Source organism: Devosia sp. P3_B2 (assembly GCF_056402875.1).
Window position 1 is genome coordinate 438106 of the sequence record NZ_JBFUGO010000002.1, and the last position, 114349, is coordinate 552454.

Genomic DNA, 114349 nt, shown 5'->3' on the forward strand with positions numbered 1-114349 from the left:
AGGTTGGCGGCATGAGGCCCGTTTGGTCGCAGCTCTTGGCGCCGTAGCAGGCGGAGCCTTCCATGATCTTCCAGCCTAGATTGGCGCCGGCGTCATCGACGCTGATGACGGTCACCTCCTCGTAGGCGTTCTGCCCGACATCGGCGATGTAGAAATTGTCGCCATCGAAGGCCGGGCGCCAGGGGTTGCGGAGGCCCAGCGCGAAGATCTCCGGCCGCCCGCCACCCTTGGCGAAGGGGTTGCCAGCGGGGATCCCGTATGGCGCGGCGCCATTGACGTCGATGCGCAGGATCTTGCCGAGCAGTTCGTCGGGGTTCTGCGCCCGGTTCTGCGGATCGCCGCGAGAGCCGCCGTCGCCCATGCCGAGGTAGAGATAGCCATCCGGGCCGAAACCGAGCCAGCCGCCATTGTGGTTGGCATAGGGCTGGTCGATGCGGAGCAGTTCGGTGGCCGAAGCTGAGTCGGCCACGGCAGGATCGGCGGAGACCTGGTAGGCCACGATTCGGGTGTCGCCGCTGGTGTCGGTGTAGTTCAAGAAGAAGCGGCCGTTCCTGTTGTAGTCGGGGTGGAAGGCGAGGCCGAGCAAGCCCTGCTCACCGCCGCTGCTGACGCTGCCGCTGAGATCGAGGAACGGCGCTTCTGCCAATTGCCCGTCGATGAGGATGCGAATGCGGCCGGTCTGCTCGACCACGAAGAGCCGCGGATCGCCCGGCGGCGCGATGGCATAGAGCGGCTGATCCAGCGCATCGGTGACGAGCCGGGTGGTCAGCGTCACCGGTTGAGCGAAGGCCGGGGCGACGGCGAGGGAGAGCAGGGCGGCAAGCAGCAGGCGCATGTGGTTCCTCCGTGGCAACAGGCCGCTATCACCCACGCTTGTTGGATGATCTCCAGTCGATCGGCGGTCAAAGGCGCGCGCGCCGGCTCAGGCGCTGGTGGTGCTGGTGCTGTCCTTGAGAGCGGCGAGTTCGGTTTCGGCGCGCAGCGCGCGGTCGCGCCAGTCCTCGATGGTGAGGCCTTCGAGGCGGGCTGGCTCGGCCGCGGTGGCGGTTTCGATCTCGGGCAGGGGGGCGCCGGTCAGCTTGGCGTGCAGGGCCTCGATATAGGCCGCGTCGTCGGCATGGAGAGTGCCCGCGGCGAACTCCGCCTGCCAGCGGTTCAGGTCGGCGGTGGTTTCCTCGTTCATGCTGCCGGTTGCCAGCAATTCCTTGATCAGCGCATCGACCGCCACGGGCATCTCCTGTTCAGTTCGGGCGCAACCTATCCAAAGCCACCGCAAAGGGAAACCCGCCGCGACAACCGGTCACCTCGAGGCTTTCAGCTGCGGAACGCCTTGCTGAGGAAGGCCGAGCCGGCGATGCCGAACCGCCAGGGGAGGTCGGCGGCCTTGGTGATGCCGATGCGCGGGCCGATCACCACCGGGCGGAGCGAATCGGCGGGACGGAAGCGGAACGGCGGGGCATCGACCCTGAGGCCGTCGTGGGCCTTGGTGATGCCCAGCGCCTCGGCGAGCTTGCCGGGGCCGGAGCAGAGGTCGCGGGCGTTAGCGAGGCCGCGGCGTTCAGCCATTTTCTCAATGCCGGCAATTGGTTCGATGGCGCGGACGAGGATCGCGGAGGCGTCGGCGCAGACGAAGTTGAGGCACCAGTGGATGCCGTAGGAGCGGTAGACGTAGACGTGGCCGGGGCCGAGGAACATCGAGGAATTGCGCTCGGTCTGGCCGCGATGGGCGTGCGAGGCGGGCTCGGTCGGGTGATAGGCCTCGGTTTCGGCGATGATGCCGCCGACGCCATCGACGTAGAACTCGGCGCCGAGCAGGTCACGGGCGACGAGGGTGACTTCGCGGCTGAAGAACCGGGTGGGATCGAAGGCGGCGGACATCGGTCGAGACTGGGGAAAATCCCCAGCGAATGCAAGCCGCTAGACTTTCTTGGTGGTGCCGTTTTGCAGGCGGGAGGCGGCGATGCGGAGGGTGAGGTTGATCGATTCGCCGACACTGGAGGTGCCGCCGGAGATCAGCGCCGAGTTGTTGTTGGCGGTGCTGGCGAGATCGGACTGCGCCTGGGCCCGGCGCTTCAGACGTGCCGCCTCGGCCTCGGCAAACAGCGAGGCGCGCGGGAGCCAGTTCAAGGAGCGCTTCTGGATCTGCATTGCTGACCAACCTGCACCGCGTTGCTGAACGAAACATTAACGACATCTGAACGCTTGCCCAAGCCGATAAGGCCGCTACAAAGCTTGCACATCGGGAGTGCGGCATGGCGGATACACTGAAATTCGGGACCAGCGGCCTGCGCGGGCTGGCGACGGAACTCACTGGCGGCGCGGCGCGGCGCTACACGGCGGCGTTCATCGCCCATCTTGGCACGGTTCCGGGTGGACGGGTGTATCTGGGGCGCGATCTTCGTGCCTCGAGCCCGGCGATCGCTGCCGATTGTGCCGCAGCGATCCGCGCGGCGGGCCTAGTGCCGGTGGATTGCGGCGTGCTGCCGACGCCGGCACTGGCGCTGCATGCGATGGCGCTGGGCGGGCCGGCGATCATGGTAACGGGTAGCCACATCCCGGCCGACCGGAACGGGCTGAAATTCTACGCGGCATCGGGCGAAATCACCAAAGCGGACGAGCAGGGCATCGCCGCGGCGTTGAGCGATGCAGTGCCGACGGGCACGGGAACGGCCGAGGATGGGAGCGTGGCGGCAGCCGATCGCTACCGCCAGCGCTATCGCGGACTGCTCGACGCGGGCGCACTGCGGAACTGGCGCATCGGCGTGTTTGAGCATTCGTCGGTGGCGCGCGACATGCTGGTGTCGTTCCTGACGCGGGCAGGGGCCGATGTGGTGCGACTGGGGCGTTCGGACAGCTTCGTCGCGGTCGACACCGAGGCGTTCTCCGATCCGCTGTTCGAGCCCCGGTTCGACTGGATCGAGCAGCACAAGCTCCATGCGATCGTTTCGACCGATGGGGATGGCGACAGGCCGCTGGTGGTCGATGGCGAGGGCAATTTCGTGCGCGGCGACGTGCTGGGCATGCTGGCGGCGCGGTTCCTGGGTGCCGACCGGGTGGTGACACCGGTGACCTCGAACTCGGCGATCGAAGGCGTCGGTTGGTTCGGCAAGGTGGAGCGCACCAAGGTCGGCTCGCCCTACGTGATTTCGGGCATGGAGAGCGCGGCGGCCGGCTCGCCTGGCGCCGTGGTCGGGTTCGAGGCCAATGGCGGGCTGCTGCTGGGCAGTGAGGTGAGCATCAATGGCCGAACGCTGAGCCGGTTGCCGACGCGCGACGCGGTGTTGCCGATGCTGGCGGTATTGGGGACGGCGGCGAAGCTGGGCGAGAGCCTCGCCGGGCTAGTCCGCACGCTACCAGTTCGGGCCGCACTCAGCGACCGGCTGGCGCATGTCGCCAACGAGCGGAGCGCCGCGCTGCTGAAGGGCCTCACCGAGCAGGCCGGCTACGCCAAGGAGTTCTTCGCCCCTGTCGGCGAGGTGGAAAGCGTCTCGACCATCGATGGCCCACGCTTCGCGCTGAGCTCCGGCGACACAGTGCACTACCGCGCCTCGGGCAACGCGCCGGAGCTCAGGTGCTATGTCGAGGGCGTTACACCGGAGCGCGCCAAGGAATTACTGGCCTGGGGACTGGCGGCCGCGAGCGCGGTGGTGCGGTAATACTCAGTCTATTAATCAACTTTGGAGATCTGCTGACAAAGTAGTCCCCACAGTGTGACCGCACACCATATTGACCTCAAGGGCTCGCTAGTGCCGAAGCGAGCCCCGATTTGACGATTCTGTTGTTGATGGGGGTGAGTATGGCGAACGGTAAGCAGGCGCGACTTGCGGTCCTGATCGATGCTGACAATGCGTCGGCCAAGATCATTGACGGGTTGTTCGAGGAAATCGCGAAGCTAGGGTCCGCGACTGTGCGTCGTGTCTACGGTGATTTCACAAGTCAGAGTCTCGGCGGCTGGGTCGACGTGCTGACGCGGCACGCCATCGCGCCGCAGCAGCAGTTCGCCAACACAAAGGGCAAGAATGCGTCGGACATCACGCTGGTGATTGACGCGATGGACCTCTTGCACTCGGGCCGCTTGGACGGCTTCTGCCTCGTATCATCGGACAGCGACTTCACTCGCCTCGCGGGCCGGCTACGCGAGGAGGGCGTTGAGGTCTATGGCTTCGGTGAACAGAAGACCCCGCCCAGTTTTCGGCAGGCCTGTACGCGCTTCATCTACACGGAGAACCTCGGCACCGCACAGAAGGGGGAAACGGAGGCGGCGCCAGCACAACTCGTCGGGTTGGCCGAGGCCAGGAGCCTCATCGTTCGAGCAGTTCGCGAGGTAGAGGGTGAGGGCGGTTGGGTCAATCTGGGCGCCCTCGGTAGCCATCTGGTCAAACTGGAAAGCGACTTCGATCCTCGCAACTACGGGGAGAAGAAATTAAGCGATCTGGTGCGGAAGTTCTTTGGATTTGAGGTCCGAGACCGTGATGGGCAACTCGCCGTTCGCCTCACAACGCCCCCACCGACGTCCAAGGCAAGTGCGCCAAAACCTCAGGCCAAGAAGGCGCAGAAACCCACGAAGTCGAAGGGCTGAGCCTTACTCCCGCACCACCACGAACGCTGCCGCGCTTGCCATGATCACGCCCGCCGTGCGGTTCAGGAACCGGAGCGCCTTGGCGCTCCTGAAGAAATCCCGTGCCGCTGCGGCGAGGCCGGCGTAGGCGCAACCGATCAGCAGCAGCACCACGATGACGATGCCGGTGAGTTCGGCGAAGCCGAGAGGGGTGATCGGCTTGTCGAGCGGGATGACGGTCGGGAGCAGGGCCAGGTAGAAGACGATGGTCTTGGGGTTGCCCATGGTGAGGGCGAAGCCGGAGAGGAAGGTCTTCCAGCGGCTTTTTTCGTGCTTGGCGCCGATCTGCTCGGAGCCGGGTTTGGCGCTCCAGAACTGCCAGGCGACATAGAGCAGGTAGAGCGCGCCGGCCCATTTCACCACGGCGAACACCGGGCCGAACCAGGTGGCGATGGCGGCGAGGCCGAACAGCGCGAAGACCAGGTAAACCAGATCGCCGGCGAGGATGCCGAGCACCATCGGGAAGGCCGACCGGAAGCCGCCGCCGAGGGCCCGCGCCACCACGGCCGCCACGCCGGGACCCGGAACGATCACCGCGATGGCGTAGGCGATGGTGAAGGCGACGAGGGTGACGATGTCCATGGCGCGAACTCCGGAGTGGCGGATGGGTGTAGCGCCGTCGCAGTTTGGCGGCAAGCCGACCGGTTGGCCCAGTTCGAGCGGCGACAATTGTCGGAAAACTTGCCGCGGATTGCGATGGCGGTTTTAGCGGACGCCACATCCTGGCGGCGCTAGCGTCGCTCAACAGCCGCCGATCCCTTGCGGATTCGCGGCACGAAACGGCACCTCACAGCGGGCTTCGGCCCGTTTGCCGCGCAACGATCGATGCCTGGACCAGGCATCGATGGGCTCGACATGAGGAGGCCGACCATGCCGCAAGGCAGCCCTTTCCTTCCATTGCGCAGCCCGCGCGATCCGCGGCAGCCGGCGACGTCGTTGCGGCGGCCGAGCCCTTACTCGACGCGCTTGCCACCCGGATCAGGGCCGGTCGGTCCATCTCCACGCGCGGGGTTCGACGGCGTGTGGAAGCCCGATCGTCTCGAACACACAAGATGAGGCCATACGGGCGCCGCGCTGACCTGGCGCCCCGGCCAAGAGCTCCTCCCTCGCACACGCCACGTCTCTAAGAGGGAACTTGCCCCGGCTTCCGTAACGGAGCCGGGGATCTTTTATGCTCGGGGCGAATGGCGGCGGCGGTGGCAGAGGGCGAGGAGAATGAGCAGAGTGATGCCCGGCGCGAGGGCCGCGACGAGAGGTTGCCACTGGTCGGGCACCGTTGCGGCGGCGAGGGTCCAGGGCAGGCCAAGGACGACGAGAAAGACGCCGGGCAGTGGCGCGGCGACGCCGAGCCAGCTGATCAGGCTGAGCGCCTTCCAGATGAGCGCGATGGCGTAAAGGAGGCCGAAGGCGGCAACGACGAGGCGGCAGGCCCAGCCCATCTCGATGACGAAATGGCGGATCCCATCGTCAACGGGCGCGGCATCGGGTGCCACGGCCGGACGCTCCGGGGCGTGGCTGCGCTTGCGTCTCAGAACGGGGTACTTTGCCTGTCGCGCGCTACTGCCCATCGCTTGCCACCGCCACAACGGCGACAAGGATGCCCCCGGCGTCATAACGGCAGGTTTACGGCAGGCGGCTCAGGCGCTCCGTCAACAGCTCGTAGAAGCCGGCGGCGTCGCCCGAGCGCAGGTAGGTGACGTTCTTCACCCGGCCGGTGACGCCCCAGTAGTCGGCGACGGTCATGCCCACCGTGAGCTCGCTCGAGGTCTCGATCACCACGTTGATGTGGCGGCCTTCGAACAGATCGGGCTTCAGCATATAGGCGATGACGCAGGGGTCATGCAGCGGCGCGCCGTTCGAGCCGTATTTGGTGAGATCGAAGCGCTCCGAGAAGCTGAGCATCTGGTAGACCGCCTCGCCGGCCTTGTTGCCCAGCGCGCGGATCTTGGCGAGCCGGTCGGGCGTCGACAGGATCATATGGGTCACGTCGAGCGGCAGCATGGCGATCGGCACACCCGAGCGCAGTACGATATCGGCGGCGTCCGGATCCACATAGATGTTGAACTCGGCGACGGGGGTGATGTTGCCGCCCTCGAAATAGCCGCCGCCCATCATGACGATTTCCTGGATGCGGCCGATGATGCGCGGCTCCTTGACCATCGCCATGGCGACATTGGTCAGCGGCCCGAGGGTGGCGAGCGTCACCGTGCCCGGCTCGTGCGCCAGCAGCGTCTCGATGATGAAGTCGACGCCGTGCTGGTCCTCGATCTGGAGCTTCGGAAGCGGCAGGTCCGGGCCATCGAGGCCCGTCTCGCCGTGTACGTGCTCGGCGGTCACCAGCGTGCGGCGCATCGGACGCTCGCAGCCGGCATAGACGGCGATGTCCTTGCGCCCCGAGAGCTCGACGACCTTCAGCGCGTTGCGGGCGTTCTGCGCCAGGCTGACGTTACCGGCGACGGCAACGATGCCGAGGATGTCGAAATCGGCGGGCGAGGCGAGCGCCATGAGGATCGCCACGGCGTCGTCCTGACCCGGGTCGGTGTCGATAATGATCTTGCGTGCCATTGGCTTAGCGCGAGCCCCTGAGAAAATGATTCCGCCGGCATGATAGTGGGCGTTCATCATTGCGTCGATGTGAGGAACTGGCCGGGACCTTGCGAGTTAAGTGCGACGGAGGAACATATGCCTAACAAAGTGCGCCGCGGTCCGTCGCCCCGCCTGCTCAGGGAAATCTCGAACACCCATTTCGAACGCATCCTGTCCAACAGCTCGCAACTGGCCCTCGTATTCATGGGCCTCTTGGCGATGCTCATCGCCCTGAAGCTGGGCGAAGTAGTGCTCGCGCCGGTGTTTCTCGCCGTCACCGTGGGGCTGATGTTCGGTCCCATCGCCGACATGATGGACAAGCGCGGCATCGCGGACAGTGTTTCGGCGGGCGTGGTGGTGCTGTTGTTCCTCGCGCTTATCGGGCTCAGTGCACTGCTGTTTGCCGCGCCGCTGAGCGATCTCATCGAGCGCATCCCGGTGATCTGGGAGGCGTTCCGCCAGGAACTGGCCAACTGGAAGGAACCGCTCGGGGCGGTGGGCACGCTGCAGGAGCAGGTGAAGGAAGTGTTCGGCTCCGACCCCTCGACCGTCACCGTCACCGTCGAGGATGACAGCGCGGTGCAGAACGTGGCGTTCACGGCGCCGGCCCTCCTGGCGCAGATCCTGATCTTCCTCGCGAGCCTCTATTTCTTCATGGCAACGCGCGACCAGATACGCATTTTCGTCCTGTCACTGTGCGCGACGCGCCGCATGCGGTGGCGCACAGCACATGTGTTCCGCGATGTCGAGGAGCAGGTGTCGCGGTTCCTCCTCACCGTGAGTGCCATCAATATCGGCATGGGCGTCGGGGTGGCGATCCTGATGGCGCTGATCGGCATGCCGACCCCGATCCTCTGGGGGGCGCTGGCGGCGGTGCTGAACTTCATTCCGTTCGTCGGACAGGCCGTGATGGTCGCCATCCTGTTCGCGGTGGGGCTGGGCACGCTGAACGGGCTGGAAGGCGCGCTGCTGCCGGTCGGGCTTTATCTGTTGCTCAACTTCGTCGAAGGCAATTTCGTCACGCCGCATCTGCTGGGCCGGACGATGCTGATCAACCCGTTCCTGATCCTCATCGCCATCACCTATTGGCTGTGGTCGTGGGGACCGGTCGGCGGCTTCATCGCCGTCCCGTCGCTGCTGGTGATCTCCTCGATGGCGAGGCATATCCTGCCGATGCGGATGCCCGCGCCACTGGCGATGCGACGGAAGGCGGAGCAGAAGGCCGCGCAGGATGCGGCGGAGTCCCAAGCCGCGACAGCAGCTGCGGTGCCGGCAACGGTCACGACGGTTCCAGCAGCCCCGGTCAAACCCAAGCCGGCGCCACGCAAGACCAAGGCCGCGGGGGCAGCCTAGGCGGTGCATCGCACCTGCCCGCATAGGTAGCCTTGACGCTCCAGCCCCAAGGCCTCACGGTTCGTTCTTTCCGATTTGCGAGAGGTGAGCGATGGCCGGCGAAGCAGTGGCGCATGCAGCGGAGGCAGCCGCACTTGGCGGCGTCGATCTGGTGCAGGTCGTGGCACTGCTCGGCGCTGGGGTCATCGCCGTACCGCTATTCCGGCGGCTGGGGCTCGGCTCGGTGCTAGGATATCTCGCGGCCGGGCTGGCGATCGGGCCGTTCGGCCTCGGGCTGATCAACGATCCCCAGGCCGTGCTGCACGCGGCCGAGCTGGGCGTGGTGCTGTTCCTGTTCATCGTCGGGTTGGAGATGGAACCGGCCAAGCTCTGGTCGCTGCGCAAGCAGATCTTCGGGCTCGGCGTGCTGCAGGTGGCGCTGTGCGGCGCAGTGCTGACCATTGCCGGGGTGATCCTCCTGGGCCTAACGCCACCGGTGGCGTTCGTTGCCGGCATGGGGTTCGTGCTGACTTCGACGGCGATCGTGATGCAGATTCTCTCGGAGCGCGGCGAGTTGCAGAGCCCGGCGGGGCAGAAGATCGTCTCGGTGCTGCTGCTCGAGGATCTCGCCATCGTGCCGCTTTTGGCGGTAGTGGCGTTCATCTCGCCGGGCGTCGATACGGATGCCAGCGCGCTGCAGCGGTGGATCAGCGTCGGCGTCGCCGCGGCATCGGTGGTGACGGTGATCTTTGCCGGCCGCTGGGTGCTGAACCCGGTGTTCCGGCTCCTGGCCGAGTCGAGGGCGCGCGAGGTGATGACCGCTGCGGCGCTGCTGGTGGTGCTCGGCGCGGCGCTGATCATGCAGTTGGGCGGGCTGTCGATGGCGATGGGAGCGTTCCTCGCCGGCGTGCTGCTCTCGACGTCGACCTTCCGGCATCAGCTCGAAGCCGATGTCGAGCCGTTCCGCGGGTTGCTCCTGGGGTTGTTCTTCCTCGCGGTCGGCATGTCGCTCGACCTGACGGTCGTGGGCGCCAACTGGCAGTTCATCGCGCTCTCAGTGCTTTGCTACATGCTGCTCAAGGGCGGGGCGATCTATGGGCTGTGCCGGGCGCTGGGCGGCGGGCATGCGCTGGGGCTGGAGCGGGCCGTGCTGATGGCGCAGGGCGGCGAATTCGCCTTCGTGCTCTACACCACCGCGACCGGCGGCGGGCTGCTGAGCGCCGAGCTCAACGCCATGTTCACGGCGACGGTGATCATTTCGATGGTACTGACGCCGTTCTCGATGATGCTGCTGAAGTTCCTGCCCAAGCCCGAGCAGTCGTTCGAGGGGGTGGAAAAGGTCGATGGGCTGTTGACCGGCGACATCCTCGTCATCGGCTTCGGCCGGTTCGGGCAGATTGCCAGCCAGCCGCTGATCGCCAAGGGCCACAAGATCTCGATCATCGACAACGACACCGACATGATCCGGGCCGCCGGGCAGTTCGGCATGAAGGTCTACTACGGGGACGGCACGCGGCTCGATATCCTGCGGGCCGCCGGTGCCGGCAATTCCGACGCCATCCTTGTGTGCGTCGACAACAAGGATTCGGCGCTGCGCATCGTCGAGCTGGTGAAGGCGGAGTATCCGCTGGCCAAGGTCTTCGCCCGCGCCTTCGATCGCGGCCATGCGCTCAAGCTCGTGGAACTGGGCGTGGACTACCAGATACGCGAGCTGTTCGAATCGGCACTGGAGTTCGGCGCCGAGACGCTGCGCGAGCTTGGTACCGACATGGTCGAGGTCGAGGAGATCATCGAAGGGGTTCGCGAGCGCGACCGCCAGCGCTTCGCGGCGCAACTGGTCGGCGGCATCCAGGCGGGCAGGGACCTGCTGCTCTCCAACGCCGAGGACCAGGCGCGCGAGAGTGGCACGGTGGCGGGGCCGTCCGAGCCGATCATCGTGCCGGACGAGGATGCGGCGAAGGTTTAGCGACGGAGCAGCAGCGCGCCCGCAGCGATCAAGCTTTAGGCACGCTGCCTTAGAACCGTTCTCGACAGGCCTTCCCAGCGTACCGATTCAATGCAACAGTACCCGTCTAGAGGGGAATACATCGTCATGCTGCTTGGATGCGACAATGCCGCAAAGCCCTCTCGTATTGGATGCCCCGGTCCCGGAACGGCGCGCGCTTAGCGTCGAGGCGATACAGGCGGAAATCCTCGAAAAACTCACCTATTCCATCGGCAAGGACCCCATTGTCGCGCGGCCGCATGATTGGCTGAAGGCGACGATCCTCGCCGTGCGCGACCGGATCATCGACCAGTGGATGGAGTCGAGCCGCGAGACCTGGCGGACCTCCAACAAGCGCGTCTACTACCTGAGCCTCGAGTTCCTCATCGGCCGCCTGATGCGCGATGCGATGAGCAATATCGGGGTGATGGAGCCGGTGCGCGCCGCGCTCAAGAACTTCAATGTCGACCTCGGCGACCTGATCAACCTCGAGCCCGATGCGGCGCTGGGCAATGGCGGTCTCGGCCGCCTCGCCGCGTGCTTCATGGAGTCGATGGCGACGGTCAACATCCCGGCCTACGGCTACGGCATTCGCTACGTCCACGGCCTGTTCCGTCAGGAAATGAGCGAAGGCTGGCAGGTCGAACTGCCGGAGGACTGGCTCGCCCATGGCAACCCGTGGGAGTTCGAGCGGCGCGAGAGTTCGTACGAAATCGGCTTTGGCGGCCACGTCGAGCCGGTGCAGGAGCCCGATGGGTCGACCCGCCTCGAATGGCGGCCGGCCGAGCACCTCCTGGCGGTGGCCTTCGATACCCCGATCGTCGGCTGGCGCGGCAAACGAGTGAACACGCTGCGGCTCTGGTCGGCGCAGCCGATCGATCCGATCCTGCTCGACAAGTTCAACGCCGGCGACCATATCGGCGCGCTGGAAGAAAGCTCGAAGGCAGCGGCGGTTACGCGGGTTCTCTACCCTGCCGATTCAACCCCGTCCGGGCAGGAACTGCGGCTGCGCCAGGAGTTCTTCTTTTCCTCGGCTTCGCTGCAGGACATCGTGCGTCGGCACATGCAGGCCTACGGCGACCTCGGCTCGCTCTCGGACAAGGTGGCGATCCAGCTCAACGACACGCACCCGGCGATTTCGATCGCCGAGCTGATGCGCATCCTGATCGATATCCACGGCATGGGCTGGGCCCAGGCCTGGAAGCTGACCAAGGCGACGTTCGGCTACACCAACCATACGCTCCTGCCCGAAGCGCTGGAGACCTGGCCGGTTGGGCTGCTCGAGCGGATGCTGCCGCGGCAGATGCAGATCATCTACGCGATCAACGCCGAGGTGCTGACCGAGGCCCGCAAGATGGGTGGCTTCACCGATGGGCAGATCGCCAATCTGTCGCTGATCGACGAGCATGGCAGCCGCCGCGTTCGCATGGGGCAACTGGCCTTCGTCGGCTCGCACTCGATCAACGGCGTCTCGGCGCTCCATTCGGAACTGCTCAAGAAGACGCTGTTCTCCGATCTCGACCGGCTCTATCCGGACCGGATCAACAACAAGACCAACGGCGTGACGCCGCGGCGCTGGCTGCTGCAGTGCAACCCGGGCCTCACCAAGCTGATCGGGGAGCGGATCGGGTCGGAGTTCCAGGACGATTTCTCGCTGCTCGCCGAGCTCGACAAGCATGCGGACGATCCGACCTTCCAGGATCAGTTCAAGGCGGTGAAGCGGGCCAACAAGGTGGCGCTGGCGCAGGTCATCAAGGACCGGCTGGGGATCACGGTATCGCCCGACGCCATGTTCGACGTGCAGGTGAAGCGCATCCACGAATACAAGCGCCAGCTGCTCAACGTCATCGAGGCAGTGGCGCAGTATTCGATGATCCGTTCCCATCCCGAAAAGGACTGGGTCCCGCGGGTCAAGGTGTTCGCCGGCAAGGCGGCGCCGGGCTATTGGAATGCCAAGCTGATCATCAAGCTGATCAACGACGTGGCCAAGGTCATCAACAACGACCCTGCCGTGCGTGGTCTGCTCAAGGTGGTGTTCCTCCCCAATTACAATGTGAGCCTCGCCGAAACGATCATCCCGGCGGCCGACCTGTCGGAGCAGATTTCGACGGCCGGCATGGAGGCCTCAGGCACCGGCAACATGAAGTTCATGGCCAATGGCGCGCTCACCATCGGCACGCTCGACGGCGCCAATGTCGAGATGCTCGAGCAGGTGGGGCCGGAGAACATGGTGATCTTCGGGCTCACCGCCGACAAGGTGGCCGAGATCCGGCAGCGCAGCGACGTGCCGCGTGCCGCCATCGACAAATCACCAGCATTGCGCGAGGCGCTGGAGGCGATTTCGTCGGGGGTGTTCTCGCCCGATGACCCGAACCGGTATCGCGACCTGATCGGCGGGCTCTACGACCACGACTGGTTCATGGTAGCGCGCGATTTCGACGCGTATGCCGCGGCGCAGCGGGGCGTCGATGACCTCTGGAACAAGCCTCGCAAATGGTATTCGATGGCTATCCGGAACACTGCTCACGTCAGCTGGTTTTCCTCGGATCGTACTATTTCCCAGTACGCCAAGGAAATCTGGGGTGTCCCGGTTGTCGGGGGGTAGTGCGTGACCAAGTCCAAGTGGCAAGCGGACGACAAAGACGTCCGCGCGATCGTTGCGGGTGGTCACTCCGACCCATTCGGCATTCTCGGATTGCACGAGATCGATGGCGTCTGGGTGGCGCGCACCTTCATTCCGCATGCGGAATCGGTGTCGGCCCGCACGATGGACAACCGCATTCTCGGTGAGCTGGAGCCTCGCGGCGACGGGTTCTTCGAGGGGGTGGTGAAGCTTACCAAGCTGCAGCCGGTGAACTATCACGCCCGCAATGACGGCGGCGAATGGAACGTCCTCGATCCATACAGCTTCGGGCCGGTCCTCGGTCCGATGGACGACTACTATATCGGCGAAGGCTCGCACCTGAGGCTGTTCGACAAGCTCGGCGCCCACGCGATGGAGTTCGAAGGCGTCAACGGAACCCACTTTGCCGTCTGGGCGCCGAACGCCAAGCGCGTCAGCGTGGTGGGGCCATTCAACGACTGGGATGGCCGGCGGCACCCGATGCGGGTGCGGATCAATACCGGAGTGTGGGAAGTGTTCGTGCCCAATGTAGGGCCGGGCGAGGTCTACAAGTTCGAGATCGTCGGGCCGGACGGACAACTGCGGCCGCTCAAGGCCGACCCATTCGCGCGGCAGTCGGAGTTGCGGCCGAAGACGGCCTCGATGGTTGCCGATCCCAAGCCGTTCAGCTGGACCGACGACAAGTACATGAAGGATCGCGCCAAGGCCGACTGGCGGCGGAAGCCCGTGTCGATCTACGAGGTGCACCTGGGCTCCTGGCGCCGCCGGGCCGATGGCTCGTTCATGAGCTACGAGCAACTGGCGGAGCAGCTGATCCCCTATGCCGCCGACAGCGGCTTCACCCATATCGAGCTGATGCCGATCACCGAGCATCCGTTCGATCCGAGCTGGGGCTACCAGCCCACCGGGCTCTATTCCCCCACGGCCCGCCATGGCGACCCGGCGGGTTTTGCGCACTTCGTCGACAAAGCGCATGAGGCCGGGCTCGGCGTCATCCTCGACTGGGTGCCGGCGCATTTCCCCACCGATGAGCACGGTCTGGCGCTTTTCGACGGCACGGCGCTCTACGAGCATGCGGACCCGCGGCAGGGCTACCACCCCGACTGGAACACCGCGATCTACAATTTCGGGCGGAAGGAAGTGGTGAGCTTCCTCGTCAACAACGCCCTCTACTGGCTCGAGGCGTTCCACCTCGATGGGCTGCGGGTCGATGCCGTGGCCTCGATGCTCTACCTCGATTACTCGCGGCAGGCGGGGCAGTGGATTCCGAACCAGTTCGGCGGCAATCACAACCTCGAGGCGGTCGAGTTCCTGAAGCGCGTCAACCAGGAGGCCTACCGGCTGCACCCGGGCGTAATGATGATCGCCGAGGAATCGACCTCGTGGAGCGGGGTGAGTGCGCCGGTGGATGCCGGCGGGCTGGGCTTCGGCTTCAAGTGGAACATGGGCTTCATGAACGACACGTTGCGTTACATGAGCCGCAACCCGATCCATCGCCGCTACCACCACAACGACATGACCTTTGCGGCGCTCTATGGTTACGCGGAGAACTTCATCCTTCCTCTGAGCCACGATGAGGTGGTGCACGGGAAGGGCTCGCTGTTGGCCAAGATGGGCGGCGACGACTGGGGGCAGTTTGCGGGCCTGCGCGCCTATTACGGCTTCATGTGGGGCTGGCCGGGCAAGAAACTGTTGTTCATGGGCCAGGAATACGCGCAGCGCGAGGAATGGAACGAGGCCAAGGGGCTCGACTGGTGGCTGTTGGAAGCGCCGGCGCATGAGGGCATGCGGCGGCTCGTTACCGACCTCAATGCGCTCTACCGCGAGTTGCCGGCGCTCCATGCCCGCGACAATGAGCCGGAAGGTTTCGAGTGGCTGATCGGAAATGATCAGAGCAATTCTGTGTTTGCCTGGGCCCGCAAGGCGCCGGGCGAGCAGCCGGTCGTGGTGATCTCGAACATGACGCCGGCGCCGCGGGAAAACTATCGCGTGCCCATGCCGCTGGTCGGCAACTGGGTCGAGCGGCTCAATACCGATGCCGGCTGGTACGGCGGCACGAACAAGGGAAACCAGGGCCGGGTGGTGGCCAAGGCGAGCACGGTGAAGGGTCTCGGCCCCTATGCCGATCTCTACTTGCCGCCGATGTCGACGCTGTTCTTGAAGTATGACCCGTCCTAGGCGGGGTTGGTGAAATACGACCCCGCCCAAGCGGGGCGTCCAGTTGGGTGTGTAGGGAGGGAAGCATGGCTGACTATCGGACACCGTCGCCGCTGGCGCGTGAGGCGATGGCGTATGTATTGGCGGGCGGTCGGGGGACCCGGCTGTTCGAACTGACGGATCGGCGTGCCAAGCCGGCTGTGTATTTCGGCGGCAAGTCGCGCATCATCGATTTCGCGTTGTCGAACGCGCTGAACTCCGGCATCCGCCGTATCTCGGTGGCGACGCAATATCAGGCGCACTCATTGATCCGGCACCTGCAGCGCGGCTGGAACTTCCTCCGCACTGAGCGAAACGAGAGTTTCGACGTGCTGCCGGCAAGCCAGCGCGTCTCGGAGACGCAGTGGTACGAGGGCACTGCGGACGCCGTGTACCAGAACATGGACATCATCGAGGATTACGGCCCGCGCTACATCGTGCTGCTCGCCGGCGACCACATCTACAAGATGGACTACGAAATCATGCTCCGGCAGCATGTGGACACGGGAGCCGATGTGACCATCGGCTGCCTCGAAGTGCCGCGCATGGAAGCCTCGGGCTTCGGCGTGATGCATGTGGACGGGCGCGACCGGATCGTCGATTTCGTCGAGAAACCGAAGGACCCGCCAGGTATCCCCGACAAGCCGGAAATGGCGCTCGCTTCGATGGGCATCTACGTGTTCGAGACGCGCTTCCTGATGGAGCAGTTGCGCCGCGACGCCGCCACCGAAGGCTCGTCGCGCGACTTCGGCAAGGACATCATTCCCTACATCGTCAAGAACGGCTCGGCCTGGGCGCATCGCTTCCCGCGCTCCTGCGTCCGTTCGGCCAACGAGGATGTCGCCTACTGGCGCGATGTCGGTACCGTGGACGCGTACTGGAAGGCCAATATCGACCTCTGCGACGTCACCCCGCAGCTCGACCTCTACGACCGCGACTGGCCGATCTGGACCTTCGCGGAGATCACGCCGCCGGCCAAGTTCGTGCACGATTTCGATGGTCGGCGCGGCTCCGCGGTGAACTCGCTGGTTTCCGGTGACTGCATCATCTCGGGCGGTGCGCTGGACCGGACGCTGCTCTCCACCGGTAGCCGGGTGCACTCATACTCCGAACTGCACGAGGCGGTGGTGCTGCCGTACTGCACCATCGGACGCGGCGCGCGGCTGAAGAAGGTGGTGGTGGATCGCGGCGTGCACGTGCCCGAGGGACTCGTCGTCGGCGAGGACCCGGAGTTCGATGCGCAGTGGTTCCGTCGCACGGCCGAGGGCGTGACCTTGGTCACCCAGCCGATGATCGACAAGTACCTGGCGAGCAAGTAACTGGCGGCGCCCATGATCGAAGTCCTGTCCGTCGCATCGGAGGCTTACCCGCTGATCAAGACGGGTGGCCTGGCAGATGTCGTCGGTGCACTGCCGGCGGCGCTGGCGCCACATGGCGTGTCGATGCGCGTGCTGCTGCCGGGCTATCCGAAGGTGATGGCGGGGCTCGAGGGCGGCCGGCAGGTGCTGTGGTTCGAGGACTTGTTCGGCGGTACCGCACGGCTGGTGGCCGGCCGGGCCAACGGGCTCGACGTCATCGCCATCGACGCAGCGCACCTCTACGACCGGCCGGGCAATCCCTATCTCGGGCCAGACGGCAAGGACTGGGCGGACAACTGGCAGCGCTTTGCGGCGCTGAGCTTTGCCGCCTACGAGATCTCGCGCGGCATGATCGAGGGCTACCAGCCGGACATTCTTCACTGCCATGACTGGCAGGCGGGACTGGTGCCGGCCTATGTGCGGTTCAACCCCGGCAGCACGGCAAAGACGGTGATGACCGTTCACAACATCGCTTTCCAGGGGGTGTTCGGCTGGGACGTGTTCAACGCGCTGAAGCTCGACTACGAGGCGGCGCGGACCGGCTCGATCGAGTATTTCGGCAATATCGGCTACCTCAAGGCGGGCCTCCTGCTGGCTGATCAGGTGACGACCGTCAGCCCCACCTACGCGCATGAGATCAAGACTGCCGCCTACGGCATGGGTCTCGAAGGATTGCTGCAGTCGCGCTCCGATACCGTCACGGGCATTCTCAACGGCGTCGATGCTGGCGAGTGGAACCCGGCGACCGACTCGGTGCTGCCGCAGCCATATGGGGCGAGCACGGTGTTCCAGCGGGCCGCCAACAAGGCGGTGCTCGAGGAGCGCTTCGGGCTGGAGCCGGGACCGGGGCCGATCTTTTCGGTGGTCAGCCGGCTCACCGGGCAGAAGGGCCTCGATATGCTGCCGGGGCTGATCGACGGGCTCGTCGGGCATGGCGGCCGGCTGGTGGTGCTCGGTTCGGGCGAGAAGTGGATCGAGGACAGCTTTGCCCGCGCGGCCTTGCGCCATCCGGGCAAGGTCGGCGCCATCATCGGTTATGACGAGGGCCTCAGCCATCTGGTGCAGGCCGGCGCTGACGCGATCCTGATCCCGTCACGGTTCGAGCCTTGCGGCCTCACCCAGCTCTACGGCCTGCGCTACGGCTGCATTCCGGTGGTGAGCCGGGTGGGCGGGCTAGCCGATACGATCATCGATGCCAACGAAGCCGCGGTGGAGGCGGGCGTCGCCACGGGTGTGGTATTCTCACCTGCCACCGAGGAAGCGCTGGGCGAGGCGATCCGCCGGACGATCGCCCTCTACGCGCGGCCAAAGGTGTGGCACAAGATGCAGCGCCGGGGGATGAAGTCGGACGTCTCCTGGGAACTCAGCGCCGAAAAGTATGCCGACCTCTACGCGTCACTCCTGGGGCACAAACTCGATGACGATTCTGACGATTGAGACGACACCGTTCGCGGACCAGAAGCCCGGCACCTCCGGGCTCCGCAAGCGTGTGACCGTCTTCAGCCAGCCCAACTATGTCGAGAACTTCGTGCAGTCGATCTTCGACAGCCTCGAGGGGATCAAGGGCAAGACGCTCGTGATCGGCGGCGACGGCCGCTACTACAACGACGTCGCCATCCAGACGATCATCAAGATCGCTTCGGCGAACGGCTTCGGCGCCGTGCTGGTCGGGCAGGGCGGGATCCTGTCGACACCGGCCGCCAGCCACGTCATCCGCCACCACAAGGCATTCGGCGGCCTGGTGCTGTCGGCTAGCCACAATCCGGGCGGTCCGGATGGCGATTTCGGCATCAAGTACAATGTGTCGAATGGCGGCCCGGCGCCCGAGAAGATCACCGACGCAGTGTTTGCGCGCTCCAAGGAGATCGACCGCTACCTGATCGTCGACGCCCCCGACGTGGACCTTTCCCGCATCGGCACGCAGCATTCGGCCGGCATGGTGGTGGAGGTGATCGACCCCGTCGCCGACTACGCCGAGCTGATGGAGACGCTGTTCGATTTCGACAAGATCCGCGCGATGTTCGCCGCGGGCTTCACCATGCGGTTCGACGCCATGCATGCGGTGACCGGGCCCTACGCGCACAAGATATTCGAGGACATCCTCGGCGCGCCCGCTGGCACTGTCGTCAATGGCACGCCGTCGCCGGATTTCGGCGGCGGGCACCCCGACCCGAACCTCGTCTACGCCAAGGATCTCTACGACCTGATGATGAGCGAGCAGGCGCTGGATTTCGGCGCCGCGTCGGACGGCGACGGCGATCGCAACCTGATCATCGGTCGCAACCGCTTCGTCACCCCGTCGGACTCGCTCGCCATCCTCGCGGCCAATGCCCCGCGCGCACCGGGCTACGCGGCCGGAATCGCGGGCATCGCCCGCTCGATGCCGACCAGCGCCGCTGCTGATCGGGTGGCGGAGAAACTCGGCATCGAAATGCACGAGACGCCGACCGGCTGGAAGTTCTTCGGCAACCTGCTGGACGCCGGCCGCGTCACCATCTGCGGCGAAGAATCGGCCGGCACCGGCTCCAATCACGTGCGGGAGAAGGATGGCCTCTGGGCCGTGCTGCTGTGGCTCAACGTGCTCGCGGCGCGCCAGCAGAGCGTCGACATGATCGTGCAGGATCACTGGGCCACCTACGGCCGCAATTACTACACCCGGCACGACTACGAGGAGGTCGACGCGGCGCCCGCCAACGCGCTGATGGACGACCTTCGCGCCAGGCTGCCGAGCCTTGCCGGCCAGTCGATCGAGGGACGTCCGGTGGCCTATGCCGACGACTTCACCTATCACGACCCGGTTGATGGCTCGACCAGCGGGAAACAAGGGGTACGGATCGGCTTCACCGATGGCAGCCGCATCGTCGTGAGGCTCAGTGGAACCGGGACGGTTGGCGCCACGTTGCGCTTGTACCTTGAAAGGTATGAGCCCCCGCATGGACAGCACGATCTCGACACCCAGTCCGCACTTTCTCCCCTCATTTCCATCGCCGAAAGCCTTGCCGGCATCAAAGCTCGCACCGGCCGTGACGCGCCCAGCGTTATCACTTGAAGGCCCGGTTGCAGTGAAACCCGTATTGATCCCGGGCGCAGGCAGCCCGGAGAAACTCGGCGCCACGATCACCGCCGAGGGTGTGAACTTCGCCGTCTATTCGGAGACGGCGACGGCGATCTGGGTATCGATCTACGACGAACTCGACAAGGAAACGGCGCGTATCGCGCTCGACGGGCACGAGGACCACATCTGGTTCGGGCTGATTGGCAATATCGGGGCAGGGGCTAGGTACGGCCTCCGTGCCGACGGCCGCTACGATCCGGATCAGGGCTATTTCTTCGATCCGGCGAAGCTGCTGGTCGACCCCTATGCTCGCCGGCTCGACCGCCCCTTCGTGCGCTCGCCGCGGCTGCGCCTCAATCGCGACGAGGCGGTGGACACGGCGCCGCTGATCCCCAAGGCGATCGTGCTGGCGGCCGACAACAAGAATGCCACGCCACGCCGCAAGGCGCCCGGGCTGTTCTACGAACTCAACGTGCGCGGCTACACCATGCGCCACCCCTCGGTGCAGGGGCCGCTACGCGGCACGCTCGCGGGTCTGACCACCAAGCGGGTGGTCGATCACCTGCGCTATCTCGGGGTCGATACGGTCGAGCTGATGCCAATCGCGGCCTTCATCGACGACGGCCACCTGCCGTCGATGGGCCTCACCAACGCCTGGGGCTACAACCCGGTGACCTATTTCGCGGTCGATCCTCGACTGGCGCCACGGGGCCCGCAGGAACTGCGCAACATGACCGACGTGTACCGCAAGGCGGGCATCTCGGTGATCCTCGACGTGGTCTACAACCACACTGGCGAGGGCGATGCGAACGGCCCGATGCTGAGCCTGATGGGGCTCGACGCCAGGACCTACTACCGGTTCGTCGAAGTCGACGGCAAACAGCACCTCGTCAACGACGCGGGCACCGGCAATACGCTCCGCTGCGACCATCCGGCGACGCAGCGGCTGGTGATCGAATCCCTACGCTACTGGGTCGAGGAAATGGGGGTCTCCGGCTTCCGCTTCGACCTCGCGCCGATCCTCGGGCGCGAGCCGGGCTTCAACCCGAACGCCAGGATGTTGCAGCTGATCAAGTCCGATCCGGTGCTCAGCAAATCCATCCTCGTGGCCGAGCCGTGGGATCCGGGTCCGGGCGGCTACCAGCTCGGGCAGTTCGGCAAGGAATTCCGCGAGTGGAACGATACCTATCGCGATGACGTGCGCTCGTTCTGGCGCGGCGACCAGGGGAAGATCGGGGCGCTGGCCGGCAAGGTGGCCGGCTCGGCCGAGATCTTCGATTTCGCGGGGCGGAAGCCGAGCGCGGGGGTGAACCTCCTCGCCGTGCACGACGGCTTCACGCTGGCCGACCTCGTCTCCTATCTCGACAAGCACAACGAGGCGAACGGCGAGAACAATCGCGACGGGCACAACAACAATGCCTCGTGGAACTGCGGCGTCGAAGGCCCGACCGACGATCCGGCGATCAATGCCGCGCGCCGCCGCGACGTACGGGCGCTGCTGGCGACGCTGTTCCTCAGCCGCGGCCTGCCGCTGATCCAGCAGGGCGACGAGTTCGGCCGCACCCAGCACGGCAACAACAACGCCTACGCGCAGGACAACGAGATCACCTGGGTCGACTGGGAGAACGCCGACGGCGCGCTGGTGGATTTCGTCTCGGCGTTGGCCGAGTTCCGCCGCATGCACCCGGCGCTGACGCACGACCATTTCCTCACGGGCCAGACCCGCCATGGCGTACGCGACGTGGCTTGGCTGCACCCCGATGGCCGCGAGATGAACGAGGGCGACTGGAACGATGCCGGCGCTTCGGTGTTGGGCATGCGGCTGCAGACAGCAGAGGAGGACCTCATCGTGTGGTTCAACCGCCGTATCGACCCGGTATTGGCGCGGTTGCCCGAAGGCTTCTGGACCGTGGGCCTGGTTTCCGACGATCAGGCGGTGCTGCCGCTGGCAGATCGCGCCGCAACGCTGCCGCCGCGGTCGGTCGTAGCGCTGGTGAAGGGCCAGATCCCGCCATCCAAGCCGGAAGTGCCTCCGCCGCCCCAGGAAGTGCCCCCAGTGCCCGAAACCCCGCAGCCGGCGCCACAGCCGGACACGGTCCCGGGCGTTCCGCCGCAAGAGGTGCCGCCCGAGGTGCCGCCGGAACAGACGCCGAAGGAGTAGGGGGCCGTCACTATCGGTCAGGCCTTCGCAAATCCGATCCGCTCATACAGCCGTCGTGCGCGGGCGTTGCCGTCGCCCACCTTCAGCCGCACCTCCGTTGCGCCACGGGCGTGGAGGGCGCACATTGCGTCCGTCAGCAGCGCCGCGCCGAGCCCGTGTCCCTGCCATTCCGGCGCCACGACCAGGTCCTTGACGAAGCTCGAGGTCCAGCAGAGGCAGAAACCCGCCACCTCGTCGTCGGCCTTGGCGACGAAGCAGAGGCCGCGGTCGAACTCGCTGTCCGCCCGCAGCGTCTCCCACCAGTCGAGCCAGTCCGGCACGACCCCACCGAAACCGCTGCTATAGGCCCGCTGCATCAGCACGTGGATGGCCTTTACGTCCGCCACGTCGAAGGCAACGCGCGTCACGCCCGCTGGCCACTGGGCGGGCGGGATGGAGGCCGTGAGATGGCGGCGCAGCAAGATGTAGTCGGCTATTTCGCTCATACTCTACTTCTCGTGATAAAGCTTACGAAGATTAACGATCGTTAATGATTAGACTATTTCAAGGCGAACAAGAATTCGTCGTTGTTCCGGCTAAATAACTCCGCGATGCCCCCCAACATCCGCCGCGGTCGGGGAGCGATATCCCTGCCGTCGACGCGCTAATCACGCCGATGACCGCTCGCTCAGCATGAGCTAGCCCTGCGGCCCAAAACAGACCCGTATGGAGACTAAAATGCACATCAACCTCAAGACCTCGATTGCCCTCGTCCTCGCCGCGCTGGTTTCGACCGCGCCGGCGATGGCCCTCGCCAGTGACAGTGCCACCGTGGTCAGCGCGGCGAAAGCCGATGCGCTGCCGGTGAGCAACCTCGTCAGCATGATCGGCGAGTGGACGGCGGGCGATCTCGCCTTCCTCGACAAGGCGACGAGCGTCAAGGTGTTCGACACCAAGCAGTTGTACCAGCCGGCCGACCTGACCAAGATCGCCAGCGCCGAGACCAGCAAGAACGCCGATCTCACCAAGTTCCGCGCTGCGATCCAGGGTGATGCCGGGCTGACTGGCTGGTTCAAGACCCACAACATCGACATCAACCGCGTGGTGGCGGTGGCCGATCCCAAGGGGAACCCGGAGATATTCCTCTACTGATCCAGCACGCCGGGCGGGCAACCGCCCGGCGCTCGCTTGCCTTGGCGGGAAGCGCGGGCCAAGTTCGCACCGCAACATCAGCGGGTCCCGCACATGCTCATCGCCCAGCTGAGCGATATTCATCTCGACGGAACCTCCTCGCTCGAGCGGTTCGACCGGGTGCTGCGGTGGGTTGCCGAACTCAGGCCTGATGCCGTGGCGGTCAGCGGCGACCTCGCCACCAACTCTTACCCCGCCAACTACGCCTTGGTGAAAGCACGCCTCATTGCGCTCGGCGCGCCGGTGCTGGTGGTGCCGGGCAATGTCGACAGCCGCGAGGCAATGCGCGAGGTTTTCGGCGGGCCGGCCGATGGACCGCTCAACCGCGTCGTCGAGGTCGGCGACAGAGTCAGGCTGATCGGGCTCGATGTGATCGTGCCGGGCGCGGCACACGGCGATGCGACACCGGTGCTCGGATGGCTCGAGGCACGGCTCAACTCGGGCGGCGCGCCGGCGCTGATCTTTCTCCACCAGCACCCGTTCGATTGCGGCATGGATCAGTACGAGACGATCGACTGCCGCAACAAGGAGGGGCTCGCTGCGGTGATCGAGGACGCCCGCGACACCGTGCTCGGGATCGGCTGCGGACACCTCCACCGGCCGATGTTCACCCGCTTTGCCAGGTTGCCGGCGGCCCTGGCGCCCTCGATCGCGCCGATGGGCGGGCTCGCGGCGCGTGGACGCAAGATGCCGGCAACCGATCCGCCGGGGTTGCTCGTCCATCACATCAAGGACGGCAACCTCGTCACCCACGTGATCTCGGTGGGCGCGTAACCGTTATTCCGCCGCCTGCGCCGGGGCCAGGCCGCCCTGCTGCTCGATGAAGCTGATGATCTCGTCGAGGTTTTCGCGGCGCAGCAGGTCGGCGAACACGTAAGGGCGGCCTTCGCGCACCTTCCTGGTGTCGGCTTCCATCACGTCGAGGCTGGCGTTCACGTATTGCGCGATGTCGGTGTGGGTGACGACCAGCAGGTCCGAGCGGGTGATGGCCGGGCCGCCTTTGCGCGGGATCTTTTCGCCCTGCGCCACCGAGATCACGTAGAGCGTGATGTCGGCGAGGTCGGGCGAGAAGGTCGCGGCGAGATTGTCGCCGCCGGACTCGATCAGGATGATGTCGAGGTCGGGGAACTTGCGATTAAGGTCGGCGATCGCCGCGAGGTTAAGCGAGGCGTCTTCGCGGATCGCGGTGTGCGGGCAGCCGCCGGTTTCGACCCCGACGATGCGATCTTCCGATATCGCCTGCACCCGGTTGAGGATCAGCGCGTCTTCCTTGGTGTAGATGTCGTTGGTGACCACCGCCATCGAGTAGCGGTCGCGCATCGCCTTCAGCAGCATTTCGCAGAGCGTCGTCTTGCCGGAGCCGACGGGGCCGCCGATGCCGACGCGGAGGGGACCGTTGAGCGATTTCATATGAGCCTCATGATGACGAGGAGGAGGTAGCCGGCGCCCAGCGCGAGGCAGAGCGGGGAATAGTTCTTGCGGTCGAGCGTGGCGAACGGCTCGACAGGGAAGGCGGTGCGCCAGCGCTCGGTATAGCCGATGGCGCCGCGGCCGAGGAACACGGCGGCGAGCACGACGCCGATCAGCGTCAGGCCGATGCCGCCGGCCGCATGGTCGGCGAGAGACAGGGCGAGGACGCCCGCTACGAGCACCAGGATGGCGACGACCAGCGAGGCGAAACGCGGCACACGGGTGACGCCGGGCTTGCCGATCACAGTGCGGGCCAGCAGCTCCGGATCGCGGATCGGCCAGGGGCTGCCGACCGACCAGAGCAGATGCGCGAGCCCCACCGCCAGCAGCACGACAAAGATCAGGGCGGCAATCACCATGCTCATGAACGAAAAATCCTCGGTTCCAGCGTCTCGTGGCGCATCTGCGCGATATCGGCGGCGTAGGCGATCGCGCCGAGATCGGCAAGGGTCGCCGTAGCCGCGGATGTCGCAAGCGTGGCGACACGGGGTTCGAGGGCAGAGAGGAGACGGAGGCCATCGGACTGGCCGAGCGGCACGAGGCGGACGGCCACCGAGATCTGGCCGTGGACGGTGGCAGTGAGCCAGGCGAGAAGCGTGTCGGCGAGGTCGATCCCGTGGCCGGCGGCAAGGGCGCCGACGGCGACCGGGTAGGGGCAGGGCTGCGGCAGCAACTCCAGCACGTGCGACGGCCAGAATTTCATGGCCCGGGCATAGGAATCGCCGGTGATGGTGGTTTCGAGCCAGCGCTCTTTCGAGCCGTTGAGCGCCAACGACAGGTCGGCCAACTCGCTCAGCAGCGCCGCATCGTTCGCGGAGCGATGCGCATGCGCCAAGAGGATCGCATCCGTCCGGATGCCCCCATGCGCCAGCGCGCCCTCGATCCAGTTCTGCAAGCGTTCGGAATCGGTTACGCGACGATCCGCAATCGCCGTCTCAAGTCCGGCCGACCAGGCAAACGAGCCAACCGGGAAGGCCGGCGACAGCCAGGTCACCAGTTTCTGCAGCGCAGCGGGATCAGTCATCGATTGAGCAGCGCATGGGCCGGTTCATGGCTATGCGAATAGGCCCCTTCCTCGGGGCTGAACGGCTCGGTCACGTCGGTCACCGTGGCGCCGAGGCCGCGCAGCATGTCGCGGATGACGTGATCGCGGAGGATCAGCACCCGGCCGTCCTCGATCTGCGTCTTCAAATGCCGGTTGCCCAGGTGCCAGCAGAGCCGCATCAGGTGTTCCTTGTCCCGCCCGCGGACGTCGTAAAGCTGCTCCTCGCCGGCGATGATCTCGACCAGCCGGCCGTCCTCGAGCTTCAGCGACGAGCGATCGGCCAGGGTCACCGGCTCGGGGAAATCGACCAGCACGGTGTCGCCATGCACCAGCGTCAGCATGCGACGGCGCACGCGGCGCTCATCGTGCATCAGGATGGCGAGGTCGAAGGGCGTACCGGCTTCACCGGGCGGCAAATAGCCAACCGCGCGGAACGTCTGCGGCATAGGGGACTCACAATGACTAACGAGGCTTCCCAACCTTCGCCGCGAGCTTATCTACCAACGGCCGTCATCGCAAATGCGGTGTCACGCGCGCCTTCAGCAGAGCCACCAGCTCCGGTTGCATGTAGGTGTAGTCATCGGGGATATCGATGCAGATGATCCGCGCCGACCTGATATGCCTGCCAAATTCACGCGATAGCTTTGCCCGGTGGGCGCGCTCCATCACGAAGATGATGTCGACTTCCTCCAGATGCTCTGGCGTCAGGCGCTCTTCGGCGTCTGGAGCGAGGCCGGCGGACGCAGCCTTGATGCCTGGATAGTCGGCAAAGACGCGCTCTGCCGTTGGCGAGCGCAAGCGGTTTCGACTGCAGACAAAGAGAATGCGCTGCACCCTAGACGCGCGCGTCAAAGAGAAACGCGCCCCACCAGAATTGATAGGCGAGGTGGGACAGGACCAGCGCCAAGTGGTAGCGGCGGTTGGTGGTCCAGACCGCGATGGCACAGAGCGCGACGCCGAACGGCACCTGGATCAGGTAACCGATACCGAGGGAGTCGAGATAGGGCTCGCCCTTGATGATGGTGTCGATGATATCGAGGACAAACGTGGCGCCGAACAGCGCGAAGAACCACTTGCGGCGCTTGAGGAAGAAGTCCTCGTATCCATCGTAGTCGGCCAGGCTATCGGGAAAGAGCAGGGCGGCGAGGCCGAACAGCGTAATCGAATAGCCGATCAGGAAGGCGAAGGTGCCGAAAGACCAGACCTTGAGTTCGGCGAGCTCGTACTCCCACCACCAGAACAGGATGAGTTCGATCGAGATCGAGAGCACCCAGAGCAGGTGCACGAGCGACAGCTTGGCGCGTTGCGGGTGCTGGATGATACCCGCGGTGCCCATCAGCAGGCGGGTGAGGCCGAGGCCTACGACCGTCCCCATGACGATGCGCACGTGGATGAACACATCGTGGGCGACGCTGGTGTCCATGGCTCAACTCAGGGGGTGTTGTTGGCTTCCGAGCAGTTCACCGGCGTCTGCGGCTCGGCCATCAGGTCGGTGAGTGTCGCGTCGGTGCCCTTGGTCCAGAACTCATACTGGCCGGACACGTACTTTGCGCCTGAACCGGACATCACGTTGACGAACACCAGGCGCTCGGGCCCGATCGGCACGATGGCCAGGAAGTTCGGCTTGGCGTTGACGAAGTCCACCGAGAAGGGTTCGAGCCCCTCGCACTGATACTCGACGATGTTCCGCTCGAAGCTGCCCTGCAGCGAAAGAACGACCTGCGCGGAAACGTCGACGTTCTGCATCATCGCAGCTGTAGCCAGTTCTTCCATCGGCGATCCCTCCTCGCGAGTCAGAGGAGCGAAGGGTAGCAGAACCGGCCCGTCTGGCTAGGCCGTCTCCAGCGTGTTCGGCCGCGGCTGATACCCGTCGATGTCCGAATAGCCGTACTCGAGGGCAAGATCGGCGCTGGTGAAGACCTTGCCGGATTTGGCCATTAGCTCCGGATCGGCGGCGAGATGCGCCACGGCGCGGCCCTGGAACTCAGGGCTCTCCGAGTTCGACATGTCGAAATACTGGGCGTGCTTCAGTACCTCCTCGGTGCGGACGAGGCCGGGGTAGAGTGCCACGGCCGCCACATCGAACTCGCGCATCTGGTGAGCGACGTCGGCTGCCATCTTGTCCATGGCGGCCTTGGAGACGCCGTAGATGACGTTCTGCATGAACTTCTGCGCCGCCCAGAACGAGATGTTGACGATGAGCCCGGAGCGCTGCCGCGCCATTGCCTCCGTCGCGACCCGGATAGCGCACCAGGAGGAGCGCACACCAACGCCGATCATCGCGTCCCACCGCCACATTGGCTGCTGCCAGATCGGATCGACCCAGGTGAAGCGGTTGTCCTCCTCCATGCGCTCGTAGCCGGGCCAGGCCGAGTTCACGAGGATGTCGAGCCGCCCCTCATCGGCGAGCACGCGCCGCACGACGCCCTCGGTCTCCACGTCATGGGCATGGTCGACCCGATGCGCAACGCAGCAGCCGGGATAGCGGGCAGATTCGTTCAGCACCGCGGCAAGCGAGCCGGCACGATCGAGGCCCTCGGGGTGCTCTCCATCCCGCACGGTCCGGCCCGTTATGTGCACAATGGCACCCGCCTCGAGCAGCCCCAGCGCCACCCCGCGCCCAACACCGCGGCTCGCCCCGGTAACGAGGCACACCTTACCCGTGAGATCGACTGCCATGCTGTCCTCCCCGACTCAACGATGAGAACGTAGCATGAACAAAGATGCGAGGATAAGTAGCCGCTAGAACAAGAAATACCGCTGCGCCACCGGCAGGACCGCGGCCGGTTCGCAGGTCAGCAACTCCCTATTTGCGTGCGCTGTGCCGGCCGCATCTCCGGTTTGCCACTCGAGGGAAGACATTCGCATTGTTCCTAAGCTGATTGCCGCCTGGGGATGCGTACTATTGCGCTATCGCGGAGGAATAAGAAGCGTGGTTTGGCCAGGTGGACGTGCAGTTGCTACCGTCGAGCAGTATTCCGAGGGCGTCGTCCGAAATGCCCTCCGGGCGAACGGGTTCGAGGTCGACGGAGACCAATGTTCGGACTTTCATGAGTTGCTGACGGGCGTGGTTCGTCACGTCGGTTCGCACTATACCCAGATCATCGTTCAGATACTGAACGATCCTGGCGATGATCATTCTGCTCCTGATCTGGTTTCCTGGTGCGTAGAGGAAATAGCCAGAATATTCTCTTACGCACTACAGAAGATGCAGGCGCGGTTAGTCGATGCGTTCTCCATCTCCATCAGTTGGACGCGACCAATTCGGTGCGCCGAGGCCATGAGCGGCGCCGCATGGCTCGAGGAGGTCTGCGTCGAGGCGGTTACACAGCGGCGCGCGATGCAGGCGCTGCCGGTCAGGTCCTCAAAGATCGAGCGGAACAAGAGGCGCCGGAAGTGGTCGCCGGCAGAGGTGGATGTCGTCGCCGTGCTCAGGACCTACTTCCGATGAACGACGGTGATAAGGAGTCGATCAAGGAACTATTGGCGATCTTCAGGACGCTGATGGCGACCGCGGTTTCAATCCTCTTGGTTGCCACCAATCTACGGTTTAGCGGCTTGCTGGTGCCTGCAAGGCCTGAGCTCTTCATGGCCTCCGTCATCACTCTGCTGGTGGCCTGCGTCAGCTGCCTTGCGATGTTTTTTATCGTTGTCCCAATGATTTACCACCAACAGGCAGACATAATCTACAGGGGCAGCGTGGTCACCGTGGGCGTCGTGGCGATCACGACGTTCGTGGCCTCGGTTGTGCTCCTGATCCTGTCGCAAGGTTGGCAGGCGGGCTAGATCGGCGCGCGCTCACGGCGGCGCAGCGCCCCGCCGCTAGAACAGGAAATACCGCTGTGCCATCGGCAACACCGTGGCCGGCTCGCAGGTCAGCAACTCGCCATCCGCCCGCACCTCGTAGGTCTCGGGGTCCACGTCGATATGTGGCGTGGCGGAGTTGTGGATCATCGACGCCTTGCTGATGCCGCCGCGGGTGTTCTCGACCGGCAGCATGCCTTTGGCGACGCCGAGGGTCGCCTGCAGGTTGGTGTCGTAGGCGGCCTGGCTGATGAAGGTGACCGAGGAGTTGGTGCGGAGCTTGCCGTAGGCGCCGAACATCGGGCGGTAGTGCATGGGCTGCGGGGTGGGGATCGAGGCGTTGGGGTCGCCCATCGGGGCGGCGGCGATCGAGCCGCCCATGATCACCATCTCGGGCTTCACGCCGAAGAAGGCGGGCGACCACATCACGAGGTCGGCGCGCTTGCCCACTTCGACCGAGCCGATGTGCCGGCTCAAGCCCTGCGCGATGGCCGGGTTGATGGTGTACTTGGCGATGAAGCGCTTCACCCGGAAATTGTCGTTGTCGCCGGTTTCCTCGGGCAGGCGGCCGCGCTGGCGCTTCATCTTGTCGGCGGTTTGCCAGGTGCGGATGATCACCTCGCCGACGCGGCCCATGGCCTGGCTGTCGGACGAGATCATCGAGAACGCGCCGATATCGTGGAGGATATCCTCCGCCGCGATGGTTTCCTTGCGGATGCGGCTCTCGGCGAAGGCCACGTCCTCGGCGATCGACGGCGACAGATGATGGCAGACCATCAGCATGTCGAGGTGCTCGGCCAGCGTGTTCACCGTGTAGGGCCGGGTCGGGTTGGTTGAGGAGGGGAGCACGTTGGGGAGGCTCGCCACCTTGATGATATCGGGGGCGTGGCCGCCGCCGGCACCTTCGGTGTGGAAGGCGTGGATGGTGCGGCCCTTGAAGGCGCGCACCGTGTCCTCGACGAAGCCGCTCTCGTTCAGCGTGTCGGTGTGGATCATCACCTGCACGTCATAGGCGTCGGCGACAGCGAGGCAATTGTCGATGGTGGCGGGGGTGGTGCCCCAGTCCTCGTGCAGCTTCAGCGACGATGCGCCCGCGAGGATCATCTCCTCGAGCGGGGCGGGGAGCGAGGCGTTGCCCTTGCCGGCGAGGCCGAGGTTCATCGGGAAGGCGTCAAAGCTCTCGATCATCCGGTGGATGTGCCAGGCGCCGGTGCAGGTGGTGGCGAGCGTGCCGTGCGCCGGGCCGGTGCCGCCGCCGATCATGGTGGTGATGCCCGACATCAGAGCTTCTTCGATCTGCTGCGGCGCAATGAAATGGATATGCGTATCCATGCCGCCGGCGGTGATGATGCGGCCTTCCGAGGCGATCACTTCGGTCGAGGGCCCGATGATGATGTCGACGTTCGGCTGGGTGTCGGGGTTGCCGGCCTTGCCGATGGCGTGGATCTTGCCGTCGCGCAGCCCGATATCGGCCTTGTAGATGCCGGTATGGTCGATGATCAGCGCGTTGGTGATCACCGTGTCGACGGCGCCGGCCGCCCGGGTGATCTGGCTCTGGCCCATGCCGTCGCGAATCACCTTGCCGCCGCCGAACTTCACCTCCTCGCCGTAGGTGGTGAGGTCCTTCTCCACCTCGATGAAGAGCTCCGTGTCGGCCAGCCGCACCCGGTCGCCAGTGGTCGGCCCGTACATCTGGGCATAGGTAGAGCGAGAGATGCGAGCGGGCATGATGGTCCTTCCGGGCGACGCGTACGGCGCCATTTCAACCGCCTAAGATTGAGGCTGTCCAGCGATTTGGCGCGAAATTACGCAGATAGGCGCGGGGTGGCGGGGAAGTGCTACTCGAGCACCACGATCCGTTCGGCCTCGACCCGTCTGGCACGCAGCAGGCTGCGCTCGACCTCGCCGGTGACCTGGACCGATGTGTGCGGCTCGATCAATCGGTTGCGCCACAGCCGGCGGTCGACTTCGACCAGGATTTCACCGGTTTCATCGCGGAAGCGATAGACGTCGTCGCGATAGCGCTGGACGAAATTGCCGGTGAGGATCACCCGGGTGCCGGGCCGGATTTCGGCCACCTGCGCGACGGTAACCTTGCCCCCGATATGGGGCGAGCCGGGGCCAACGAACTGCGCCGATGCGGGGATCGGCGCCGACAACGCCAGGATCAGGACGAGCACGAATTTCCACATGCAGCCGCCTCCGATGAAGCCTCCAAACCTGTCAGCGAATGCCTCAAGAAAGCGGAAGCCCGATAGGACGCTATTGCATTGAAGTCGAGTACGTTTGGCTCAATTCAACTTCGGATCGGCAGCCTTGGCCTTGCGATAGGCGGCGATGAGGAAGCCGAGGATTTCGTCGAGCAGGCTGTCGCCGGCGCGGACATCAACATCGTTCTGGGTGCGGGCGATCAGCGAGATGGCGAGCACCTGGATGGCGTAGGCGTGCTTGGCCTTACCCTCCTTGTGGAAGTCGTTGCCCTGCTGCTGGAAATCGCTCAGCAGCTTGGCATAGACCGGCGGCGTCATGTTGGCCTTGTAGGCGGCCCAGCTGGGCTGCCTGGCGCGGTCGACGAGGCGTGCGGCGAGGCTGCCGATCAGGAACATCGCCTCGGGGTCCTTGCCTCCATTGCCGCGCAGATCCTGCAGCACGGCCACGAACCGGTCTTTGAAGTCTTCTTCCTTGGTGGCCATCGTCGTCCTGCCCATTGAAACCGGCGCATCCCTAACCGAAATCTTCTGCGATTGCCAAAGCTGTGTGCGGTTCGGCCGGGATTTCGCCACAGCCCGATATTCTAATCCGCGCCAGTCATTTGGAGGCTCACATGAAATCGAGATTCGCCGCCGCGCTCGCCGCAACTTTGCTGATGGCGGCGCCGCAGTTCGCCCATGCGCAGTTCATGGACATCAACGCGATCATTGCCGGCATTGGCAGCTCGGAGTTCCTGCGCGATGCGGAACATGCCAGCGATGCGGCGGGCCTTCGCGTCGTTCGGCTCTCGACCCTCGCTGGCTCCGAACAGGCGGCGTCGCGGCTCTACGCGGCGATCGATCTCAAGGAGCGCGACGTGCACTACTTGCAGGGCAACCTCATAATCAACCCCATGGCAATGAGCGCGATCCGAAATTCCGGCGTCACGCTCGACCAGATCGTCTCACTAGATGTGTCGGGCGACGGCGGCGGCGTGCTTTACGCGAACGACCTTTAGCGAGACAATTACGCGCAGGTCGCGCAAAATACTGTGAACGGGCAGGAGGAAACCTCTGCCCGTCTGGGGCGTATCCCCATTGTGTTTAACGACAATGGAGATGGACGATGTTTGATCTCAAGGTAATTGCCCTCGCAACGGCGCTCGCTCTCTCGACCGCGAATTTGGCGATTGGTGCTGAAAGTGCCGTTGACGCGCTGACTTCAGCTAGCCACGTGAGCTTCCAGACTGTCTCCAGCCCTTCGGAGATCGTAACGAGCGCCGATAGTGACGGCGCAGTGGATCTCGAGGCGCTGAAGGCGCTCATCCAGCAGAAGCCGGAGTTGCTGGCGCAGCTCGAGAGCTATGGCGCGACGATCGATGACGTGGTCGGCCTCACCGCTACGGACGAGACCGACGTGACGATCTACGTGCTGGGCTAACGGCCGTCGATTATCGACTGGAGCGGAAAGGGCGAGGCTCGAAGGCCCGCCCTTATGCTATCCGCGGGCTAGAGCTTGCCCATGATCTTCTGCTGGAAGCCGTACACGGTCCGGCTTCCCGACAGCGGCACCAACCGAACTTCGCGCGCCTGGCCCGGTTCGAACCGCACGGCGGTGCCGGCGGCGATATCGAGCCGCATGCCGCGAGCCTGCTCGCGATCGAAGCGCAGGCCGGCATTGGTTTCATAGAAGTGGTAGTGCGAGCCGACCTGGATCGGGCGGTCGCCGGTATTGGCGACCTCGATCGTCACCTGCGGGGCGCCGACGTTCAGCTCGATGTCGCCGGGGACGGTGTAGATTTCGCCTGGAATGAGGGCCATCGGCTCACCTGATCGGTTCGTGGACGGTGACGAGCTTGGTGCCGTCGGGGAAAGTGGCTTCGACCTGCACGTCGTGGATCATCTCGGCGATGCCCTCCATCACCTGGGCGCGGCTCACCACGTGTGCGCCGGCTTCCATCAGGTCGGCGACCGAACGTCCGTCGCGGGCGCCTTCGACGACGTAATCGGTGATCAGCGCGATGGCCTCGGGATGGTTCAGCTTCACGCCGCGCTCGAGGCGGCGGCGCGCCACCATGGCGGCCATGGAGATGAGGAGCTTGTCTTTCTCGCGGGGCGTCAGGTTCATCAGTTGTCCTAGAGATGCCAGAGGCGCGGCAAAGCGCCGGCGCCGGAGAGTTGGGCGATAATTGGCGTGATGATCTTGCGAAGCGCAAGCCCGGATGCAGCGATGGCGCGCACGACCAGCCGTTCGCCGAGGACGCTGGCGCCGGATTGCCCGCTAAGCAGCGCTCTCGTCGGTTCGAGCTTTCGCTCCGCATCAGCGCCGACGTAGAGCAGGGTGGCGAAGGCGCCGGCTCCGGCGAGCAGCGACAGGCCGTCCCGCTCCAGCGGATCGGCGCTCAGCCGCGTCGCTTCGGCATGGATGAGCCGGCCGCCGCGGCGGATGCGCCAGTTATCGCGGAGCTGTGCGCCGCGGGCGGCTTCGCCCATGGCCTCGCGGCCGAGGATGATGGCCTCGATGGCGAAGAAGCTGGCGTCCGGGGCGAGATCGACCTCGAGGCTGCGGTTCAGCCGGCCGCCCTCGTAGAGGATGGTCTCCTGCGGCAGCCAGTCGAGACGCGCGCCGGCCCCGACCTCCAGCCGCGTCCGCACATGTGCATCGTCGCCGAGCGAGCGATAGACGCGTTCGCAGGCCTGTGTTGTGAGCACTAGCTTCGCCCCGGGCGCCGCCTTCGCCTCCCATGCAACGTCGTCGCCACCGGTCAGCCCGCCTGCGGTGTTGATCAGCACCGCCTGGAGGCTCGAGTCATGCGTATGCGGCAGCCGGATCTTGGCGCAGCCTTCCTGGAACAGCGTGGTCAGCCGGGTACGGCCATCCAGCACCTGCGTCGCGACACGGCCGACGCCGCGAGCGCGCTGGTGGCGCGGCAGGGCTTCAACTGCCGACACGCCTACACCATCAAATGGCGGCGTACCTCGGGAAGGTCGAGGTCGGCGGCCGGGCCGGAATGCATGATTTCACCGCGATCCATGATGTAGATGTCGTCGGCGATTTCCCGGCAGAAGTCCAGATACTGCTCCACCAGCAGGATGGTCATGCCCTTCTGGTCGCGCAGGAACTGCAGCGCGCGGCCGATATCCTTGATGATCGAGGGCTGGATACCCTCCGTTGGTTCGTCCAGCACGAGAACCTTTGGCCGCGTCACAAGCGCCCGGCCGATCGCCAGCTGTTGCTGCTGGCCGCCGCTGAGGTCGCCGCCGCGCCGGCCGAGCATCGATTTGAGGATTGGGAACAGCTCGAAGATGTAATCCGGGATATTGCGGTCCGCCGCTTTCAGCGGCGCGTAGCCGGTCTCGAGATTTTCCTTCACCGTCAGCAGCGCGAAGATCTCGCGGCCCTGCGGAACATAGCCAATGCCGAGCCGAGCCCGCTTGTAGGGCGGCGCCTTCTTCAACACCTCTTCGTTGAAGACGATCTCGCCCGACGACACATTGTTGATGCCGGTAACCGCCCGCAACGTCGACGATTTGCCCACTCCATTCCGCCCCAGCACGGCGGTGATCTTGCCGGGTTTGGCATCGATGGTGATGCCACGCAGCGCCTGCGCCGCGCCGTAGTGGAGGTCGATGGCTTTGATCGAGAGAGCGGTGCTCATCGGCCCAAATACCTTTCGATGACGATCGGGTTGGCGCTGACCTGGTCCAGCGTGCCTTCGGCCAGTACCGAGCCTTCGGCGAGGCAGGTGACGCGGGTGCCGAGTTCGCGGACGAAGCTCATGTCGTGTTCGACGACAACCACCGAGCGGGTCTTGGCGATATCCTTGAGCAGCTTGGCCGTCTCGACCGTTTCGGCGTCGGTCATGCCGGCGACGGGTTCGTCGACCAGCAGGAGTTTCGGGTCCTGGGCCAGCAGCATGCCGATCTCCAGCCACTGCTTCTGGCCGTGGCTGAGGTCGGCGGCGAGTTCGTCCTTCCGGGCGGTGAGACGTACGGTTTCGAGGATTTCCTCGATGCGAGCCTTGTCGGCGGCGCTCTCGGAATAGAGCAGGGCCGAGAGCACGCCGCGCGGCTTTTTCAGTGCCAGCACCAGGTTGTCCCAGATGGTGTGGCTCTCGAACACCGTGGGCTTCTGGAACTTGCGGCCGATGCCGAGATTGGCGATCTGCGCCTCGTCGAGCTTGGTGAGGTCGGTACGGCCGTCGAAATAGACCTCGCCGTCGTCGGGGCGGGTCTTGCCGGTGATGATGTCCATCATGGTGGTCTTGCCGGCGCCGTTCGGGCCGATGATCGCCAGCATCTCGCCGGGGTGGACGATAATGGAGAGATGGTTCAGCGCCTTGAAGCCGTCGAACGAGACGGAGACGCCGTTGAGATAGAGCATGGTGCCGGAGCTGTCGTGGGTCATTCGGCGGGTTCCGGCGCGGTCTTGGTCTGGGGCAGGGTGGATGGGTCCTCGCCGGCTTCGGCGGCGGAGCTCGCTTCCTTGCCCTTGCGGGTGCGCAACTTCTGGAACAGCCCGACGATGCCCTTGGGCATGAACAGGGTGACGAAGATGAACAGGCCGCCGAGGCAATAGAGCCACCAGTCGGGGAAGGCGCCGGTGAAGATCGACTTGCCGGCATTGACCAGCACGGCGCCGATGATCGGCCCGATGATCGTCCCGCGCCCGCCGACCGCGACCCAGATGACCGCTTCGATCGAGTTGGCAGGGTCGAACTCGCCCGGGTTGATGATGCCGACCTGCGGCGTGTAGAGCGCGCCGGCAATCCCGGCGAGAACGGCCGATACCACAAAGGCGAACAGCTTCACGTTCTCCGGCCGCCAGCCGAGGAAGCGGGTGCGGCTTTCGGCATCGCGCACCGCCACCATGACCTTGCCGAGCTTCGAGTTGACGATGGCCGAGCAGATGATCACCGCCAGGGCGAGCGCAAAGGCGGACGCGGCGAACAGCGCGGCTCGAGTGGTCGCCGCCTGCACGTTGAAGCCGAGAATGTCCTTGAAGTCGGTGAGCCCGTTATTGCCGCCGAGCCCGAGGTCGTTGCGGAAGAACGCCAGCAGCAGGGCGTAGGTCATCGCCTGGGTGATGATCGACAGGTAGACGCCCGTCACGCGGCTGCGGAAGGCGAACCAGCCGAAGGCGAAGGCGAGCAGCCCCGGCACGAACAGCACCATCAGGAAGGCGAACCACCACAGGTCGAACCCGTGCCAGAACCACGGCAGGTCGTGATAGTTCAGGAACACCATGAAGTCGGGCAGGATCGGGTTGGCATAGACACCGCGCGCGCCGATCTGGCGCATCAGGTACATGCCCATGGCATAGGCGCCGAGCGCGAAGAACGCCGCGTGGCCGAGCGAGAGAATGCCGCAATAGCCCCAGACCAGGTCGAGCGCCAAGGCCAGCATGGCGTAGTTCAGGTACTTGCCGAACAGCGGCACGGCGTAGTTCGGCAGGTGGAGCGGGTTGCCCTCGGGAATGACGAGGTTGGCGACCGGAATCGCGATGGCGATGAAGACAAGCGCTGCGACGAGCCAGATGGCCTTCCTGTCGAGGGCCCGGAACAGCATTTGCGTGATCATGATTCAATCGCCCGGCCCTTGAGGGCGAACAGGCCGCGCGGGCGGCGCTGGATGAACAGGATAATGAGGATGAGGATGGCGATCTTCGCCAGCACCGCTCCCGCATAAGGCTCAAGGAACTTGTTGGCGACGCCCAGCGACACCGCGCCGATCAGCGTGCCCCACAGGTTCCCCACGCCGCCGAACACCACCACCATGAAGCTGTCGATGATGTAGCCCTGGCCGAGGTTCGGCGAGACGTTGTCGATCTGGCTCAGCGCGACGCCGGCCATGCCGGCAATGCCCGAGCCGAGCCCGAAGGTCATGGCGTCGACGAACGGGGTGCGGATGCCCATGGCCGAGGCCATGCGCCGGTTCTGCGTCACGGCCCGCATCTGGAGGCCCAGCGGCGTGCGGTTGAGGATGATCTGCAGGGCGATGAACACCGCGATGGCGAAGGCGATGATCCAGAGCCGATTCCAGGTAAAGCTCAGGTTCCACAGATCGAACGTGCCGCTCATCCAGTTGGGCGGCTGCACCAGCTTGTTGGTCGGCCCGAAGATCGAGCGCACCAGCTGCTGCAGCACCAGCGACAGCCCCCAGGTGGCGAGCAGCGTCTCGAGCGGGCGGCCGTAAAGCCAGCGGATGATGCCGCGCTCGATGCCGACGCCGACCAGCGCGGTGAACAGGAACGCTGCGGGCACCGCGAAGGCGAGGGAGTACTCCATCAGCCCCGGCGCCACCTGCTGGATCACCAGCTGCGTGACGTAGGTGACGTAGGCGCCCAGCATCACCATCTCGCCATGCGCCATGTTGATGACGCCCATCACGCCGAAGGTGATGGCAAGGCCGATTGCGGCGAGCAGCAGCACCGAGCTCAGCGAGATGCCATAGAGGAGGTTCTGACCCACATCCCACACGGCGAGCGTCCGGCCGATCGAGTCAATGCCGGCCTGGATGGTCGGCTTCAGCTCGTCCGGAGCCGCGGCCAGCGAGTTGACCAACACGTTCTGCGCGGCGCGATCGTTGTGCGAAATCACCGTCTCGACGGCGGCGCGCTTGTCTTCCAGCGCCCCCTCGGTCTTCAGCACGATGACGGCGCGCGCCAGCTCCATCGTGCTCTTGATGCCGGGGTCGGTTTCCGCCGCGAGCGCCTGGTCGAGCAGTTCCAGCATCGCCGGGTCGGCGTTCTTCAGGATGCTCTGCGCCGCCGACAGCCGGGTCGGCTGATCCGGACTCAGCAGCGTCATCTTGCCGATGGCGGTGCGGATCTTGCCGCGGAGGCCATTGTTGGTCTTGATCTTATCGAGGTCCCCACTCGGCACCGTGCCGAGGTCCGTGCCGTCGACCGGGTCAACCAGCGCGAAGTCGCCGCCGGCCTTCGTGGCGATCACCACCTTCTGGTCGGACTCGCGGATGTAGAGATTGCCGTCGCTCAGCGCCTGCAGCACCGGCGGCACGCGTTCGTCGCCGGTCGCGACAAGAACGTCCATGGCCTTGGTGCGATCGGCGAAGCTCCCGGGGCCGAGCGCATTGATCTGCGCGGCAAAGTCGTCCTGCGCCAGGGCGGGCAGGGGGGCGAAAGCTACAGCGATCAGGAAGGCTATCAGAGTGAGAATTCGGGTGGCCATCGTGGTCGCTCTATCGCCAGAGTAGAGGGGCGTAACGAGTTGGGTGGSGRCSGCGGGGAGCCGCCGTCGCCGGGAGGTGCGGATTACATCGCTGCCGGAGCAGCGCCGCAGGTCTTGGTAGCGGTGTCGAAGTGGCCGCAACCGGTCAGAGGATCGGTCCAGTCGGCTTCGATGCCCTTGTCTTCCGGCAGCACGTCCGACCAGGCGTCGCCCGGGACGTCGCCTTCGGTCTGCCACACGGTTTCGAACTGGCCGTCAGCCTGGATTTCGCCGATCAGCACCGGCTTGGTCAGGTGGTGGTTCGGCAGGACCTTGGCAGTGCCGCCGGTGAGGTTCGGCACTTCGAGCCCGACGATGGCCTTGAGGACCGCGTCGGTGTCGGTGGTACCGGCCTTTTCGACCGCCTGGACCCAGAGGTTGAAGCCGAGATAGGCCGCTTCCATCGGATCGTTCGTGGTGCGCTTGTCGTTGCCGATATAGGCGTGCCAGTTCTTGATGAACTCGGCATTGGCGTCGTTCTCCACCGACTGGAAGTAGTTCCAGGCGGCGAGGTGGCCGACGAGAGCCGAAGTGTCCATGCCGGCGAGCTCTTCTTCACCGACCGAGAAGGCGACGACCGGGATGTCCTCGGCCGAGATGCCCTGGTTGCCCAGTTCCTTGTAGAACGGTACGTTGGCGTCGCCGTTGATGGTCGAAACCACGGCGGTCTTCTTGCCGGCCGAGCCAAATTCCTTGATCGAGGCGACTTCGGTCTGCCAGTCGGAGAACCCGAACGGGGTGTAGTTGATCTTGATGTCTTCCGCGGCCACGCCCTTGTCCTTGAGGTACTGCTCGAGGATCTTGTTGGTGGTGCGCGGGTAGACGTAGTCGGTGGCTTCGAGGACCCAGCGCTTCACCGAACCGCCTTCTTCGCTCATCAGGTAGTCGACGGCGGGAATGGCCTGCTGGTTCGGGGCGGCGCCCGTGTAGATCACGTTCTTCTCGGACTCTTCGCCCTCGTACTGCACGGGGTAGAAGAGGATCGAGTTCAGTTCCTTGAACACCGGCAGGACCGACTTGCGCGACGACGAGGTCCAGCAGCCGAACACGGCGGCGACCTTATCGACGGCGATCAGCTCGCGGGCCTTTTCGGCAAAGAGCGGCCAGTCGGAGGCCGGATCGACCACGACCGGCTCGAGCTTCTTGCCGAGGAGGCCGCCCTTCTTGTTTTGCTCGTCGATGAGGAAGAGCATCGTGTCCTTCAGGGTGGTCTCCGAGATGGCCATCGTGCCCGACAGCGAGTGGAGAACGCCCACCTTGATGGTGTCCTCAGCATAAGCAGCTAAGGGCGCGAGCGCCCCGGCAGTCATCGCGACCCCCAGGCCGATCCCGGCCATCATGCGATTGATACCTGTCATACTTACCTCCGACAGTTTGGTTGTTTGCACCGGGGAGGAAGTTGCAATCGCCGTGCCAGCAGTGAAAATCGCAGGTAAGCCGCTGACTCTGCTGGGATCTTGCGAGCGCCGCCGCGTCTGCCCGAGCCGGTCGTTGCATAATGGCTGCGTCTGGCTGCCGGTTCTCTGAGCAGCCAAATTAGTGTCTGCTTAAGATTTGAGCAGCCCGGAGGGCGGCGTCAGAACTGACCGGTGCATCTTGTAGCCACCTCGATGCATCCTGGGATGACCGCGCTTTGCAGTCTTGCTAAAAAACCTCCACCGGAAGTTTCGCTTCCGGCAGAGGTTGTTTGCACCACACCCTCGGCCCCGCGTCGGCAACGGCGCGGGGTTTTGCGCTCCGGCGAGTGCTTCTTCGCCAATCGCCACTTTAGCCCGCAACCATTCCGCCCGCCTGCCGTTACCCGAACGAGCCGCCGGTACTTGCCGGTGGGTAGAGATATCGGCCGATGCGGTGAGGGCTGACGCTCCCTTGTCGTTGACGCCGGTGGGGCGCGAAGCTTCGGCTTCGCGCCTTCTTTCTGCCTCCATCCGTGGGCGAACTCGCAAATCTACGCATTTGTTGGAGGGTGGTGCGGTGGTGACCCGTAGTCGCTCATCAACGGCGCGTTGGGCATGGACGCAGTTGCTCGCGGAGCAGGGCTTCGCGGCAATTTACCTGAGCCTGGTCGAGTAAATGTCGGGGCGACTCGGCCGCGTTCATAAGTGCTGAAAACCTGTCAGCGGTCTGTCATCTTCCGATAGTACCCGCTTTACTGGAGTTGCTCGCCGCCAGAAGTAAATAGTGCCACCGGCGGGCTGTGGCCGGCGCCATGGGATTCCGGCCTTCCCGTCGCCTGGGCCCAGAGCAGGTCGTCTCAAACATGTATCTGGAGGTAAGTGATGACCAGTATCCACGCCCGCGATGCCCGGCGACAATTCGCATTGAACTCAAGGTTCAACCTAATTGTCGATATCCTACGCGTTAGTACGCAAAGCGGTACGCAAAATGTATTGGTAAGTGCGAGTGCGTATTTTGAGCAATTGCTTGAATATCGGAATGAATCACACAACCAAGGTCAAGTTGACGGCCTTTCGAGCGGAACTTAGCCATGTCCACATACGTGTCTATTCGTCGGCAGAATGGCGGCGGATGTCAGGGAGTATGTCATGAGAAGCAATGTTGTTGCGGCCTTGGCGACGTTCACAGTCGTCGTCGGGATGAGCGCTGCGCCCGTTAGCGCGGCCGGACTGCTCGGTGGGGTTGTCGACACCGTCACCGACACTGTTACCGATACGGTAGACACTGTTACCGACACGGTCGACGAAGTAACCGGTGGCGGCGGCGGTGGCGGCGGCACCAATGTTGGCGGGCTGGTGTCGCTGAACGACCAAGGCAACAATGCCTTGGTCAACCTCGATGTGGGGGGCGGCAACAATGTCCTCAACGCGGCGGTCGGCAACGGCAACAAGCCGCTCGTCAATGCCAATGTCTCGACCAACGGGCTGCTGAAGAACACGACGGTTTCGCTCGACCTTGCCGGTCTCGAGCTCGAACTCGGCGTCAACCTGGAGCTGCTTGAGGTCATCGGCGGTGGCGGTGGCGGTGGCGGCAACGGTAATGGCAATGGCGGCGGCAACGGTGCGGGCGGCAATGGTAACCGCATCCTGGTCGGCAGCCTCGGTGGCGAGAACTTCGTGATCAACTGCGCCGTCAACAATACGCGGCAGCTGCTGCAGATCGCGGCGGCCGGCAAGCTCAGCGGTGCCGAGATCAAGGCATGGATGCGCGCCGCCAATGTTCAGGTGGTCCCGATCAAGCTTTGCCCGGCGGCCAAGAAGCAGGTCGCGCAGATCCTCGCCAAGAGCAAGAAGATCAACCTGCTGCGTCGGGCCGTGATGTCCGATGCGCTGATCACCGCATCGCTCGGTCGCACACGCTACGACGCCGGGGACGTGATCGCCGTACAGCGCAAGGGCGGTCAGCTGGTGGTCTACGTGTACTGATCTCCTCTCGGTCGTGGCCTAGAGAATGGCGCGGAGCTCTCTCCGCGCCATTTTTCATTCGCGTAAGTAAATGGATACGTCGATATAAGTGAAAACGTGTAGTTGTTCAAAATGAGTCGTTCTCATTAGAAATGCGATAACTAAATTGACGGCGACAAACCTTGCGAAAGCTTAACTGACAGCGTCCTGTCAGCTTGACGTATCTAAGTTCAGCTCAGTTGCGAACTGGGAGATACAGTCATGAAAAGCAGCGCGATTGCACTATTGGCAGCAGTTGTACTAGTTGCGGGCACCAACGTGGCCCCGGTACAGGCCGCTGGCCTTCTCGGTGGGATACTTAGTGGCGACAGCGACTCCGACGTCAGCGTCGGCGGCCTCGTCGACGTCAACACCGGGGGCGCCAGCGATGACTCGCTGGTCAATGTTGGCCTTGGCGCCGACAGCGACACCAACCTTGAAATCAACCTTGGCGGCGACGACGACGATGACGACGATGGCCTGCTTGGCGGCGTCGGCGGCTTGGTGGACATCGGCGGCGATGACGATGGCAGCGTGCTCGATGTCGATCTGGGCGGCGAGGACGACGACGACAATAACAGCCTGCTGAACCTCGACCTGGGCGGCAACGACGGCGATGGACTGCTCGGCAACCTTGGTCTCGGTGGCGACGGCGATGGCCTGCTCGGGGACCTCGATCTCGATTTGGGCGGCGATGACGGCGTGCTCGGCAACCTGGATATCGGCGACGTCGATCTCGACGACCTCGACCTTGATCTGGGTGGTGACGACGGCCTGCTCGGTGATCTGAATCTCGACGGCGTGGACCTCGATGGCCTCGATCTGGACGATATCGACGTCGGCCTGGGCGACGATCTGCTCGGTGGCATCGACCTGGACAATCTTGATGTTGGTCTCGGCGACGTAGATCTGGGCGGCGAAGACGGCGTGCTTGGCGGTGGCCTTGGCCTCGGCAACCTGGCCGATCTGGGTGGGGTGGGTGATCTCGGTGGTCTGGACGACCTCGGCGTCGGCGACCTGGGCCTCGGCGATGTCGGTGTAGGCGACCTCGGCCTGGGCGACGTCGGTCTGGGCGGCGTCGGGCTTGGCGATGACCTGCTCGACCTGGGTGATCTGGGTCTCGGCGACCTGGGTCTCGGCGGCTTGGGCGACCTCGGGCTGGGTGGTCTAGATCTCAGCAACCTGGTCGGCGATCTCGGCCTGGGCGATCTGCTCAACCTGAGCGACATCCTTGGCGACCTCAACATCGACCTCGGCACCATTGGCGGTGGCGGCAACGGCAACGGCAATGGCAATGGCGGCAACGGTAACGGCGGGAATGGCGGGAACGGTGGAAACGGTGGCAACGGCGGCGGTGGAACGATCGTCCGCGTAGCCAGCAACGGCGGCGCCGGCGGCTTCATCAACAGCCAGGCTTGCTCGATCCAGGAAGGCCGTCAGGCCGTATCTCTGGCATCCAACATGCAGCTCAACCGCGCCCTGTTCGAGCGGGTGGGCACCGTCAAGGTCGTGCCGGTCCAGCTGTGCGGGCCGACACGCGCCAAGATCGCAGAGCTGTTCGGCAAGAGCAGCAAGGTCCAGCTGCTGCAGCGCGCGGTGAGCGGCAACGCCAGCCTCTCAGCTCGCATCAGCGGTTCGGGCTATAGCGCCGGCGACGTCTTCGCAGTGTCGCGCAGCGGCGGTCAGTTGACGGTGTACGTGTTCTGATCTGACCCCACGATCAGAACTCGAAAGAAGGGCGCGGGTCCGCAACCCCGCGCCCTTCGCCTATTGGCAGGGTTATTCCGCCGGGGCAGGGGGCGCCCCGCCCTCCGCCGCATCGGCAGCCGCCAGTTCGCTCTGCAATCGGGCCTCCTCGAGCGCCTTGGGCTTCGAGAACCGCGCCAGCAACAGGTAGGCCACCGGTGTCAGGTACAGCGTCGAAACCGCGGCAAAGCTCAGCCCACCCACCATGATCCAGCCGAGTGCCGCCCGCGCTTCCGATCCGGCGCCACCCGCAATGATCAGCGGCACGCCGCCGAGCACCGTGGCGATCATGGTCATCACCACCGGTCGCAGCCGGATGTTGGCCGAGTTCTCCACCGCCTCGCGGACGTTCTGGCCGCGGTCGCGCAACTGGTTGGCGAACTCGACGATCAGGATGCCGTTCTTGGCCATGATGCCCACCACCAGCACCAGCCCGATCTGGCTATAGACGTTGAGTGTCACCCCGGTCAGCAGCATCGCGAACACCGCACAGGCGAGCCCGAACGGCACCGTCGCCATGACGATGATGGCGCTCCATACGCTCTCGAACTGCGCCGCCAGCACCAGCAGGATGACGATCAGCGCGAAGCCGAAGGTTATGATCAGGCCGTTATTGCTCTCGCCGAGCGTCTTGGCCTCGGCCATCGGGATGATCGCCGCGCCCTCCGGCAGCAGCGGCTGGGCGATCGTCACGGCCTCGTTGTAGGCGTCCCCGAGCGCAAAGCCGTCGGTCAACGCCGCAGTCACCGTCACCGCCCGGCGTTGCTGCTCGCGGCCGAGCGAGGGCGCGATCGGCGCCTCGGTCAGCGAGGCGATGGTCGACATCGGCACGTAGCGGCCATCGGTGGTCTTCAGGAAGATCGACTCGAGGTCGCCGGGGTCGTTCACCGGGCTCGAGGTCGAGGTCATGCGCACGGAGAAGCTGGCGTCGTTGATGAACACGGTGCCCACGTCCGAGCCGTCGATCATCGCCTGCATGGTGGTGCCGAGCCCGTTGATGTCGATCCCCAACTGCGCCGCCTTCTCGCGGTCGATGGTCAGCGTCATCTGCGGCTGCGTCGTCTCGTAGTTGACCGAGACACGGCCCCATTTCTCGTCCTTCTCCAGCTCCGCCTTCACCTTGTTGGCGGCGTCGGAGAGGGTGGCGTAGTTGTCGCCAACCAGCGCGAACTGCAGGCCCGCACCGCCGCCCCGCACGCCGAGGCTGTTGCCCTGGCGGATAGTGGCGCGAACGCCCGGCACCTGGGTCAGCAACTGGGTGATCTCGGCAGCGATCTGCTGCTGGCTGCGCTCGCGGTGCTCCCAATCGGCCAGCGTCAGGATGATGAAGCCGGAATTGGTGTTCGAGCCGAAACCCGAAATCGAAAAGATGCTCGTCGCCTCGCCGGTCGCCTTATAGGGCGCCACGAGGTCCTCGATCTTCTGCATCTGGGTGCGGGTGAAATCGAGGCTGACGGTCGCCGGCGCGCTGACGTTGATGGCGATCGAAGCCCGGTCCTCGGGCGGCGTCAGCTCCTGCTTCAGCGTGCCGAACGCCACATACGCGGCGCCAGCGAACAGCACCGCGATGACGATCACCACCAGTGGATTGTCGAGCGCCAAATGCAGGGTGCGCCGGTAAATCCCGGCCAGCACGCCGCCGAAGCGCTGCACCGCATTGGGCGGCCGCTCGACATGCGGCTTCAGCAGCCGCGACGCCATCATCGGCGCCAGCGACAGCGCTACCACCGCCGACAGCCCCACCGAGATGGCGAGGGTAAAGCCGAACTCGCGGAACAGCAGCCCGGTCTGACCCGGCAGGAACGAGATCGGGATGAACACGGCGGCAAGGGTCAGGGTGGTCGCCACCACCGCGAAGAACACCTCCTGCGTCCCCAGCACCGCCGCGGCGCGCGGGCCAAGACCCATGCCGCGCCGCCGCGTGATGTTCTCGAGCACCACGATGGCGTCGTCCACGACGAGGCCTGTGGCGATCACAAGGGCCAGCAATGTCAGGATGTTGAGCGAGAAACCGAAGGCATAGATTCCGGCCACCGTACCGATCAGCGCCACCGGCATGGTGATGGCTGGGACGATGGTCGCCCGCCAATCGAGGAGAAACAGGAAGATGATGACGATGACGCCGAACACGGCGATCAGCAGCGAGCGCTCGACCTCGTGGATGGCGCCCGAAATGAACACCGACTCGTCGGACGAGATGTTGATGTTCACTCCCGGCGGGAGCGCGCTCTTGAGGTCCGCGACCGCCTTCTTCACCCCCTCGGAAATCTGCACCGTGTTCGATTGAGCCTGCCGGACGATGCCGAGCCCGATGCCGGACTTGCCGTCCGCTCGCAGCCCCGAGTTCGAGGCGCCGGGTGAGAACACCACGCTCGCCACATCGCCGAGCCGTGTCGTCCCCTTGATGACGATGTTCTCGAACTGCTCGGGCGTGTTCACCTCGGCAATGGCGCGGATGGCGATGTTCTGGTTGGTGCCGTTGAGCGAGCCGGCCGGGCTGTCGAAAGCAATGGTCGAGAGCGCGTTGCGGATATCGCCGACGGTCAGCCCGAGACTCGCGAGTTTCACCTGATCGACGTCGATCTCAAAACTCTTGTCCTGGCTGCCGTTGATCTGCACGTCGGCAACGCCCGGCACGGCGGCCAGCCGCTCGGAGATGGTGTTCTCGACCAGCGCCGTCAGCTCATCCTTGGGCATGGTGTCGGAGGTGACGGCCAGCTGGATGATCGCCTGCGCATTCGAATCGGCCTTGACGATGGTCGGCGTCTCGGCACCATCGGGCAGCCGGTTGGTGATGCGGCCGAGCGCGTCGCGGATATCGGAGGTGGCGTTGTCGAGGTTGGTGCCGTCGTTGAACGTCATCGACACACGGCTGCGGCCATAGGACGAATCCGACGAGATCGACGCCACGCCCTGGATCCGCGCCACCACGCCCTCGATGGCCGAGGTGATTTCGCGGTCGACCGTCTCGGCGGCGGCGCCGGGGAAGTTGGTGGAAATCGAGAGAGTAGAGCGCTCGACACTCGGCAGCTCACGGATCTCGACGCCGAAGAACGCCGCCAACCCCGCCACAATGATCAGGCAGCTGACGACGATCGCCAGCACCGGTCGCCGCACGAACAGCCCGGCAATGGCCCCACCGCGCTCGTTCTGGGATTGGATGCTCACGACGGGTTCGCCTCGGCCGGCTTCTGCCGCTTGCGCCCCTCGCCACCACCATCCGCCGGCGCGTCCAGCAGCCGCACGCTGGCCCCAGCCGTCAGCTGCTGCACGCCCTGCGTCACCACCTGCTCGCCCGCGGCGAGTTCCGCCTTCACCAGCACGCCGTCGGAGTTGCGCTGGATGATCTCCACCGGCACGCGTTCGACCTTGCCGTCGACGAACTTCCACAGATAGCTCCCCTGGCTCGACCACTGGATGGCCAGCGGATCGACCGAAGGGAACTGCTCGCCCGGAAAGCTCATACTCACCGAGAACGACATACCGGGCTTGAGCCGGCCCTCGTCGTTGGGGATCGCGGCTTCCACCTTCAGCGTCCGGCTTGCCGGATCGATGCGGTTGTCGACGGCGCTGACCTCGCCCGCGATGGTCTGGCCGGGCAGCGCCACGGCCGCAGCGGTCAGCGGCATCCCGGTGGCGATGGCCGAGGCGTAGCGCTCCGGTACCCAGAAGCTGACGAGGATATGCGAGGTGTCCTCGATGGTGGTCACCACGGTCTGCGCCGTGACGGTATTGCCGGGGCTGACCTGGAACAGTCCGACGGTTCCGCCGATCGGGGTGGAGATCGTGCGCTTCTGCAGCGCCAGGTCGGCATTCTGCAGCTCGAGCCGGGCATTGTTGAACGCCAGCTGTGCCGCCGCGACCTGCACGGTGGTGGTGGTGCTGGCCTTGGCCAGCTCATTGGTGCGATCGAGCGCTGTCTGGGCGTCGTCGAAAGCGAGCTTGGCCCGCTCCTGGGCGATCTGTTCGGCATCGGCATCGAGGTGCCCGATCACCGCCTTGGCCGCCACCACGTCGCCCGGGTTGACCAGCAGCTCGGTGAGCGTGCCGCTCGCCGGCGACACCACGGTCACCGAGTGCGCTGCCGCGCCCTCGCCGATCGAGGTCAGCTTGTCGTTGATGGTCGCGAGCAGCACCGGGGCGGTCACCACCACCATGGTGCGGTTGCCACCGCGTCCGCCGCCGCCACCTCCGGCGCGCTGGCCGCCGGCCTGCTGCTGGGCCGGTGCTCCGGCGGGGCTGGTCGCGGCTTCAGCCGGCTCGCCGAAGGGCAGGGTGATGCCGAAGCGGGCCAGCGTCTGGGGCGCACCGGGCACAAGGAAGATGTATGCGGCCGCGGCCGCTCCCAAAATGACGAGCGAAAGCAGCAATTGCCTGAACAAGCGACCGATTCCCAAAGAGATATGCCCCGGCCGGATCAGGGGCAGAACCGCCCGGACGATAGCATCGCCATCCCCCGGTGCACATTAACTCGCCGTAACGTTGGGGTGAGTGGCAGGCCGGCAAAAACTAGCCCCGGCGTTCGGCGCTAGCTCTAACGCGCCAACCGCTCCGCTAACCACGAATGCCCGCCATTATTCGCATGGGCGATGGCATCCTCGCCCTTCGCGTTGGCCTGCCTCGGGTCCGCCCCGAACAGCAGCAGCAGCCCGACGATCGCCGCGTCGCCGTGCATCGCCGCGACATGCAGCGGGGTGAAGCCGTCGGCCTGCGGCTGGCTCGGGTCGGCCCCGGCGCGGAGCAGCTTTTCCACCATCTTGGTGTTGCGCTTGGCGGTGGCCGCATGGAGCGCGGCGACCTTCTGCGGGTTCTGTGCTGCCTCGTTGACGTCGCGGGTCAGCGGCAGCAGCAGCTCGAAGGCCTCGGCATTATCGAAGAACGCCGCCAGCCCAAGCGGCGTGAAGCCGTCGCGCGACAGTTCATTGGGGTCCCAGCCACCGGCTAGCGCTGCTTCCAGCCGTGCGCCATCCTTGAGAATGATGGCCTCGTGCGGATCGAGCTCGGTGATCAGCGCCCGCACCGCGGCGATGGCGCCGACATTGCCCATGTATGCGCACCAGGCCACCAGCGAGGCGCCGCTCTGATGGCGGGCGCGCGCAAGCTCGGGATCATGCGACAGCTCTGCTCGCAGGCGGTCGAGATCGTTGCTGGTCACCAATACGAATGGATCGTTCGCGGTGGCGCTCATCATCGCACCATAGCACCGTCAGAAAAGCCCGTCATTCGCCCCTCCCATTTGCATAGCATTGCTATACAAAAACCAGTGCACGCTGTCCACTAGTCGCGATGGTTGACCGCATCGACCAGCGGGGTGAGCAACGGACGGAGCGCGGCGATGGTTGCGTCGTCCAGCCGGCCGAGCATGGCCTCGATGACTTCGAGCCGCCGCGCCCGGGCTGCCTCGAAAATTCGCCTGCCCTCCGGGCTGATGGCGACCATCTGCACGCGCCGGTCGGTCTGGGACGGGGCGCGGGTGACGGCGCTCGCCGCCTCCAGTGAGGCGACGATCCGCGTCATGGTCGGCTGCGCCACCTGCTCGGCCTCGGCCAGCGCCGTGAGGGGCAACTCGGGGGTGAAGTAGAGGACCGACAGGGCGGACAACTGCGCCGGCCCAACCCCAGCCTCGCGGTCCACCACACGAGCCCGGCGCAGCAGCCGGATGGCGATGCTGTGAAGGCGCTCGGCGGTTTCGGCGCGAAGCGCTGAGGGAGTGGCCATGCCGCAGTTCTAGCAGCGCTGCCGGATGGCCGCTACAGAGGCGGTTAGCCGCCTTGCGGCTCAAGATCCGGGTACGATCTCGAAAGTAACCGAGGCTTCTCGGGTAAAGGTCATCTCGCCGGTGCTGATGAGCGGCGCGGCGAGCATGAGATCGGCCGCTTCACCCTCGCCGTAGCTTCCCTCGAGGCCATCGGCAAGCGTGGCGGGTGACTGGTGGTCCCACTGCGCCGGTGCAATGTTTGCGCCAACGTCGACGAGCCTTCCCAGCCGGAACCCGAGCGTCTTCGCCGTGAGTTCCGCCTTGGCCTTTGCAGCCAGCAGGGCCTTGGCAAAGGCCTCGTCATAGTAGCGTTGCTCGTCGGCGACCGCGAAGCTGATGCGGCTGATGTCCTTGAGGCCGGCCTCGATCGCGCCGGTCAGGATGGCAGCGTAGTTGTCGAGGTTCCGGATGCGCACCGTGATGCTGTTATTGAGGCGATACCCTTCGAGTTCGCAGGGAACCAGCGGCTGGTCGGTGCGATACGACTGCCCGCAGCCCTCCGGCCCCAGGATTTCCTCGATAGCGTAGCCGTTGGTCTCGAGGTCGGTGTCCTGCAGACCCTGTTCGCGCAGTACCGCAACCACCTTTCGAGCCTGCACGGCGTCCTCGTGAACCGCCTCTTCCGGTGTCTTGCCCTCGGACTTGAAGCCGATCTGGAAGAACATGGTGTCGGGCTTGGCGACGGCGCTCCCGGTCGCGCCGGAGACGAACGTTCCCACTTCGGCCGCGCCCGCGGCGGTAACAGCAAGCGTCGCAACGGCGATCAACACCGCCGGCAATAGATTTTTCACGGATGTTTCCCTCAGTACCCCAAGTACCCATGTACTCAAGTACCGATACTAGTTCATAGTTCATGATAGCAATATTGTGGCGCAGGGCGGCGGCGCAGGACTGCGCAGTAGAGAATTTCTCGGGCCATTCAGCCGCAGAGCAGACGCTTATGCAGGTTCTCGCGTTCTCGCAGCGCTCGGCGGGGTCGGGTTAATCCTGCCCCAGGCGCGGCGGAGCTGGCGGGAAGAGGCGAAGCCGGAGCGTTCGGCGATGCGCTCCATGTCGAGGCGAGTTTCGCTCAGCAGTTGCTGGGCGAGGGCCACGCGCAGCCGGTTCACGTAGTCTGGGATGCTCATGCCCGCGTGGTCGTTGAAGAGGCGCGAGACATGGCGCGGGCTGGCGATGGCGATTTGCGCCAGCGTCTCCAGCGACCAGTCGCGGGCCGGATCGGCGGTGATCGCGTCCTGGACGCGGTGGATGGCCGGATGGATGTGGTTGCGGCCCTCGAGCCACGGCGACAGCTGTGGGTCGGTGCCGGCGCGGCGCAGGTAGACGACGAGGTAGCGCGCCACGGCCGCGGCCGTTGCCGGGCTCGTCAACTGGCCGATGATGTGCAGCATCAGGTCGATGCCGGCGGTGATGCCGGCGCTGGTGTAGCGCTCGCCATCCTCGACATAGAGCCGGTTCTCCAGCACCCGGGCGGTGGGCGCGGCTTCGGCGAGCAGCGTGCAATCGGTGAAGTGTGTCGTGCAGGCGCGACCATCGAGCAGCCCGGCGCGAGCCGCAAGCAGGGCACCCGAGCAGATCGACACCAGCCGGATGCCCGGCCGGATATTGGCGCGCAGCCACGCGACCACATCGTCCGAACCTTCGAGCGGCGCCTCCATCGTCCCCAGCCGGTCGGCACCGAGGATGAGTTCGGTGTCGCCGGAAAGGACGACCATCGCATCGTCCTCGATACTGGCGGGCAGTGGCTCGATGCCGGTGACGGTCAGCCCGATCGAACTGGTGATCGTCGGTAGCGCCCCGATATAGCGGACATCGAACGCCACCTCCGACTGCATCTGGTTTGCCTTGCGCAGAGCCTCCATCGGCCCCGCGACATCGAGCAGAAGCGTCCGCGCCGGCAGCACGACATAGACCGGGATCCGGCGCGGGGCAGGGCTCATGCGGCGGCGGCCTTGGGCGCCCCGGCGAGGGCCTCGGCGATGGTGCAGACGCGGGCGAAGCGGCCATCGAGCACCGCGGCGGTGCGGGCCTTCAGTTCCTCGACGCTCCAGGTGCGGCCGGTCTTGTCGGTCAGCGCCATGGTGTGCGTCGCTTCGGTCACATAGTCGACCTGCCAGCCGAGATCGGAAGCATGCCGGGTCGTCGTCTCGCAGCATTGCTCGGTGCGGATGCCGGACACGATCAGCCGCCGGATGCCGTTCTCGGTCAGCCAGACATCGAGGCCCGAGCCGACAAGGGCCGAATGGCGGGTCTTGAAGAACTCCGCGTCCGGGGTCAGCTGCAGTTCGGCCAGCGGGCGCACGAAGCCGGACGCCAGCGAGAAGATCCCCTCGGGCTCGACATGCAGCACGCGGATGACGGCGTAGCCCCTGGCCCGCGCCCCATCGATCAGCGCCTGCTGGTTCCTAAGGTACGTCGCGTAGTCGGTCTCGAACCAGTTCTGGCGCTGCCGGAACGATTCCTGGGCATCGATGACGAGCAGTGCGGTGTCGGACATTTCTAGCCTCACATGGTGTGGTGATGGGCTGAAGGTACGGAGCCGCAGATTGCGGCGAAAGGCACGTACAGGTCAAGGAGCGGACAGAAAAGGACATGGTTCCATTCGGCGGCTGTGACCCCCCACCGCTGTCCCCTCCCCACAAAGGGAGGGAGACGCCCGCACAAAGGCCGGTGTTTTGGTCTCCCTCCCCCTTGCGGGGAGGGGACAGGGGTGGGGGTCGGCAAGCACCGGCGCTTTTGGCGTTCCCGCGGCCATGCTAACCTCGCCACAACGAGGAGTTCCCATGACTATCGACGACAGGCCGCGGATCGTTGGCGGCGGCCCCAAGAAGCTGCTCTACACCGTCGAAACCATCCGCAAGATCGGGCTCGGCAAGGCGGCGAAGGCCCTGACGGCCAAGAACACCTGCAAGGCCTGCGCCTATGGCATGGGCGGGCAAAAGGGCGGGATGACCAATGAACTCGGCGAGTTTCCGTCGGTCTGCAACAAGTCTGTCCAGGCGCAATCGACCGATATCCAGCCGGCCATCCCGAACGAGGCGTTCCTCCATCCGCTAAGCGACCTGCAGCAGCTCAGCGGCCGCGAGATGGAGCGGCTCGGCCGGCTCAACACGCCACTGTTCAAAGCGGTCGGCGCTGACAGGTTCGAGCCGGTGAACTGGGACTTCGCCATCGCCCACGCGGCGGCGCAGCTGAAAGCCACCAACCCCAACCGCAGCTTTTTCTACTCTTCCGGCCGCTCGTCGAACGAGGCCGGCTTCGTGTTCCAGCTGCTGGCCCGGGTGTTCGGCACCAACAACGTCAACAACTGCTCCTACTATTGCCACCAGGCGACCAGCGAGGGGATGGCCACCACCATCGGCAAGGGTACCGCGACAGTCGAGCTCGAGGACCTGACCGGCGCCGACCTGATCTTCGTCATCGGCGCCAACCCGTCGTCCAACCACCCGCGCTTCATTCATATGCTGAAGCACTGCCGCGATCGCGGCGGGGACGTCATCGTCATCAATCCGGCGAAGGAGCCGGGGCTGGTGAAGTTCGCGGTGCCGAAGTCGCCGACCTCGATGCTGTCTGGCGGCACCGAGATTGCGTCCGACTACCTGCAGCCACGTATCGGCTCCGACCTCTGGCTGTTCAAGGGGCTGATGAAGGCGATCCTCGCAATGGGAGCCGAGGACAAAACCTTCATCGAAAACCACACGGCAGAAGTTCATGATCTAAAGGCAGATCTTGACCAACTTTCGTGGGAACAGATCGCGGCTAATACATCGATTTCCAGGGCGGATATCGAGCGCGTCGCCACCCGCTATGCCAACCGGCAGAACGTCGTGTTCGCCTGGGGCATGGGCATGACCCACCACCTCCACGGGGTCGAAAACGTCGAGGCTATCGCCAACCTCGCGCTGCTTAGAGGCATGATCGGCAAGCGCTTTTCCGGACTGCTCCCGCTGCGTGGCCACTCCAACGTCCAGGGCATCGGCACCATTGGCGTCAAGCCCATCGTCTCCGAGCAGGTATTCGCCGCCATGGAGCAGGCGTTCGGCATAAAACTCAGCCGCACCAAGGGCTTCGACACCATGGCCGGCCTCGAAGCGGCCGCCCGCGGCGAGATCGACAGCGCTGTCATCATGGGCGGCAACCTCTGGGGCGCCACCCCCGACACCGATTTCGCCAGCCGCGCCATGGGCGCCATCGGCTTCAAGCTGTTCCTCACCACCACGCTAAACCGCGGGCACGTCAACGGGTTAGGGGAGGGCGAGGTGCTGATCCTCCCCGTCACCGCCCGCGACGAGGAGTGGTCCCCGACGACCCAGGAATCGATGTTCAACTTCGTCCGCCTCTCCGACGGCGGCATCGAGCGGCTCGACAATGTGCGGCCGGAGACGGTGATCCTCTGCGATCTGGCCAAGCTCATGGTCCCCGATTGTCCCATTGATTTCGGTGGCTTCAAGCAGCACTCGAAAGTGCGCGAGGCGATCGCCCGGATCGTCCCCGGCCTCGAGCAACTGGCCGATATCGACGTGGCGAAGCGCGAGTTCCACATCAAGCACCGCGTGCTGCACACGCCCGAGTTCGCCACCAAGGACGGCAAGGCCCACTTCGTCGTCACCCCGCTGCCCAAGGCGCCGGCACCGCTCACCCTCGCCACGGTGCGCTCGGAGGGCCAGTTCAACACCATCATCTACGAAGAGCGGGACAGCTACCGCTTCAAGGCCGGGCGCGACGCCATCTTCCTCAACCGTGAGGACATGGCAGTGTTCGGCGTCAGCGACGGCCAGCGCGTCACCATCGCGTCCGATACCGGCCGGATGACCGGCACTGCCACCGCCTTCGACCTGCCGCGCGGCTCCGCGCTGGCCTATTACCCCGAAGCCAATGTGCTCTGCGGCACCGCCGTCGACCCGCGCTCGAAGACGCCGGCGTTCAAGTCAGTACCGATCTGGATCGAGGCCTGAGCAGGCGGGATTGCCGGCTATCTGAACTCGGATAATGTTCCCTGGGGCGCGGGGGCGATGCGATGACGGACGACAAGCAGGGACAGGCAGCGCCGCCGGATGTGGATCGCCCCGGCGAGCGGGCGCGGGCGTTCAACGCCGCCGTGGCGACGCTGGGCATCGCGGCCGTCGTCTTCATCATCGGCGTCGTTGTCGGCTTCCCGCTCTCTACCTTCGGGGTGGAGTTCATCACGGCGAATTCCGGCCTGGTCTTCGGCCTGCTGTTCGGCTTCCTCGTCCTGGTGCTGGTCGTCACCGCGGTGTTGATGATCTTCCGCCGCCAGATCTGGGAGAGCCTGTTCAAACGCGGCGAAGTCGAGATGGAGCGCTTCGCCCGGCCGCTCTCCGAGGTCGCGCGCTTCGCGGCGCTACAGAAGGTCGCCGAGGCGACGGAGTCCGCCCGCGATCTCGCCGAGCTGGTGCTGGCGCGCTACGCCTGGGTCTCGACCCGTCGCTGGCTGATGGCGACGATCACGGCGTTCATCGCGGCCATCGCAGCGCTAGCGGGTTCGGCGCTGCTGTTCCAGCAGAACCAGTTGCTGCGCACCCAGATCGGCCTGATGCAGGACCAGAACGGGCGCATCGCCGAGCAGAACCGCTTCATCCAGAGCCAGATCGAGCTAGGCGAGGCGCAGCGTTCCACCTCGATAGTGCCGGAGATCCTAGAGATCGGCGCCCAGGTGGCGCAGGAAGTGGCGGGGTTCAACACCTTCGCCGGTGACAAGCCCTCCATTGCCGGCCTCAGCCCGGGTTTGCGCGCCCGCATCATCGCGGCTACCACCGCGGCGCGGCCCTACCGGTACCTGCGCAACCCGCTGACCGATCTCGATGAGAACCTGCTGATGTCGTCGGGCTTGTTGCGCAGGACGGACCTGGCGGCGTCCGCGACGATCCGGCAGCAGCTAGATGCGGCGAATGGCAATGTCCAGTTCGCCGGCGAGCAGAGCGGCGTGATGTCGGATCGGCCGCTCTCACCGGAGCGCGGCCAAATAATCGGGCTGCTGATCTCCAACGGCCTCACCGACTTCTCGGAGCTCAACGGGGCTGATTTCAGCTTCGCTGAGCTGCGGGCCGCGAGCACCGGCAGCAACCTCCGCTTTCACTTCGCGTCGCTGCGCTTTGCGAATTTCGACCGGCAGCTCCTCGTCGGCGCGGAGTTCGACGGGGCGTATCTCGAGCACGCGCGGTTCCGGAATGCCAACCTAAACTACGTTCAGTTCACCGGCGGCGAGCTGCCGTCGATCACCGGCGGCGAGGGGCTGAAGCAGGGAGCACAGCTCTCAGGCACCGACTTCTCCGGGGCTATCCTCAAGCACGTCTCGTTCGACGGCAGCCGCGGTTTCGGCATCAATTTCGACGGCAGCATCGTGCACAACACCACGTTCGCCGGCACCTCGATGGCCGGCAGCACGTTCCGGGGCAGCATCTTCGGCATGGCGGACTTCAGTGGCGCCGACCTCAAGAGCGTCGACTTCGACGGCGCCATCGTCTTCGATCCGGCGTTCCTCGATACGGTCGCCGCACAGGCTGCGCCCGGCAGTTTCGTCGGCGACCGCTTTGCGATAGCACCCATCGCAGCCGAGGAGTTCGCTCGGCATCCGCGCTGGTCCGATGCCTGGCTGGATGGCCTCGAGGCCAAGCAGGCGTATCGGATCACACGTGTAGGAGCCTTCGAATGAGCGGTTTCCCCAAGCAGACCTTCGAGTTCCTCGCGGGCATTGCCGCGCACAACGAGAAGGCCTGGTTCGACGCCAACCGGCCGCTCTACGAGGCCGGATATGTCGAGCCGGGCAAGGCGTTCGTCGCCGAGATCGGGCCGCGGCTCAAGGCGATCTCGCCCGAGGTGCAGTTCGATCCCAAGGTCAACGGCTCGATCTCCCGCATCAACCGCGACATCCGCTTCTCGAAGGACAAGCGGCCTTACAAGCAGCACCTCGCCCTATGGTTCTGGCACGGCGACAGGCGCAGCTGGGATCGGCCCGGCTTCTACGTCCACGTCGAGGCCGAACGGGTGTTCCTCGGGACCGGCATGTACGGCTTCGACAAGGACACGCTGGAGAGCTTCCGCCAGTCGGTGATCCACCCGCGCTCCGGCAAGGCGCTGGTCGCGGCGGTGGCCGAAGTGAAGGCGAAGGGCGCCTACAGCATCGGCGAGAAGACCCGCAAGCTGATGCCGCGGGGGTTCGAAACCGACGCGGACCGTGCCGAATACCTGCTCTACGAGGGCCTGACGGCCGGCATCGAACTGCCGGCCAGCGCCGCCGCGCAGCCGGATTTCGCCGACGTCTGCATCGAGCACTTCGCCAACACCGCCCCGATCACCCGCTGGCTGATTGCCGAGGTCGCGGGCTGATCAGCCGTTGCGGAAGGCGTAGCCGTAGCCGTTGAGCGCCGGGGCGCCGCCGAGGTGGGCGTACAGCACCTTGGAGCCCTTCGGGAAGAAGCCCTTGTGAGTGAGGTCGATCATCCCCTGCATGGATTTGCCCTCGTAGACGGGGTCGGTGATCATGCCTTCGAGCCGGGCAACGAGGCGGATGGCAGCCTTGGTCTCCTCGGACGGTACGCCGTAGACCGGGTACGAGTATTCCTCCCGCAGCACGACGTCCTCTTTGGTGATCGGCCGACCGAGTTCGACGAGTTCCGCCGTCGACTGGGCGATGCTCAGCACCTGCGCCCGGGTCTGTTCCGGAGTATGCGACGCGTCGATGCCGATGACGCGCTGGGCGCGCCCGTCGGCCGCGAAGCCAACCAGCATGCCGGCGTGCGTCGAGCCGGTGACCGTGCAGACGATGATGTAGTCGAACTTGAAACCGAGTTCGGCCTCCTGCGCCCGCACTTCTTCGGCAAAGCCGACATAGCCGAGGCCCCCGAACTTGTGCACCGAGGCGCCCGCCGGGATCGGGTAGGGCTTGCCGCCGGCCGCCTCGACGTCGGCGATCGCCTGCTTCCAGCTGTCACGGATGCCGATATCGAAGCCGTCGTCGACCAGCCGCACGTCGGCCCCCATTATCCGGCTGAGCATGATGTTGCCGACCCGGTCGTAAACCGCGTCCTCGTGCGGCACCCAGCTTTCCTGCACCAGCCGGCACTTGAAGCCGATCTTGGCCGCGACAGCCGCTACCATGCGGGTGTGGTTGGACTGCACGCCGCCGATGGACACCAGTGTATCGGCGCCGGAGGCGATCGCGTCGGGGATGATGTACTCGAGCTTGCGTAGCTTGTTGCCACCAAAAGCGAGGCCGGAGTTGCAGTCCTCGCGCTTGGCGTACAGCTCGACGGCGCCACCAAGATGGGCGCTGAGACGCTCGAGCTTCTCGATTGGTGTGGGTCCGAAGGTCAGTTTGTATCGGGAGAACTTGGCGAGCATCGGGGTGCCCTCCTTGAGTTGAAACACAACTAAAAGGGTAGCAAATCGGCTACGAAAGGTGCTTCCTAACTCTATGGTAACGATGCGTTGGAACAGCGGAAATTTAGTGGAAAGTGCAGACAATGATCGAGCAGGACCTCACCTGATGAAAGAATCTTCCGACGCCGATCTCGACCGCATCGACATGAAGATGCTGCGTGCGCTCCAGCGCGACGGACGGATCAGCAACGCCGATCTTGCCGAGGAGGTCGGTGTCAGCGCCGCGACCTGCCATCGCCGGACTCAGCGGCTGCTCGAGGCGGGCTATCTCTCAGCCGTGCGCGGCGTGATCGATCCACACAAGCTCGAGCTCGGCGCACTGGTGCTGGTCGGCGTCGTGCTCGATCGGTCGACGCCCGAGAGCTTTGCCGCATTCGAGGCAGCGGTGACCAAGCTGAAGTTCGTGCTCGACTGCCACCTGGTGGCCGGCGACTTCGACTACTTCCTCAAGATCCGGGTGCGCGACATGGCGCATTTCAATCACCTGCACGGCACGCAGCTGATCGCGCTGCCCGGCGTGCGCCAGACGCGGACGTTCTTCGTGATGAAGGAAGTGGCCGACAACCGGCCACTTGATTTCTAGCCGATCGGATACGCCACGTAGGCGAACCGCTTGTTGTCGGGGGCCCAGGAGTTGACGTTGATCGTCCCCTGGCCGCCGTTGAAGCCGATGATGTCGCGAGTGCCGGTGCCATCCGGGCGCATGAAGCGCAGGATCACGTCCTTGTCGGCGGGATGGCCTTTGGTGCCAGGTGGATAGCTCAGATAGGCGATCGATTTCCCATCTGGCGAGAAGTGCGGGAACCAGTTCACCCGCTGGTCGAAGGTGATCTGCGTCAGCTCCGAGCCGTCGGTGCGCATCTTGAAGATCTGGGCGTGACCGGGCGAGGCCTGCTCGGAATTGAACCAGATCCACTGCCCATCGGGCGAGTACTCGGCGCCGTCATTGGGCACCAGCACGTCGGTTAGCTGCGTGTCCGGGCCGCCGGCCGCAGGAATGGTCCAGATGTTCACCTTGGCCCACTGGTTATCGCCCACGGCGTTGACGCCGACATAGGACAGCGTCTTGCCGTCCGGCGAGATGCCGTGGAGGTAATAGTGGTGACGGTGCGGGTAGGTGTTCGACACCCGCCGCGGCATGCCGCCGGTGATCGGCAGCGCGTAGAGGTGGCCATCGTCCGAGCTCACATAGACCGTGCGCCCGTCGGGCGAGAGAACGTGGTCGTTGTTGAGGTCGTCGAGGTCGCCGGTGTCGATCTTCTCGATCTCGCCGGTCCCGTCGGCGGCCATCTTCCACAGCTCGCCGCCGGCGTTGAACACCAGCGTCTTGCCGTCTGGCGTCCAGTTCGGTGCCTCGATGATCTCGTCGGCGGTGAACAGCACCTGCCGGCCGCTGCCATCGGTGTTGATGACAGTTAGCTCCGACACCTGGCCCGGCAGCAGGCTGCGGCCGCGGCGGGCGAAATTGGGTCTCGACGGCACGGATATCCTCCCGGGAGTGCTCTTCTGGCGCTGAATCGTATTAACGATAATGCAGCGAGCTGGCTAGCCGGAATCGCGACGGCCAATGCGGTGCCTCGGGGCAGGAGCCGAAGGTGGTGTTGCCCCAGCGGACCGCTTCCCCTACATACGGCGCTCGATTTCAAGCTTTAGCGGCGGGAGCAGTGCCCTCATGGCGCGCCAGTTCATCTATCACATGCACGGAATGTCCAAGGCCTATGCCGGCGGCAAGAAGGTGCTCGATAACATCCACCTGAGCTTCTACCCCGATGCCAAGATCGGCGTGCTGGGCCCGAACGGCTCGGGTAAGTCGACGCTGCTGCGCATCATGGCCGGCATCGACACCGAGTTCACCGGCGAGGCCTGGGCCGCCGATGGCGCCAAGATCGGCTATCTGCCGCAGGAGCCGCAGCTCGATCCGGCGCTCGACGTGCTCGGCAACGTCATGACCGGCGTCAAAGAGAAGAAGGACATCCTCGACCGTTACAACGAGTTGATGATGAACTACTCCGACGAGACCGCCGACGAGGCGACCAAGCTTCAGGACGTGATCGACTCCCAAAACCTCTGGGATCTCGAATCCCAGGTGGAAGTGGCCATGGAGGCGCTGGGCTGCCCGCCGGGCGACGCCCAGGTGGACAAGCTCTCGGGCGGCGAGAAGCGCCGCGTCGCGCTCTGCGCGCTGCTGCTCAGCAACCCCGACCTGATCCTCCTCGACGAACCGACCAACCATCTCGACGCCGAGACCACGGCGTGGCTGGAAAAGCACCTGCGCAACTTCGCCGGCGCCGTGCTGATCATCACCCATGACCGCTACTTCCTCGACAACGTTACTGGCTGGATCCTCGAGCTCGACCGCGGCAAGGGCGTGCCCTACGAGGGCAACTACTCGGCCTATCTCGAAGCCAAGACCAAGCGCTTCGCCCAGGAAGAGCGCGAGGACGCCGCTCGCATGAAGGTGCTCGAGAAGGAAAAGGAATGGATGGGGCAGTCGCCGCAGGCGCGGCAGGCCAAGTCCAAGGCGCGCATCAAGGCCTATGACGAGCTGGTCAAGATCAACGAGGCGCGCACCCAGTCGCAGACCGCGCAGATCATCATTCCGCCCGGCGAACGGCTCGGGCAGAACGTCATCGATATCGAGGGCATCTCCAAGTCCTACGGGGATCGCCTGCTGATCGACAACCTCACCTTCAAGCTGCCCCCCGGCGGCATCGTCGGCATCATCGGCCCGAACGGCGTCGGCAAGACCACGCTGTTCCGCATGCTGACCGGGCAGGAAAAGCCTGACTCGGGCACCATCACCGTCGCCGACAACGTCAACCTCGGCTATGTCGACCAGAGCCGCGACACGCTCGGCGCCAACAAGACCGTTTGGGAGGAAATCTCGGGCGGCAACGAGATCCTGATGCTGGGCAAGCGCGAGATGAACTCGCGCGCCTACACCTCGGCCTTCAACTTCAAGGGCGCCGACCAGCAGCAGAAGGTCGGCAATCTCTCAGGCGGACAGCGCAACCGCGTGCACCTGGCCAAGATGCTGAAGTCGGGCGCCAATGTGCTGCTCCTCGACGAGCCGACCAACGACCTCGACACCGAAACCCTCGCTGCCCTCGAAGAGGCGCTCGAGGAATTCGCCGGCTGCGCCGTGATCATCAGCCACGACCGCATGTTCCTCGATCGGCTGGCGACCCACATGCTGGCCTATGAGGGCGAGAGCCACTTCGAGTGGTTCGAAGGCAACTTCGCGGACTACGAGCAGGACAAGATCCGGCGGCTGGGGCCGGACAGCGTGAACCCGCATCGGGTGACGTACAAGAAGCTGACGCGCTGAGCGCAACAGGCCGGGCCCAGTGCCCGGCCTTTTCATTTGGAGTTTGAGAATGGCTGACTGGTCCCCCTCCACCTACCTGAAGTTCGAGGACGAGCGGACCCGTCCGGCGCGCGACCTCCTGGCGCAGGTGCCGCTGACGGCGCCGAAGCGGGTGGTCGACATGGGGTGCGGGCCGGGCAATTCCACCGAGCTGCTGGTCGAACGGTTTCCCGCGGCGCTAGTGATTGGGCTCGACAACTCGCCCAACATGCTCGCCGAAGCCCGGCAGCGCGTGCCTCAGGCGACGTTCGATGTGGCCGACGCCAACACGTGGGTGCCGGAGCCGGAAACCGATCTCGTCTTTGCCAACGCCATCTACCAATGGGTGCCCAAGCATCTCGTCGCTCTGACCCGCGTTGCCGCCGCGCAAGCCGAGGGCGGGGTGCTGGCCGTACAGATGCCCGACAATATCGGTGAGCCGTCGCATCAACTGATGCGTCAGGTGGCTGCCGACGGTCCATGGGCCGAGCGCCTGAAACAGGCCGCCCGCGCCCCGCTGCTGCCGGTGCGCGTCTACTACGACGCGCTGCGCCCGACGGCCCGCCGCCTCGATATCTGGCACAGCAACTACAACCACGTGCTCGATGGTCCGGAAGCCATCGTCGAATGGGTCCAGGCCACCGGCCTCCGTCCGTTCATCGATCCGCTCGAGCCGGCAGAGCGCGAGGAGTTCCTCGCCCGCTACCTCGAGCTGATCGCCGGCGCCTATCCGCGCACGGTGGACGGCAAGGTACTGCTGCGCTTCCCACGAATGTTCATCGTGGCGGTGAAGTAGGCTCAGATCGGCGCGGCGTTCACTTCGACAACGTTGCGGTCCGGATCGAGCACATAGAGCTGCGCGAACCCGGCTGCTCCGGTGCGCTTCATCATGATGCGCTTGGGGGCGCCCTCCGGCGCGTGCTCGGAGACACCGCTGCCAGATCGTCCCTCTGGCCAGCGGCGGCGACGGGTGCTAGGCGAAAACTTTGCGAAACGGAGCCCAACGTGACCTCTCCCTTCGAAATCGACTTTGACGGCGCGCTGATCCGCGGCGAGGCCGCCGGCTTCGGCATTCCCGTGGTATTTCTCCATGCCGGGGTGGCCGACCGCCGCATGTGGTCCGAGCAGATGCGCCAGCTGGCGGCCGAGGGCTACCACGTCATCAGCTACGATCGGCGCGGCTTCGGCGAGACCGAAACGGCCGACGTGCCGTTCAATCACCTGGTCGATCTCGAGGCGGTGCTCGATCGGCTGAGCGTCCATGCGGCAATCTTCGTCGGCTCCTCAATGGGCGGTGGCCTCGCGATCGATTTCGCGCTGGAGCATCCGGGCCGGACCGTTGCGCTGGTGCTGATGGGCACGGCGGTGACAGGGGCCGAAGGCTACGAGGTCGACGAGGAAGTCGAACAGCTCGAGGAGGCGTTCGAATACGCCAAGGAGCGCGGCAACATCGCGACCGCCAACCGCATCCAGGCGCATGAATGGCTTGATGGGCCCTATGGGGAATCCGGGCGGGTTACGGGTCCGGTGCGCGAGTTGTTCCTCGCCATGAACGAGATCCACCTCAACCACGCGCCGCTCACCAAGGAGGAGCGTCCGGAGGCGGCGTTCCACAACCTCTCGGCAATCACCGCGCCGACGCTGCTGGTGGTCGGTGAGCTCGATTGCTCCGACATCATTTCGATCCACGAGGACCTGTCCGAGGAACTGGAGAACGCCTTCGCGGTGGTGCTCGAGGACACGGCGCATTTCCCAAGCCTCGAACGGCCCGACCTGTTCGATCCGATCCTGTTCGAGTTCCTCGAAGCTGTGACTGGACAAGGCGAGGGTGACGGCGACGAGGCCGACGACTAGCCGCTACGCGGCGGCGATCCGCCCAAAGCTGCGCCTGAACGCGCTGGGGCTCACGCCAGTCTTGGCCCGAAAGTGATGTCTCAACGTCTCCTGGCTGCGGAAGCCGCTGGCCTCGGCGATGGCGTCGAGGCCGAAGTCGGTGGTCTCCAGCAGTTCCTTGGTGCGCTCGACGCGCTCGGTGATGAGCCAAGTCAACGGGCTGAGGCCGGTGGCTTCGTTGAAGTGTCGAATCAACGTGCGCTCGGAGAGCATTGCCAGCGCTGCCATCCGGGCGATGCTCCAGTCCTCGTCCAGCCGTCCGCGCAACGTATCGAGCAGCGGGCCGATGCGGCCCCTCCGTTCCTTGGCCACGGGGCGGGCGACGAACTGCGCCTGGCCGCCGTCGCGATGGGCGGGGAGGACGAGGCGCCGGGCCACGGTGTTGGCGATCTCGGCGCCAAAGTCCTGGCGAACGATGTGGAGGCAGAGGTCGATGCCGGCTGCCGAGCCGGCGGCGGTGAGGAGGTTTCCGTCCTCCGAGTAGAGGATGTCGGGCTCGACTTCGATCCCCGGAAACTCGGCGCGGAGCGTTTCGGCATAGCGCCAGTGCGTGGTGGCGCGGCGGCCGTCGAGCAGTCCGGCGCGGGCTGGGACGAATACGCCCGAGCAGAGGGTCGCGATGCGGGCGCCGCGAGCGTGGGCCGTCCGTAGCGCCGCGACCAGCGGTTCGGGCACCGGCATTTTCGCGCCCCGCCAACCCGGCACGACAATCAGCCCGGCATGCTGAAGCCGGCCCAAGTCGTGGCTGGCCGCGACGCTGATGCCGCCGCTGGCGCGATAGGGGCCCGGCTCGATGCCGACGATCTCGTGTGTGTACCAGTCGAGATGCGCGAACTCCGGCCGGGCAAGGCCAAACACTTCGACGGCGATGCCGAACTCGAACATGCAGAGTTGGTCGTAGGCGAGGATGGCGACGTGGCGGTTGGGTCTATCCATGATGGCGGTATCTTACCGCATATTGGCATTCCCGCCACTCACCAGTCCCGCCGTTTTCCGGCAAGTTCACGCCATTCCAACCCCCAGGAGGCCCAAATGCCAAGCAACATCGCCCTTGTCCCCGCCGCCGCGTCGCCAGAGGCGCTGCTGCACTTCTCCCGCCGGCTCGGCTTCGAGACCGATTGCTGGGACGTGCACGATGCGCTGAGCCGCGATACGCAGGATTTCGTGCTGCTCGATGTGCGCAGCCCGGTTCTCTATGCGCAGGGGCACGTGCCCGGGGCGCTCAACCTGCCGCATGGCAAGATCACCGCGCGCCGGATGGCCGAATGGCCGGAGGGGACGCTGTTCGTCACCTATTGCGCCGGCCCGCACTGCAACGGCGCCAACAAGGGGGCACTGCGGCTGGCCGAACTGGGCCGCCCGGTCAAGGAGATGATCGGCGGAGTGACCGGCTGGCTGGACGAAGGCTTCGTGCTCGCGAGCGGCGAAGCGGTCGGCAGCATCGCGATTGCCAGGCAGGCGGCGGAATAACGTCTCCCGTCGCGCAAATCCGCTTGCCAGCAAGGCGACTCCAGCCACAAGCTCCGCCCGAATTATTCTTGGGAAGGGCTCGCACATGAACAAAATTATCCTCGGCGCCATCGCCTCGGCGCTGGTGCTCACGACGCCGGTGATGGCCTGCGAAACGGTCACCAGCACGAAGGTGAAGGTCAGCGCCTGCATCGACACCACCGGCTGGGCGGTGCAGACGCCGGCCGGCGATCAGGAGTTCCTCTACTACTCCAGCGACGAGACCATTGGTTTCGCGGTCATCAACGAGACTGGCGCCTGGCCCGTCTCGCAGTTCCGCGAGGCCATCCTCACCAACGCGGCAGCGGCAGCGCTCGACGGCAAGCCGGAGAACGTCACCGTCGTCAGCGAGCGGCTGGAGAACATCGGCGGCAAAGCCTGGAACGTCATCGAATACCAGGTCAAGACAACCGATGCGGCGCTGCTGTTCCAGAATTTCTACTATGTGCAGCCGGGCTTCGGCTCGAGCCAGTTCGTCTACTGGAGCGTGCCCGAAGGTGGCACCTCGGCGGCATTCCGTGCCGGGCAGATGCTGGCCACGGTCCAGTTTACCGAATAGCTGGAAGGGGGGGGGGCGGCGACATGGCGAGCAGGCTATCGAAATGCTGGCCAAGCTGCGCCGTTGGGATGTTCGTCAGGTCCTTGGGCAGCTCGGCGACAACAGTGTCGCGGAGGCCTTTGCTGAGTGCGGGCCGCAGATCGCCAAGCGCGGTCGGCGCGGCGGCGATGATCAGCTGATCGAAGGAGTGCCGCTGGTATTTGCGCTCCAGTTCCTCGGCGACGTTTTCGACGAAGCGCCGCTCGCGCACGGCCACTGGATCGGATGAGTATTCCATGGCGCTGCGACCGCCGGCGCCCATCGATGAAATGCTCCGTCCAGGGCGGTCTGCCATGATCTCCCCGGCCTTCAGCGGTTCCTGTTCGAACATCAGATCGTCGATGGCTTTCAATCCCTTGCCAGGTCCGCAATGCTCGAAGACCTTGGCCGTGGCCCCGTCGGCGATGAGGATCCAGGTGACCTTGGCTTTCATGGCGCTCTCCTTGTGATGGTACGAAGGACTAACGCAGGACGTGGCGATTGGTTTGATCACCATCAAGCCGTGTTGTGCAGCCAATCACAAACTCTGATTTGTCCGCCCTCGGGGCCGCTGCTAGAAGGCGGCTCTCACAGGGCCGCCTGAGGCCCGGAAGGACACGCGTTGGCGTCCGTCACCAGCTCCGAAAGCCACCGTCCGGACAGCGGCCTCGCCGCTGGCGTCGCGACCTATGTGCTGTGGGGATTCCTGCCGCTGCTGTTCAACCTGCTGCATCACGTGGGGGCGGCGACCGTGGTTGCCGACCGGACGCTGTGGTCGCTGCTGGTGTTGGGCGTCATCATGATGCTGGGCGGGCGCATGGTCGAGGTGCAGGCGGCGCTGCGCGACCCGCGCACGGTGCGCTCGATGGTGATGGCGGCGCTGATCCTGGGCGGCAACTGGCTGATCTATGTGTTCGCGGTCGAGAGCGGGCAGGTGCTCGAGGCGAGCTTCGGGTACTTCATCTTGCCGCTGGTGAATGTGGCGACCGGTGTGTTGTTGCTCGGCGAGCGACTCAACCGCTGGCAGATGGTTTCCATCGCCATTGCTGCGGTCGCCATCGCTATTCAGGCCGTCGCAATCGGCGGCATTCCCTATGTGGCGCTCAGCCTGGCGCTGACCTTCGCGGCCTATGGCTACCTGCGCAAGACCGCCAAGGTGAGTTCCGCGCCGGGGCTGTTCGTCGAAACCCTGGTGCTGGCGCCGATCGCCATCGCCTATCTCGGCTACACATTCGTCCGTGATGGCGGCGTCGGCTGGCACGGCGATCCGTATTCGCTGATCCTCCTGGCGCTGACCGGACCGGCAACGGCCTTGCCGCTGCTGCTCTTTGCCTTCGCGGTGCAGCGGCTGAAGATGACGACCGTCGGTATGCTGCAGTACATCGCGCCGTCGATCACATTCCTCCTCGCCATCACGTTGTTCGGCGAGCACCTCAACGCGGTGCGACTCGTCAGCTTCGGGCTGATCTGGGTGTCGCTGGTGGTCTATACGCTCGACTCGGTGGTGCGCCGGCGACGGCGCGTGGCGGCATGAGCGAGCCGCTTCCGGCGCTGACCCTCACCGGCCTGGTCGACGGTACGTTCGTCGTCGAGAGCGAGGCGGTCGAGTCGACGGCGCATCCTGAACTGACCCTCACTTATGACGGTGTCGCCGGAGACCGGCACCAGGGGGCGGTGCGACTGAGCGGTGCCCGCGAGCCGTGGTATCCCCGCCGCACGCCGATGCGCAACGAGCGGCAGATCTCTATCGTCAGCTCCGAGGAACTGGCGGAGGTCGCCACGTCTCTCGGCCTGCCGCACATCCTCGGCGAATGGGTCGGCGCCAACCTGATCCTCTCCGGCATCCCGCATCTGACGCAGCTGCCGCCGCGCAGCCTGATGATGTTCCCGTCCGGCGCCACTATCCGTATCGATGGCGACAACGACCCCTGCCGCAAGACCGGCAAGACGATCGCGGCGCATATCGAGGGCAGGGCCGACATCGAGTTCGGTTTCGTCAAGGCGGCGATGGGCAAACGCGGCCTCGTCGGCTGGGTCGAGCGCGAAGGCGTGATCCGGCAGGGCGATGCAGTGAAGGTCCGCACCTGGCGGCAGTCCCCTTACCCGATCGAGGGCTGAACGACCGCCGGACGCGCCTGCCGGATCGTCTCGGCAACCTGCTCGAACACCGCGCCGAATGGCGTCGCCTCGCGCCACACCAGCGACAACAGCCGCCGCGCGCCCGGCGATTCCAGCCGGTGGATGCGGATGCGGTCGCCCGTGGCTTCCTTTTTCAGCGCGATCTCCGGCAACAGCGTGATGCCCTGGCCGTTGGCGACAAACTCGACGATGGTCGAGAGCGAGGTGGCGGCAAAGGTGCGCCGCGCCGCATCCGGGTCGAGCGAGCAGGCGGCGATGGCTTGTTCACGGAAGCAATGACCCTCGTCGAGCAGCAGCACCCGATCGCCGTCGATGTCGGCCAGCGGAACTGGGTCGACGGTATTGTCGCCGGCACCAGTGGCCAGCACGAACTCATCGGCGAATAGCGGCGCCGCGGTGAGCCGTGGGCCACCCGCCCTGGGCTCGCTGGCGATCAGCGCCAGGTCGAGGCTGCCGTCGGCGAGGCTGTCGATCAGCGCGTCGGTGCGGCTCTCTGAAACGGTGAAGCTCAGCTCCGGCAGGTCGCGCTGCAGGGCGGGGAACACGTGTGGCAGCAGGTAGGGCGCCACCGTCGGGATCACCCCCAGCCGCAGCGGTCGCGCCGGGTTGCCGCGCTGACCGGCGACGAACGACATCAACCCCTCGGTTTGCTCGAGAATCGGCCGCGCCCGCTCTACGAACTCGCGGCCCAGTGGCGTGAGCCGCACGGATTTGCCAAGCCGATCGAACAATGGGGCGCCGCACAGTTCCTCGAGCTGCCGGATCTGCTGGCTGAGGCCGGGCTGGGTGACGTGGCAACGCTCGGCGGCCCGGCCGAAATGCCCGGTTTCCGCCAGCGCGACGGCATACTGCATCTGTCTCAGGGTGACGGTCATAAGCGCACGTTATCACGATGAGTAGTGCAATCAATTGGCCTTATGTGTCTCGCCTGGTCCACAATGCAAGCGTTCCAGTGTGTGACTCGCGACCGTCGCGCCGAAGCGCGCGAATGGTCACTGCGGCGTCACCCGGAAACCCTATCGAAGACCGCAAATGGATATCGCCTCGGGCGAACGGAGACTGACATGGACGCATCGAATGAAGGCAATGGCGGCGAGTGCCCGGTCCCCCATGGTGGTGGCGGCGGTCGCAAAGGCCGGGGCCACTCCAACCGCGATTGGTGGCCCACGCAACTCGATGTCCAGGTGCTGCACAAGAACTCCGGCCTCGCCGATCCGCTGGGGCGGGATTTCGACTACGCCGAGGCGTTCAAGACACTCGATCTCGCCGCGCTGAAGGCCGACCTCACCGCCCTGATGACCGACTCGCAGGACTGGTGGCCGGCCGATTTCGGCCACTACGGTGGCCTCTTTATTCGGATGGCCTGGCACAGCGCCGGCACCTATCGCATCACCGATGGCCGCGGCGGCGCCGGGCAGGGGCAGCAGCGCTTCGCCCCGCTCAACAGCTGGCCCGACAATGCCAATCTCGACAAGGCCCGGCGCCTGCTCTGGCCGCTGAAGCAGAAGTACGGCAACGCCATTTCGTGGGCCGACCTGCTGATCCTCACCGGCAACGTCGCCCTCGAATCGATGGGCTTCAAGACCTTCGGCTTCGCCGGCGGCCGCGCCGATGTGTGGGAGCCCGAGGAGCTGTTCTGGGGTCCGGAAGGCACCTGGCTCGGCGACGAGCGCTATTCGGGCGAGCGCGAGCTGGCCGAGCCGCTGGGCGCGGTGCAGATGGGTCTCATCTACGTCAATCCGGAAGGCCCGAACGGCAACCCGGATCCGCTGAAGGCAGCGCGTGACATCCGCGAAACCTTCGCCCGCATGGCGATGAACGACGAGGAAACCGTCGCGCTGATCGCCGGCGGCCACTCCTTCGGCAAGACCCACGGCGCCGGTGATCCGTCGCTCGTCGGCCCGGAGCCGGAAGCCGGTGCGCTCGAAGACCAGGGCCTCGGTTGGAAGGGCGGCCACGGCGTCGGCCATTCCGGCGACACCATCACCTCCGGCCTCGAAGTCATCTGGACCCAGACGCCCACCCGCTGGTCGAACTACTTCTTCGAAAACCTCTTCGCCTTCGAGTGGGAGCTGACCACCAGCCCCGCCGGTGCCAAGCAGTGGACCGCCAAGGGCGCCGAGGCCTCGATCCCCGAAGCCTTCGGCACCGGCAAGCGCGTCCCCACCATGCTCACCACCGACCTCGCGTTGCGCGTCGACCCGGCCTACGAGCAGATATCGCGCCGCTTCCTCGAGCATCCTGAGCAGTTCGCCGATGCCTTCGCGCGCGCCTGGTTCAAGCTCACCCACCGCGACATGGGTCCGAAGGTCCGCTATCTCGGCCCCGAGGTTCCGGCCGAGGACCTGATCTGGCAGGACGTCATCCCCGCCGTCGACCACCCACTGGTCACGGACGCTGATATCGCCAGGATCAAGTCCGAGATTCTGAACACCAACCTCTCGGTCGCGGAGCTGGTTGGTACTGCCTGGGCTTCAGCCTCGACCTTCCGTGGCTCCGACAAGCGCGGCGGGGCCAACGGCGCCCGCATTCGCCTTGCTCCGCAGAAGGACTGGGCCGTCAACCAGCCCGAGCGGCTCGACAAGGTGCTGAGCGTACTGGAGGATATCCAGCACGAGGTAGAACTGGCCGGCAAGCGCATCTCCCTCGCCGACCTGATCGTGCTGGCGGGCAGCGCCGGCATCGAGAAGGCGGCGGCGGACGCTGGCAACCCCGTCACCGTGCCGTTCACCCCCGGCCGCATGGACGCCTCGCAGGAGCAGACCGACGTCCTCTCCTTCCGCGCCCTCGAGCCTCGCGCCGATGCTTTCCGCAACTACCTCAGCGGCCGCCAGTTCATGCAGCCCGAGGAAGCCATGGTCGACAAGGCCCAGCTCCTCCGCCTCACCGCGCCGGAACTGACGGTGCTGCTCGGTGGCCTCCGCGTCCTCGGCATCGGTGCGGACAAGCACGGCGTGCTCACCACCCGCCCGGGCCAGTTGACCAACGACTTCTTCGTCAACCTGCTGTCCATGGCGACCGAGTGGAAGCCTGCCGACCAGACGCACAATGTCTATGCCGGCCATGACCGCAAAACCGGTGAAGTGCGCTGGACCGCCACCCGCGTCGACCTGATCTTCGGCGCGCACTCGCAGCTGCGCGCCCTGGCCGAGGTCTACGCCCAGTCGGATGCGACCGAGAAGTTTGCCAAGGACTTCGTCGCCGCCTGGGTCAAGGTAATGAACGCCGACCGGTTCGACCTAGCCTGACGCCCTCAGTCGGTGCCTTCTCCCCTTCTGGGAGAAGGTGCCCGAAGGGCGGATGAGGGGTCTCTCTTCACGAACTCAGTCGCCCTTCGCTTCGCTCCGGTCGCGCGACACTTCGTGTCACGGGACCCCTCATCCGGCGCTTCGCGCCACCTTCTCCCACAAGGGGAGAAGGCAGGCAGGCGCGGGCCGTTAGCGAGCCCTCACCAAACTCCGCGCAATTTGAATCAAATTTCCGCCCTTACCTTCAGCGCGCGCACTTAACTGCCGGGCCAATCTGCCCTCCATACGGCAGAAGCCGGAGGGAAGTGACATGACTGAGATGGAAGAGGGCACCACACGCGCCTTCTCGACGTTCAGGGTCCTGAACGGTGACTCCAATATCGTGGAACGCGACCAGCTGTTCCGCAACATGGCCCAGCTCTACTCCTACGTGTCGGATCGCTGCGATGACGAGCAGGTCGCGCAGTACGACGAGGTGTTGTGCCAGCTGGCTGAACTGGTTGAATCCGAGGCGCGGGCCTATGTGGCCAAGCTCCTCGCGCCGCTCGACCGCGCGCCGGGCAATGTGGTGGTCAAGCTCGCCAATGACGAGATCGAGGTGGCGCAGCCGTTGCTCGAATTCTCGAACGTGTTGAGCGACGACGACTTGATCGAGATCATCGCCAACCAGTCCGAGGAGCATCGCGTGGCCATTGCCGGCCGCACGCAGGTTCCCGAGAGGGTCGGCGAAGCCATCGTCGAGCACGGCGAGACCGCCTCGGTGATCAAGCTGGTGCGCAACACCAATGCCGAGATCGGCCAGCAGGCGCTCGAGCGTCTCGCCGAACGCGCCGCATCGGATGCTGCGATCGCGGCCGACCTGCGCGGTCGCGAAGATCTCGACTGGAAGAGCCTCGGCGGCAAGATCGAAGCGGTCGGCGATCGGGTCCGCGAGACCATGTCGCGCATCGATCCGCGGGTTGATCCGGTCACTGTCGGCAAGGTGCAGGCTGTGGTCTACAACCGCATGCGCAACCGCGCCGGCTTCTCCAGCCAGGAGTGGAAGGTCGCCTATAACCAGGTGAAGGCGCTCTCGGACCGCAAGCAGCTCGATGAGCGCGCGCTGATCCGCTTCGCCCGCTTTGGCTACGGCCACCACACCGCCGCCGCGCTCACCATGCTGCTGCGCGTCGGCCCGGAAGTTTTCGTCAAGTGGCTCGCCATGCAGGACTATGTGGCGATCACCGTGGCGCTTCGTGCCCTGGGCATCCAGCCCGACCTGTTCGAGGCGATGATCGCCTCGATGCCCTGGCGGGATCTGCCGAGCCAGGCCGACCTGCAGAACGTCCGGAGGCGCTTCGAAGCGCTCAGCAAGGACGAAGCGGTCGGCATCTTCGAGCTCTGGCGCACCCACGCCTTCCGCCGCCGCCTGCCCAACGAGGACGTCGTCGGCGCCGCCTGATACCTACACTCTGTCCAACTCTTCAACGGCGGTCCGCAAGGGCCGCCGTTTTTCGCTGGGAACGACCCTCTAGACCAAGCCGCGCAACGCATATAAAGATATCTTTATATCTCGTGAGGCCGAATGAACGACACGGCGGACTTGGTGGGGGTGCTGCGCGCGGCGGGGGAAACGACCCGGCTGCGGCTGTTGGCATTGCTCGCCGATGGTGAGCAATCGGTCAAGGACCTCACCGAGATCCTCGGCCAGAGCCAGCCGCGCGTCTCCCGCCACCTGAAACTGCTGGCCGACGCCGGCTTGATCACCCGCAATGCCGAAGGCGCCTGGGCCTATTACGGGCTCGCGCCGGAAGGGCCGGGCGGCGATCTGGCGCGCTGGCTGATCGGCCGGCTTTCGCCCGAGGATGCCGATCGGCTGCGTGACCGCCAGCGCCTCGAGTCCGTTCGGCTCAACCAGGCCGAGCAGGCCGCGGCCTATTTCGCCAAGGTTGCCGACAGCTGGGATCTGCTGCGCTCGCTGCATGTGCCCGAGGAGGCGGTGGAGGCCGCCATCGTTCAGGCGATGCAGGGCAGGGTGGTCGACACCCTCATCGATCTGGGCACAGGCACCGGCCGGATGCTCGAACTGCTGGCGGGCCACTACCGCCGCGGCATCGGCATCGATGCGAGTCGCGAGATGATTGCCGTGGCCCGGGCCAAGCTCGCTCAGTGCTCGATCGGCCATGCGCAGGTGCGGCTCGGCGATATCGCCGATCTCGATGCCAGCGCTGGCCGCGCCGATGTCATCGTCATCCACCAGGTGCTGCACTATTTCGATGATCCGGGCCGGGTTCTGGCACAGGCGCGTCGTGCGCTGAAGCCGGGCGGCGAGATGCTGATCGTCGATTTCGCCCCGCACGGGCTCGAGTTTCTCCGCACCCACCACGCGCATCGCCGCCTCGGTCTGAGCGAGGCACAGATGGCCGGCTGGGCGCGCGCCACCGATCTGGCGGTCAGCGAACTCAAATCCTTCCCACCCACCAATCCGACCGAAGGCCTTACCGTGTGCCTCTGGCGGCTCACCGACGAGACGGACAAACCCATATGAGTACCGACTACACCGACCGCCCGAGCCGCATGCGCCCGGACGTGCGGCCGAAATTCCAGGTCTCGTTCGAGTTCTTCCCGCCCAAGACCGACGTCATGGAAGAGCGGTTCTGGGACTCGATCCACAAGCTCGCGCCGCTCCATCCGCGGTTCGTGTCGGTTACCTATGGCGCCGGCGGCTCGACGCGCGAGCGCACCCTGCGCATGGTGAAAGAGGTGAAGGCCCAAACCGGCGTCGACGCCGCGGCGCATCTCACCTGCGTCGGCGCGACGCGCGATGAGGTCGATGCTGTGGTGCGCGGCTACCAGGAAGCGGGCATTTCCCGCATCGTTGCGCTGCGCGGCGATCCGGCCGAGGGCATCGGCAAGCCGTTCGTCCCGCACCCCGAGGGCTACCAGAACGCGGCCGAACTTGTCGCGGGCATCCGGCGGATCGGTGAATTCGATATCTCGGTTGCCGCTTATCCGGACAAGCATCCGCAAAGCCCGAGCTGGGACGCCGAGATCGACAACCTCAAGCGCAAGCTGGATGCGGGTGCCAGCCGCGCCATCACCCAGATGTTCTTCAGCAACGACGACTATTTCCGCCTGATCGACCGCGCGCAGGCCGCCGGCATCACCGCGCCGATCGTGCCGGGAATCCAACCGATCCACTCGTTCAAGCAGATCTCCAGCTTTGCGGCCAAGAACGGTGCCTCCATCCCGGACTGGCTGACCGATCGATTCGAAGGCCTCGACGAAGATCCCGAGACACATGCGCTGGTTGCATCGGCGGTCGCCGCGGAGCAGGTGTTGGAACTGGTCGATAACGGCAGTACTGAGTTCCACTTCTTTACGCTGAACCGCTCCAACCTGGTACTGGCGCTGGCGCGGCTGCTTGGTTATCGCCCCGACTAACCCAAGGGCTGACAACGTGTTCAGCGTCCGTTCAGGTCCGTTCAGGCAGCGTTCATCCTGGGGTACTGCCCCGGCCATCCACAAAATGGCCACGTTAATTGGCTTCCGTCGGGCTGTGGGGACGGGGGCAAGTTTGAAGGACAGCAGCCAATGAAACTCGATGGCAAGGTGAAGGGCGGACTGGCTTGGGCCGGTCTAGTCGTCATCCTCGCGGTGCCTGCCGCGAACATGGTCGTCGGCAACCCGACCAGCACCACGGCGACTGCCGTGACCGCTGCAGATGCCACCACGACCAAGCCAGCCCTGAAGCTTCCGGCAGCCAAGCCCGCGGCGACTGATCCGATCGAGACCGCCAGCGTCACGACCGAGGATCCGGTCGACAAGCTGCTGGCGAAGGGCAAGAAGCTGCCCTCATACATTTCGGACGGCGACAATGCCGCCGTGACGCCTGCGCCGCAGAAGCCCGTCACGCTGAAGCCGGTCTCGCCGACGACCCCGATCAAGGCGCCGACCGAGGTCGCGACCGTAGCGCCCGCCGACGCCAACCCGCCGATGCCGCTGCCGCGCAGCGCCCGGCCCAAGGCGACCGAGGTAGCGTCGCTGCCGGCTGCAGAGAAGCCGCTGATTCTCGACGAGAACAAGGTGAAGCAGCAGGAGAACGCCGCTGTCGAGCCGTTCCCGCTCAGCGACGACGAGGTCGTGACGGGCGATCAGCTCGAGGAATGGGATTCGGGCTCGCTCGCCGACTATCTCGAGCGCAAGGGCCTGTTGTCGCAGACCTCGGATGACTACGATTCGGATGGGTTCTACCTCGATGAGGGCCCCAACAAAAAGAAGAAGCAGCTGCCGGACGACGAGTTCTTCTTCTTCTGAAACCTGCGGCCGCCTCACAAGGCGGCCGAAACGTCCATGGGGGCCCGACGATGCAATCCGCCGCATGTCTCACGGCTATTATTTTCCCGTTCGGCCGCTATTGTGCGCCGAGATCGGAGAGGCATATGTCGGTCTGGCAGCGTCTTAGCGCCTTCGTAGGGTCGGCTTCGGAGCGGACCGGTATCGTCGGCTCATTCATCAACGCGCTCGATCCCGACACCTGGCTGCCGGGCGGGCGCGACGCCGCGTTCACGCTGGCGCTGATCGCGCTGTCGGCCAAGATGGCGGTGTCGGATGGCGTGGTGACGGCCTCGGAACTGCGCGCGTTCCAGCGCACCGTCGAGATTCCGTCAGGCATCGAGCAGCAGGTCGACAAGCTCTTCAAGCTCGCCCAGCAGGACGTCGCCGGCTACGAGGCCTATGCCAGGAAGGTCCGCCGCTTCTTCATCGACAGCCCTGACACGCTCGAGCATGTGCTCGACAGCCTGTTCTTCATCGCCTCGGCCGACGGGCTGATCCACGAGGCCGAGCTCGATTACCTGAAGAATGTCAGCGACATCTTCGGCTTCGACGATGCGCGCTTCGAGCAGCTGACCTCGCAGCACGTGCTGTTCGATCGCGGCGCCGACCCCTATGTCGTCCTCGGTCTCGCGCCGAGCGCCGAGCGGGACGAGGTGAAGCGGGTCTATCGACTCCTCGTCGCGGAACATCATCCCGATCGGCTGATCGCCAAGGGCGTGCCCGAGGAAATGATCGACATGGCGACCGCCCGCATGGCGGCGATCAACAACGCCTACAACCAGATCATGAAGCGCGCCGCCTGACTGCGCGCTTGACGGGGCCTTGCCCCACCCCCCATATGCGCCTCGCCAGTTGACCGGGTGGCCGCTCCTGTTTCCGTGGGAGAGGAAAGTCCGGGCTCCATCGAAATACGGTGACGGCTAACGGCCGCCGGGGGCGACCCCAGGGAAAGTGCCACAGAAAGCAAACCGCCCACGCCTCGGCATGGGTAAGGATGAAAGGGTGCGGTAAGAGCGCACCGCGGACCTGGCAACAGGGACGGCACGGCAAACCCCACCGGGAGCAAGACCAAATAGGGATGACGCGGGGTTCGCCCCAGCCGGTTTTCGAGGCCTGTCATCCGGGTTGGTTGCATAAGGCCGGCAGTAATGCCGGTCAAAGATGAATGGTCACCACGTCAGCGCCGTGAGGCGCCGGCCCTACAGAACCCGGCTTATAGGTCAACTGGCACTTGCCCCTCTACATGGCGCTGATCGGACCGGTGTCCGCTATTTGCGACGTTATGTATGAAAAACTTGACACAATGTCAGGTTCGCATTACATAGGCATCACCGTTGTAACAAGCCGGAGGCCGAGATGAGCTACAAGGAATGGGAAGCCGTGGTGAATATCCTCGGGGCCGTCGTTATCGGCGCCTGGGTGATCTTCGAGGCGGTGACCGACCCCGCTACATCGATCGCCGAGGTGGCCGCCCGGTTGCTCTGGGCCATCCTGTTTGTGGTGCTGTTCAACATCGCGGCGATGATCCTCATGACCATCCTTGTCTCCATCGCCCGGCGGGAGGAGTTCAAGGACGAGCGGGCGGATGAGCGGGACAAAGCAGTCGGCCTGAAGGGCATGCGGAACGCGTACGTTGTCGCTTCGGCCATCGGGGCCCTGAGCCTGTTTCCGCTGGCTTGGGGCTATGAACCGGCCGTCGCGGTTTATGTCCTGTTCGTCGGTTTGATGCTGGCGGGCGTGGTCGATGCCGCTTCCCGGCTCGTCTACTACCGGATCGGCTGACGCCATGGGCAAGGGACAGCCCCAGATCGCCAACACCATCCGCGCGCTGCGCTTCAACGCTGGCGAGATGACCCAGGCTGCATTAGCGGAGAAGGTCGGCGTCACCCGCCAGACCATCGTCGCGATCGAGCAGGGGCGCTATTCGCCGTCGCTCGAAGTGGCCTTCCGCATCGCCCGGGCCTTTGGCGCGCCGCTTGAGCAGGTGTTCCAGTACGAGGGCGGCGACAACTCGCCGCCGCCGCGGCGGATAAGCTCAACAGAATCTTAATCCGAACTCGGCAAAGTGCGCCGATACCCCTTTGGGTTTATTGTGCGTGCCGGCCTTGCCGGAGTGGAGTTCGGGCGGAAGATGAGCAAGCCGAAGGGCAGCGAGCAGCAGGCGCCACATGTGCCGGTGCTGCTGGCCGAGGTGCTCGAAGCGCTGCAGCCGCTGGAGGGTGCCCGCATCCTCGACGGCACGTTCGGAGCAGGGGGCTATTCCCGCGCCCTGCTCGAAGCTGGCGCCTCCGTCGTCGCACTCGATCGTGACCCCTCAGTGCTCCCGCACGTCGAAGCGCTGAACGCCGATTTCCCGAGTCGATTCAAGTTCATCGCCGGCACCTTTTCCAATCTGGATGAACTCGCCGGCGGCCCGGTGGACGGTGTGGTGCTCGATATCGGCGTCTCGTCGATGCAGCTCGATCAGGCCGAGCGCGGCTTCTCGTTCATGCAGGAAGGCCCGCTCGATATGCGGATGTCCTCCGATGGAGAATCCGCCGCCGATCTGGTGAACACCCTCGAGGAGGCCGACCTCGCCAACCTGCTGTTTGCCTTCGGCGAGGAGCGCAAGTCGCGCCGCATCGCCAGTGCCGTTGTTGCCGCGCGCGCCACCGCGCCGATTTCGACCACGACGCAGCTCGCCCGGCTCATCGAAAAGACCATCGGCCGCAAGCCCGGCGACGCGCATCCCGCCACTCGCAGTTTCCAGGCGCTCCGCATCGCGGTGAACGGGGAGTTCGACCAACTGGTCGAGGGTCTGTTCGCCAGCGAGCGGCTGCTGACCGAAGGCGGCCGGCTTGCCGTCGTCACCTTCCATTCGCTGGAAGATCGCATCGTCAAGCGCTTCTTCGATCCCGAGAAGGGCGCGCCGACACAGTCGCGGCACTTGCCGCAGGTGGTGCTCGAGGCGCCGCGCTGGGCACGGGCCGGCAAGGCGCAGAAGGCGTCTTCCGCCGAGATCGCCCGTAACCCCCGCTCTCGCTCGGCAACGCTGCGCTCGGGCAGCCGTACTGCTGCGCCGGCGCGGACGGTGAGCTACGCCGGGCTAGGCGTGCCGATGTCTCGAGGTGCCGCATGATCAAGATGCTCAACGCAGTGATGGTCTGCACCAGCCTTGTGGGGCTGGTCGGGGTCTACGCGCTGAAATATTCCGTCGAGGACATCGCCAGCGCCAAGGTTGCGCTGGAGCGCAAGATCGAGCGCCAGGAGGGCGATCTCAGTCTGCTGAACGCCGATTGGTCCTACCTGAACCAGCCGGCGCACGTCGCTCCGATCGTCGCCCGCCACCAGGAAGCGCTGGCGCTGATCCCGACCAATCAGGAACAGTTCGGCCGGATGGACAATCTGCCGATGCGGCCCGCCGCTCCCGACACGCAGGCGCTCGATGCGCTGCTCTCCTCACTCGATGCGGGCATCGACCCGATCGAACAGCTGATCGAGGCCAACTAGATGGCGATCATCACCGAAGGCGCCGAGACCATCTCGCTCGACGGCGGGCGGAAGGCGCGCGGCAATCTCACCAAGGCCCGCATCCGCTGGGTCATCGTGGCGCTGGTGCTGGTCTTCGGCACGGTCGGCGGCCGACTGATCCAGCTCGGCGCCACCGTCACCGACTCGACCATCGAAGGCGTGGCCCGCGATGTCATCACCGCCAGCCGCCCGGCCATCCTCGACCGTAATGGCCTAGAGATGGCCGTCGATATCCGTGTGCCGTCGCTGTTTGCCGAGCCGCGCCGTATCATCGACGTCGAAGAGGCGGTGCAGAAGCTGCGCACCGTACTCCCCGACCTCAACGAGGACTGGCTGCGCAAGCGCCTCACCGGCGACAAGGGGTTCGTGTGGGTGAAGCGCGAGCTCACTCCGGCGATCGAAGAGAAGATCTTCCAGCTCGGCATCCCGGGCATCGAGTTCGTCACCGAGAGCAAGCGCTTCTACCCTTCGGGGCAGGAGGCGTCGCACATCCTGGGTGCCGTCAACATCGACAACCAGGGCACCATGGGCATCGAAAAGCACATGGACGACGACAGCCTCGCAATGCTGCAGTCGATCGGCCTCGCTCGCGGCAACGAGCTGGCGCCGGTGAACCTGTCGATCGACCTGCGCGTGCAGCACGTGATGTACGAGCAGTTGCAGGATGCGCTGGTCCGCTACAAGGCCGTCGCCGCGGCGGGTGTGATGCTGGACGTCAAAACCGGCGAGGTCGTCGCACTGGCGTCGTTGCCGGATTTCGACCCGAACAACCCGTCGACCCTGTTCCAGGACTATAACGGGGTGAAGAACGACCGCTTCAACCGCATCACCTCCGGCATCTACGAGCTCGGCTCGACCTTCAAGACCATCACCCTGGCTGGCGCCCTCGACAGCGGCAAGGTGAAGATCACCGATCAGTTCGATGCCCGCTTCGGTGTGCGCTTCGGCCGCTTCACCATCGACGATTTCCACGGCAAGCACCGGATCCTGACGCTGCCGGAAGTCTACAAATACTCGTCCAACATCGGCACCATCAAGATCATGCAGCAGCTGGGCAAGGACGACTTCCGTGCCTTTCTGAGCAAGATCGGCATGGATAAGCCGGTGCCGTTCGAGCTGCCGGAAATGCGCAAGCCCAAGGTGCCGGAGAAGTTCTCCGAAATCGTCGCCGCGACCTCGAGCTTCGGCCACGGCCTCTCCGTGTCGCCGCTGCACATGGCGCGCGCGGTCGCCGCTTTCGTCAACGACGGCAACATGGTGCCGCCAACGATCTACAAGCGCACAGAGGCAGAGGCCCGCCAGCTCTACGAGCGCGTGATCTCGCCCCATACCAGCGCCGAGGTCCGCTACCTGATGCGCCTCAACGCCATCGGCGCGGGCGGCTCGGGCTCGCGCATGAACAAGATTGCCAATGGCTATCGGGTTGGCGGCAAGACGGGCACCGCCGAAAAGGTGGTCAACGGCCGTTATACCTCCAACGTCAACTTCAACGCCTTCGCCTCGGCCTTTCCCCTCGACAACCCGCGCTACGCGATGGTGATCGTGGTCGATGAGCCGCACGCGGAAAACGCCCAGAGCGGCGTCACCGCAGGCTGGAATGCTGGTGAAGTCACCGGCCGCATTGTACAGCGGGCTGCACCGATGCTTGGAATCAGCCCAGACTTCAGCGAAATGTTGGATACGAACCTTGTCCCAGTCGAACTTCGCTGAAGTCCTAGAAGAAGGCGTGGACGTGCCCTTCGCGCTCGCAGACCTGCTCAAGGGGGCCGGTGCCCCCTCTATTCCGCCGCTTGAAGTTGAAGGCATCAACGCCGACAGCCGGGCGATCGTCCCGGGCGAGGCGTTCTTCGCGCTGCCCGGAACACGCGTACATGGCGATGGCTTTGCGGCGCAGGCCGTGGGGCGGGGCGCCAGCGTGATGATCAGTGACCGGCAGCCGGATGCCGATCCCGGTATCCCCGTTGTGCTGGTCGACGATGTGCGCGCCGCCTACGCCCAGGCCGCAGCGCGACAGTTCGCGCCGCAACCGGAAATCTCGGTTGCTGTTACCGGCACCAACGGCAAATCCTCGATCGTCTCGTTCGTGCGCCAGATCTGGACGGCCTGCGGCATCGAGGCGGCCAGCCTCGGCACGGTCGGCGTCGAAACCAAGGCCGGCATCCGGCCGCGTGAACTCACCACCTCGGACCCGCTGTCGCTGCATCGGGATCTCGGCGAGCTGCGCGCCGAAGGTATTGGCCACGTCGCCATGGAGGCCTCCAGCCAGGGCCTCGACCAGCGGCGCGTCGACGGCATCCGTTTCAACGCGGTAGCCTTCACCAATCTCAGCCGCGACCATCTCGACTATCACCGCGACATGGACACCTACCGTAACGCCAAGCTCCGCCTGTTCACCGACCTGATCGCCGAAGGCGGCGCGGCGGTGGTCAACGTCGACGACCCCGAGCACACGCCGTTCCTGTTCGCCGCGCTCGATCGCGGGGCCACGCTGATGACCGTCGGCAAGGAGGGCGCCTTCCTCGAGATCACCGAGATCAAGAACGAGGGTTACGGCCAGCGCGTCATCGGCCGCATGGTCGGCGAGCCGGTGAGCTTCTATCTGCCGCTGACCGGCGCCTTCCAGGTCAACAATGCCGCCGTAGCGCTCGCACTCGCCATCGCCACCGGTGCGCCGGCCGATCGGGCGGTGAAAGCGCTGGAAAGTCTCAAGGGCGCCAAGGGCCGGCTGGAACTCGTCGCCGAGCATAACGGCGCCGCCATCTTCGTCGACTATTCGCACAAGCCCGTGGCGCTGGAGACGGCGTTGGAGTCACTCCGCCCATATGCCAAGTCGAAGCTCCGCCTCGTCTTTGGGGCCGGCGGTGATCGCGACAAGGGTAAGCGCCCGATCATGGGCGACGTCGCCCACCGCCTCGCCGACGACGTGATCATCACCGACGACAACCCGCGCACCGAAGACGCGGCTACCGTCCGCTCCGAGATACTGGCGGCGGCGCCCAATGCCCTCGAGGTCGGCGATCGCCGCCGGGCCATCGAGACTGCCATTGGCCGTCTGCAGCCCGGCGACGTGCTGCTGATTGCCGGCAAGGGCCATGAGGACTATCAGATCATCGGCACCACCAAGCACCATTTCTCCGACCACGAAGTGGTGCTGGAGACGCTGAAAGGACTCTAGCGCCGATGCGACCGCTCTGGACCGTCGCCGAGGTCGTCAAAGCCACCGGCGGCCGGCCCGAGGGCCTGTCGGACGGCCCGATCTCCTCGATCTCCATCGATTCCCGCGAAATCGCCCCGGAAGCGCTGTTCGTCGCGATCCGCGGCGATACCCATGACGGGCACGATTTCGTCGGCAAGGCGCTGGAAGCCGGCGCCACCGCGGCGCTGGTCTCCGAAGCCTACCACGCCGCTCACGGCGGCAAGAATCTGATCGTCGTGCTCGATACGCTGAAGGCGCTGGAGCAACTCGGCATCGCCGCGCGCGCCCGCAACCGTGGCCAGATCATCGCCGTCACCGGCAGCGCCGGCAAGACCACCACCAAGGAAGCGATCCGCACCGTACTCGCCGCCTCGGGCGAGACGCACTACTCGATCAAGAGCTTCAACAACCACTGGGGCGTGCCGCTGATGCTGGCGCGCATGCCGCGCGAAGCGCAGTTCGGCGTGTTCGAGATCGGCATGAACCACCCGGGCGAGATCACGCCGCTGGTGAAGCTGGTTCGCCCGCACATCGCGGTAATCACCACCGTCGCCGCCGCGCATCTCGAGTTCTTCAACTCCGTTGGAGATATCGCCGTCGCCAAGGCGGAGATCTTCCTGGGGCTCGAGCCGGGGGGCACCGCAGTGCTCAACGCCGACCATGAGCACCTCCATATCCTCTTCGCCCATGCCCGCGCTGCCGGCGTGTCGCGGATCGTCACCTACGGCTTCGACGACAGCGCCGATTGGCATATCGGCCGGGTCGATAGCAGCGCCAGCGCGACGCTTGCGGAAGTGGACCATGCGGGCGAACGCTTCAATCTGCACCTCCAGGTGCCCGGTCGCCACATGGTGGCCAACGCGGTCGCCGCGCTCGCCGTGGCGCACCTCTCGGGCGAGGGGGCGCGCAAGGCGATCGCAGCCCTGGCCAAGTTCGGCGCGCCGGAGGGCAGGGGCCTGACCCTTCGCCTGGGGCCCGATGCCAAGCCGTTGCTGCTCGTCGATGAAAGCTACAACGCCAACGTCGCCTCGATGACTGCAGCCATGGAACTCTACGCCGGTGTCAGGGCGCCTGATGGCCGGAAGGTCCTGGTTCTCGGCGACATGCTGGAGATGGGGCCGCAGGGCCCGCAACTCCACGCCGGCCTCGCTAGCGCCGTGCTCAAGACCGGCGCCAAGCAGATTTTCCTCGTCGGCTCGGCGATGCGCGCGCTCGCCGATGAGTTGCGCCATCGCGCCGAGAGCGACCGCGATATCCCCGGTGTGACGCATATGCCAACCGCGGAGGAGATCACCGATACCGTTCTCTCCGCGCTTGCCTATGGCGACGCAGTTATGGTCAAAGGGTCGAAAGGCGTCCGGCTTGCACCGTTGGTGCAGAAGATCCGCGAGCGCTTCCAGAACGCCTAGGCGACGGGTGGGACACCGACAGGATGCTGTATTTCCTCGGGCAGTTGGGCGATAGCCTCGCCGCCTTCAATGTGTTCCGTTACATCACTTTCAGGACGGCGGGCGCGGTGATGACCGCGCTGTTCTTCGTGTTCCTGTTCGGCCCCGGCATGATTTCGGCGTTGCGCATCCGCCAGGGCAAGGGCCAGCCGATCCGCGAGGACGGCCCCGCCGGTCACCTGCTGACCAAGAAGGGCACGCCCACGATGGGCGGATTGATGATCCTGTCGGCGACAGTGATCTCGATCTTGCTCTGGTCGAACCTCTCCAACGGCTATGTCTGGGTGGTGCTCGGCGTCACGGTTTCGTTCGGCGCCATCGGCCTTTACGACGATTACCTCAAGGTAAAGCGCATGTCGCATGCCGGCTTCTCCGGCCGGCAGCGGCTGATCCTCGAAGCCATCATCGGCGCCGTGGCCTGCTACTTCATCTCCGTTCTCGGCGATCCCGCTACCTCGACCTCGCTGTTCTTCCCGTTCGTAAAGGGTCTCGCGGTCAACCTCGGCTGGTTCTTCGTCCTCTTCGGCGCCTTCGTCGTCGTTGCCGCCGGCAACTCGGTGAACCTCACCGACGGGCTCGATGGCCTTGCCATCGTCCCGGTGATGGTCGCCGCCGCCTGCTTCGGCCTTATCGCCTATCTCGTCGGCTCGGCCACCTTCTCGGAATACCTGTTCCTCAATCCGGTGCCCGGAACCGCCGAACTCTCGGTAGTCTGCGGCGCCCTGATCGGCGCCGGCCTCGGCTTCCTCTGGTTCAACGCCCCGCCTGCCCAGATCTTCATGGGCGATACCGGCTCACTTGCCCTTGGCGGTGCGCTCGGCACCATTGCGGTCGCCACCAAGCACGAGATCGTCCTCGCCATCATCGGTGGCCTGTTCGTCCTCGAAGCCGTCTCCGTGATCGTCCAGGTGGTCTCGTTCAAGCTCACCGGCAAGCGAGTCTTCAAGATGGCCCCGATCCACCACCATTTCGAAATGATGGGCTGGACCGAAAGCCAGGTCGTGATCCGCTTCTGGATCATCAGCTTCGTGCTGGCGCTGATCGGGCTGAGCTCGCTGAAGCTGCGCTAGCCGCTCCGACTCGCAAAACGCGAATCCGTTCCGAACTTGGTAACCAAGCCGACGCTACAATTTGCATCTAGTTGTGCGTACGGGAGGCTGTCCGGGTGAGGGCGGCGTCGGGACATGTTTTCACGCGAGCGTAAGACCCCCATCGCCGAGTGGTGGTGGACGATCGACAAGTCATTGCTTGCGGGATTGATCCTGCTCCTGCTGGTCGGCGTGCTGCTGAGCTTCGCAGCGAGCCCGCCGGTGGCCGAGCGCCTCGGCCTCGGTCCGTGGCATTTCATCATCCGTCAGGCGATCTTTGCGGCGCTTGCCGTTCCGGTGATGATCGCGACATCGCTGCTGCCGCATCGCGCGGCGCGGATCGCCGCGCTCGGTGTGCTGGTGGTTTCGATCATCCTCCTCTGGCTGACGCTAAAGTTCGGCGTCGAGGTCAAGGGCGCCAAGCGCTGGGTGTCGGTTGCTGGCAATACCGTGCAGCCGTCCGAATTCGTGAAGCCGGCCTTTGCGGTCATCGGGGCATGGCTGTTCTCGGAGAGCATGAAGCGGCCCGGCGTGCCGGCGCGCCTCATGGCGACCGGCGTGATGCTGACGATCGTCGCGGGCCTGCTGCTGCAGCCCGATATCGGGCAGACGGCTCTGATCCTCGCCACCTGGGGCGTGCTGCTCTTCCTCTCCGGCATTTCATGGTTCGTGATCTTCGGGCTGGGCGCCGCGGGGGTGGGGCTGCTATTCGCCGCCTACATGTTCTTCCCGCATTTCGCCAAGCGTATCGACAGCTTCGTCAATCCCGAGGGCGGCAACACCTACCAGGTCGACAAGGCGCTGAACTCGCTGCTCGAGGGCGGCTGGTTCGGCCGCGGCCCGGGTGAATCGCTGGCAAAGAAAGTGATCCCCGACGCCCATGCCGACTACGTGTTCTCGGCCGCCGCCGGCGAGTTCGGCATCCTGTTCTGCCTCGGCCTCGTGACGCTGATCGGCTTCATCGTGGTCAAGGCGCTGATCGGGGCGCAGCAGCAGTCGAGCCTGTTCGCGCGCCTCGCCGCATCGACCCTCGCCATCCAGTTCGGGCTGCAGTGCTCGATCAACCTGGCGGTGAACCTCAACCTCATTCCGCCCAAGGGCATGACGCTGCCGTTCGTCTCGTATGGCGGCACCTCGATGCTCGCCATCGCCTTCGCCATGGGCCTGATGCTCGCTTTCACCCGCAAGAAGCCGGAGGAGCGCCTCGCAACCGGGCTTCCCGTCTATCGTAGCGGAGTGCTATCCCCCGCCGAATGAGCAGATTCATCCTTATGGCAGGCGGTACGGGAGGCCATCTCTTCCCGGCAATGGCGCTGGCGCAGGAGTTGCGCCGGCGTGGTCACGACATCCAGTTGATGACCGACCATCGCGTCGCGAGCTACGGCAGCGACTTTCCGGCCAGCGCCACCCATATCGTGCCGTCGGCGACCCCATCGGTCGGCAACCCGATCCGCTTTGTCAGCGCCGGCGTGACCATTCTTGGCGGCATCGCCGTCGCCTTCGGCAAGTTTGGCAGCGTCAAGCCGGATGCGGTGATCGGCTTCGGCGGCTATCCGGTGTTCCCACCGTTCGTTGCGGCCAACCTGCGCGGCATCCCCGGGATACTGCATGAGCAGAATTCGGTAATGGGTCGTGCCAACCGGGCACTGGCGAAGATGGCGCGGGTGATTGCCCTGAGCTTCGCCCGCACGGCGAAGGCCGAGGCGTTCGCCGACAAGACCATCCTCGTGGGCAACCCGCTGCGCGACCGTGTCCGTGCGGTGGTCAAGGTGCCGTATCCCGAACTCGAACCCGGCGGCGCCATTCGCCTCCTGGTGTTTGGCGGCAGCCAAGGCGCTCGCATTTTCGCCGATCTGGTGCCCCCGGCCATCGCCGAACTGCCGCAGGAATTGCGCTCGCGGCTGCGCATCGTGCAGCAGTGCCGAGCCGAAGACCTGGATCGCGTGGCCGAGACCTATCGGCAGGCCAAGGTGAATGTCGAGCTCGCGGCGTTCTTCGATGACCTGCCGGAGCGGATGGCCGCGTCGCATCTCGTCATCTCGCGCTCCGGCGCCTCGACCATCGCCGAACTCACGGCAATCGGCCGGCCGGCGATCCTGGTGCCGCTGCCGGGTGCGATCGATGCCGACCAGAAGAACAATGCGCTGGTGATGGAGGCCGCGGGCGGCGGCTGGATCGCCGAGCAGGCCACGCTTACGCCACTATCGCTTGGCACTCGCTTGGCCTCACTTCTCGGTGATCCCGGCGTGTTGGAGCGGGCTGCAGCAGCCGCCAAATCGCTGGGTCAGCCCGACGCCGTCACCAAGCTCGCCGACGCGGCAGAACGCCTCGTGGCCAAGGGGAAACAACCACAATGAAGATGCCGCGCAACATCGGACCGGTGCACTTCGTCGGCATCGGCGGCATCGGCATGAGCGGCATCGCCGAGATCCTGCACAACCAGGGCTACAAGGTCCGTGGTTCTGACAGCGCCGAGAACCCCAACGTCCAGCGCCTCAGGAAGATGGGCATCGAGGTCGAGGTCGGCCAGAGGGCCGAGAACCTCAAGGACGCGGCTGTCGTCGTCATCTCGTCGGCGATCAAGAAGGGCAATCCGGAGCTTGCAGCCGCTCGCGCCCGCGGCCTGCCGGTGGTGCGCCGGGCCGAAATGCTCGCCGAGATCATGCGATTCAAGAACGCCATCGCCATTGGCGGCACGCATGGCAAGACCACCACCACGACGCTGGTCGCGACGCTTCTCGACGCCGGAAATCTCGATCCAACTGTCATCAACGGCGGCATCATCAACGCCTACGGCACCAATGCCCGTCTCGGCGACGGCGAGTGGATGGTGGTCGAGGCCGACGAGAGCGACGGCACCTTCGTCAAGCTGCCGGCCGACGTCGCCATCGTCACCAATATCGATCCAGAGCATCTCGACTATTACGGCGATTTCTCCGGGGTGCAGCAGGCCTTCCTCAACTTCGTCGAGAACGTGCCGTTCTACGGCTTTGCCGTGATGTGCATCGACCACCCCGAGGTGCAGGCGCTGATCGGACAGATTCGCGATCGCCGCGTCATCACCTATGGCCGCAACCCGCAGGCCGATGTGCGGCTGGTCGACCTCGAGATCAGGGACGGCATCAGCCACTTCGCCGTCGAGATCCGCGATCGCATCCGCATGACGCATCTGCGCATCGAGGGCCTCGAGCTGCCGATGCCGGGCGAGCACAACGCGCTCAACGCCACGGCGGCCATCGCCGTGGCCGATCAGCTCAAGGTGCCGGCCGAAGCGATCCGCAAGGGCCTCAAGGGTTTCTCCGGCGTCAAGCGCCGCTTCACCCGCACCGGCGTCGTCGGCGGCATCACCGTGATCGATGACTACGGTCATCACCCTGTCGAGATCGCCGCCGTGCTGAAGGCAGCCCGACAGTCGACCCGCCGCGATGTCATCGCCGTGGTGCAGCCGCACCGCTATTCGCGCGTCCACGACCTGTTCAACGATTTCGCCACCTGCTTCAACGACGCTGACACGGTCATCGTCGCGCCGATCTACGCCGCCGGCGAAACGCCGATCGAGGGTGTAACGCACGAGGAGCTGGTGCAGCGCATCCGCGCCCGCGGCCATCGCGACGCCCGCGTCATCGACCGCCCTGAGGCGCTGGCCCCTCTGATTGCGTCGCGCGCTGCCGAGGGCGACTATGTCGTCTGCCTCGGCGCCGGCAACATCACGCAGTGGGCGGCCTCGCTGCCCGCCGAACTTGGCGCGCTGATCGGCAAGGAGCCCGAGCTGCCATGAACGTTCACGTTCCCCAGTGGCCTGACCTGATCCCGACACTCGGCAGTTGGACCTCCGAAGTCCGCGGCCAGCTCATCGCCAACCAGCCGCTCGATGAAATGACGACGCTGAGGGTAGGGGGACCGGCGCAACTGTTCTTCCGCCCGGTCGACGAAGAGGACCTGGCGTTTTTCCTCAAGCGCCTGCCGGCTGAAATCCGCGTCACGGTGGTTGGGCTCGGCTCGAACCTCCTGATCCGCGAAGGCGGCCTGGACGGTGTGGTGATCCGGTTGCCGGCCAAGGGGTTCGGCGCCATCGACATTCTCGACGGCCACCGCGTTCGCGCCGGCGCTGCTGTCCCCGACGTGAAGGTTGCCACGGCCTCGGCCGAGGCTGGGATCGACGGGTTGTGGTTCTATCGCGGCATTCCCGGCGGCATTGGCGGCGCGCTCTACATGAATGCCGGCTGCTACGGCACCGAGACGCGCGCCCGCATGGTCGAGCTGCGCGCGGTAACCCGGCAGGGCGACATCGTCACGCTTACCAATGCCGACATGGGCTATCTCTACCGCAAGTCGAACGGGCCGCGCGGCGCTGTGTTCACCTCGGCGATCTACCAGGGGTTTCCGGGCGATCCCGAGAAGATCCTCACCGAGATGCGCACCGTCACCGAGCGGCGCGAAAGCACGCAGCCGACCCGCGCCAAGACCGCTGGCTCCACCTTCAAGAATCCCGAGGGACACTCGAGCTGGAAGGTGATCGACGAGGCCGGCGGCCGCGGCTTCACCTTCGGCCGCGCCCAGATGAGCGAGATGCACTCCAACTTCCTCATCAACATGGGCGAAGCGGATGCGTTCGAGGTCGAGACGGTTGGCGAGACCATCCGCCAGAAGGTGCGCGACAAGCACGGCATCGAGCTCAAGTGGGAAGTCCGCCGCATGGGCCATTTCCTGCCCGGCCGCGAAGTGCGTGAGTTCATGGACGGCGAACCGTTCACGGGAGCCGTCTAATGACCAAGCACGTCGCCGTCCTGATGGGCGGCATTTCGAACGAGCGACCGGTGTCGATCGCCTCGGGCACCGGGTGCGCCCAGGCGCTGCGCAATGGCGGCTACCAGGTCACCGAAGTCGACGTCGGCTACGACATCGCCGAGGTCCTGCGCGAGCTGAAGCCCGACGTCGCGTTCAACGCGCTGCACGGCCGTTACGGCGAGGATGGTACGATCCAGGGCGTGCTCGAGTTCCTGCGCATCCCCTATACCCATTCGGGCGTGCTGGCCTCGGCGCTGGCCATGGACAAGCACCAGGCCAAGATCATGTTCAAGGCGGCCGGCATTCCTGTCACCGACCACACCATCGCCAACCGTGCTGAGGTTGCCCGCGCCCACGTCATGGCGCCGCCCTATGTGGTCAAGCCGATCGCCGATGGCTCGAGCTTCGGCGTGTTCATCGTCAAGGCGGACCAGTCGCACCCGCCCCAGGAACTGTTGCGCGAGGATTGGAACTCCGGCGAAGACGTAATGGTGGAGCGCTACATTCCCGGCCGGGAGCTGACCTGCGCCGTGATGGGCGATGTCGCACTCGGGGTCACCGAGATCGTCACCGACCTCAGCTTCTACAATTACGAGGCAAAGTACGCCCACGGCGGCTCGCGCCACGTCATTCCGGCTGAAATTCAACCGAAAATTTACGACAAAGTGCAGAAGATGGCGCTTAAGGCGCATGCTGCGCTTGGGTGCCGGGGCGTGTCGCGGAGCGACTTCCGCTACAACGACCAGGCAGGGCCGGACGGCGAGCTCGTCTGCCTCGAAATCAACACCCAACCAGGCATGACCGAAACGTCGCTGGTTCCCGAACAGGCCCGCTTTGCCGGCCACTCGTTCGAGGATCTGGTTGCCTGGATGGTGGAGGATGCGAGTTGCAACAGGTAGGGGCAAAGGGTTTCGCCAACGCCCAACCCGTCGATCCTCGTCACCTTCCAGTCCCGATGTCCCGTTCCGGCCGGCGTGCCCTAGTCAAGGCCAGCCACGTCTGGGTGCTGCACAAGCAGTTGATCGTCCGCGGCATCGGCGCACTGTTGGCGCTGCTGTTCATCGTCGGTGTGTTCGAGGCGCGTGACGCGATCGGGTCGGCCGGCGTCACTGTCTATCGCTTCGTCCAGGGTGAGTTCGCCCAGGCCGGCTTCGGCATCGACGCCATCGAGATCACCGGCCAGACGCTGACCGATGATAAAGACATCATCACGCTCCTCACCGTCGGCACCGGTAATTCGACGCTGACCTTCGATGCCCAGAAGGCGCAGGCCCGGCTCGAGTGGCTGCGCGCCGTACAGTCCGCCACGGTGCGGAAGGTCTATCCGAACCGCGTCATCGTCTCGATCGTCGAGAAGGTGCCCGTGGCGCGCTGGCGTGTCGGCGACACCACGTGGCTGATCGACGATGCCGGCAAGAAGATCGGCACCGATATCAGCTCCTACACCGATCTGCCGCTGGTGATCGGGGAGGGCGCCGCCGACGATGCGGTCGCCATGGTTCGCGTGCTGGCGCGCCACGCAAAGCTCGAGGAGCAGCTCGCTGCTCTCAGCCGTATCGGCGACCGCCGCTGGGACCTGATCTATCGCAACGGCCTGCGCGTGCAACTGCCGGAAAGCGGCGTGGCGCAGGCTCTCAGCCGGCTGGAAATGTACCAGGCCGACTACGCGCTGCTCGATCGCGACGTGACGCTGATCGACCTGCGCGTGCCGGGCATCGTGACGTTGAAGCCGGGTGAACTCGCAGCCGCCGAGATCGCTGCGAACAGGAAGAACAACAAGCATACGGTCAAGGGTTCGTCGGATTACGAGACCCCGGCCGAACGCAAAGCCGAAGCCGGGGCACAGTAAGACCATGATGACCGATGCACTGACCGCGCGCCTCAAGCCGGTACAGCCGGGCCGCACCTCGCTGGTGACGGTGCTCGATATCGGCTCGACCAAGATCTGCTGCGTCATTGCCCGCCTGGTGCCGCGCGCCGAAGGCAAGTCGCTACGGGGCCGCACCCACAATGTCGAAGTCATCGGCTTCGGCTATGGCCCGTCCTCAGGCATCAAGAGCGGCGTCATCTCCGACCTCGACAAGGCCGAGCAGGCCGTCCGTACCGTCGTCGGCATTGCCGAGCGGGCGGCCGGCGTCACCGTGCAGTCGGTCATCGTCAACGTCACCGCGGGCCGTCTTGGCTCCGAGACGTTTTCGGCCGGCGTCAACCTCGGTGGCCAGGAAGTCGAGCGGGCGGATATCCAGCGTGTGCTGCGCGCCGTCAACGACCGTTCCGTTCGTCCGGAGCGCTCGATCGTCCATGCGCTGCCTATCGGGTACACGCTCGACGGCCAGAAAGGCATCAAGGATCCCAAGAACATGGTCGGCGAAAAGCTGTCGATCGATGTCGCGGTGGTCTCGGCTGAAACCCTCGCCATGCGCAACATCGAGCTGGTGCTGCATCGCTGCCATCTGCAGATCGAAGCGCTGATGGCGACTCCCTACGCGTCGGGCCTTGCCACGCTGGTCGACGACGAAAGCTCTCTGGGCGTCGCCTGCATCGACTTCGGCGGCGCCACCACCACCGTATCGGTGTTCGCTGAAGGCCAGCTCGTCTATGCCGACGCCATCGCCATCGGCGGGCATCACCTGACCCTCGACATCGCCCGCCACCTGTCGGTCGGAATCGCCGATGCAGAGCGGCTGAAGACCATGTATGGCTCGGTGCTGCCCGGCCAGGCCGACGAGCGCGACATGATCGCCATCACCCCGGTGGGCGCCACTCGCGACGAAGCGCCGGGGCAGATTCCCCGCTCGCACATCACCCGCATCATCCGTCCGCGCATCGAGGAAGTCCTTACCGCCATCAAGGACCGCATGCAGGCCACCGGCATGATGGACATCTGCGGCCGGCGATTCGTTCTCACCGGCGGCGCCAGCGAACTCACCGGCCTGCCTGAAGTGGCGCGTCGGGTGCTCGCCCGCAACGTCCGCAACGGTCGCCCGATGGGCATTTCCGGCCTGCCCGAAATGGCCAAGGGCCCTGCATTCGCTACGGTTGCGGGCATGCTCATCTACCCGCAGGTCTGCGCCCAGGAATACGTCGAGCCGCACCGCTCGGTCCGCCTGACGGGCACGGATGGCTACTTCGCCCGCGTCGGCAGTTGGCTGCGCACCAGCTTCTGAGTCTCTGCCGAGTTGCACCCTGAGGCCCGGCCGGCCTCAACTTCATGCTTAACGTAACGTAACCAAGCCGTTAGGCCGGCTTGCAAATTGCCATCACGTTAACGGTTTTGAGGGCATTGTTAGGGTCTGATTAACGAATTGGCGACTAATACTGGTCTCACACGCCACGCATGGGGCCATTCATGACCATCAACCTCACCATCCCGGACATTCAAGAATTGAAGCCGCGCATCACCGTTTTCGGTGTCGGCGGGGCTGGCGGCAACGCGGTCAATAACATGATCGCGTCGGGCCTTTCCGGAGTGGACTTCGTCTGCGCCAACACCGACGCACAGGCCCTGGCGCTTTCGAGTGCGCAGCGGATCATCCAACTGGGCGTCTCGGTTACCGAGGGTCTCGGTGCCGGTTCCCACCCGGAGGTGGGTAGGGCAGCGGCCGAAGAAAGCTACGACGAGATCAACGATCACCTCAGCGGCGCCCACATGGTGTTCATCACCGCAGGCATGGGTGGCGGCACCGGCACCGGTGCAGCCCCAGTGGTGGCGCGTGCGGCGCGCGAGCAGGGCATCCTGACTGTCGGCGTGGTGACCAAGCCCTTCCAGTTCGAAGGCAACCGGCGCTCGCGCCTTGCCGAGGACGGCATCGATGAGCTGCACCGGCATGTCGATACGCTGATCGTCATCCCGAACCAGAACCTCTTCCGCGTTGCCAACGAGAAGACCACCTTCGCCGACGCGTTCAAGATGGCGGACCAGGTGCTCTACTCCGGCGTCGCCTGCATCACCGACCTGATGGTCAAGGAAGGCCTGATCAACCTCGACTTCGCCGACGTCCGCGCCGTAATGCGCGGCATGGGCAAGGCGATGATGGGTACGGGCGAAGCTTCCGGCGAGGATCGTGCACGGCATGCTGCCGAGGCGGCGATCGCCAACCCGCTGCTCGATGACGTGTCGATGCAGGGTGCCCGTGGCCTCCTGATCTCGATCACTGGCGGTCCGGATCTCACCCTCTACGAAGTCGACGAGGCGGCCAGCCGCATCCGCGAGGAAGTCGACGCCGACGCCAACATCATCCTCGGCGCCACCTTCGACCCCGACATGAGCGGCACGATCCGCGTGGCAGTCGTTGCTACCGGCACCGACGCAACGATGGTGCAGGCGCTCGAGCCGATGAAAGCCAACCCGGCGCGCGTGCCGCTGCAGGCTGCGGTGATGCGCCAGGCAATGCCGGAACGCACGGTCGTGGCGGAAGCCCAGCCGGAGCCGGAATTTGAGTCGCAGGTAGAGCAGGCGGTGGCCGAGGCCATTTCCTACGCCGAGCCGACTTACCAGGACTATCAGGAAGACGACGGCATCACGGTCGAGCCGTACATTCCGCAGGCGACGCACACTCATCTCGAAGAGGCTCCGCGACTCATCGAGGCGCCGATTCCCAGCGCTTATGTGCCCTCCAGCGCCGAACGTCCCGACGGACAGCGCCGGATGCCGCGTACCGAGGAGCTTCCGGCTGTTGCAAGGCGGTCACTGAACGAGCAAGAAAAGCAGGAAACGGAACCGCGCAACGCGCGCGCCCTGTTCAAGCGTCTGGCCTCGAATGTCGGCATTAGCCTTAAGTCGAACGAGCCGGCGCGGGCCGAGCCGACGGTCGAGCAGAGTGCTGACGATGCGGCTGCACGCAGCGCCATCGAAGCCGGAGGCGCCCGGAATGCGCGGGTTTCCGGTGGTGCGGAGGGCGCTCGCGGCAACCTGGACCAGCATGGTCGGGCACCGGCCCAGCCGGCCCAGAAAGAGCACATCGAAATCCCCGCCTTCCTCCGTAAACACGGCTGATAGCCGTAGGGGAAAGGCCCAGTACACGCCCCCGGCGCGGCTTCCGCGTCGGGTTTTTATTGTCTATGACTGCTCCCGGTTTACGTTGGGGCATGGAGTCCTAAGAGCATGCAGAAACTTTCGGCGCGGCAGCGGACTTTGGCGGAAGCGCTAGAGTTCAGCGGCTTCGGCGTCCACTCCGGCGCTCCCGTCACGCTCACCATCGAGCCCGCACTTCCCGATAGTGGCTATACGATCACCCGCCTGCTCGATGACGGTCGCCGCGTCGGTCCCGTGCCGGTGCACTTCTCGCGGGTCACCCGCACCACGCTCTGCACCACTCTCGATCTCGGCGACAGCGTCTCCGTCGCCACCGTCGAGCATGTTATTTCCGCCCTCTCGGGCATGGGCGTCGACAATGCCCACCTGATCCTCACCGGCGCCGAGTGCCCGATCCTCGATGGCAGCGCAGCGCCGTTCGTGCGGGGCATCCAGGAAGTGGGCCTGATGGTCCAGCCGGCGCCGCGCCGCTACATCAAGATCATGCGCCAGGTGCTGGTGCGCAACAACGAGGCCTCTGCAGCGCTCGAGCCATACAATGGCCGGATGCTCGACCTCGAGATCGATTTCGACAGCCGCGTCATCGGCCGCCAGCGGATGATCTTCGACTGGACGCCGCGCAAGTACTACGAGGACGTGTCGCGCGCCCGCACCTTCGGCTTCGTCCGCGACGCCAAGATTCTCCGCCAGGCCGGTTACGCGCTCGGCTCCTCGATGGAAAATTCGATCACCGTGCACGAAGATCGGATTCTCAATCCAGGTGGCCTGCGCTACGAGGACGAGTTCGTCCGCCACAAGCTGCTCGACGCCATCGGCGACCTCGCGCTCTGCGGCCTGCCGATCTATGGCCGGTTCCGTTCCTACAAGGGCGGTCACGCCCTGAACGCCCTGGTTCTGCACGGGCTCTTCGCCAGCGAGGCCAACTACGAGATCGTCACTGCCGACCAGCTGCCGGCAGCCTTCGACGCGCTCGACGACATGCCGGAAGGACTCAATGTGCAGTCCTATCTGCGTTCGGTCGGTTGATCGGCCAGCGCCACAGTTTTGATCTTTTTTGTCAGTAGTTCGCCTGCCAGTTTCAGGTGATGCGTTAAGGGATGGGGCAGGTCGTGACGATCTCTCAGCATGCAGGTTTTTCGAGCCGGTTCTCACGCTTCGTGCTGATGGGCTGCGTTGTGGTGCTGCTCGCCGGTTGCAACCTGTTTGGCCAGCCCAAGATCAAGGAAGAAGCGATCATCCCGCCCGAGACCCTGTACCAGCAGGCCCTCGACGAGATGGAGAAGCAGCGCTACGTCACCGCCGTCGCCACGCTTGAAAAGCTCGAGCGCCAGCATCCGTTCTCGGAGTTCAACGAGAAGGCGAAGCTGATGGAGGTCTACGGCAACTATCGCATCGGCAAGTTCGAGGAAGCGATTCTCGCCGCCGACCGCTACATGGCGCTCTACCCGACCTCCAAGGAAATGCCCTACGTCCTCTACCTGAAGGGCAACTCGTACTTCGGGCAGATCAAGGACATCACGCGCGATCAGCAGATCTCGAAGGATGCCATCGAGACCTACAGCCTGATCATCGCAAACTATCCGGACAGCAAGTACGCCAAGGACGCGCAGGACAAGATGGTTGTCGGCGTCGACCAGATCGCTGGCAAGGAAATGTCGGTCGGCCGCTACTATCTCGGCAACGGCAATTACCCGGCCGCGATCAACCGCTTCCGCGTGGTCGCCGAGCAGTTCCAGACCTCGACCCACATCGAAGAGGCGCTGTTCCGCCTGACCGAAGCCAACCTGGCGCTCGGCCTCGTTTCCGAGGCGCAGACTGCCGCGGCCGTGCTCGGTCACAACTATCCGCAGAGCAGCTGGTACAAGCAGGCGTTCGATCTGCTCGCCAAGCAGGGCGTCACGCCGCAGATCAACGCCAATAGCAGCCTCGCGCAGTTGAAGAAGAGCTAAGCGGGCAACAATTTCGTTGCCTGTTTGTTCCCCTTTGAGCTAGGCTGCACGGCGCAAGTTTGTTCGGCCCCGTTCGGCCGGTCGACCACCGAGGGGCCACTCCCGAATGCTCAATGCGCTTTCGGTTCGAAACATCGTCCTGATCGACCAGCTCGATCTCACGCTCGAAGACGGCCTCACCGCACTTACCGGTGAGACCGGCGCCGGCAAGTCCATCCTGCTCGACGCACTGACGCTGGCTCTTGGCGGCCGCGGCGATGCTTCGCTAGTTCGTACGGGGGCCGAGAGCGGGCAGGTGGTGGCGGTGCTGCAGCTGCCGCGCAACCACCCGGCTCGCGAAGCGCTGCGCGAGAATGCCATCGCCGACGACGAGGACATCATCCTCCGCCGCGTCCAGCTGGCCGACGGCCGCACCCGCGCCTTCATCAACGACCAGCCGGTCTCCGCCGGGCTGCTACAGGCGGTCGGTAAGCTAATCGTCGAAATCCACGGCCAGCACGACGACCGCGCGCTGATCGACGTCGCGACTCACCGGTCCGCGCTCGATGCCTTCGGTGGCCACGAAACCCTCGCCAGCGCCGTCTGGAGCACCTACGAGGCGCTAATCGAGGCCGAGGCGGCCGTAGCCGGCCAGCGCGCCGTGATCGCCGAGGCGATGGCGCGCGAGGAATATGCCCGCCACGTCGTCACCGAGCTCGGCGAGATGCATCTGGAATCGGGCGAGGAGGAAGTCCTCGCCGAGCGCCGCCAGCGTCTGATGACACTGGAGAAGGCCGCCGAAGAGGTCCGCGACGCCGATGAGATCCTCAACGGCCCGACCGCGCCCGGGCCGGTGCTCGCCGGGCTGATGCGGCGTCTGGTGCGCAAGGCGGATGCCGGCGCGGCGGTATTCCAGCCGATCGTCGAGGCACTCGACACGGCCCTCGTGTCGCTCGATGCCACCTCGGATGCGCTCGAGCTGCTGAAGCGCGACATGGCGTTCGATCCGGCCGATCTCGAAAAGGTCGAGGAACGGCTGTTCGCGCTGCGTGCTGCCGCCCGCAAGCACCACACCACCTGCGACGGGCTGGGCGAGATACTCGCCAAGTACCAGAACGATCTCGACATGCTGCAGAGCGGGGAGACGTCGCTGAAGGCGCTGGAAGTCGCCGCCGAGGCTGCCCGCAGCGCCTATGCCGCCGCGGCAACCGCCCTCAGCAAGGCGCGCGAGAAGGCGTCTGCGGCCCTCACCAAGGCCGTGGAGGCCGAACTGCCTGACCTCAAGCTCGGCGCCGCCAAGTTCATCGTCGACCGCCAGGTCGATCCCGCGCGCGTCGCTGCCTCCGGCCACGACCAGATCGCCTTCCATGTGCAGACCAACCCCGGCACCCAGGCCGGCCCGATCCTGAAAGTGGCGTCGGGCGGCGAACTCAGCCGGTTCCTGCTCGCGCTCAAAGTGGTGCTGGCCGATCGCGGCTCGGCGCCGGTGCTGATCTTTGACGAAATCGACACGGGTGTCGGCGGTGCGGTGGCCGATGCCATCGGCCGCCGGCTGGCGCGACTCGCTGGCAAGGTGCAGGTGCTCACCGTCACCCATGCGCCGCAGGTTGCGGCGCGGGCACAGAGCCACCTGTTGATCGAGAAGCAGGCGATCGAGGAGGGGGCGTTCGTTCGCACCCACGTGCGTCGCCTCGACGGCAAGGCGCGGCAGGAAGAGGTGGCGCGCATGCTGGCCGGCGCCAAGGTCACCGACGAGGCGCGCGCCGCGGCCGGGAAGTTGATTTCGGAGGTATCGTGAGCGAGGCGGAACGTGAGATCGAGAGCTTCTCCGAGGCGGAGGCCAAGGCGGAGCTCGACCGGCTGCACGAGCTGCTGAGCGAGGCCGACCGGGCCTATTTCGAGAACGACGCCCCCGAGATCACCGATGCCGAATACGACGGGCTGAAGCGCCGCTACCAGGCGTTCGAGATCGCCTTCCCACAGCTCAAGCGGCCGGACAGCCTCAGCGACAAGGTCGCCGGCGCGCCGGTCGAGGGTTTCAGCAAGGTCCGGCACGCCGTGCCGATGCTCAGCCTCGCCAAGGCCTATACCGACGAGGACGTGGTCGATTTCATCGAGCGCGGCCGCCGCTTCTTTGAGCGCGACAAGGACCTGAAGCTGGTCTTCACCGCCGAGCCCAAGATCGATGGGCTTTCGGCTTCGCTGCGCTATGAGAACGGCGTGTTCGTCCAGGGCGCCACGCGCGGCGACGGCGCTGTGGGCGAAGACATCACCGCCAATCTCCGGACCATCAAGGACATTCCGCACAAGCTCAAAGGCTCGGGCTGGCCCGCGAGTATCGAAATCCGCGGCGAGGTCTACATGACCATGGCGGAGTTCGAGGCGCTTAAGGCGCGCTCTGCTGCCGTCGGCGGGCAGGAATACGTCAATCCCCGCAACACCGCGGCCGGCTCGCTTCGCCAGAAGGATCCGTCGATCACCGCTAGCCGCAACCTCAAGTTCTTCGCCTACGCTTGGGGAGCGACGACCGCCGAGCCGGCGCCGACGCAATATGAGGCGGTGCAGAAGTTCGGCGAATGGGGCTTTGCGATCAGCCCGCTGATGGTGCGCGCCAGTTCGATCGACGAACTGGTCGCCCAATACAGGAAGATCGAGGAACTCCGCTCCTCGCTCGGCTACGACATCGACGGCGTGGTCTACAAGGTCGACAACCTCGAGCTGCAGCGTCGCTGGGGCTTTTCGAGCGGCGAGCCGCGCTGGGCCGTGGCCCACAAGTTCGCGGCCGAACAGGCCTTCACCACCGTCCGTGCCATCGACATCCAGGTCGGCCGCACCGGCACCCTGGCGCCGGTAGCACGGCTTGCGCCGGTGGGCGTCGGCGGCGTGGTGGTGGAGAACGTTACCCTCCACAACGAGGACTACATCGCCGGCATCGACTCGACCGGCGCGCCGATCCGCGGCGACGAGCCGATCGACGTGCGCATCGGCGACACGGTGGTGATCCAGCGCGCCGGCGACGTCATCCCGCAGATCGTCCGCGTAGTGCTGGAGAAACGCCCCGCCGACGCGGTGCCCTACGAGTTCCCGCACGTCTGCCCGGTCTGTGGCTCGCCCGCGACGCGCGAACTCAACGAGAAGACCGGCAAGGAAGACTCGCGTCGCCGCTGCACCGGCGAGCTGATCTGCGCCGCCCAGGCGGTCGAGCGGCTGCGTCACTTCGTGTCGCGCGGCGCGATGGATATCGAGGGGCTGGGCGCCGAGAACATCGACCTGTTCTTCAATTCCGGCCTCGTCAAAACCGCTGCCGACATCTTCACGCTGCGCGATCGCCGCCCGGAAGTGCAGCAGGCTTTTGCCGCACGGCGTGACGAGCAGGCGCGGCTCAGAGAGGAAGCCTCGGGCAAGACCCGGAAGAACGTCCGCAGCGTCGAGGACCGCAGCTTCGAAGGCCTCGAGAAGCTGTTTGCCGCCATCGATGCGCGGCGCGAGCCCGAGCTCGATCGCTTCATTTTCGCCCTCGGCATCCGCCACATCGGCGAGACCACGGCGGCGGTGCTGGCCAAGACCTTCTCGACCATCGAGGAACTGATCCGCGTCGGCAAGGAAACGGCCGCTCACGCCGACGACCCGCACTCGGTGTTCCCGTCGGTCGACGGCATTGGCGACACCGTCATCGAGGCGCTGATCGATTTCTTCGGCAACGAGCGCAACGACGACGTACTGGATGCGCTGCTGCTGCAGGTGCACCCGAAGCCGTATGTCGTCACCGTCTCGGCCACCAGCGAGGTGGCGGGCAAGACCGTCGTCTTTACCGGCAGCCTCGAAAAGCTCACCCGCGGCGAAGCCAAGGCGATGGCCGAGCGGCTGGGCGCCAAGGTGGCTGGTTCGGTGTCGAAGAACACAGACATCCTGGTGGCCGGCCCCGGTGCCGGCTCCAAGCTCAAGGATGCCACGGCACTCGGCATCCTTGTTCTCGACGAAGATCAATGGCTTGAGTTGGCTGCCAAATAGCCCAACGCCCTGGAGGATCGGGATGCTGAGACTGGCGATTGTCGCACTCTGTGCGGCGCTTTCACTCCCGGCCCTTGCGGGCGAGGCCGGCGACATCGCGCGCAAGCATCTTTACGCCGGGACGATCGGGCAGGGGCTCACCGAGCTGAAACCCCTCTACGAGCGGCAGGACATGGAAGGGCGCTTCGGCGTCGGCCTGCTCAGCTTCATCCAGGGCGTCGAGCATTTCGCGCAGGGTCTCTACCGCCACGGCTTCGCCTCGCCCGACGCCGGCCCGATCATGGGCGCGCCGCTGGCCATGCCGGTCCCGATCAATCCGAACCCCGAGCCACTCGACTACGACAAGTTCCGCGCCATCCTGCAGCTCCTCGTCGATGACATGGATGCCGCCCGCGATGCCCTGCTCGCCGCAGGCGAGACCGGCGACTATGTCGTGCCGGTCGAAGTGCTGAAGGTCCGCATCGATCTCGACGGCGACGATGCCGGCAGCGAGTCGGAGAGCATCGGCAACGTGCTGAATGCCATGTTCGGTGGCGTGACCGTTCCTGGCCCGTCCGAGCCCAATACTCCGGCGCCCGTCACGCCGCCCCCACCGGATTCCACCGTCGGCTTCGATCGCGCCGATGCGATCTGGCTGGCGGGCTACTCGCAGATCCTCGCGGCGCAGGCGGATTTCCTCCTCGCCCACGATTTCCGCCAGCTCTTCGACACCACCTTCCACCGGCTTTTCCCGCGCGCCGGCCTGCCGATGCAGGATTACACCACCTCCACCGGCTCGCTAATGCTCGATCCGGCCTCCGACAACGCCATCGCCGATGCGCTGGCCGCCATCCATCACCTCAACTGGCCGGTGATCGAACCCGACCGGCTGAAGCGCGTCCTGGCCCGCTTCAAGGACATCACGGCGCTGTCGCGGCGGAACTGGGAGGCCATCCTCGCCGAGACCGACGACAACCGCGAGCTGCTGCCCAGCCCCAAGCAAACGGGCGTCACACCCGACGCAAAGATCACAGACGAGCAGGTGAAAGCCTGGATGGCGACGCTCGACACCGCCGACCAGGTGCTCGACGGCAAGCTGCTCATCCCGCACTGGCGCTTCCATAAGGGTTTCGACCTAAAGGCCTATTTCGAGACAGCCAAGAAGACCGACCTCGTTATGCTGATCACCGGCTACGACGCGCTGCCGTTCCTCAAGGACGGCCCCATCGCCAGCGCCGAGTCGTTCCGCGCCGCCAACGAGGTCTTCGGCGACGCCCTGATCGGCTACGCCTTCTGGTTCAACTGAGGGGTTCATGATGCGCCTGTTGATCGCCGTTGCCGCGCTGGTGCTGCTGGGGCAGCCGGCGCTCGCCCAGTCCTCCACCGATGCCCGCGCGGCAGTTGAAGCGGTGTATGCGGTCTATGGGCCGGCGCAGATCTACCCGGATGACCCGCGCCCCTTTCGCTCTGAGCGCCTCAACTCGCTCTACGACAAGGATGCCGCGGAAGCGAACGGCGAGATTGGCCGAATCGATTTCGATCCGTTCGTGAACGGCCAAGACTTCCAGCTCGATAAGCTAGAGGTCGGAGAAGCTTACTATGCCGGTGGCAGGGCTGTGGTCAGGGTCACGTTCGAGAACATGGGCACTCCCAATGAACTCGGCTTCCTCCTGGTCAACGAGGACGGCTGGAAGGTCGACGACGTCTGGGGCGGCAGCGCCGACTACAGCTACGATCTGCTCGATATCCTGCAGGCGCCGCTGCCATGATTGCGGCACGGCGCAGCCCTTAATGCGCCCAAACCGCTTGCTAGCCCGAGACCATCGAAATCGGGCACGACGGGGCGGTCATGCGGCGCATCATTGCAAGTCTTTTGCTGATCCTCGGCTTCACCGGCGCATCGAGTGCCTATGACAGCCCGAAATCGCTGATCGAGGCGATCTACCAGCCCTACAGCGCCGGCCAGAAGCACGAGGATGGGCTCGAGAAGTTCTACTCGCTGCGCCTCAAGGACCTCTATGCCGCCAACCTCGAGCGCCAGAGCGTCGACCAGAAGGGCGCCGCCGTCGATCCCGATGCGCCCGACATGCTGGCGTTCGATCCATTCATCGAGGGTCAGAACTCGCTGCTGATGGACGTCGTCATCGGCGAGCCAGTGATCACCGGCGATCGCGCCGTCTCCACTGTCAGCTTCCACAACTTCGACCACCTGAGCCTCATCAGCGTCGCCATGGTGCGCGAAGCCGATGGGTGGAAGGTCGATGATGTGGCGTCCCTCGCCGGCAGCCAGAACTGGTTGCTGTCCTGGCTGCTGCAATACGATCCGTTCGGCGTGAACTAAATCTCCCGCGTGGCCTCGTTCAGCCACGCCTTGACTTCGCCGTTCAGTAGCGGCCCGATCTCCTTGAACACGCGCTTGTGGTAGGCGTTGAGCCAGGCCTTTTCGGGCCCGGTCAGCTGCTTTTCGTCGATCAGCCGCAGGTCGATCGGCACCAGCGTCAGCGTCTCGAACTCGAGGAACTTGCCCTCGCCGAGTTCACTCTCCTGCACCACCAGCAGGTTCTCGATGCGGATGCCGTAAGCGCCGGCCTTGTAATACCCAGGCTCGTTCGACGTGATCATCCCCGCTTCGAACGGCACTGAGTAGCGGCTCGATATGCCGATCGGACCTTCGTGCACCGAGAGGAAGGCGCCGACGCCATGGCCGGTGCCGTGGTTGTAGTTGATGCCATCCTCCCACAGGAACTGCCGGGCCAGCACATCGATCTGGCTGCCGTTGGTGCCCTTGGGGAACCGCACCATCGAGATCGCCATCATGCCGCGCAGCACGCGGGTGAAGCGGTCCTTCTGCTCGGCCGTCGCCTTGCCCGTGAACATGGTGCGGGTGATGTCCGTCGTCCCCGACAGATACTGCGCGCCCGAATCCACCAGCATCAGCTCGCCCGGCTTCAGCTGCCGGTTAGTCTTCTCGTCGACGCGATAGTGGATCACGGCGCCGTTGGAGCCCGCCCCCGAGATGGTGTCGAAGCTGATGTCGACGAGGCTCGATTCCTCGCGCCGAAAGCTCTCCAGCGCCGTCGCGATGCCGATCTCGTCGAGTTTGCCCGTCGCCGCCTCCTGATCGAACCAGTGGAGGAACTTCGCCATCGCCACGCCGTCGAGCTTATGCGCCTCGCGCATGCCGGCGAGCTCGGCGTCGTTCTTCTTCGCCTTGGGCAGCAGCACCGGATCGCGCTTTTCGACCAGCGTGGCCTCGCTGACGCCGCTGATCGCCTGCACCACGGCTACCGGCACCGTCGCCGGGTCGAGCATCACGCGCTTATCGCCGGCGCCGAGCTTGCGCAGCGCCGCGACCATGGTCTTCACGTCGGCGACCTTCGCCAACCCTTCCAACCCCTGCCGGAGTTCGGGGGTGATCTTGTCCTTGTCGAAGAACAGGGTCGGCATGCCGGACTTCGGCACCAGCGCGAAGCACAGCACCACCGGCACGTTGGGCACGTCGCGGCCGCGCAGGTTGAACAGCCAGTTGATCGATTCCGGCACCGTCAGCACGAGTGCATCGGCACTGTCCTCGCCCATGCTGGCGCGAATCTCGGCCAGCTTGTCCGGCGCGGTCTTGCCGGCGCGGTTGTGGCCGAGGAACTCGATCGGCGCGTTCGGCGGGGCAGGGCGGTCCTTCCAGGTGCGGTCGATCAGGTTGGACACCGGCACCAGCGTCGCCTTGCCGGCGAGCTTCTTTTCGAGGTCGGCGATCTCGCTGGGGGTATGCAGCCACGGGTCGAACCCGAGCTTGCCGCCCTTGGGCACGAACTCGGCGATCTTGGGCGAATGTCCGCCCTGCGCCGCTTCCAGCACGGTGATGAGCTTGGTGTCGGTCTGCGCCGGCGCCTGAAGCGTGTAGCGGCCATCGACGAACAGCGCCGCCTTGCGGCTGCCGATGATGGCGAGGCCTGCCGAACCGGTGAAGCTCGTCACATAGGCCAGCCGCGCCTCGCTCGCCGGCACCGACTCGCCGCGATGCGCATCGGTGCGCGGCACGAGGAACGCGTCGATCCCTGCCTCGCGCATCTCAGCCCGCAGCGCTTTGAGGCGCGGGGCGACGGTCTTGGGGTCGGTGCGGCTGTCGAAGGTCTGGTAAACGGTCGGGGCGAAGGCGCTGTCGGTCATGATGAATTTGCCGGGAAAAGGAAGGGCGCGGACCCTAACAGAGCCAATTGCAGTTCCCAAGCCGCGGTTCGCGTTCATTCCCGGTTCAGCGGTGGGCAGGCATTGGATCGCCGGGGCTCTTAAGGAGCATCGACATGAACGAACGAAAGACCCTGTTCCGCCGCGTCTTCGAATCGATGATGGAAGGCCGCACGCAAGCCGCGCAACGCTACATCACCGAGTACCTGAAGGCGCACAAGGCGGCTTTCGACCAGCGGATCTGAGCGATTCATCCGTTGTTAAGGCGCTCTGCATCTTTGGCATGGCTGCCTTTCGCAACAAGGACTTACAGAACCGATCGGTCCGGACTATCTACAGATCGTGGCAGAATGGCCACTTGAGAAGGAACCGGGAGAACACGATGCCCGAGAGCAAGAACGATTTCCGCAAGGCGCTCGGCAGCGTCATCGAAGCGCGGGGCCGCGAGGCCACCCGTAGCGTCGGTCGCAGCCGCGAGCACCTGCTGCTCGGCGCGCTCACCAAGCGCCCGAACTAAAACTGACGCGCGTTAGCGCGGGGTTTGGACTATCCGTTTTGACGAGTCCCCGGATCGCATGGTCCGGGGACTTTGCTTTGCTCGGAATACCGTTGGCAGACGGCCAGCGGCGGATCAAACCCGCTCCAGCACCAGCGTCGTCCATTCCTTCTTCACGATGCGCTGCCGCAGCACGAGTCCTTGCCGCGAATACGCAGTGATCACCCGGTTCGCCTGGGTATTCAGAATCCCCGAGAGGATCACCGTAGCGCCCATGCCCGCCACCTTCCGCATCCCCGGCGCCAGCGCCACCAGCGGTCCGGCGAGGATGTTGGCGACGATCATGTCGTATGGCGCGCTGGCGGCGATCTGCCGATGCTCCAGGCCCGTCGCCTCGATGGCGATGATGTAGCGGCCGACGCCATTGTCGCGCGCGTTCTCCACCGTGGTCGTCACGGCGATTGGGTCGATATCGCTCGCCAGAACCGGCAGGTGGGTGCGCTTGGCCAGCGCAATCGCCAAGACGCCGGTGCCGGTGCCCACGTCCAGCATCGAGCGGAAGCGCTTGCGCTTCAGCGCCTTGTCGATGGCTTCGAGACAGCCGGTCGTCGTCTCATGATGTCCGGTGCCGAAGGCCTGCGCCGCGTCGATGCGGATGGCGGTGAGGCCTGACGGGGCAGGGTGCTCTTCGTGGCTGCCATGCACATAGAAGCCGCCGGCGACCACCGGCTGCAGCCCCTCGAGCGACTTCGCCACCCAGTTGACGGTCGGGTCGATCGCCTCCACCGCAAAGCTCACGTCGCCGCCCAGCGTTTCGCGGGCAATGGCGTTGAACGCCTCGAGGTCGGGCTCGCTGGTGCACGTTGCCTCGAACACCCACTCCCCGCTGTCCGCGTCCTCGTGCGCCGAGGCGGTCACCGCGATGTCTTCGCGCGCCATCACGGCGTCGACCAGCGCATAGGCCTGGTCCTTGGTGAGCGGAGTGGAGAGTTGCGAGAGCGTCATGGGAAATGTCCTGTTCGCCGCTGTTTCGGGGCAGCGGCGCCGTAAGTCAATGGCTGGCAGCCGTCAGCCTTAAGCAGCCGCTTCCGCGCGATCCAGCGATAGCGTCGCCCAGACCGGAAGATGGTCCGAGCCGGTGCGAGCCAGTGCCGATTGGTGCACGCCCGCTGCTTCCAGCCGGAAGTCGCGGCTGGTGATGATGCGGTCGAGCTGCAGCATCGGGCGGCGGGAATGGAAGCTCGGCCCGAGCGGGATCACGTCGTGGTGCCGGCCGAACGCCAGCAGGCACTTGCCATCCTCGGCCCACTGGTTGAGATCGCCCATGATCACGGTGGGCATGTGCTCCTCGAGCTTTTCGAGGTGCGCCACGATGGCGTCGGCCTGCTTCATTCGCGAGTTGCCGAGCAGACCCAGGTGCATGCCGACGACGCGCATGGCGATGCCGCCGATGATTACGTCGGCCATCACGGCGCCGCGCGGCTCGAACGCCGGCAGTTCAATGCGCTGCGGGTTGCGCACCTCTATGCCCTTCTTCACCAGCAGCACGTTGCCGTGCCAGCCAAGGCTCTGCTCGCGGATGCCGAAGCGCACCGGCATGTAGTTGGTGAAGTCGACGATCAGGTCGGGGGAGATCGTCGTCGCGCGCTCGCCGAACCGGCGGTCCACTTCCTGCAGCGCGACGATGTCGGCATCGACCTCGGCGAGGATCTTCATGATGCGCTCGGGCTGGCGGCGCCGGTCGGTGCCGATGCTCTTCCTGATATTGTATGAGGCGAACTTGACCATTTGGACCGGGGACTGGGGCCTACAGGATGGGTGAGAACAGGCGGGCGGCCTGCGAGATGAAGCGCGGGATCGGGTGCCGCTTCAGCACCTCCTCCTTGGTCACCTGCCGGCAGTTGGCAAAATCGGCTTCCAGCATCTTTTCCACGGCTCCGATGACGTTGCTGTCGGGCATCCACACCGTCATCTCGAAATTGATGGCGAACGAGCGATTGTCGAAGTTCACCGTGCCAACGGTGGCGATCTTGTCATCCATCAGCAGCACCTTCTGGTGCAGGAACCCCTTCTCGTAACGGTAGATGGCGATATCGTGTTCCACCATGGCGTCGGCATGGGCATTGCTCGCAAGCCAGACCAGCATGTGGTCGGGCTTGGCCGGCAGCATGATGCGGACGTCGACGCCGCGCAGGATCGCCGCATAGAGCGCGGTGCGCATGTCGGTGTCCGGCACGAAATACGGGCTCACCACCCATAGCCGCTTCTGCGCCTGGCCAATGACGTCGACGAAGGCGATGGCGCAGGCCTCGAGCTTGTCGGCGGGCCCGGTTGCCATCACCAGTGCCGAAACGTCACCGGGCTCCTCCACCGGGTTCGGCAACGGCACTTCCAGCACTTCGCCGGTGGCCCAGAGCCAGTCTTCCTGGAAGATCAGCGCCACGGACGAAGCAGCCGGTCCTTCCAGCTTGAGCTGGGTATCGCGCCAGGCACCGTAGCGGGTGTCCTCGCCGAGATACTCGACGCCGATATTGGCCCCGCCGGTCCACGCGACCTTGCCGTCCACCACCACGGATTTGCGGTGGTTGCGGTAGTTGATCCGCATGGGTCCGAACAGCCTGAGGAACTTGTGGCGGTGGTTGAAGCCGTAGATCCTTACGCCCCCGGCCCACAGCCGGTCCTTGTACTCCCTGGACAGTCCGCTGCTGCCGACGTCGTCGTACAGCATGTAGACCGCCACGCCCTTCCTGACGCTTTCCAGCAGGGCCGCCGCCAGCCGTTGACCCAACGGGTCGGCCCTGAGGATGTAGAACTGGACGAAGATGTAGGTCTTGGCCGCCGCGATCCCCTCGAAGATCGACTCGAAGGTCGCGTCGCCGTCGACCAGCAGTTCAGCCTTGTTGCCCGCGAGGAACGGCATGCCGGCAGCGCGACGCTGCACCGGCCATTGAGCGCCCGCCTCGCGATCGATCACGGCAAGATCCTCGCTGCGGATCAGGCGCGAGGCGCGCACCTGCATGCGGGTCTGGGCGTAACTGTCGAAGTGCTTCCAGCCGAACACCAGATAGATGATCGTGGTGGGGAACGGGAGGAACGCCAGCGACACCAGCCACGCGATCGAGCCCTGCGAGGTCCGCGACACGCTGATCTCGCGCACCGCGCAAATCAGCGCGATGGCATACAGGCCCGCCAGCACCATCGCGATGATGGGGATGCTCTCGACAACGGTCTCGACCGCTTCGGTCATGTCGGTCATAGGCGCCCCACGATCGAGCTAAGACTAAAATCCAACGCCGTTCGGATAGCCAGTCCTCTTCGCCACGCGATCAACTGTTGCACGCTACGGCGAAGCTCGCGAATGTAGCGGGCGGATCGTTATCGTCCGCTTTCCCGCCGTTCGAAAGATTTGCCCTCGTGTCGACGCTCATGCCCACGCCCCCCGATAACGCCATGGCGGGGATTGGGTTCAAGCTCAGCTCGGTGTGCGTGTTCCTGGGCATGTCGAGCCTCATCAAGGCCTCCGACGATATCCCGGCCGGGGAGCTGGTGTTCTTTCGCTCGTTCTTCGCCATCCTGCCGATCCTCGTCTATCTCATCGCCCGCGGCGAGCTCGGTGTCGGACTGAAGACCCGTCACCCGGTCAGCCATCTGTGGCGCGGCCTCGTTGGCACCGGCGGCATGGCCTTCGGCTTTTATGCGCTGACCCAGCTGCCGCTGCCCGAAGCGATCGCCATCAGTTACGCGACACCGCTGCTGATCGTGGTGTTCAGCGCGGTGTTCTACCACGAGGTGGTGCGGCTCTATCGCTGGAGTGCGGTGCTTGTCGGCCTCGTCGGCGTCATCATCATCATCTGGCCGCGCCTCACGGTGTTCTCGGGCGGGCTCGAGAACATGAGCAGCGCCACACTCGGCGCCGTCTCGGCGCTCATCGCCGCCTGCTTTGCCGCGACCGCCATGATGCTGGTGCGCAAGCTCGTCCAGACCGAGCGCTCCGCCACCATCGTGCTCTATTTCTCGATCGCTTCGTCGATCATCGGCCTCTGCTCGATGCCGTTCGGCTGGCTGATGCCGACCCCAGAGCAGTTCGCGCTGCTGGTCGGCGCCGGCATCTTCGGCGGCATCGGCCAGATCCTCCTCACCGAGTCCTACCGCCACGCCGACATGTCGGTGGTCGCGCCCTTCGAATATGCCTCGCTGATCCTCTCGGTGATCATCGGCTACATCTTCTTCAAGGACATCCCGACGATCGAGATGCTGGTCGGCGGCCTGATCGTCGTTGGCTCGGGCCTGTTCATCATCTACCGCGAGCACAAGCTGGGGATCGAACGGAGGAAGGCCGGGGAAGTCAGTCCGCCACAATGAGGATCGAAGCCCCAATGGACACTGCCACACTCGACCGGTTCATCGTTCTCGCCAAGCGCCAGACTTACGTCGGCGGCGGCGCGAAGGTCGCCTCGAGCCGCACCGGCTCGCACGACCTCACCTTCGCCGATGGCGATTGGTCCTATCGCGACAGCTATTTCGGCGGCACCGATTTTCTCGGACAGGAAACCGTCTGGTTACGCGACGAGCCGGTCTGGGCGATGAACTACTATGGCTACATCCTGCGCCCGGAACTCATCGACGCCCACCGTGCTGGGGCCACCATCAAGTCGGCGCTTTCGGCCATGTACGCCGAGGGCCGCTTCCTCGGCGGCTTCGAATGGACCGGACCACACGGCACCTACCATGACAGCTCGGCTGGCGATGCCGCGCACTTTCACGGACGCGAGGTGATCGAGGTCGGCGGCGTGGAGGCCTACGTGATGGACTACTTTGGCGGCCTGGTGCGGCCCTAGTCGTTCACGGGGCGGGCGAGGTCAGTCCGCCGCAGTGAATTTCGGCGACGTTGCGCTACGATCGGCCGCAAGGAGAGTCTCAATGTACCACGCCATCGTCCGACGGGTGATCAGGTCCTTGTTCGACGCCGTAAACCGTGGCGACTCGCAGCCGGTGCTCGATGCCTTCGCTCCGCAGTTCGAGCACGTCTTTCTCGGCGGCAGCGCACTCGGAGGACGGCGAACCTCAATTGAGAGCACGAAAGCCTGGTACGGCCGACTCTATCGCCTCATGCCGGACATCCACTTCGACATCGACAGCATCGCGGTCACCGGGACGCCCTGGAACACGCAGGCGGTCGTCAGGTGGCGCGAGCGCAACTCGGGAACGGATGGTGTCGTGACGACGAATGCGGGCATCCACGCAGTGCACATCAGGTGGGGCAAGATGACCAGCCTGGTGATCTGCCCCGACACCGTGCTGGTCATTGCCACGCTCGACCGCCTTGCCGCGATCGGCGTGAGCGAGGCCCATGCCGCGATGATCGAAGGATAGCGCCCTACGGCTTCTGCACGAAGCTCTCGAGCACCTTCTTCCGGCCCGCCTTCTCGAACTCGATCGTCAGCTTGTTGCCCTCGATCTGCTCGATGCGGCCGTAGCCGAACTTCAGATGGAACACCCGCTCGCCGACCGAATAGGCCGAGCCGCGGCCGTCGTCGACCGAGCGGGCGACGAGGTCGCCGTCGATGGTCAGCGGGCCCGCCGACTTGCGGGACGAGGCCTGCGCCCGGGCGCGCTGCCAGCCTGGCGTTTCGTAGACCGAGTCAAACGGGTCGCGGGTGTCGAAGCGGCCCCCACCCGAGCGTCCGCCATAGCCATAGCCGCCATAGGCCGAGCCGGTGTCCTTCACCTCGACGGCCGCCGCCGGCAGCTCGTCGAGGAAGCGCGACGGGATCGCCGCCTGCCACAGCCCGTGGGTCAGCCGGTTCTGCGCCACCGAGACGCGCAACCGCTTTCGGGCGCGCGTCAGCCCGACATAGGCGAGCCGGCGCTCTTCCTCGAGCCCGGCGCGGCCGAGTTCGTCGAGGGTACGCTGGCTGGGGAACAGTCCTTCCTCCCAGCCCGGGAGGAACACCGTGTTGAACTCCAGCCCCTTGGCCGAGTGCAGCGTCATGATCGAAACCGCGTCGTCGGCCTCGCCGGTATCGCGGTCCATGACCAGCGAGACATGCTCGAGGAAGCCGCCGAGCGAGTCGAACTCGCCCATCGAGTTCACCAGCTCCTTCAGGTTTTCGAGCCGGCCCTCGGATTCGGCGGATTTGTCGTTCTGCCACATCTCGGTGTAGCCCGACTCGTCGAGCACCTGCTGGGCCAGCGCCACATGCGGCGGGTCTTTCCGCACGGGCGACCCCGGACCGCTCTCGATCTCGTCATCCGAAGAAATCGCCCGGGCGCGTTGCCCCCAGTCGTCGAACTGGTCCATCAGCTGCCGCAGCGTCGTGCGCTGCTTGGGCTTCAGCTCCTCGGTCTGCACCAGCATCCGTACCGCCGCGACCAGCGAAGTGCCCTGCCGCCGGGCCGCGTCGTAGAGGATCTGGAGGGTCGAATCCCCCAGCCCGCGCTTGGGCGTGTTGACGATGCGCTCGAAGGCGAGATCGTCCGTCGGGTTGAACACCAGCCTGAGGTAGGCCAGCGCATCGCGGATTTCCTTGCGCTCATAGAACCGCGGGCCGCCGATGACCCGGTAGTTGAGCCCCAGCGTTATGAAGCGCTCTTCGAAAGCGCGCATCTGGTGCGAAGCGCGCACCAGGATCGCCATCGAGTTCAGCTCCTCGCCCTGGCGCTGCAACTGCTCGATCTCCTCGCCGACCTGCCGGGCTTCCTCATCGGAATCCCATACCGAGGTGACCATCACCAGCTCACCCGGCTCGCCGACATCGGTCTGGAGCGTCTTCCCCAGCCGGCTCTCGTTGTTGGCGATGAGGTGCGAGGCGGCGGCGAGAATGTTCGAGGTCGAGCGGTAGTTGCGCTCCAGCCGGATCACCTTGGCGCCCGGAAAGTCCTTCTCGAAGCGCAGGATGTTGTCCACCTCCGCGCCACGCCAGCCGTAGATCGACTGGTCGTCATCGCCCACCACGCAGAGGTTGGCCTCCGGCGCGGGCTTCCCCTGTGCCAGCAGCCGCAGCCACAGGTACTGCGCGACGTTCGAATCCTGATACTCGTCGACGAGGATGTACTTGAAGCGCCGATGGTATTCGGCCAGCACATCCGGGTTCTCGCGGAACAGCTTGATGCACAGCAGCAGCAGGTCGCCGAAGTCGGTGGCGTTCAGCGTCGCCAGCCGGTTCTGGTACTGCTGGTAAAGGTCCGGTATCCGGCCATTGGCGAAGGCCGAGCGATCGGCCATCGACACGTCGGCCGGCAGCAGGCCCCGGTTCTTCCAGTTGTCCATCATCCCGGCGAATTGCTTGGCCGGCCAGCGCTTCTCGTCGATGTTGGCCGCTTCCAGCAGTTGCTTGATCAGCCTGACCTGGTCATCGGTATCGAGAATGGTGAAATCCGAGCGCAGCCCCACCAGCTCGGCATGCCGCCGCAGCAGCCGGGCGCCGATCGAATGGAAGGTGCCGAGCCACGGCATGCCCTCGACGCCTTCGCCGACCAGCTTGCCGATGCGCTCCTTCATCTCGCGCGCCGCCTTGTTGGTGAAGGTCACCGACAGGATCTCGGAGGGCCAGGCCTTCTTCGAGTTCAGGATATGTGCGATGCGCGTCGTCAACACCCGCGTCTTGCCGGTGCCGGCGCCCGCGAGCACCAGCAACGGACCCTCGGTGGTCAGCACGGCGTCGCGCTGCTCCTCGTTGAGGCCCTTCAGGTAATCGGGCGCGCCTGCTCCCCGGCCGAATTGGCTGGTGATCGACCCGGCAGCAGGCCGGTCGAGGCGATGCGGTTCGGCTGGCATATGGGAATGGCGAATCCTGTTTCGTTCTCGTTTGCGAATATAGGGAGTGACGCACGCGATGTATATGCGCGGGGGTCCGTCACAGTTCTGTCATGGCACCGTCACGTGGCCGTAGTCCGGCGTGCCTAAGCCGAAGCCCTGAATTTCAGGGGACGCCAAAAATGCATTTCAAACCCATTCTCCTTGGCCTCACGGTCGGCCTGCTCGCCACGTCCGCCTATGCCGCGCCGGTGTTCAACCGCATCGCCAGCTTCCCGGTCGAACTGAACAACCCCGAGGCCAAGGCGACCTCGGCGGAAATCGTCACCGCGTCCGAAGACGGCATGACGCTGGTCTATTCCGACAGCCCGGCCGGTGGCATCGGCTTCGTCGACATCACCGACCCCAAGGCCCCGAAGGCCGCCGGCTTCCTCGCCCTCGACGGCGAGCCCACCTCGGTGACCATCGTCGGCACCAAGGTCTACGCCGCGGTCAACACCTCGGAGAGCAAGGCCAATCCGTCCGGCAAGCTGGTCGTCGTCGACCTCGCCACCAAGGCCATCGAGGCCACCGTCGATCTCGGTGGCCAGCCTGATTCAATCACTCACAATGCCGCTGGCACGCTGCTCGCCATCGCCATCGAGAATGAGCGCGACGAGGAAGTGAACGACGGCGACATCCCGCAACTGCCCGCCGGCTATCTCGTCGTCCTGTCGATCACCGGTGGCGCCCTCGATCCGGAGAGCCTCGAGAAGGTCGATCTCACCGGCATCGCGGCTGTGGCCGGCGATGATGCGGAGCCGGAATTCGTCGCCATCAACGGCCTCGACGAGATCGCGCTGACGCTGCAGGAAAACAACGAGATCGTCATCATCGACGGCAAGACCGGCACGGTGAAGTCGCACTTCTCGGCCGGCACCGTCAGCCTCGAAGGCATCGACACCAAGAAGGACGGCGCCCTCAAGTTCACCGGCAAGATGGAAGACGTCGCCCGTGAGCCCGACGCCGTGAAATGGCTCGATGACAACCGCCTGGTCGTCGCCAACGAAGGCGACTGGAAGGGTGGCTCGCGCAGCTTCACCATCTTCAACAAGGACGGCACCGTCGCCTACGAAAGCGGCCCGTCCATGGAACTCGAGGCGGCCCGCCTCGGCCATTATCCGGAAGCGCGCAACAAGAAGGGCGTCGAACCCGAGGGTCTCGATGCAGCGACCTTCGGCGAGGACAAGCTGTTCTTCGTTGCGCAGGAGCGCTCCTCGCTGGTTGCCGTCTACAAGGACATCGGCGCCGAGCCGGAATACCTGCAGTCGCTGCCGTCGGGCATCTCCCCGGAAGGCCTCGTCGCCATCCCATCGCGTAACCTCCTGGCTACGGCTAACGAGGTCGACCTGCGCGCCGATGGCCTCGCTGGTTCGCATGTCATGCTCTATGAGCGAGCCGAAGGCGCAGCTGCCTATCCGCAGTTGATCTCCGATCTCGATGCCGACGGTCACCCGATCGGCTGGGCCGCCATCTCGGGCGCCGTCGCCGATGCTGAAAAGTCCGGCATCCTCTACGCCGTGAGCGATAGCGTGCTTTCCGCTGCCCCGGCGATCTACGAGATCGACGCCACCGCCAAGCCGGCCAGGATCGTCAAGAAGACCATCATCACCCGTGGCGGCGACGCAGCGCAGAAGCTCGACCTCGAAGGCATCACCCTCGATGGCGAGGGCGGCTTCTGGGTGGCCTCGGAAGGCCGCAGCGACAAGCTGACACCGCATGCGCTCTACCACGTC

Annotated in this window: 108 protein-coding genes and 1 other RNA gene (2 of these 109 running past the window's edge); 65 read left to right on the forward strand and 44 right to left on the reverse strand. The window is 65.2% G+C overall.

Translation table 11 applies throughout. The annotated features are described in order from the left end of the window. The 4 genes from AC1DV8_RS04990 to AC1DV8_RS05005 form a co-directional block, all read right to left on the reverse strand. Positions 1-835: the 5' portion of a PQQ-dependent sugar dehydrogenase gene (locus AC1DV8_RS04990; RefSeq protein ID WP_477156690.1), read on the reverse strand. 281 nt of this gene lie to the left of the window's left edge; the window shows 835 of its 1116 coding nt (coding positions 1-835); the start codon lies at positions 833-835; its stop codon lies off the left edge, out of view. A gap of 87 nt (positions 836-922) precedes the next feature. After that, complete coding sequence (locus tag AC1DV8_RS04995; protein ID WP_477156691.1) at positions 923-1228, reverse strand: hypothetical protein; 306 nt, start codon at positions 1226-1228, stop codon at positions 923-925. Positions 1229-1314: 86 nt separating this feature from the next. Further along, complete coding sequence (locus tag AC1DV8_RS05000; RefSeq protein ID WP_477156692.1) at positions 1315-1878, reverse strand: DNA-3-methyladenine glycosylase; 564 nt, start codon at positions 1876-1878, stop codon at positions 1315-1317. A 39-nt stretch (positions 1879-1917) separates the two neighbouring features. Continuing rightward, the gene (locus AC1DV8_RS05005) at positions 1918-2127 is read right to left on the reverse strand and encodes a hypothetical protein (protein ID WP_477148950.1); all 210 of its coding nucleotides are present in this window, start codon (positions 2125-2127) and stop codon (positions 1918-1920) included. 125 nt (positions 2128-2252) lie between these two features. On the opposite strand from AC1DV8_RS05005, the gene AC1DV8_RS05010 reads away from it, so the two are divergent. Both AC1DV8_RS05010 and AC1DV8_RS05015 read left to right on the forward strand, forming a co-directional pair. Further along, positions 2253-3656 carry a phosphomannomutase gene (locus AC1DV8_RS05010; RefSeq protein ID WP_477156693.1) on the forward strand — a complete coding sequence of 468 codons (1404 nt, stop codon included), beginning with the start codon at positions 2253-2255 and terminating at the stop codon, positions 3654-3656. Between the two features lie 140 nt (positions 3657-3796). Further along, positions 3797-4579, forward strand: coding sequence for an NYN domain-containing protein (locus AC1DV8_RS05015; protein WP_477156761.1), 783 nt, complete (start codon positions 3797-3799; stop codon positions 4577-4579). A gap of 3 nt (positions 4580-4582) precedes the next feature. Here the strand turns inward: AC1DV8_RS05015 and AC1DV8_RS05020 are convergent, their stop codons facing one another. From AC1DV8_RS05020 to AC1DV8_RS05030, 3 genes are all read right to left on the reverse strand, one after another. Next, on the reverse strand, positions 4583-5200 hold the full coding sequence (locus AC1DV8_RS05020; RefSeq protein WP_477156694.1) for a LysE family translocator: 618 nt from the start codon (positions 5198-5200) through the stop codon (positions 4583-4585). A gap of 587 nt (positions 5201-5787) precedes the next feature. Beyond that, on the reverse strand, positions 5788-6111 hold the full coding sequence (locus tag AC1DV8_RS05025) for a hypothetical protein (protein ID WP_477148953.1): 324 nt from the start codon (positions 6109-6111) through the stop codon (positions 5788-5790). Between the two features lie 130 nt (positions 6112-6241). After that, on the reverse strand, positions 6242-7183 hold the full coding sequence (locus tag AC1DV8_RS05030; protein WP_477156695.1) for a nucleoside hydrolase: 942 nt from the start codon (positions 7181-7183) through the stop codon (positions 6242-6244). A gap of 117 nt (positions 7184-7300) precedes the next feature. On the opposite strand from AC1DV8_RS05030, the gene AC1DV8_RS05035 reads away from it, so the two are divergent. The 8 genes from AC1DV8_RS05035 (at position 7301) to glgX (ending at position 21913) form a co-directional block, all read left to right on the forward strand. Continuing rightward, entirely contained in the window at positions 7301-8557 is a 1257-nt protein-coding gene (locus AC1DV8_RS05035) for an AI-2E family transporter (protein WP_477156696.1), read from the forward strand. 91 nt (positions 8558-8648) lie between these two features. Beyond that, on the forward strand, positions 8649-10502 hold the full coding sequence (locus AC1DV8_RS05040; protein WP_477156697.1) for a monovalent cation:proton antiporter-2 (CPA2) family protein: 1854 nt from the start codon (positions 8649-8651) through the stop codon (positions 10500-10502). A 145-nt stretch (positions 10503-10647) separates the two neighbouring features. Continuing rightward, entirely contained in the window at positions 10648-13125 is a 2478-nt protein-coding gene (locus AC1DV8_RS05045; protein ID WP_477156698.1) for a glycogen/starch/alpha-glucan phosphorylase, read from the forward strand. A gap of 3 nt (positions 13126-13128) precedes the next feature. Beyond that, on the forward strand, positions 13129-15321 hold the full coding sequence (gene glgB / locus AC1DV8_RS05050; RefSeq protein WP_477156699.1) for a 1,4-alpha-glucan branching protein GlgB: 2193 nt from the start codon (positions 13129-13131) through the stop codon (positions 15319-15321). A 65-nt stretch (positions 15322-15386) separates the two neighbouring features. Next, positions 15387-16658 (forward strand): glucose-1-phosphate adenylyltransferase, encoded by a 1272-nt coding sequence (glgC, locus tag AC1DV8_RS05055; RefSeq protein ID WP_477148959.1) that lies wholly within the window; start codon positions 15387-15389, stop codon positions 16656-16658. Positions 16659-16673: 15 nt separating this feature from the next. Further along, positions 16674-18134, forward strand: coding sequence for a glycogen synthase GlgA (gene glgA / locus AC1DV8_RS05060; RefSeq protein ID WP_477156762.1), 1461 nt, complete (start codon positions 16674-16676; stop codon positions 18132-18134). Beyond that, a complete protein-coding gene (locus AC1DV8_RS05065) occupies positions 18115-19746 on the forward strand; it encodes an alpha-D-glucose phosphate-specific phosphoglucomutase (RefSeq protein ID WP_477156700.1) in 1632 nt (543 codons plus the stop codon). Before glgA ends, AC1DV8_RS05065 begins: the two co-directional genes overlap by 20 nt. Before the next feature lie 13 nt (positions 19747-19759). Next, positions 19760-21913 carry a glycogen debranching protein GlgX gene (gene glgX, locus AC1DV8_RS05070; RefSeq protein ID WP_477156701.1) on the forward strand — a complete coding sequence of 718 codons (2154 nt, stop codon included), beginning with the start codon at positions 19760-19762 and terminating at the stop codon, positions 21911-21913. Positions 21914-21930: 17 nt separating this feature from the next. Here the strand turns inward: glgX and AC1DV8_RS05075 are convergent, their stop codons facing one another. Beyond that, positions 21931-22398 carry a GNAT family N-acetyltransferase gene (locus AC1DV8_RS05075; RefSeq protein ID WP_477156702.1) on the reverse strand — a complete coding sequence of 156 codons (468 nt, stop codon included), beginning with the start codon at positions 22396-22398 and terminating at the stop codon, positions 21931-21933. A 232-nt stretch (positions 22399-22630) separates the two neighbouring features. On the opposite strand from AC1DV8_RS05075, the gene AC1DV8_RS05080 reads away from it, so the two are divergent. Both AC1DV8_RS05080 and AC1DV8_RS05085 read left to right on the forward strand, forming a co-directional pair. After that, a complete protein-coding gene (locus tag AC1DV8_RS05080) occupies positions 22631-23044 on the forward strand; it encodes a hypothetical protein (protein ID WP_477148963.1) in 414 nt (137 codons plus the stop codon). 93 nt (positions 23045-23137) lie between these two features. Next, on the forward strand, positions 23138-23857 hold the full coding sequence (locus AC1DV8_RS05085) for a metallophosphoesterase (protein WP_477156703.1): 720 nt from the start codon (positions 23138-23140) through the stop codon (positions 23855-23857). A gap of 3 nt (positions 23858-23860) precedes the next feature. On the opposite strand, the gene ureG is transcribed toward AC1DV8_RS05085, so the two are convergent. The 8 genes from ureG to AC1DV8_RS05125 all read right to left on the reverse strand — a co-directional run bounded on the left by ureG (position 23861) and on the right by AC1DV8_RS05125 (position 28277). Further along, positions 23861-24493: an urease accessory protein UreG gene (gene ureG, locus AC1DV8_RS05090; RefSeq protein WP_477156704.1), complete on the reverse strand. Its 633-nt coding sequence runs from the start codon at positions 24491-24493 to the stop codon at positions 23861-23863. Next, positions 24490-24918, reverse strand: coding sequence for a DUF3995 domain-containing protein (locus AC1DV8_RS05095; RefSeq protein ID WP_477148966.1), 429 nt, complete (start codon positions 24916-24918; stop codon positions 24490-24492). The genes ureG and AC1DV8_RS05095 overlap by 4 nt, the downstream gene beginning before the upstream one ends. Then, entirely contained in the window at positions 24915-25577 is a 663-nt protein-coding gene (locus AC1DV8_RS05100; protein ID WP_477156705.1) for an urease accessory protein UreF, read from the reverse strand. The genes AC1DV8_RS05095 and AC1DV8_RS05100 overlap by 4 nt, the downstream gene beginning before the upstream one ends. Further along, complete coding sequence (locus AC1DV8_RS05105) at positions 25574-26044, reverse strand: urease accessory protein UreE (RefSeq protein ID WP_477148968.1); 471 nt, start codon at positions 26042-26044, stop codon at positions 25574-25576. Before AC1DV8_RS05105 ends, AC1DV8_RS05100 begins: the two co-directional genes overlap by 4 nt. A 64-nt stretch (positions 26045-26108) precedes the next feature. Next, positions 26109-26432: a low molecular weight protein tyrosine phosphatase family protein gene (locus AC1DV8_RS05110; RefSeq protein ID WP_477156706.1), complete on the reverse strand. Its 324-nt coding sequence runs from the start codon at positions 26430-26432 to the stop codon at positions 26109-26111. 1 nt (position 26433) lies between these two features. Further along, on the reverse strand, positions 26434-27021 hold the full coding sequence (locus tag AC1DV8_RS05115) for a hypothetical protein (RefSeq protein WP_477156707.1): 588 nt from the start codon (positions 27019-27021) through the stop codon (positions 26434-26436). 8 nt (positions 27022-27029) lie between these two features. Beyond that, positions 27030-27371, reverse strand: a complete 342-nt coding sequence (locus tag AC1DV8_RS05120; protein ID WP_477148971.1) for an MliC family protein — start codon at positions 27369-27371, stop codon at positions 27030-27032. A gap of 57 nt (positions 27372-27428) precedes the next feature. After that, entirely contained in the window at positions 27429-28277 is an 849-nt protein-coding gene (locus AC1DV8_RS05125; RefSeq protein WP_477156708.1) for an SDR family NAD(P)-dependent oxidoreductase, read from the reverse strand. Positions 28278-28503: 226 nt separating this feature from the next. On the opposite strand from AC1DV8_RS05125, the gene AC1DV8_RS05130 reads away from it, so the two are divergent. After that, complete coding sequence (locus AC1DV8_RS05130) at positions 28504-29049, forward strand: hypothetical protein (protein ID WP_477156709.1); 546 nt, start codon at positions 28504-28506, stop codon at positions 29047-29049. Then, positions 29046-29384, forward strand: coding sequence for a hypothetical protein (locus tag AC1DV8_RS05135; RefSeq protein WP_477156710.1), 339 nt, complete (start codon positions 29046-29048; stop codon positions 29382-29384). Before AC1DV8_RS05130 ends, AC1DV8_RS05135 begins: the two co-directional genes overlap by 4 nt. Before the next feature lie 36 nt (positions 29385-29420). On the opposite strand, the gene ureC is transcribed toward AC1DV8_RS05135, so the two are convergent. The 3 genes from ureC to AC1DV8_RS05150 all read right to left on the reverse strand — a co-directional run bounded on the left by ureC (position 29421) and on the right by AC1DV8_RS05150 (position 32095). Continuing rightward, entirely contained in the window at positions 29421-31130 is a 1710-nt protein-coding gene (gene ureC, locus AC1DV8_RS05140; RefSeq protein ID WP_477156711.1) for an urease subunit alpha, read from the reverse strand. Between the two features lie 110 nt (positions 31131-31240). Further along, complete coding sequence (locus AC1DV8_RS05145; protein ID WP_477156712.1) at positions 31241-31594, reverse strand: NirD/YgiW/YdeI family stress tolerance protein; 354 nt, start codon at positions 31592-31594, stop codon at positions 31241-31243. 99 nt (positions 31595-31693) lie between these two features. Next, a complete protein-coding gene (locus AC1DV8_RS05150; protein WP_477148977.1) occupies positions 31694-32095 on the reverse strand; it encodes a hypothetical protein in 402 nt (133 codons plus the stop codon). Positions 32096-32226: 131 nt separating this feature from the next. On the opposite strand from AC1DV8_RS05150, the gene AC1DV8_RS05155 reads away from it, so the two are divergent. Together AC1DV8_RS05155 and AC1DV8_RS05160 are read left to right on the forward strand one after the other, a co-directional pair. Beyond that, the gene (locus AC1DV8_RS05155) at positions 32227-32610 is read left to right on the forward strand and encodes a hypothetical protein (RefSeq protein ID WP_477156713.1); all 384 of its coding nucleotides are present in this window, start codon (positions 32227-32229) and stop codon (positions 32608-32610) included. Positions 32611-32717: 107 nt separating this feature from the next. Next, positions 32718-33032, forward strand: coding sequence for a hypothetical protein (locus AC1DV8_RS05160; RefSeq protein ID WP_477148979.1), 315 nt, complete (start codon positions 32718-32720; stop codon positions 33030-33032). Positions 33033-33100: 68 nt separating this feature from the next. Here AC1DV8_RS05160 and AC1DV8_RS05165 read toward each other — a convergent pair whose 3' ends face one another. From AC1DV8_RS05165 to urtA, 8 genes are all read right to left on the reverse strand, one after another. Continuing rightward, positions 33101-33412, reverse strand: coding sequence for an urease subunit beta (locus AC1DV8_RS05165; protein WP_477148980.1), 312 nt, complete (start codon positions 33410-33412; stop codon positions 33101-33103). Between the two features lie 4 nt (positions 33413-33416). Then, a complete protein-coding gene (locus AC1DV8_RS05170; protein WP_477148981.1) occupies positions 33417-33719 on the reverse strand; it encodes an urease subunit gamma in 303 nt (100 codons plus the stop codon). Positions 33720-33727: 8 nt separating this feature from the next. Beyond that, positions 33728-34543 (reverse strand): urease accessory protein UreD, encoded by an 816-nt coding sequence (locus AC1DV8_RS05175; protein WP_477156714.1) that lies wholly within the window; start codon positions 34541-34543, stop codon positions 33728-33730. A gap of 2 nt (positions 34544-34545) precedes the next feature. Next, a complete protein-coding gene (gene urtE / locus AC1DV8_RS05180) occupies positions 34546-35250 on the reverse strand; it encodes an urea ABC transporter ATP-binding subunit UrtE (protein WP_477156715.1) in 705 nt (234 codons plus the stop codon). Next, entirely contained in the window at positions 35247-35999 is a 753-nt protein-coding gene (urtD, locus tag AC1DV8_RS05185) for an urea ABC transporter ATP-binding protein UrtD (RefSeq protein WP_477148984.1), read from the reverse strand. Before urtD ends, urtE begins: the two co-directional genes overlap by 4 nt. Further along, complete coding sequence (urtC, locus tag AC1DV8_RS05190) at positions 35996-37171, reverse strand: urea ABC transporter permease subunit UrtC (protein WP_477148985.1); 1176 nt, start codon at positions 37169-37171, stop codon at positions 35996-35998. Before urtC ends, urtD begins: the two co-directional genes overlap by 4 nt. Continuing rightward, positions 37168-38781, reverse strand: a complete 1614-nt coding sequence (gene urtB / locus AC1DV8_RS05195; RefSeq protein WP_477156716.1) for an urea ABC transporter permease subunit UrtB — start codon at positions 38779-38781, stop codon at positions 37168-37170. The genes urtC and urtB overlap by 4 nt, the downstream gene beginning before the upstream one ends. A gap of 83 nt (positions 38782-38864) precedes the next feature. Further along, positions 38865-40130: an urea ABC transporter substrate-binding protein gene (urtA, locus tag AC1DV8_RS05200; protein WP_477149069.1), complete on the reverse strand. Its 1266-nt coding sequence runs from the start codon at positions 40128-40130 to the stop codon at positions 38865-38867. Positions 40131-41366: 1236 nt separating this feature from the next. On the opposite strand from urtA, the gene AC1DV8_RS05205 reads away from it, so the two are divergent. Beyond that, entirely contained in the window at positions 41367-42203 is an 837-nt protein-coding gene (locus AC1DV8_RS05205) for a hypothetical protein (protein WP_477156717.1), read from the forward strand. A gap of 240 nt (positions 42204-42443) precedes the next feature. Further along, entirely contained in the window at positions 42444-43928 is a 1485-nt protein-coding gene (locus tag AC1DV8_RS05210) for a hypothetical protein (protein WP_477156718.1), read from the forward strand. Positions 43929-44000: 72 nt separating this feature from the next. Here the strand turns inward: AC1DV8_RS05210 and AC1DV8_RS05215 are convergent, their stop codons facing one another. The 7 genes from AC1DV8_RS05215 to AC1DV8_RS05245 form a co-directional block, all read right to left on the reverse strand. Further along, positions 44001-47135 (reverse strand): efflux RND transporter permease subunit, encoded by a 3135-nt coding sequence (locus AC1DV8_RS05215; RefSeq protein WP_477156719.1) that lies wholly within the window; start codon positions 47133-47135, stop codon positions 44001-44003. Next, positions 47132-48349, reverse strand: coding sequence for an efflux RND transporter periplasmic adaptor subunit (locus AC1DV8_RS05220; RefSeq protein WP_477156720.1), 1218 nt, complete (start codon positions 48347-48349; stop codon positions 47132-47134). The genes AC1DV8_RS05215 and AC1DV8_RS05220 overlap by 4 nt, the downstream gene beginning before the upstream one ends. 152 nt (positions 48350-48501) lie before the next feature. Continuing rightward, positions 48502-49155, reverse strand: a complete 654-nt coding sequence (locus AC1DV8_RS05225) for an ankyrin repeat domain-containing protein (RefSeq protein WP_477156721.1) — start codon at positions 49153-49155, stop codon at positions 48502-48504. Between the two features lie 89 nt (positions 49156-49244). Then, the gene (locus AC1DV8_RS05230) at positions 49245-49685 is read right to left on the reverse strand and encodes a MarR family winged helix-turn-helix transcriptional regulator (protein WP_477148992.1); all 441 of its coding nucleotides are present in this window, start codon (positions 49683-49685) and stop codon (positions 49245-49247) included. 60 nt (positions 49686-49745) lie between these two features. After that, on the reverse strand, positions 49746-50516 hold the full coding sequence (locus tag AC1DV8_RS05235) for an SIMPL domain-containing protein (RefSeq protein WP_477148993.1): 771 nt from the start codon (positions 50514-50516) through the stop codon (positions 49746-49748). A gap of 147 nt (positions 50517-50663) precedes the next feature. Further along, positions 50664-51665 carry a GlxA family transcriptional regulator gene (locus AC1DV8_RS05240; RefSeq protein WP_477148994.1) on the reverse strand — a complete coding sequence of 334 codons (1002 nt, stop codon included), beginning with the start codon at positions 51663-51665 and terminating at the stop codon, positions 50664-50666. Then, positions 51662-52222 carry a cysteine hydrolase family protein gene (locus tag AC1DV8_RS05245; RefSeq protein WP_477156722.1) on the reverse strand — a complete coding sequence of 187 codons (561 nt, stop codon included), beginning with the start codon at positions 52220-52222 and terminating at the stop codon, positions 51662-51664. Before AC1DV8_RS05245 ends, AC1DV8_RS05240 begins: the two co-directional genes overlap by 4 nt. Before the next feature lie 286 nt (positions 52223-52508). Between AC1DV8_RS05245 and AC1DV8_RS05250 the strand changes: the two genes are divergently transcribed. The 3 genes from AC1DV8_RS05250 (at position 52509) to AC1DV8_RS05260 (ending at position 57072) form a co-directional block, all read left to right on the forward strand. After that, positions 52509-54680, forward strand: coding sequence for an FdhF/YdeP family oxidoreductase (locus AC1DV8_RS05250; RefSeq protein ID WP_477156723.1), 2172 nt, complete (start codon positions 52509-52511; stop codon positions 54678-54680). A gap of 62 nt (positions 54681-54742) precedes the next feature. After that, a complete protein-coding gene (locus AC1DV8_RS05255) occupies positions 54743-56398 on the forward strand; it encodes a pentapeptide repeat-containing protein (RefSeq protein WP_477156724.1) in 1656 nt (551 codons plus the stop codon). After that, positions 56395-57072 (forward strand): DUF2461 domain-containing protein, encoded by a 678-nt coding sequence (locus tag AC1DV8_RS05260; protein WP_477148998.1) that lies wholly within the window; start codon positions 56395-56397, stop codon positions 57070-57072. The genes AC1DV8_RS05255 and AC1DV8_RS05260 overlap by 4 nt, the downstream gene beginning before the upstream one ends. On the opposite strand, the gene AC1DV8_RS05265 is transcribed toward AC1DV8_RS05260, so the two are convergent. After that, positions 57073-58086 carry a 1-aminocyclopropane-1-carboxylate deaminase gene (locus AC1DV8_RS05265; RefSeq protein ID WP_477156725.1) on the reverse strand — a complete coding sequence of 338 codons (1014 nt, stop codon included), beginning with the start codon at positions 58084-58086 and terminating at the stop codon, positions 57073-57075. Between the two features lie 145 nt (positions 58087-58231). On the opposite strand from AC1DV8_RS05265, the gene AC1DV8_RS05270 reads away from it, so the two are divergent. Then, positions 58232-58708, forward strand: coding sequence for an Lrp/AsnC family transcriptional regulator (locus tag AC1DV8_RS05270; protein ID WP_477149000.1), 477 nt, complete (start codon positions 58232-58234; stop codon positions 58706-58708). Here AC1DV8_RS05270 and AC1DV8_RS05275 read toward each other — a convergent pair. Beyond that, the gene (locus tag AC1DV8_RS05275) at positions 58705-59607 is read right to left on the reverse strand and encodes a TolB family protein (protein ID WP_477156726.1); all 903 of its coding nucleotides are present in this window, start codon (positions 59605-59607) and stop codon (positions 58705-58707) included. The genes AC1DV8_RS05270 and AC1DV8_RS05275 overlap by 4 nt on opposite strands. 190 nt (positions 59608-59797) lie before the next feature. Here AC1DV8_RS05275 and ettA point away from each other — a divergent pair, with 190 nt between their 5' ends. From ettA to AC1DV8_RS05290, 3 genes are all read left to right on the forward strand, one after another. After that, positions 59798-61453 carry an energy-dependent translational throttle protein EttA gene (gene ettA / locus AC1DV8_RS05280; RefSeq protein WP_477149002.1) on the forward strand — a complete coding sequence of 552 codons (1656 nt, stop codon included), beginning with the start codon at positions 59798-59800 and terminating at the stop codon, positions 61451-61453. A 49-nt stretch (positions 61454-61502) separates the two neighbouring features. Next, a complete protein-coding gene (gene tam / locus AC1DV8_RS05285; protein WP_477156727.1) occupies positions 61503-62267 on the forward strand; it encodes a trans-aconitate 2-methyltransferase in 765 nt (254 codons plus the stop codon). Positions 62268-62476: 209 nt separating this feature from the next. Further along, positions 62477-63325 carry an alpha/beta fold hydrolase gene (locus AC1DV8_RS05290; RefSeq protein WP_477149004.1) on the forward strand — a complete coding sequence of 283 codons (849 nt, stop codon included), beginning with the start codon at positions 62477-62479 and terminating at the stop codon, positions 63323-63325. Positions 63326-63328: 3 nt separating this feature from the next. Here AC1DV8_RS05290 and ftrA read toward each other — a convergent pair whose 3' ends face one another. Continuing rightward, a complete protein-coding gene (gene ftrA, locus AC1DV8_RS05295; RefSeq protein WP_477156728.1) occupies positions 63329-64300 on the reverse strand; it encodes a transcriptional regulator FtrA in 972 nt (323 codons plus the stop codon). Between the two features lie 96 nt (positions 64301-64396). Between ftrA and AC1DV8_RS05300 the strand changes: the two genes are divergently transcribed. Continuing rightward, positions 64397-64834 (forward strand): rhodanese-like domain-containing protein, encoded by a 438-nt coding sequence (locus AC1DV8_RS05300; RefSeq protein WP_477156729.1) that lies wholly within the window; start codon positions 64397-64399, stop codon positions 64832-64834. 85 nt (positions 64835-64919) lie between these two features. Beyond that, positions 64920-65432 carry a hypothetical protein gene (locus AC1DV8_RS05305; RefSeq protein ID WP_477149007.1) on the forward strand — a complete coding sequence of 171 codons (513 nt, stop codon included), beginning with the start codon at positions 64920-64922 and terminating at the stop codon, positions 65430-65432. Here the strand turns inward: AC1DV8_RS05305 and AC1DV8_RS05310 are convergent. Then, positions 65422-65904: a host attachment protein gene (locus AC1DV8_RS05310; protein ID WP_477156730.1), complete on the reverse strand. Its 483-nt coding sequence runs from the start codon at positions 65902-65904 to the stop codon at positions 65422-65424. The genes AC1DV8_RS05305 and AC1DV8_RS05310 overlap by 11 nt on opposite strands. A 168-nt stretch (positions 65905-66072) precedes the next feature. Between AC1DV8_RS05310 and rarD the strand changes: the two genes are divergently transcribed. Both rarD and AC1DV8_RS05320 read left to right on the forward strand, forming a co-directional pair. After that, positions 66073-66984: an EamA family transporter RarD gene (gene rarD, locus AC1DV8_RS05315; RefSeq protein WP_477156731.1), complete on the forward strand. Its 912-nt coding sequence runs from the start codon at positions 66073-66075 to the stop codon at positions 66982-66984. Then, positions 66981-67568 (forward strand): MOSC domain-containing protein, encoded by a 588-nt coding sequence (locus AC1DV8_RS05320; RefSeq protein WP_477156732.1) that lies wholly within the window; start codon positions 66981-66983, stop codon positions 67566-67568. Before rarD ends, AC1DV8_RS05320 begins: the two co-directional genes overlap by 4 nt. Here the strand turns inward: AC1DV8_RS05320 and AC1DV8_RS05325 are convergent. Then, complete coding sequence (locus AC1DV8_RS05325) at positions 67550-68464, reverse strand: LysR substrate-binding domain-containing protein (protein ID WP_477149011.1); 915 nt, start codon at positions 68462-68464, stop codon at positions 67550-67552. The genes AC1DV8_RS05320 and AC1DV8_RS05325 overlap by 19 nt on opposite strands. A 189-nt stretch (positions 68465-68653) precedes the next feature. On the opposite strand from AC1DV8_RS05325, the gene katG reads away from it, so the two are divergent. From katG to AC1DV8_RS05475, 30 genes are all read left to right on the forward strand, one after another. Next, positions 68654-70837, forward strand: a complete 2184-nt coding sequence (gene katG, locus AC1DV8_RS05330) for a catalase/peroxidase HPI (protein ID WP_477149012.1) — start codon at positions 68654-68656, stop codon at positions 70835-70837. A 310-nt stretch (positions 70838-71147) separates the two neighbouring features. Continuing rightward, entirely contained in the window at positions 71148-72278 is a 1131-nt protein-coding gene (locus tag AC1DV8_RS05335) for a DUF2336 domain-containing protein (RefSeq protein WP_477149013.1), read from the forward strand. 123 nt (positions 72279-72401) lie between these two features. Beyond that, on the forward strand, positions 72402-73364 hold the full coding sequence (locus AC1DV8_RS05340) for an ArsR/SmtB family transcription factor (protein WP_477149014.1): 963 nt from the start codon (positions 72402-72404) through the stop codon (positions 73362-73364). Further along, a complete protein-coding gene (gene metF / locus AC1DV8_RS05345; RefSeq protein ID WP_477149015.1) occupies positions 73361-74260 on the forward strand; it encodes a methylenetetrahydrofolate reductase [NAD(P)H] in 900 nt (299 codons plus the stop codon). The genes AC1DV8_RS05340 and metF overlap by 4 nt, the downstream gene beginning before the upstream one ends. Before the next feature lie 150 nt (positions 74261-74410). Beyond that, complete coding sequence (locus AC1DV8_RS05350; protein ID WP_477156733.1) at positions 74411-75133, forward strand: hypothetical protein; 723 nt, start codon at positions 74411-74413, stop codon at positions 75131-75133. A gap of 125 nt (positions 75134-75258) precedes the next feature. Next, entirely contained in the window at positions 75259-75957 is a 699-nt protein-coding gene (locus AC1DV8_RS05355; protein WP_477149017.1) for a TerB family tellurite resistance protein, read from the forward strand. 45 nt (positions 75958-76002) lie between these two features. Then, positions 76003-76386: RNase P RNA component class A (gene rnpB / locus AC1DV8_RS05360), an RNA gene on the forward strand. 124 nt (positions 76387-76510) lie between these two features. After that, the gene (locus AC1DV8_RS05365; protein ID WP_477149018.1) at positions 76511-76936 is read left to right on the forward strand and encodes a hypothetical protein; all 426 of its coding nucleotides are present in this window, start codon (positions 76511-76513) and stop codon (positions 76934-76936) included. 4 nt (positions 76937-76940) lie between these two features. Beyond that, positions 76941-77204 (forward strand): helix-turn-helix transcriptional regulator, encoded by a 264-nt coding sequence (locus AC1DV8_RS05370; RefSeq protein ID WP_477156734.1) that lies wholly within the window; start codon positions 76941-76943, stop codon positions 77202-77204. Between the two features lie 81 nt (positions 77205-77285). Then, positions 77286-78272, forward strand: coding sequence for a 16S rRNA (cytosine(1402)-N(4))-methyltransferase RsmH (gene rsmH, locus AC1DV8_RS05375; RefSeq protein ID WP_477149020.1), 987 nt, complete (start codon positions 77286-77288; stop codon positions 78270-78272). Further along, entirely contained in the window at positions 78269-78643 is a 375-nt protein-coding gene (gene ftsL, locus AC1DV8_RS05380) for a cell division protein FtsL (protein ID WP_477149021.1), read from the forward strand. The genes rsmH and ftsL overlap by 4 nt, the downstream gene beginning before the upstream one ends. Further along, positions 78644-80374, forward strand: coding sequence for a peptidoglycan D,D-transpeptidase FtsI family protein (locus AC1DV8_RS05385; RefSeq protein ID WP_477149022.1), 1731 nt, complete (start codon positions 78644-78646; stop codon positions 80372-80374). Beyond that, positions 80352-81839 carry a UDP-N-acetylmuramoyl-L-alanyl-D-glutamate--2,6-diaminopimelate ligase gene (locus AC1DV8_RS05390; protein ID WP_477156735.1) on the forward strand — a complete coding sequence of 496 codons (1488 nt, stop codon included), beginning with the start codon at positions 80352-80354 and terminating at the stop codon, positions 81837-81839. Before AC1DV8_RS05385 ends, AC1DV8_RS05390 begins: the two co-directional genes overlap by 23 nt. A gap of 5 nt (positions 81840-81844) precedes the next feature. After that, positions 81845-83269 (forward strand): UDP-N-acetylmuramoyl-tripeptide--D-alanyl-D-alanine ligase, encoded by a 1425-nt coding sequence (locus AC1DV8_RS05395; RefSeq protein WP_477156736.1) that lies wholly within the window; start codon positions 81845-81847, stop codon positions 83267-83269. A 23-nt stretch (positions 83270-83292) separates the two neighbouring features. Beyond that, positions 83293-84378, forward strand: coding sequence for a phospho-N-acetylmuramoyl-pentapeptide-transferase (mraY, locus tag AC1DV8_RS05400; protein ID WP_477149025.1), 1086 nt, complete (start codon positions 83293-83295; stop codon positions 84376-84378). Between the two features lie 114 nt (positions 84379-84492). Next, positions 84493-85653: an FtsW/RodA/SpoVE family cell cycle protein gene (locus AC1DV8_RS05405; protein ID WP_477149026.1), complete on the forward strand. Its 1161-nt coding sequence runs from the start codon at positions 84493-84495 to the stop codon at positions 85651-85653. A 14-nt stretch (positions 85654-85667) separates the two neighbouring features. Then, on the forward strand, positions 85668-86753 hold the full coding sequence (gene murG / locus AC1DV8_RS05410; protein ID WP_477149027.1) for an undecaprenyldiphospho-muramoylpentapeptide beta-N-acetylglucosaminyltransferase: 1086 nt from the start codon (positions 85668-85670) through the stop codon (positions 86751-86753). Then, a complete protein-coding gene (gene murC, locus AC1DV8_RS05415) occupies positions 86750-88174 on the forward strand; it encodes a UDP-N-acetylmuramate--L-alanine ligase (protein WP_477149028.1) in 1425 nt (474 codons plus the stop codon). The genes murG and murC overlap by 4 nt, the downstream gene beginning before the upstream one ends. Continuing rightward, the gene (gene murB / locus AC1DV8_RS05420) at positions 88171-89163 is read left to right on the forward strand and encodes a UDP-N-acetylmuramate dehydrogenase (RefSeq protein ID WP_477149029.1); all 993 of its coding nucleotides are present in this window, start codon (positions 88171-88173) and stop codon (positions 89161-89163) included. The genes murC and murB overlap by 4 nt, the downstream gene beginning before the upstream one ends. Continuing rightward, positions 89163-90083, forward strand: a complete 921-nt coding sequence (locus AC1DV8_RS05425) for a D-alanine--D-alanine ligase (protein WP_477149030.1) — start codon at positions 89163-89165, stop codon at positions 90081-90083. Before murB ends, AC1DV8_RS05425 begins: the two co-directional genes overlap by 1 nt. A gap of 56 nt (positions 90084-90139) precedes the next feature. Further along, a complete protein-coding gene (locus AC1DV8_RS05430; protein ID WP_477149031.1) occupies positions 90140-91033 on the forward strand; it encodes a cell division protein FtsQ/DivIB in 894 nt (297 codons plus the stop codon). A 4-nt stretch (positions 91034-91037) separates the two neighbouring features. Beyond that, a complete protein-coding gene (gene ftsA, locus AC1DV8_RS05435) occupies positions 91038-92351 on the forward strand; it encodes a cell division protein FtsA (RefSeq protein ID WP_477149032.1) in 1314 nt (437 codons plus the stop codon). A gap of 182 nt (positions 92352-92533) precedes the next feature. Continuing rightward, positions 92534-94180: a cell division protein FtsZ gene (gene ftsZ / locus AC1DV8_RS05440; protein ID WP_477149033.1), complete on the forward strand. Its 1647-nt coding sequence runs from the start codon at positions 92534-92536 to the stop codon at positions 94178-94180. A 108-nt stretch (positions 94181-94288) separates the two neighbouring features. After that, positions 94289-95245, forward strand: a complete 957-nt coding sequence (gene lpxC, locus AC1DV8_RS05445) for a UDP-3-O-acyl-N-acetylglucosamine deacetylase (protein WP_477149034.1) — start codon at positions 94289-94291, stop codon at positions 95243-95245. Between the two features lie 83 nt (positions 95246-95328). Next, the gene (locus AC1DV8_RS05450; RefSeq protein ID WP_477149035.1) at positions 95329-96168 is read left to right on the forward strand and encodes an outer membrane protein assembly factor BamD; all 840 of its coding nucleotides are present in this window, start codon (positions 95329-95331) and stop codon (positions 96166-96168) included. Between the two features lie 106 nt (positions 96169-96274). Beyond that, positions 96275-97945, forward strand: coding sequence for a DNA repair protein RecN (gene recN, locus AC1DV8_RS05455; RefSeq protein WP_477156737.1), 1671 nt, complete (start codon positions 96275-96277; stop codon positions 97943-97945). Next, entirely contained in the window at positions 97942-100158 is a 2217-nt protein-coding gene (gene ligA / locus AC1DV8_RS05460; protein WP_477156738.1) for an NAD-dependent DNA ligase LigA, read from the forward strand. The genes recN and ligA overlap by 4 nt, the downstream gene beginning before the upstream one ends. A gap of 22 nt (positions 100159-100180) precedes the next feature. Beyond that, a complete protein-coding gene (locus AC1DV8_RS05465; protein ID WP_477156739.1) occupies positions 100181-101443 on the forward strand; it encodes a hypothetical protein in 1263 nt (420 codons plus the stop codon). A gap of 7 nt (positions 101444-101450) precedes the next feature. Beyond that, entirely contained in the window at positions 101451-101906 is a 456-nt protein-coding gene (locus AC1DV8_RS05470; RefSeq protein WP_477149039.1) for a DUF3828 domain-containing protein, read from the forward strand. 80 nt (positions 101907-101986) lie between these two features. Continuing rightward, positions 101987-102478 carry a hypothetical protein gene (locus tag AC1DV8_RS05475; RefSeq protein WP_477156740.1) on the forward strand — a complete coding sequence of 164 codons (492 nt, stop codon included), beginning with the start codon at positions 101987-101989 and terminating at the stop codon, positions 102476-102478. Here the strand turns inward: AC1DV8_RS05475 and AC1DV8_RS05480 are convergent. After that, on the reverse strand, positions 102475-104304 hold the full coding sequence (locus AC1DV8_RS05480; protein ID WP_477156741.1) for an aminopeptidase P family protein: 1830 nt from the start codon (positions 104302-104304) through the stop codon (positions 102475-102477). The genes AC1DV8_RS05475 and AC1DV8_RS05480 overlap by 4 nt on opposite strands. Positions 104305-104438: 134 nt before the next feature. Between AC1DV8_RS05480 and AC1DV8_RS05485 the strand changes: the two genes are divergently transcribed. Beyond that, positions 104439-104567 carry a hypothetical protein gene (locus AC1DV8_RS05485; RefSeq protein ID WP_477156742.1) on the forward strand — a complete coding sequence of 43 codons (129 nt, stop codon included), beginning with the start codon at positions 104439-104441 and terminating at the stop codon, positions 104565-104567. A 137-nt stretch (positions 104568-104704) separates the two neighbouring features. Further along, positions 104705-104839: a hypothetical protein gene (locus tag AC1DV8_RS05490; protein WP_257720968.1), complete on the forward strand. Its 135-nt coding sequence runs from the start codon at positions 104705-104707 to the stop codon at positions 104837-104839. A gap of 114 nt (positions 104840-104953) precedes the next feature. Here the strand turns inward: AC1DV8_RS05490 and AC1DV8_RS05495 are convergent, their stop codons facing one another. The 3 genes from AC1DV8_RS05495 to cls form a co-directional block, all read right to left on the reverse strand. Continuing rightward, positions 104954-105823, reverse strand: a complete 870-nt coding sequence (locus AC1DV8_RS05495) for a 50S ribosomal protein L11 methyltransferase (protein ID WP_477156743.1) — start codon at positions 105821-105823, stop codon at positions 104954-104956. A gap of 69 nt (positions 105824-105892) precedes the next feature. After that, a complete protein-coding gene (locus AC1DV8_RS05500) occupies positions 105893-106606 on the reverse strand; it encodes an endonuclease/exonuclease/phosphatase family protein (protein WP_477149044.1) in 714 nt (237 codons plus the stop codon). A gap of 19 nt (positions 106607-106625) precedes the next feature. Next, entirely contained in the window at positions 106626-108074 is a 1449-nt protein-coding gene (gene cls / locus AC1DV8_RS05505) for a cardiolipin synthase (RefSeq protein WP_477149045.1), read from the reverse strand. A gap of 170 nt (positions 108075-108244) precedes the next feature. Here cls and AC1DV8_RS05510 point away from each other — a divergent pair, with 170 nt between their 5' ends. From AC1DV8_RS05510 to AC1DV8_RS05520, 3 genes are all read left to right on the forward strand, one after another. Beyond that, positions 108245-109180, forward strand: coding sequence for a DMT family transporter (locus tag AC1DV8_RS05510; RefSeq protein ID WP_477149070.1), 936 nt, complete (start codon positions 108245-108247; stop codon positions 109178-109180). A gap of 14 nt (positions 109181-109194) precedes the next feature. After that, a complete protein-coding gene (locus AC1DV8_RS05515; protein WP_477156744.1) occupies positions 109195-109656 on the forward strand; it encodes a DUF5680 domain-containing protein in 462 nt (153 codons plus the stop codon). A gap of 82 nt (positions 109657-109738) precedes the next feature. Beyond that, entirely contained in the window at positions 109739-110191 is a 453-nt protein-coding gene (locus tag AC1DV8_RS05520; RefSeq protein ID WP_477156745.1) for a nuclear transport factor 2 family protein, read from the forward strand. 4 nt (positions 110192-110195) lie between these two features. Here AC1DV8_RS05520 and AC1DV8_RS05525 read toward each other — a convergent pair whose 3' ends face one another. Next, the gene (locus AC1DV8_RS05525) at positions 110196-112595 is read right to left on the reverse strand and encodes an ATP-dependent helicase (protein ID WP_477156746.1); all 2400 of its coding nucleotides are present in this window, start codon (positions 112593-112595) and stop codon (positions 110196-110198) included. A 161-nt stretch (positions 112596-112756) separates the two neighbouring features. Between AC1DV8_RS05525 and AC1DV8_RS05530 the strand changes: the two genes are divergently transcribed. Further along, positions 112757-114349 carry the 5' portion of an esterase-like activity of phytase family protein gene (locus tag AC1DV8_RS05530; protein ID WP_477156747.1) on the forward strand. Its footprint extends 567 nt past the window's final position, so only the first 1593 of its 2160 coding nucleotides appear in the window; the start codon lies at positions 112757-112759; its stop codon lies off the right edge, out of view.

Bases quoted from the DNA above. Each gene is read 5' to 3' on its own strand.
- AC1DV8_RS05080 (WP_477148963.1), top strand. From the start codon at position 22,631: ATGCACATCAACCTCAAGACCTCGATTGCCCTCGTCCTCGCCGCGCTG.
- AC1DV8_RS05430 (WP_477149031.1), top strand. From the start codon at position 90,140: ATGTCCCGTTCCGGCCGGCGTGCCCTAGTCAAGGCCAGCCACGTCTGG.
- ftsA (WP_477149032.1), top strand. From the start codon at position 91,038: ATGATGACCGATGCACTGACCGCGCGCCTCAAGCCGGTACAGCCGGGC.
- AC1DV8_RS05075 (WP_477156702.1), bottom strand. From the start codon at position 22,398: ATGAGCGAAATAGCCGACTACATCTTGCTGCGCCGCCATCTCACGGCC.
- AC1DV8_RS05125 (WP_477156708.1), bottom strand. From the start codon at position 28,277: ATGGCAGTCGATCTCACGGGTAAGGTGTGCCTCGTTACCGGGGCGAGC.
- AC1DV8_RS05495 (WP_477156743.1), bottom strand. From the start codon at position 105,823: ATGACGCTCTCGCAACTCTCCACTCCGCTCACCAAGGACCAGGCCTAT.
- AC1DV8_RS05395 (WP_477156736.1), top strand. From the start codon at position 81,845: ATGCGACCGCTCTGGACCGTCGCCGAGGTCGTCAAAGCCACCGGCGGC.
- AC1DV8_RS05260 (WP_477148998.1), top strand. From the start codon at position 56,395: ATGAGCGGTTTCCCCAAGCAGACCTTCGAGTTCCTCGCGGGCATTGCC.
- AC1DV8_RS05340 (WP_477149014.1), top strand. From the start codon at position 72,402: ATGAACGACACGGCGGACTTGGTGGGGGTGCTGCGCGCGGCGGGGGAA.
- AC1DV8_RS05490 (WP_257720968.1), top strand. From the start codon at position 104,705: ATGCCCGAGAGCAAGAACGATTTCCGCAAGGCGCTCGGCAGCGTCATC.
- AC1DV8_RS05370 (WP_477156734.1), top strand. From the start codon at position 76,941: ATGGGCAAGGGACAGCCCCAGATCGCCAACACCATCCGCGCGCTGCGC.
- AC1DV8_RS05525 (WP_477156746.1), bottom strand. From the start codon at position 112,595: ATGCCAGCCGAACCGCATCGCCTCGACCGGCCTGCTGCCGGGTCGATC.
- AC1DV8_RS05250 (WP_477156723.1), top strand. From the start codon at position 52,509: ATGACTATCGACGACAGGCCGCGGATCGTTGGCGGCGGCCCCAAGAAG.
- katG (WP_477149012.1), top strand. From the start codon at position 68,654: ATGGACGCATCGAATGAAGGCAATGGCGGCGAGTGCCCGGTCCCCCAT.
- murG (WP_477149027.1), top strand. From the start codon at position 85,668: ATGGCAGGCGGTACGGGAGGCCATCTCTTCCCGGCAATGGCGCTGGCG.
- AC1DV8_RS05310 (WP_477156730.1), bottom strand. From the start codon at position 65,904: ATGAAAGCCAAGGTCACCTGGATCCTCATCGCCGACGGGGCCACGGCC.
- AC1DV8_RS05335 (WP_477149013.1), top strand. From the start codon at position 71,148: ATGACTGAGATGGAAGAGGGCACCACACGCGCCTTCTCGACGTTCAGG.
- AC1DV8_RS05015 (WP_477156761.1), top strand. From the start codon at position 3,797: ATGGCGAACGGTAAGCAGGCGCGACTTGCGGTCCTGATCGATGCTGAC.
- AC1DV8_RS05155 (WP_477156713.1), top strand. From the start codon at position 32,227: ATGAAATCGAGATTCGCCGCCGCGCTCGCCGCAACTTTGCTGATGGCG.
- AC1DV8_RS05120 (WP_477148971.1), bottom strand. From the start codon at position 27,371: ATGGAAGAACTGGCTACAGCTGCGATGATGCAGAACGTCGACGTTTCC.
- AC1DV8_RS05225 (WP_477156721.1), bottom strand. From the start codon at position 49,155: ATGAGCGCCACCGCGAACGATCCATTCGTATTGGTGACCAGCAACGAT.
- AC1DV8_RS05425 (WP_477149030.1), top strand. From the start codon at position 89,163: ATGACCAAGCACGTCGCCGTCCTGATGGGCGGCATTTCGAACGAGCGA.
- mraY (WP_477149025.1), top strand. From the start codon at position 83,293: ATGCTGTATTTCCTCGGGCAGTTGGGCGATAGCCTCGCCGCCTTCAAT.
- AC1DV8_RS05150 (WP_477148977.1), bottom strand. From the start codon at position 32,095: ATGGCCACCAAGGAAGAAGACTTCAAAGACCGGTTCGTGGCCGTGCTG.
- murB (WP_477149029.1), top strand. From the start codon at position 88,171: ATGAACGTTCACGTTCCCCAGTGGCCTGACCTGATCCCGACACTCGGC.
- AC1DV8_RS05465 (WP_477156739.1), top strand. From the start codon at position 100,181: ATGCTGAGACTGGCGATTGTCGCACTCTGTGCGGCGCTTTCACTCCCG.
- AC1DV8_RS05480 (WP_477156741.1), bottom strand. From the start codon at position 104,304: ATGACCGACAGCGCCTTCGCCCCGACCGTTTACCAGACCTTCGACAGC.
- cls (WP_477149045.1), bottom strand. From the start codon at position 108,074: ATGACCGACATGACCGAAGCGGTCGAGACCGTTGTCGAGAGCATCCCC.
- AC1DV8_RS05510 (WP_477149070.1), top strand. From the start codon at position 108,245: ATGCCCACGCCCCCCGATAACGCCATGGCGGGGATTGGGTTCAAGCTC.
- AC1DV8_RS05145 (WP_477156712.1), bottom strand. From the start codon at position 31,594: ATGTGGAAATTCGTGCTCGTCCTGATCCTGGCGTTGTCGGCGCCGATC.
- AC1DV8_RS05165 (WP_477148980.1), bottom strand. From the start codon at position 33,412: ATGGCCCTCATTCCAGGCGAAATCTACACCGTCCCCGGCGACATCGAG.
- AC1DV8_RS05160 (WP_477148979.1), top strand. From the start codon at position 32,718: ATGTTTGATCTCAAGGTAATTGCCCTCGCAACGGCGCTCGCTCTCTCG.
- ettA (WP_477149002.1), top strand. From the start codon at position 59,798: ATGGCGCGCCAGTTCATCTATCACATGCACGGAATGTCCAAGGCCTAT.
- glgC (WP_477148959.1), top strand. From the start codon at position 15,387: ATGGCTGACTATCGGACACCGTCGCCGCTGGCGCGTGAGGCGATGGCG.
- urtD (WP_477148984.1), bottom strand. From the start codon at position 35,999: ATGACCCACGACAGCTCCGGCACCATGCTCTATCTCAACGGCGTCTCC.
- AC1DV8_RS05035 (WP_477156696.1), top strand. From the start codon at position 7,301: ATGCCTAACAAAGTGCGCCGCGGTCCGTCGCCCCGCCTGCTCAGGGAA.
- AC1DV8_RS05520 (WP_477156745.1), top strand. From the start codon at position 109,739: ATGTACCACGCCATCGTCCGACGGGTGATCAGGTCCTTGTTCGACGCC.
- urtA (WP_477149069.1), bottom strand. From the start codon at position 40,130: ATGACTGCCGGGGCGCTCGCGCCCTTAGCTGCTTATGCTGAGGACACC.
- murC (WP_477149028.1), top strand. From the start codon at position 86,750: ATGAAGATGCCGCGCAACATCGGACCGGTGCACTTCGTCGGCATCGGC.
- AC1DV8_RS05085 (WP_477156703.1), top strand. From the start codon at position 23,138: ATGCTCATCGCCCAGCTGAGCGATATTCATCTCGACGGAACCTCCTCG.
- AC1DV8_RS05300 (WP_477156729.1), top strand. From the start codon at position 64,397: ATGCCAAGCAACATCGCCCTTGTCCCCGCCGCCGCGTCGCCAGAGGCG.
- AC1DV8_RS05095 (WP_477148966.1), bottom strand. From the start codon at position 24,918: ATGAGCATGGTGATTGCCGCCCTGATCTTTGTCGTGCTGCTGGCGGTG.
- AC1DV8_RS05515 (WP_477156744.1), top strand. From the start codon at position 109,195: ATGGACACTGCCACACTCGACCGGTTCATCGTTCTCGCCAAGCGCCAG.
- AC1DV8_RS05230 (WP_477148992.1), bottom strand. From the start codon at position 49,685: ATGGCCACTCCCTCAGCGCTTCGCGCCGAAACCGCCGAGCGCCTTCAC.
- ureC (WP_477156711.1), bottom strand. From the start codon at position 31,130: ATGCCCGCTCGCATCTCTCGCTCTACCTATGCCCAGATGTACGGGCCG.
- AC1DV8_RS05135 (WP_477156710.1), top strand. From the start codon at position 29,046: ATGAACGACGGTGATAAGGAGTCGATCAAGGAACTATTGGCGATCTTC.
- AC1DV8_RS05470 (WP_477149039.1), top strand. From the start codon at position 101,451: ATGATGCGCCTGTTGATCGCCGTTGCCGCGCTGGTGCTGCTGGGGCAG.
- urtB (WP_477156716.1), bottom strand. From the start codon at position 38,781: ATGGCCACCCGAATTCTCACTCTGATAGCCTTCCTGATCGCTGTAGCT.
- AC1DV8_RS05065 (WP_477156700.1), top strand. From the start codon at position 18,115: ATGACGATTCTGACGATTGAGACGACACCGTTCGCGGACCAGAAGCCC.
- AC1DV8_RS05010 (WP_477156693.1), top strand. From the start codon at position 2,253: ATGGCGGATACACTGAAATTCGGGACCAGCGGCCTGCGCGGGCTGGCG.
- AC1DV8_RS05245 (WP_477156722.1), bottom strand. From the start codon at position 52,222: ATGTCCGACACCGCACTGCTCGTCATCGATGCCCAGGAATCGTTCCGG.
- AC1DV8_RS05270 (WP_477149000.1), top strand. From the start codon at position 58,232: ATGAAAGAATCTTCCGACGCCGATCTCGACCGCATCGACATGAAGATG.
- AC1DV8_RS05485 (WP_477156742.1), top strand. From the start codon at position 104,439: ATGAACGAACGAAAGACCCTGTTCCGCCGCGTCTTCGAATCGATGATG.
- metF (WP_477149015.1), top strand. From the start codon at position 73,361: ATGAGTACCGACTACACCGACCGCCCGAGCCGCATGCGCCCGGACGTG.
- AC1DV8_RS05100 (WP_477156705.1), bottom strand. From the start codon at position 25,577: ATGACTGATCCCGCTGCGCTGCAGAAACTGGTGACCTGGCTGTCGCCG.
- ftsZ (WP_477149033.1), top strand. From the start codon at position 92,534: ATGACCATCAACCTCACCATCCCGGACATTCAAGAATTGAAGCCGCGC.
- AC1DV8_RS05475 (WP_477156740.1), top strand. From the start codon at position 101,987: ATGCGGCGCATCATTGCAAGTCTTTTGCTGATCCTCGGCTTCACCGGC.
- AC1DV8_RS05255 (WP_477156724.1), top strand. From the start codon at position 54,743: ATGACGGACGACAAGCAGGGACAGGCAGCGCCGCCGGATGTGGATCGC.
- AC1DV8_RS05240 (WP_477148994.1), bottom strand. From the start codon at position 51,665: ATGAGCCCTGCCCCGCGCCGGATCCCGGTCTATGTCGTGCTGCCGGCG.
- AC1DV8_RS05030 (WP_477156695.1), bottom strand. From the start codon at position 7,183: ATGGCACGCAAGATCATTATCGACACCGACCCGGGTCAGGACGACGCC.
- AC1DV8_RS05500 (WP_477149044.1), bottom strand. From the start codon at position 106,606: ATGGTCAAGTTCGCCTCATACAATATCAGGAAGAGCATCGGCACCGAC.
- AC1DV8_RS05355 (WP_477149017.1), top strand. From the start codon at position 75,259: ATGTCGGTCTGGCAGCGTCTTAGCGCCTTCGTAGGGTCGGCTTCGGAG.
- ftsL (WP_477149021.1), top strand. From the start codon at position 78,269: ATGATCAAGATGCTCAACGCAGTGATGGTCTGCACCAGCCTTGTGGGG.
- urtC (WP_477148985.1), bottom strand. From the start codon at position 37,171: ATGATCACGCAAATGCTGTTCCGGGCCCTCGACAGGAAGGCCATCTGG.
- AC1DV8_RS05115 (WP_477156707.1), bottom strand. From the start codon at position 27,021: ATGGACACCAGCGTCGCCCACGATGTGTTCATCCACGTGCGCATCGTC.
- lpxC (WP_477149034.1), top strand. From the start codon at position 94,289: ATGCAGAAACTTTCGGCGCGGCAGCGGACTTTGGCGGAAGCGCTAGAG.
- AC1DV8_RS05210 (WP_477156718.1), top strand. From the start codon at position 42,444: ATGAAAAGCAGCGCGATTGCACTATTGGCAGCAGTTGTACTAGTTGCG.
- AC1DV8_RS05365 (WP_477149018.1), top strand. From the start codon at position 76,511: ATGAGCTACAAGGAATGGGAAGCCGTGGTGAATATCCTCGGGGCCGTC.
- recN (WP_477156737.1), top strand. From the start codon at position 96,275: ATGCTCAATGCGCTTTCGGTTCGAAACATCGTCCTGATCGACCAGCTC.
- AC1DV8_RS05040 (WP_477156697.1), top strand. From the start codon at position 8,649: ATGGCCGGCGAAGCAGTGGCGCATGCAGCGGAGGCAGCCGCACTTGGC.
- urtE (WP_477156715.1), bottom strand. From the start codon at position 35,250: ATGAGCACCGCTCTCTCGATCAAAGCCATCGACCTCCACTACGGCGCG.
- tam (WP_477156727.1), top strand. From the start codon at position 61,503: ATGGCTGACTGGTCCCCCTCCACCTACCTGAAGTTCGAGGACGAGCGG.
- AC1DV8_RS05405 (WP_477149026.1), top strand. From the start codon at position 84,493: ATGTTTTCACGCGAGCGTAAGACCCCCATCGCCGAGTGGTGGTGGACG.
- AC1DV8_RS05350 (WP_477156733.1), top strand. From the start codon at position 74,411: ATGAAACTCGATGGCAAGGTGAAGGGCGGACTGGCTTGGGCCGGTCTA.
- AC1DV8_RS05045 (WP_477156698.1), top strand. From the start codon at position 10,648: ATGCCGCAAAGCCCTCTCGTATTGGATGCCCCGGTCCCGGAACGGCGC.
- AC1DV8_RS05170 (WP_477148981.1), bottom strand. From the start codon at position 33,719: ATGAACCTGACGCCCCGCGAGAAAGACAAGCTCCTCATCTCCATGGCC.
- AC1DV8_RS05385 (WP_477149022.1), top strand. From the start codon at position 78,644: ATGGCGATCATCACCGAAGGCGCCGAGACCATCTCGCTCGACGGCGGG.
- rsmH (WP_477149020.1), top strand. From the start codon at position 77,286: ATGAGCAAGCCGAAGGGCAGCGAGCAGCAGGCGCCACATGTGCCGGTG.
- AC1DV8_RS05105 (WP_477148968.1), bottom strand. From the start codon at position 26,044: ATGCCGCAGACGTTCCGCGCGGTTGGCTATTTGCCGCCCGGTGAAGCC.
- AC1DV8_RS05020 (WP_477156694.1), bottom strand. From the start codon at position 5,200: ATGGACATCGTCACCCTCGTCGCCTTCACCATCGCCTACGCCATCGCG.
- AC1DV8_RS05000 (WP_477156692.1), bottom strand. From the start codon at position 1,878: ATGTCCGCCGCCTTCGATCCCACCCGGTTCTTCAGCCGCGAAGTCACC.
- AC1DV8_RS05325 (WP_477149011.1), bottom strand. From the start codon at position 68,464: ATGACCGTCACCCTGAGACAGATGCAGTATGCCGTCGCGCTGGCGGAA.
- AC1DV8_RS05205 (WP_477156717.1), top strand. From the start codon at position 41,367: ATGAGAAGCAATGTTGTTGCGGCCTTGGCGACGTTCACAGTCGTCGTC.
- AC1DV8_RS05265 (WP_477156725.1), bottom strand. From the start codon at position 58,086: ATGCTCGCCAAGTTCTCCCGATACAAACTGACCTTCGGACCCACACCA.
- AC1DV8_RS05305 (WP_477149007.1), top strand. From the start codon at position 64,920: ATGAACAAAATTATCCTCGGCGCCATCGCCTCGGCGCTGGTGCTCACG.
- ureG (WP_477156704.1), bottom strand. From the start codon at position 24,493: ATGAAATCGCTCAACGGTCCCCTCCGCGTCGGCATCGGCGGCCCCGTC.
- AC1DV8_RS05320 (WP_477156732.1), top strand. From the start codon at position 66,981: ATGAGCGAGCCGCTTCCGGCGCTGACCCTCACCGGCCTGGTCGACGGT.
- ftrA (WP_477156728.1), bottom strand. From the start codon at position 64,300: ATGGATAGACCCAACCGCCACGTCGCCATCCTCGCCTACGACCAACTC.